Here is an 87,748-nt window from a genome sequence, read left to right as displayed (position 1 = left end):
TAGTTCTGAAGCAACGAACAGTTGCTGGTTTGAGCAGAACCACTTAATTGAAAAGTGTGCTTGTTCGCTCGAAACCGATAGTGTTTCGGTGGTCATAGCGTTAGGGAAACGCCCGGTTACATTCCGAACCCGGAAGCTAAGCCTTTCAGCGCCGATGGTACTGCATGGGGGACCGTGTGGGAGAGTAGGACGCCGCCGAACAATATTTCAAGGACCCTTGGTCCCAGCGTTCACGCTGGGACCAAGGGTCCTTTTTTGTATTTCTGCCGAAGCGCGCCGGCCGTCCGGTTGCGCGAGAATGACTGCGGTACCCGAAGACAGAGGAGTCACGTCGATGCCCACCAACTACCCCGACGATCGTTCGGGTGGCGACCGCGGCGGTTCCCGCCGCGACGACCGACCGGCGTACCGGCGTGACGACCGCGGCGACGACCGGCGCGGCGGCCCCCGCCGTGACGACCGTGGCGGGCGTCCGGCCGGTGGCGGCTTCGGCCGTCGCGACGACCGCCCCTCTTTCCGCCGTGACGACGACCGCGGTGGTTTCCGCGGTGGCCGTGACGACCGCGGCCCGCGCCGTGACGACGACCGTGGCGGACGCCCGGCCGGCGGTGGCTTCGGCCGCCGTGACGACCGCCCGTCCTTCCGCCGCGATGACGACCGTGGCCCGCGCCGTGACGACCGCGGTCCCCGTCGCGACGACGACCGCGGCGGCTTCCGCGGCGGCCGCGACGACCGTCGTGACGACCGCCCCGCTTTCCGTCGTGACGACCGCGGCCCGCGCCGTGACGACGACCGTGGCGGACGCCCGGCCGGCGGTGGCTTCGGCCGTCGCGACGACCGCCCGTCCTTCCGCCGTGACGACGACCGTGGCCCGCGCCGCGACGACCGCGGTGGCTACGACCGTCCCCGCGGCGGTTTCCGTGGCGGCCGTGACGAGCGTCCGTCCTTCCCCCGTGACGACCGCGCCCCGCGCCGTGACGACGAGCGCGGTGGCTTCCGCCGTGAGGACCGTGACGACCGTCGCGACAGCCGTCCGTCCTTCCGTCGTGACGAGCGTCGTGACGACCGCGGCCCCCGTCGCGACGACGACCGCGGTGGCTTCCGTCGCGACGAGCGTCCGTCCTTCCGTCGCGATGAGCGTCGTGACGACCGCGGCCCGCGCCGCGATGACGACCGTGGCGGCTTCCGCGGCGGCCGTGACGAGCGCCGTGACGAGCGTCCGTCCTTCCGTCGTGACGAGCGTCGTGACGACCGCGGCCCCCGTCGCGACGACGACCGTGGCGGCTTCCGCCGTGACGACCGCCCGTCCTTCCGCCGTGACGACGACCGCGGCCCGCGCCGCGACGAGCGTCCCTCCTTCCGCCGCGACGACGAGCGCGGTCCCCGTCGTGACGACGACCGCGGTGGCTTCCGCCGTGACGACCGTCGCGATGACCGTGGCCCGCGCCGCGATGACGACCGTGGCGGCTTCCGCGGCGGCCGCGACGAGCGCCGTGACGACCGCGGCCCGCGCCGCTCGTTCCGTGACGACCGGCAGGGTGGCGGCGGCTACCGGGGTGGCCGGGACGACCGTTCCGGTGGTTACCGCGGCGGCCGTGACGAGCGCGACCGGGACCGTGGCGACCGCGAGCCGGTGAAGCGCCTGCCGATCCCGGACGACATCACCGGTGACGAGATCGACGCGGACGTGCGGCAGGAGCTCATGAGCCTGCCGAAGGGCCTCGCCGAGGAGGTCGCCCGCAACCTCGTCATGGTCGCCAACCTGCTGGACGAGGACCCGGAGCAGGCCTACGCCTACTCGCGGATCGCGCTGCGTCTCGCCTCGCGCGTCGCCGCGGTGCGCGAGGCCGCCGGCTTCGCCTCGTACGCGACGGCCAAGTACTCCGAGGCGCTCGCCGAGTTCCGCGCCGCCCGCCGGATGACCGGTTCCGTCGAGCTGTGGCCCGTGATGGCCGACTGCGAGCGCGGCATGGGCCGCCCCGAGCGCGCGCTGGCCATGGCCGGCGAGCCCGAGGTCAACAAGCTCGACAAGGCCGGCCAGGTCGAGATGCGCCTGGTCGCCGCCGGTGCCCGCAAGGACATGGGTCAGGCCGAGGCCGCCGTCGTGACGCTGCAGAGCCCGGAGCTCGCCTCCAGCTCGGTCCAGCCGTGGACCGCGCGCCTGCGCTACGCGTACGCCGACGCGCTGCTGGAGGTCGGCCGCGAGAGCGAGGCCCGCGAGTGGTTCGCCAAGGCCCTCGAAGCGGACCAGGGCGGCCAGACGGACGCCTCCGACCGCCTCGCCGAGCTGGACGGCGTCGAGTTCACGGACGCCCTGGAGGACTCCGACGCTGACGAGGCCTCTGAGGCCTCTGAGGCCTCTGAGGTCTCCGAGGCCCCCGAGTCGGCTGAGAAGGCCGTCGAGGAGTCCGCTGAGGAGTCTGCTGAGGAGGCCGAGGAGTCCGGCGACGTCGCCGAGGCGCCGAAGGCCGACGGCGACAAGAGCTGATCGCTGACGTAGAGGGCGGCGTCCCGGTACCTCGTACCGGGACGCCGCCCTTTTCGTTTCTTCCGCCGGCTCTTGCGTCAGTTCAGGGCCAGGCTCCGCAGCACCAGGCCCGTCGCCGGCTTGGGGCCGAACGACGTGGACTTGCGGGGCATGGTCACGCCCTGTTCGGCCAGCTCCCGGACGACGTCCTCCTTGACCGGGTGCATCAGCACCGCCGTGCCGCCGTGCCGCTCGGCCTGCTTGACGGCCGCGGCCGTCTCGTGGATGTAGCTGATGTTCTCGGGGTTGTCCGGCACCTTCCAGATGTGCTCCAGCAGCACCGAGTGCAGGACCGTCGCGTCCAGCGTGCGCCAGGCCTCCGGGCGGTCGGCGGGAACCACACGGGCCAGCAGGTCCGGGTCCGGGCGGTCGAGGAGGTGGAAGCGGCCGTCGCCCGCCAGGACGAAGGCGTTCCCCGCCGCTCCGGGCGCCCCGGATGACGCGGACGCTTCGGACGCCTCCGTCAGCGCGTCGAGCGCCTCCGGCAGCGGTCCGTCGATCGTGCGCACCCGGAAGGAGCCCTCCAGGGCCTCCAGGGCCTCGGCGACCGGAAGCCGGTGCAGCAGGCGGTGGATGGCCCGTACGCGCAGCGGGTAGCGGGCGGTGTCGACGAGGAGGACGAGACCGAAGTCCCAGGGGCCGGGGGCCGGCTGCTCGGCGCGCAGGCGCAGGTAGGTGGCCCAGCGGTGGTGGCCGTCGGCGATGAGCGCGTGCTGCTGGGAGAGGTCCTTGCCGATCGCTTCGAGGTCGTGCGGGTCGGTGATGGACCACAGGCGGTGGGCGTAGCCGTCGTCGGTGGTCGTGGACAGCAGCGGTTCGGTGCCGGTGACGCGGTCGATGACGGCCGCGGCGCCGGTCGTGCTGCCGTTGCCGCGGTAGGAGAAGAGCAGCGGTTCGAGGTTGGCGCCGGTGCCGCGCATGAGGGCCGCGCGGTCCTCGATGATGTGCGGCATGACGTCCTCGTGCGGGAGGACGACGCCCTCCTCGCGGGGGCTGAGGCGGAGGGCGCCGATGAGGCCGCGCTGCAGTATGCCGCCGCCGTGCTGCTCGTACACGTAGAGGGCGGGCTCGGGGTCGGCGGCGAGGACGTGCTCCTCCTGCCAGCGGCGCAGGGTGTCCGCGGCCAGCCGGTGCCGGTCCGCGGCGCTCGCCGCCTGGGGGAGGATCAGCCTGACGATGTTGTGCGGATCGGCGGTCTCCAGGTGACGCAACCCGTCGGGCCGTACGACGACGTCGTACGGTGGCGAGGTGACGGCGGCGAGGCTGCCGACCCGCTCCGGGACATAACGCAGCCCACGGAAGGGGGCGAGCTGGAGTCCTTGCCCTGCTTTCCCTGCTCGGCCTGGAGTGCTCATTGGGAAATGTTATGTCTCACGGCCCTGTGAGCAATGATCGTGGAAGAGACGTACAGCACAAGGAGCGAGTACAGCATGAATCAGACCGCCCGTACGCGGCCCGACGGCAGCGAGCGTGCCCTCAGCGAGGCCTACGACACGGCGCTGCTCGATCTCGACGGCGTGGTGTACGCGGGCGGGGAGGCCATCGCGTACGCCGTCGAGTCGCTCGGGACGGCCCGCGAGGGCGGGATGCACCTCGCCTACGTGACGAACAACGCCGCGCGGACGCCGGAGACGGTCGCCGGACACCTGACCGAGCTGGGTGTGCCCGCCGAGGCGTCCGACGTGATCACTTCCGCCCAGGCCGTGGCGCGGCTGATCTCCGAGCAGCTGCCCACCGGGTCCCGGGTGCTGGTGATCGGCGCCGAGGGACTCCGGGTGGCCCTGCGCGAGCGCGGGCTGGTGCCGGTGGAGTCGGCCGACGACGACCCCGCGGCCGTCGCCCAGGGCTACGGCGGGCCGGACATGCCCTGGTCGCGGCTGATGGAGGCGTCGTACGCGGTGGCGCGGGGCCTGCCGTGGTTCGCGTCCAACACGGACCTGACGATTCCGAGCGGGCGCGGCATCGCGCCGGGCAACGGCGCGGCCGTACAGGTCGTACGGATAGCCACGGGCGCGACGCCGCAGGTGGCCGGCAAGCCGCTGCCGCCGATGCACCGCGAGACGGTGCTGCGGACCGGCGCGGAGCGGCCTCTGGTGGTCGGCGACCGGCTCGACACGGACATCGAGGGCGCGCACGTGGGCGGGGTGGACTCGCTGCTGGTGCTGACCGGCGTGACGACGGCCGCGCAGCTGGTCGCGGCGCGGCCGGAGCACCGGCCCACGTATGTGGCCGAGGATCTGCGGGGGCTGCTGGTTCCTCAGCCGGAGGTTGTGGCGGTGGGGGACGGGTTCCGGTGCGGGGGGTGGACTGCCTCCGTCGACGGTGATGCGCTCGTCCTCGCGGGGGAGGGGGAGCCGGTGGATGGGCTCCGGGCGCTTTGTGCTGTCGCGTGGACCGCTGCGGGGGACGGGGTTTGCGAGCTGGACTCGGGCAAGGTGGTGGCCCGGCTGGGGCTGTGACCGTGGCTGGGGCGGGTGGGGGTTTTCCCCTGACCCGCCCCCAGAGGGGGCACCCCCACTTCCCGAAACCGGGGGCAAGCCCCCGGACCCCCGTATCGCGCTGAACGCGCTCGTCCTCAAACTCCCCCAGCTACCGCTGGGAGGTGCCCCCAGACGGGCTTGGTTGGTGCAGGGACGAGCCGAGTTGGTGCCGGGACGGGCTTGCCACTTGCCGTCAGGCCAGCTCCGCCAGCAGGTCCTCCTCCGTTGCTCCCCGGCGCCAGTAGCCCGTGAACGTCACCGTGCGGCGGTCGATGCCGCGGTCGTTGACCAGGTGGCGGCGGAGGCCGCGGACCGTGCCGGATTCTCCGGCGAGCCATGCGTAGGGCGTGCCGTCGGGGAGGTCGGCCGCGCGGACGGCGCTCAGGACGGGCTCCGCCGCGCCCCGTACCAGCCAGGTGATCTCCGCGGCGGCGTCGGTGGGCAGGTCCTGGACGTCCTCCGGGTGGGGGACCTCTATCCAGATCTTGGCCGGGGTGCCTGCCGGCAGCCAGGCGAGGATGCCGGCGACGGCGGGCAGCGCCGTCTCGTCGGCGGTGATCAGGACCCAGTCGGTGCCGGCGGGCGGCTGGAAGTCGACGCCGCCGTTGTCCTCGACGACGGGGGCGAGGACGGTGACGCCGTCGCCGGGGCGCGCGGCCTGGGCCCAGTTCGTGGCCGGGCCGCCGTGTCCGTCGGCGTCGCCGTGCACGGCGAAGTCGACGTCCATCTCGTCCGGCTCCTGCCGCAGGTCCCGCACGGTGTAGGTGCGCATGAAGGCCCGTACGGCCGGGTCCTGGGCGCGCCATTCGGTGAACCAGGTCTCGTCGAGGTTCTCGGGCAGGACCGGGCGGTCCTGGCCGGCCTGCGGCAGGAACAGCTTGAAGCGCTGGTCGCGGCCGCCGGTGACGATGTCGCGGAGCTCCTTGCCGCCGAAGGTGACCCGCATCATGGCGGGGCTGATCCGCTCGGTGCGGAGCACCTCCAGGTCGAAGAAGCGGTACGGGAGGGTGGTGCCGGCCATGGGGGTGTTTCCCTTTCGCTCGGGTGCGCCTGTCAGGCGCCGGGGTTGGGCCTGTCGGGCGGTCAGGCGACCTTCTTGGCCTTCTGAACGGCCTCGGCGAGGGCCTCGACGAGGGGCGCGCACCCGGCGTGGGAGTAGCGCGGTTCGCTGAGCCAGGGGCTGATCTGGCCGGCCTTGACGGCGGGCAGTCCGGCCCAGGTGGGCTTGTCGGCGAGGTCCTTGGGCTGGAGGGCGGCGGTGCGGTTGTCGAGGAGGATCAGGTCGGCGGGGTACTTGCCGGCGTTCTCCCAGCTGAGGCTCTCGAAGAAGCCGCCGGTGACCTTGTCGGGGACGACGAAGTCGACGCCGAGGGACTTGAAGTAGGCGAGGTCGGCGTAGACGCCGGGGTCGGAGACGTAGAGCAGGTCGGCGGAGCCGGAGGCGGCGAGGACCTTGAGGCCCTTGTTGTCCCGGGCGGCCTTGCGCAGGGTCTCGGAGGCCTTCTCGAAGCGGTCCTTGGCGTCGGTGACCGCCTTCGCCTTGAGGTCGGCGCCGAGGGAGTCGGCGAGTGCGGCGTAGCGTCCGATGACCTGGGTCAGGGAGACCTTGGTGACGTTGATGCCGATGCTGGGGGCGAAGCCGAGGATCTTCTTCTTGCTCTCCTCGGGGACGTACCAGAGCTCGGTGCCCTGGATCATGTTGGTGACGAGCAGCTCGGGGGAGAGGGCCGCGTACTTCTCGACGCTGAACTCGCCCCAGGCGTTGCCGAGGACGGTCAGCTTGGCGATGTCGAGGTCGCCGGCCTGGGGGTCGGGCTCGCCTCCCTTGCGGGTGGTCGGGCCGAAGACGCCGACGCACTCGACGCCGAAGTCGTGCAGGGCCGCGGCGGTGCCGGTGAAGGCGACGATCTTCTTCGGGGTGCGCTCGGCCTTCGCGGTCTCGCCGCGGTCGTCCTTGAAACTCCACGGGCCCGAAGCGGAATCTGAGTCCCCGTCCGAGGAGCCCTTCGAGCCGCCCCCGCAGGCCGTCAGGAGGGCACCCGCGCCGAGGGCGCCGCCCGCGGCCAGCAGACCGCGGCGGGACATGAAGGAGCTGGTGGAGGTGCGGGGGGTGCTCATGGTGGTGCGCTTCTCTCAAGAATGAGGCAAGAACGGGGGGAGTTAAGGGTAGGCTAACCTAAGGGTCGTGTTGGTTGACAGTCCCCCCGAGCCCCCGGCGGACACCGGTCCGCAGCCGCCGCAGATACCCCCGGCAAGCCGTAAGCGGAATGCCGCGCGGGCGGCCGGGCTGCTCGCGGCGACCGGTCTGCTGCTGCTCGTCGCCGTCGCGAGCGTCGCCGTCGGCGCCAAGCCGCTGCCGCTGGACCAGGTCTGGCACGGGCTGTTCGACGACGCGCACGGCGAGGCCGGCGTCATCGTGCGCGAGGTGCGGCTGCCCCGTACGCTGCTCGGCCTGCTCGCCGGCGCCGCCCTCGGGCTCGCCGGCGCCGTGATGCAGGCCCTCACCCGCAACCCGCTCGCCGAACCCGGCATCCTCGGCGTCAACGCGGGCGCCGCGGCGGCCGTCGTATCCGCCATCACCTTCCTCGGCGTCAGCTCGCCCGGCGGCTACGTGTGGTTCGCCCTCGCGGGTGCGGCCGTCGTCTCCGTCGTGGTCCACGTCCTCGGCGGCAGCCGGGGCGCCACGCCCGTACGGCTCGCCCTGGCCGGCACCGCCGCGACGTACGCGCTCTACGGCTACGTCAACTCCGTCCAGCTGATGGACTCCGCCGCGCTCGACCGGATGCGCTTCTGGACCGTCGGCTCCCTCGCCTCCGCCACCGCGGACGTCATCCGGCAGGTCCTGCCCTTCATCGCCGCCGGCGTGCTGCTGGCTCTGGCCCTCGCCCGGCCCCTGAACGCCATGGCGCTCGGCGACGACAGCGCCCGCGCGCTCGGCACCCGGCCCGCCCGCACCCGCGTCCTCGCGATGGCCGCCGTCACCCTGCTGTGCGGCGCCGCTACCGCCGCCTGCGGGCCCATCGTCTTCATCGGCCTGATCGTCCCGCACCTCGTGCGCGCCCTCACCGGCCCCGACCAGCGGTGGATCCTGCCGTACGCGGCCGTCCTGTCGCCCGTGCTGCTGCTCGGCGCGGACATCGCCGGGCGGGTCGTCGCCCGGCCCGGGGAGCTCCAGGCCGGCATCGTCACCGCCGTCGTCGGCGGGCCCGTCTTCATCCACCTCGTACGGCGCCGGAGGGTGGCCCAGCAGTGAGCTCGCCCGCACGAACGACACAGACGGCACCGACTGCACAGACGACGCCGACCACATCGGCGACACGGACGATGCGCACGGTGCGCACGACGCGGACCATCCGCACCGGCGGTGGGCTCTCCCTGCGCGTGGACGCCCGCGCCGCCCTCGTCGTCCTGCTGCTCCTGGTCCTCGCGGCGGCCGCCTCCGTGGCCCTCATCGCCACCGGCGACTTCCCCATGTCGCCCGCCGATGTCCTGCGGACACTCGCCGGCGGCGGCACCCCCGCACAGGACATCGTCGTCCACGACCTGCGCCTGCCCCGCGTCCTGGTGGGCCTGCTCGCGGGCGCCGCCCTCGGGCTGGCGGGCGCGGTCTTCCAGTCCGTCTCCCGCAACCCGCTGGGCAGCCCGGACGTGATCGGCTTCGGCCAGGGCTCCGCGGCCGGTGCGCTCGTCGTCATCGTCCTCTTCCACGGCGACCCCTTCGCCGTGGCGGCCGGCGCCGTCGCCGGCGGCATCGGCACCGGCCTCGCGGTCTACCTGCTGGCCTGGAAGAAGGGCATCAACGGCTACCGCCTCGTGCTCGTCGGCATCGGCGCCGCCGCCGTCCTCACCGGCCTGCGCGACTACCTGATGACCAAGGCGGACCTCGTGGACGCCACCCGCTCCATGATCTGGATGGTCGGCTCGCTCAACGGCCGCGACTGGGCACAGGTGTGGCCCCTGCTGTGCGCGGTCGCCGTGCTCCTGCCCCTCGTCCTCGGGCACGGGCGGGCCCTGCGCATGCTGGAGATGGGCGACGACGCCGCCCACGCCCTCGGGGTGCGCGCCGAGCGCACCCGGCTCGTGGTGATGGCCGCCGCCGTGCTGCTCACCGCCGCCGCGACGGCCGCCGCCGGGCCCGTGGGGTTCGTGGCCCTCGCCGCGCCGCAGCTCGCGCGCCGGCTGACCCGGGCCCCCGGCCCCAACCTCCTCGCCTCCGCGGTCATGGGCGCCGCCCTGCTCGTCGGCGCCGACTGGGCCTCGCAGCGGCTCTTCGGCGCCGACAAGCTGCCCGTCGGCGCGCTGACCGGGATGCTCGGCGGCTGCTATCTGCTGTGGCTGCTGTTCACGGAGCGCAAGGCAGGCCGGGTGTGAGCGGCGAACGCGCAGAACGCACAGCGGGCCGGGTGTGAGCAGCGCATCCCGTACGCCCTTCAGACCCTCGGACCTTCAGCACGACGGAGACGACCCCCTCACCAAGGAGACAGCACCATGAGCCGACTGACGGCCGAATCCGTCACGCTCGCCTACGACCAGCGGGTCATCGCCCAGAACCTCTCGGTCGCCATCCCCGACCGGTCGTTCACCGTCATCGTCGGCCCCAACGCCTGCGGCAAGTCGACCCTGCTGCGCGCCCTGGCCCGGATGCTCAAGCCCGCCGCGGGATCCGTCCTGCTCGACGGCGCCGCCATCGGCTCCTACCCGGCCAAGCAGGTCGCTCGCACGCTCGGGCTGCTCCCGCAGTCCTCCATCGCGCCCGACGGCATCACCGTCGGCGACCTCGTCGCCCGCGGCCGCTACCCTCACCAGGGCCTGCTGCGGCAGTGGTCGCGCGAGGACGAGCGGATCGTCACCGAGTCCATGGCCGCCACCGGCGTGGACGCCCTCGCCGAGCGGCACGTCGACGAGCTCTCCGGCGGCCAGCGCCAGCGGGTCTGGATCGCCATGGCCCTCGCCCAGCAGACCCCGCTGCTCCTGCTGGACGAGCCCACCACGTACCTCGACATCCAGCACCAGATCGAGGTGCTCGACCTGTGCGCCCAGCTCCACGAGGAGCAGGGCCGCACCCTCGTCGCCGTCCTCCACGACCTCAACCACGCCGCGCGCTACGCCACCCACCTGATCGCCATGCGCGACGGCAGCGTCGTCGCCCAGGGCGCGCCGGGGGACATCGTCACCGCCGAGCTCGTGGAGCAGGTGTTCGGGCTGCGCTGCCAGGTCATCGACGACCCGGAGACGGGGACGCCGCTGGTGGTTCCGGCGGCACGCCGGTCCAGGGCGGCGGCCGCCGCGCCGCAGAAGTGAGCGCGGCCGGAGCGGCGGCTACAGCAGGGACCGCAGCCGCAGGACGTCGCGCAGGCTCGCCTGGACCCTGACCCGGCCGGCTGCCCACGCCTTTGCGAAGTTCAGCCGGCCGTCCACCAGGGCCACCAGGTCGTCGCCCGCCGTCGTCAGCGCGATCTCCGCCCGCCGCTCGGGCGTGCCCTGCTGCGTCTCGACGTCCTGGATGTGCCCGCCCACGAGGTGGCCGGTGAAGGTCACGTCGAGGTCGGTGATGTGGCAGCTGAGCGAGCGGTCGGGCGTGGCCGCGTCGCGGAGCTCGCCCTTCGCCCCCGCGAGGTTCTCCGCCAGTCTGTCGAGTGCGGCGCGGCACTCCTCGATCGTCGCCATCACCAGGGACGGTACCGCAGCAGGTCGCGTACGCCGCAGAGGCGCCGTTCCGGGGTAGCGTCGGAGCCATGAGCGATGCGATGACTCCTGCGGACTGGGAGACTCCTGCGGACCGGGAGACTCCTGCGAGCCGGGAGATTCCCGGGGGCCCGGAGGCTCTTGCGGACCTGGAGGCTCTTGCGGGTCCGGAGGCTCTTGCGGGTCCGGAGACGGCCGGGGCCGGCGAGGCCGGCGGGCCCGGTCCGCTGCCGCTCGGCGTCGTGCGCACCCCGACCGGCGACCCCGCAGTCGACGCGCAGCTCGTCCGGCTGGCGGACGCCGACCACCTCGCCGCGAGCGGCCACCTGGAGGTGTACGAGGATGTACACCGGGGCCTGCGGGAGGCGCTGAGCGCGCTCGACCGGTGCCCCGGCCCGTCCGGGGCACCCGCGGCCCCGGGCGCCCCCGCTTCGTACGACACCAGGAGCTGAACCACCCGTGGCAGTGACCCGCCCGCGACGCAGCCGACTCGACGCCGAGCTCGTGCGCCGTAAACTCGCCCGCTCGCGCGAGCACGCGAGCCAGCTCATCGCGGCGGGCCGGGTGACCGTCGGCGGCGCCGTCGCGACCAAGGCGGCGACCCAGGTCGAGATCAGCGCCGCGGTCGTCGTCACCCAGGACGAGAACGACCCCGACTACGTCTCCCGCGGCGGCCACAAGCTCGCCGGCGCCCTCGCCGCCTTCGTCCCGCGCGGGCTGAAGGTCGAGGGCCGCCGCGCCCTCGACGCCGGCGCGTCCACCGGCGGCTTCACCGACGTCCTGCTGCGCGCCGGCGCCGCGCACGTCGTCGCCGTCGACGTCGGCTACGGGCAGCTCGCCTGGTCGCTGCAGAGCGACGAGCGGGTCACCGTGAAGGACCGCACGAACGTCCGCGAGCTGACGCCGGAGCAGATCGACGACATCCCCGTCGACCTCGTCGTCGGCGACCTGTCGTTCATCCCGCTCGGGCTCGTCCTGCCCGCGCTGGTGCGCTGCGCCGCGCCCGACGCCGACCTGGTGCTCATGGTCAAGCCGCAGTTCGAGGTCGGCAAGGAGCGGCTCGGCAGCGGCGGGGTCGTGCGCAGCACCCAGCTGCGGGCCGATGCGGTGCGCGCGGTCGCGGCCCGCGCCGCCGAGCTGGGGCTGGGCGTGCTCGGCGTGACCGCGAGCCCGCTGCCCGGTCCCTCGGGCAACGTCGAGTACTTTCTGTGGCTGCGCGCCGGAGCGCCCGAACTGGACCCGGCGGACGTTGACCGTGCAGTGGCGGAGGGGCCGCGTTGACGACTTCAGAAGCACCATCAGAGGCAGCACAGGCAGGGGCACAGGCAGCAGCGGCGGCACAGGGGGGCTGCGGGATGGACGACGGAGGGAAGCGCACCGTCTTCCTGCTCGCGCACACGGGCCGCCCGGCGGCCATCCGCAGCGCCGAACTCGTCGTCCAGGGGCTGCTGCGCTGCGGCATCGGCGTGCGGGTCCTCGCCGAGGAGGCGGCCGACCTGCCGCTGCCGTCCGCGGTCGAGCTGGTCGAGGCCGGCCCCGACTGCTCGGACGTCCTGGAGGGCTGCGAGCTCCTCGTCGTCCTCGGCGGCGACGGCACGCTGCTGCGCGGCGCGGAGTTCGCGCGGCGCTCCGGCGTGCCGATGCTGGGCGTGAACCTCGGCCGGGTCGGCTTCCTCGCCGAGGCCGAGCGGGACGACCTCGACAAGGTCGTGGACCGGGTGGTGACGCGGGAGTACGAGGTCGAGGAGCGGATGACGCTCGACGTCCTGGTGCGCACCGACGGGCACGTGGTGCACACCGACTGGGCGCTGAACGAGGCGTCCGTGGAGAAGGCCGCGCGCGAGCGGCTGCTGGAGGTCGTCACCGAGGTCGACGGGCGCCCGGTGTCGCGCTTCGGCGGCGACGGCGTCGTGTGCGCGACGCCCACCGGGTCGACGGCCTACGCGTTCTCGGCGGGCGGCCCCGTGGTGTGGCCCGAGGTGGAGGCGCTGCTGATGGTGCCGATCAGCGCCCACGCGCTGTTCGCCAAGCCGCTGGTCACCGCCCCGGACTCGGTCCTCGCGGTGGAGGTCCAGCCGCAGACCCCGAACGGGGTCCTGTGGTGCGACGGCCGGCGCACGGTGGAGCTGCCCGCGGGGGCGCGGGTGGAGGTGCGGCGGGGGGCGGTGCCGGTGCGCCTGGCGCGGCTGCACCACGCGTCCTTCACGGACCGCCTGGTGGCGAAGTTCGCCCTGCCGGTGGCGGGGTGGCGCGGGGCGCCGCACTGAGCCGGCCCCGGCGGGCCGGTCGCGGCGGCATTCTGCCGTACGACCGGCCTCGCCGGGCGGGCCTCAGCGGTGGGAGCGGGCCACGAACTTCCGCGCCTCGGCGAGGGCCGAGTCGCGGTGGGCGCGGAACTCCTCCTCCGTGAAGACGGGCGTGGCGACATCCGGGGAAATGCCCGTGATGTCGTAGGTCGTCCGGTGATCCCGTGCGCTCAGGAACTCCTCGTTCGGCAGCATGAACCGCCAGCCGTTGGGCAGCCGCCGCTCCAGGGTGTCGGAGAACGACCCCTGGGTGTTCTCGCCGATCCGCTGCGTGGGCTGCGTGCGGCCCATGAGGGCCTGCGTGAGCGTCTCGCCCGCGCTGATGGTCAGCCGCCCCGTGAGCACGGCCACGGGGCCGGTGTAGACGGGCCCGCGGTGCGGGGTGACCGTTATGGGCTGCTCGGGCGTGAACTTGCGCGGGTCCCGCGGATCGTTGCGGGCGTGCTTGAGGTACGCGAGGTAGGGGCGGTCCGTCAGCCGCTCCGCCACGCGCAGGGCGAGCCGGTCGGAGCCGCCGCCGTTGAACCGCAGGTCGAGCACCAGGCCGCGCAGGGCGCCGGGGCCGCGGGTGCGGTCGGCCGTGAAGACCTCGTCCAGGGCGCGGTCGATGGCCGCGCTGTCCCCGGCGTAGCCGCCGTCCTCGGTGTAGTCCTGGAATCCGGTGATGCGCAGGTAGCCCGTGCGGTCGGGCAGTTCGGCGTACGAGATGCGGCCGTCGCCCCAGGTGCGCCACCGGGCCTCGGGCACGCCCACGCTCTCCTTGACCGCCTTGTCCATCCGGAGCACGCCGTCACGGCCGGGGATCGTGGTGTCCTCGCGGTGGCCGCCGAAGCGCCCCTCCGGCTTCCCGGGGTCGGCGACGATGCCCGTGTGGCCGTCGTGCAGCGGCTCGATCATGCCCTTCAGGACCTCGAAGAGGGCCTTGTCGTCGGCAGCGGCGGCGGCACGCGGGCGGAACTTCTCGCGGACGTCCTTCCAATTGATCCCCTTCTGAGCGAAGAAGGGATAGTTCTCGGCGTAGGTCTGCCAGAAGACGTCGAAGACGCGGAGATTGTCAGCTTTTGCGGTGGTGTCCCGGCACTCGGCCGGCAGCGCGGGCAGGCGGCGCAGCGTACGGTGCCCGACGTTGTCGCCGAAGGTCAGCACCGCCCGGTCGCGGCCCTGTGCCGTCACCGTGATCGGCGCGTCCCCGTCCTGCTGGAAGGTGCCCGGGGCGGTCGTCCGGGCGGCGTCGCGGAAGCCCGGCAGGCAGCTGACGTCCGTGGTGTCGTACGTCCGCAGCCTGCGTCCCCCGTCCTCGACGGAGACGACCGTGCCGTAGCCGTCCATGCGCCACACCCCGTCCAGGGAGGACCGGGCGGGCGCGGCGAGCGCGCTGCCGGTGGAGGCTGCGGTGGTCAGAACGACGGCGGAAGCCAGGAACAGGGCGGCCGTGCGGGAACGTGCGGTCATGCCCCGATCGTGCCCGGAACCGGGCCTGAGCGGCCATGGAGCGATCACCCGGAACGGTGGTGGGGATTCCCCCAGGGTGGTCGGTGGGGGTGGCCGTCGCGAGGGGCCCCCGGAACCTCGTATGGTCGTATCCGTGTTGGAGGAGATGCGGATCCGGTCCCTGGGCGTCATTGATGACGCGGTCGTCGAGCTGTCACGCGGTTTCACCGCGGTGACCGGCGAGACCGGCGCGGGCAAGACCATGGTCGTCACGAGCCTCGGTCTGCTGCTCGGCGGGCGCGCCGACCCCGCCCTGGTGCGCATGGGGGCCCGGTCCGCCGTCGTCGAAGGGCGGCTCGCCGTCGACCCCGGCTCGCCCGTGGCCCTGCGGGCGGAGGAGGCGGGCGCCGAGCTCGACGACGGCACCCTGCTCATCAGCCGCACCCTCTCCGCCGAGGGACGCTCCCGGGCGCACCTGGGCGGGCGCAGCGTGCCCGTCGGGCTCCTGGGCGAGCTCGCGGACGACCTCGTGGCCGTCCACGGGCAGACCGACCAGCAAGGGCTCCTGCGGCCCGCGCGGCAGCGCCAGGCCCTCGACCGCTACGCGGGCGACGCGGTGGCCGCGCCGCTCGCCAAGTACGCCGACGCCTACCGCCGGCTGCGCGCCGTCGCCGCCGAGCTCGCCGAGCTGACGACGCGGGCCCGCGAGCGCGCCCAGGAGGCCGACCTCCTGCGGTTCGGGCTGGACGAGGTCGCCGCCGTCGCACCGCTGCCGGGGGAGGACGCCGAGCTCGCCGCCGAAGCCGAGCGGCTCGGGCACGCCGAGGCCCTCGCCTCCGCCGCCACCGCCGCGCACGCCGCGCTCGCGGGGAACCCCGAGGACCCCGAGGGCATCGACGCCGCCACGCTCGTCGCCGGCGCGCACCGGGCCGTGGAGGCCGTGCGGTCGCACGACCCCGCCCTCGCCGCCCTCGCCGACCGCATCGGAGAGATCGGCATCCTGCTCTCCGACGTGGCCGGGGAACTGGCCGGGTACGCCTCCGACCTGGACGCCGACCCGCGGCGGCTGGCCGCCGTCGAGGAGCGGCGCGCCGCCCTCACCCAGCTGACGCGCAAGTACGGCCAGGACATCGCCGAAGTCCTCGCCTGGGCCGAGCGCGGCGCGGAACGCCTCGGCGAGCTCGACGGCGACGACGAGCGCATCGGCGAGCTCGCCGCCGAACGGGACGCGCTGCGCGCGGAGCTGGGCGGGCTCGCCCAGGCGCTCAGCGACGCCCGGGCGGAGGCCGCACAGCGCTTCGCCGACGCGGTCACCGCCGAGCTCGCGGAACTGGCCATGCCGCACGCCCGCGTCAGCTTCTCGATCCGCCAGACCGAGGTCGCGGAGGCGGAGGCGGAGAGCGGCATCGAGGTCGGCGGCCGCGCCGTCGCCTACGGCCCGCACGGCGCCGACGAGGTCGAGCTGCTCCTCGCGCCCCACCCCGGCGCGCTGCCCCGGCCCATCGCCAAGGGCGCGTCCGGCGGTGAGCTCTCGCGCGTCATGCTCGCCGTGGAGGTCGTCTTCGCGGGCTCCGCCCCCGTGCCCACGTACCTCTTCGACGAGGTCGACGCGGGCGTCGGCGGCAAGGCGGCCGTCGAAGTGGGCCGCCGCCTCGCACGCCTCGCGCGGACGGCCCAGGTCGTGGTGGTCACCCACCTCCCGCAGGTGGCGGCCTTCGCCGACCGGCACCTGGTGGTGGAGAAGACCCACGAGGGGTCGGTGACGCGCAGCGGCGTCCAGGCCATGGAGGGCGAGGACCGCATCCGCGAACTCTCCCGCATGCTGGCCGGCCAGGAGGACTCGGAACTGGCCCGCGCCCACGCGGAAGAACTCCTCGCGGCAGCGCGGGGCGCCGCCGGCGGGGGCGCGTGACGCTCTGCGGTTCGCCGGGTTCGCCGGGTTCGCCGGGGCGGCGAACCCGGCGGGCCTGACCGCACGGGCTGAGCCGGGCCCGGCAAGGTCCTCCGTTGCCGGAGTGATCGCCGGCCACAACGAGGAGCCGGTCCGGCACCGCCGGGTAGCCCCGCTGTGGCCGGCCGCCGTTGCGGCGGGATCGGGGGGACCGCGGCGTTCGGCACAGGTCTTCGTTGCCGGAACGTCTGCTCGCTACGACGCGGGCCGGTCCGGCACCGCCGGGCTGCGGCGTTGTGGCTGATCGCCGCTGCGGCGGGAAGTGAAGGCCGGGGCAGGATTCTTCAGTGGCGGGGCACTTGTGGCGGCGGGCACCGGCCGTCAAGGAGCGGTCGTTCGGCAAGGTGCTCGCCGTGGTGGTGCTCGCCGGCTCCGCTCACCTCGTCAACCCGCTGGGCGGGCGGCCGGGAAGGGCCGCCGGGGCCGTCCTGGCACTCTCCGCGCCGGGCCTCGCCCGGCGCGGGGCCGCGGCCGTCCCGATGGGCGCGGCAGCCGCGCTGATCGCGGACGATCCCGCCGGGCGGACGCTGCCCGCGCCACCGGCGCCCACGCGCTCGGGGCGGACCTGGAGCTCGCCGTCGTGGCCGGCGGCGGCCGTGCCGGGCTCGCCCCGCACGCCGCCGCGCCGGTGGCCACGGCCCCGGCGATGGACGCGAGAAATCACCTATGTGAGTGAATCCGCGGATGCGCGGGCGAGGTAGGGCGCTCAACCCGCGAGACGGTGGTCCCGTGATGTCGGCGGACGCTGGCATCCTGGGCGGCAGCACTGCGCCGTACGCCTCTCCGACGCCGACGCCGAATCAGGAGTTCTCCCCGCGTGAGCAGTACACCCGCGCCCCACGGGCGGCCGCCCCTGCACGCGGTGCAAGTGCTGGGCAGCGGGGGAGCCGGCAGCGGCGCGCACGTACGCTCCCTGGCGGCCGGGCTGGTGGCCCGCGGGCTGCAGGTGACGGTCTGTGCGCCGCAGGAGACGGGCGAGGGGTACGGGTTCACGTCCGCGGGCGCGGCCTTCGCCCCGCTGTGGGCCCGGCCGGACGCCCTGGCCGTGGCCGGCATCCGCGCGGCCAGCTCCGGCGCCGACGTGGTCCACGCGCACGGCCTGCGCTCCGCCGTCCTCGCCGCCCTGGCGCTGCGCGGCCGCACCACCCCCCTCGTGGTCACCTGGCACACCACGTGCCACACGGAGGGGGCCCGCGGCCGGTTCCTGCGGCTGATGGAGCGGCGCGCGGCCCGCGCCGCGGCCGTCGTCCTCGGGGTGACCTCCGAGCTGGTCGACCGGGCCCGGCTGCGCGGCGCGCGCGACGCCCGCCTGGCCCCGGTGGCCGTGCCCGCCCCGCGCCAGGCGCCGGACGACGACGAGCCGCGCGACAAGACCCGTGCCGAACTGGGCGCGGTGGCCCGCCCGTTGCTGGTCACCGTCGGCCGTCTGGAGCCGGGCAGGGGCCACGGCGTCCTGCTGGACGCGGCCCGCGTCTGGCGCGAGCTGGACCCCGAACCGCTGCTGATCGTGGCGGGCGAGGGCCCCGAGCGGCCGCTGCTGCAGCGCCGCATCGAGGAGGAGAACCTCCCGGTCCGCCTGGTGGGCCGCCGCGACGACGTCCCCGACCTGCTCGCCACGGCCGACGTCGCGATCCTGCCCAGCCGCTGGGAAGCCCGCTCCCTGCTCGCCCAGGAGGCGCTGCACGCGGGCGTCCCCCTGGTGGCCACGGCCGTCGGCGGCGTCCCCGACCTGGTGGGCGACGCGGCCGAGCTCGTCCCCTACGGAGACGCCGCCGCCCTCGCCGGGGCGGTGGCCCGCCTGCTGGCCGATCCGGCCCGGCGCGCCGAGCTGACCGCGGCCGGCCGCGCCCAGGCGGCCACCTGGCCCACGGAGGACGACACGGTCGCGCACGTCCTCAGCGTCTACGACGAGCTGGCCGCGGGCGGATAGCCCGCCCCCGGCCCCGCACAGGCGGAACGTTCAGGCGCGGCGCCTCAGGCGGCCGGGCCCCAGTGCGCCGGCCGGCTCAGCGCCGCCGGCAGCTTCGTGCTCGCGTCGCCCCGCGCCGCGTTGAGCTGGGCCTGGGTGAGGAAGACGCTCCCGGTCAGGTCGGCGCCGGCGAGGTTCGCGTCGCGCAGATCGGCCCCGAGGAGGTCGGCGGTGCGCAGGTCCGCGCCGCCGAGGTCCGCGGCGATGAGGTACGCGCCGCGCAGGTTGGCGCCGCGCAGGTCGGCGCCGCGCAGCCGGGCCCCCATCAGGTCGGCCCCGCGCCGGTTCTTCTTCTTGCCGGGCACCTGCGCCCGTACGAGCTCGCTGGTGCGCTGCAGCAGCTCGCCGACCTCCATCCGGCGCGCCGCCACGTCCACCTCCAGGATCGCCTCGGGGGACTCGTGGGTCAGGCGCTCGACGGCGTCGTGCACGCGCCGGACCTCGGCGTGCAGCCGCCGGGCCGCGGGCAGGGTCAGGGCCTCGGCCAGGTACCAGAGCAGCTCGTGCAGCTGCCGCATGACCGGGTAGACGGCGAACATCTGCCGGGCCGTCCCGGGGTCCTGCCGCCAGTCCCGGCCGCCGAAGGTGACCTGGGAGACCTTCTGCCCCGCGCCCTGGCAGTCGTAGACGGTGCAGCCGGAGAAGCCCTTCTGCCGCAGCTTGGTGTGGATGCCGCAGCGGAAGTCCTGCTGGATGTTGCCGCAGGGCTTGCCCGCGTCCTTGGTCACGGCGAAGTCCGCCGAGGCGACGAACGGCAGCGCGACGCAGCACAGCGCGAAGCAGCTGCCGCAGTCCGCCCGCAGGTCCTCGCGGTCCGCCGCGGCGACGCCGACCGCCGCATTCTTCTTCATTCCGGTCACCGTTCGAGTAGAGCCCGGTCCATCTGCGCAGGTCAAATCCATTCCGTATGACGCCGCGCACGCAGCGCGAGGCTCAGCGACAGCACCGTCTCCGGGTCCTCCAGGTCCGCCCCCAGGAGCCGGCCGATGCGCGCCAGCCGGTCGTAGAGCGTCTGGCGGTTCAGGTGCAGCTCGCGCGCGGTCTCCGCCTTGCGGCCCGCGTGGGCGAGGTACGCGGTCAGGGTGGGCAGCAGCGCCGGCCGGGAGGCGGCGTCGTGCGCGATCAGCGGGCCGAGCACCCGGTCGACGAACGCCGCCAGATCTCCCTGGGAGCGCAGCCGCCACAGCAGGACGTCGACGTCGAGCCGGCGCACGTCGTGCCAGGGCCGGTCCGCCAGCCCCTGGGCGGCCGTCGCCGCCTCCGCCGCGTGCCGCAGGCCCGCCCCGGCCGTCTCCCACGTCGCCGGGGCCCCGGCCACCACCACGGGCGCCGGGAAACCGGCCCGTTCCGCGCCCGCCCGCAGCGCGGCGGCCACCCGTCCGGCCACCGCCGTCCGCTCCGCCGCATCGCGCAGGCCCACCAGCAGCGGCACCCGCCCCTCCGGCATCCGCACGCCCAGCAGCACCGGCACCCCCACCCCGGCCAGCTCCTCCTGCACCGCGCAGGCCAGCGCGGCCCGGCGGTCCGCCGGCGCCAGGTCGGTGGCCGGGCGCATCACGAGCGGCAGCAGCGGGCCCGGCCCCGGCTTGAAGCCCAGCACCTTGGCCTGCGCGGGCGCGTCCGCCGCGGCCACCCGCTCCTCGGCGAGGTCGGAGAGGAAGTCGCCGCGCCCGCGCGCCGCCAGCTCCTCCTCCTGGCGGGCCTGCAGCAGGACGACCGCGAGCAGCCCGGCCGTACGGTCCGCGGCGATCCGGTGCACGGGCGCCAGCGGGCCGTCCACCGGCAGGACGGTCAGCCGGGCCCGCACCGCGCCCGGCCCGGGGCCGGTCCCGGGAATGTCGGTGACGACCGCCCCGGCCATCCCCGCCGACCGCAGCCCCTCCCACACCTGCAGCGGATCCGACCCGCCGGAGGTGCCCTCCGGCCCCGCCGCGTACAGCAGCCGGCCGTCCGGCGTCCCCAGGAACACGGGGTTGCCCGCGAAGCCCGCGAACAGCCGCAGCACCTCCGGCACCCCGCCCCCGCCCAGCAGCACCTCCGTGCACCGCCGGTGCACCTCCTCGGCGCGCCGCAGCAGCGCGTAGTGCTCGTTGACCAGCTCGGTGTGGATCTCCTCCGTCACCGCGACGAACGGCACCTCCCGGTGCAGCTGCACCAGCGGCAGCCCGCACGAGCGGGCCGTGTCCACCACCGCGGCCGGCAGCGTCGTGAAGCGCGCGCCCAGCTCGACCACCAGCGCCGCGATGTCCCGCTCCGCCAGCCCGCGCACGAAGGCGCGCTGCTCGGCGGGGCGGCTGCCCAGCCCCAGGCCGGTGGTCAGCAGCAGCTCGCCGCCCTTGAGCAGCGCGGCGATGTTCGGGGCCTCGCCCGCGTGCACCCAGCGGACCGGCCGGTCGAGCCGGTCGCCCGCCGCGAGCACCTCGGGGAGTCCCTTGCGCAGGGTGGGCAGTGCGAGGGCCCGCGCCACGGTGATGGTGCCCTGCGGGGTGTGTTCCATGCCCGGAACCTAACGGCCGTCCGGCCCGGATGTCAGATACGGCCTCGCCGCGGGAACGGCGTCCGCCGGGCGGCGCACGGCGGACGCCGTAGGCACCGCACCGCGCCGCACCTACCCTGTCCCGCATGACCGCCGTGCCCGAGAGCCCCGAGTCCGCCCCCTCCGGCTTATCCCCGCAGCCGGGCCGGGACGCCGCCGCCCTGCCCGACCGCGCCGCCGTCCAGCGCCGTACGGTCAACGTCCTCATGGCCGCCCAGATCTTCATCGGGGTCGGCATGGGGGCCGTGATCTCGGCCGGCAGCCTGCTCGTGGAGCGGCTCACCGGTTCCCAGGCCGCCGCCGGCTTCGCCACCACCCTGGTCACCCTCGGCGCCGCGGCGCTGTCCGTCCCGCTGGCGGCGCTCTCCCGCTCCCGCGGCCGCCGCGCCGGGCTCGGCACCGGCGTGCTGATCGCCGCCGCGGGTTCGCTGGTCGTCCTGGTGGCCGCCCCGCTCGGCTGGGTGCCCCTCGCCTTCCTGGGCCTCCTCCTCGTCGGCGCGGGGACGGCGGCCAACCTCCAGTCCCGGTTCGCGGCGACCGACCTCGCCGAGGCCGGCGGGCGGGCCCGCGCCCTCTCCCTGGTCGTCTGGTCGGTGACGGTCGGCGCCGTCCTCGGCCCCAACCTGACCGGCCCGGGAGCCGGCGTCGCCCGTGCCCTGCAGCTGCCCGGGGAGGCGGGCGCCTTCGTCTTCTCGGGCGTGGCCTACCTCCTCGGCTGGGCCCTCATCCACACCCGGCTGCGCCCCGACCCGATGCTGCTCGCGGCCCGCCTGAACCCGGGCGAAACGACCGGGCGAGGCGCCCGCTTCCTTACCCGAATGAGCGGCGCCCTGCGGCACGTCGCCGCGTCACCCTCGGCGCTGACCGGGCTGATCGCCCTGGTCCTGGGCCACGCCGTGATGGTGTCGGTGATGACGATGACGCCGGTGCACCTCGCTCACCACGGGGCATCACTGAGCGTCGTCGGCTTCACCATCAGCCTGCACATCGCAGGCATGTACGCGTTCTCGCCTCTGGTGGGCCGGGCGGCGGATCGGTTCGGCAGGGTACCGGTCATCCTGGCCGGGCAGGTGGTCTACGTGGCCGCGACGCTCCTCGCGGGCACCGCCGGGGACCGGCGGTGGGCCGTCACGGCCGGGCTGTTCCTGCTGGGCGTCGGATGGTCGTGCGCGACGGTCGCGGCGTCCACGCTGCTGAGCGAATCGGTGGACGCCGCGCACCGGGCCGAGGTGCAGGGCGCGTCCGACATGCTGATGGGCCTCGTCGGGGCGGCGGGAGGAGCGCTCTCCGGGGCGTTCGTCGCCGTGAGCGGCTACGGCGGCCTGAACGCCGCCGCGGCCGTCCTGGTCCTCCCGGTCAGCGGCTGCGCCCTGTACTTCGGCTTGCGGAAGCGCTGACCACTGCGTTCGGCTCGGCCCCGGGCGCAGCGCCCGGCTTTGTGTCCGCCGCAGTGGCGATCAGCCACCGCGGCGGATATCGGCGGTGCCGGACCGCCTGTGCGAGGGGCGGACCCCGAAGGCCGCCCCTAACCCCCGAACGCGCTGGACGCCGTCAGGCGCAGCGCCGTGTCGATCAGCGGCACGTGGCTGAACGCCTGCGGGAAGTTGCCCACCTGGCGCTGCAGCCGCGGGTCCCACTCCTCCGCCAGCAGGCCCAGGTCGTTGCGGAGCCCCAGCAGCTTTTCGAACAGCTGCCGCGCCTCGTCGACCCGGCCGATCATGGCCAGGTCGTCCGCGAGCCAGAAGGAGCAGGCGAGGAAGGCGCCCTCGTCGCCCTCCAGGCCGTCCACCCCGGCCTCCTCGCCCGCGGTGGGGTAGCGCAGCACGAAGCCGTCCGGCGTCGACAGCTCGCGCTGGATCGCCTCGATCGTGCCGATCACGCGCTTGTCGTCGGGCGGCAGGAAGCCCATCTGCGGGATGAGCAGCAAGGAGGCGTCCAGCTCCTTCGACCCGTAGGACTGGGTGAAGGTGTTGCGCTCCTTGTCGTACCCCTTCTCGCACACGTCCCGGTGGATGTCGTCGCGCAGCTCGCGCCACCGCTCCAGGGGTCCGTCCACGTCGCCGGACTCGATGAGCTTGATGGTGCGGTCGACGGCCACCCAGGCCATCACCTTGGAGTGCACGAAGTGGCGGCGCGGGCCGCGCACCTCCCAGATGCCCTCGTCCGGCTCGTTCCAGTGGTCCTCGAGGTAGCCGATCAGGCGCAGCTGCAGCAGCGAGGCGTAGTCGTTGCGGGCGAGGCCCGTCATGTGGGCCAGATGGAGGGCCTCGGTGACCTCGCCGTAGACGTCCAGCTGGAGCTGGTCGGCGGCGCCGTTGCCGACCCGGACGGGCTTGGAGTTCTCGTAGCCGGGCAGCCACGGCAGCTCGGCCTCGCCCAGCTCGCGCTCGCCGGCGATGCCGTACATGATCTGCAGGTTCTCCGGGTCGCCCGCGACCGCGCGCAGCAGCCACTCGCGCCAGGCGCGGGCCTCCTCGCGGTAGCCGGTGCGCAGCAGGGAGGAGAGGGTGATCGCCGCGTCGCGCAGCCAGGTGTAGCGGTAGTCCCAGTTGCGGACGCCGCCGATCTCCTCCGGCAGGGAGGTGGTGGGCGCGGCCACGATCCCGCCGGTCGGCGCGTAGGTGAGGGCCTTCAGCGTGATCAGCGAGCGGACCACGGCGTCCCGGTAGGGCCCGTGGTATGTACAGTGCTCGACCCACTCGCGCCAGAACTCCTCGGTGGCCTCCAGTGAGCCCTCCGGGTCGGGCAGGGCGGGCGGCTCGCCGTGCGAGGGCTGCCAGCTGATGGTGAAGGCGACGCGCTCACCGGGGGAGACGGTGAAGTCCGCGTACGTGGTGAGGTCCTTGCCGAAGGTGTCGGCGGTGGTGTCGAGCCACACCGAGTCGGGGCCGGCGACGGCCACCGTGCGGTCGCCGACCTTGTGCACCCAGGGCACGACCCGGCCGTAGGAGAAGCGCATGCGCAGCGCGGAGCGCATCTGCACCCGCCCGCTGACGCCCTCCACGATCCGGATCAGCTGGGGCGCGCCGTCGCGCGGCGGCATGAAGTCGATGACGCGGACCGTGCCGCGCGGGGTGTCCCACTCGGATTCGAGCACGAGGGAGTCCCCCCGGTACCGGCGGCGGTCGGCGGGCGGCGGTGCCGCACCCGAGGGGTGCGCGGGGCCGACCCGCCAGAAGCCGTGTTCCTCCGTGCCGAGCAGACCGGCGAACGCGGCATGGGAATCGAATCGGGGCAGGCACAGCCAGTCGGCCGTGCCGTCCCGGCAGACAAGGGCGGCGGTCTGCATATCGCCGATGAGTGCGTAATCCTCGATACGCCCGGCCACGTCATCTCCAGTCGAACGGCGCCACATGACCCCGGCAGGGGTCCCTCTTGCGGTCAAGCGATCTTTAGACGAGCTCTGTTCCGGAATGGTGCGTCTCCCTTGGGAGCACCTCCAGCGGTAGCTGTGGGGAGGTGGCTGGGGGAGGGCGGGATGATGCCGTGCCGGCCGGCTCGCTGCATGTGTCCGAGCAGGATACGACGCCGAGTTGGTGCGACGCGCGACGGTTGGAGGACGAATCTGAGCCGAATGGGTGGCCTGTGACAGGGCCGCCACACAGGGCCACACAGGGTGCCCGGACGCGTCGGCGGGCGCGGCCGGGCCGGGGCGCTGATACCCTGGTACCCCGTGGACCGGTGGGCGCAAGACCCCCCAACCGCAGCGACGGCACCCCCGAAAACTCCGGGTGAGCGCCGGTACGCACCCTCCACTCGCGACCACGGGAGCCCCCCTTTGGCCATTGCCGCTAAGCCCACGACGACCAAGCACCTCTTCGTCACGGGGGGTGTCGCCTCCTCGCTCGGCAAGGGACTGACGGCCTCCAGCCTGGGCGCGCTGCTCAAGGCCCGGGGACTGCGGGTCACGATGCAGAAGCTCGACCCCTACCTCAACGTAGACCCGGGCACGATGAACCCCTTCCAGCACGGTGAGGTGTTTGTCACCAACGACGGCGCCGAGACCGACCTGGACATCGGTCACTACGAGCGCTTCCTGGACGTCGACCTCGACGGCAGCGCGAACGTCACCACCGGCCAGGTGTACTCCTCGGTGATCGCCAAGGAGCGGCGCGGCGAGTACCTGGGCGACACCGTGCAGGTCATCCCGCACATCACCAACGAGATCAAGCACCGCATCCGCCGGATGGCGACCGACGACGTCGACGTCGTGATCACCGAGGTCGGCGGCACCGTGGGCGACATCGAGTCGCTGCCGTTCCTGGAGACGGTCCGTCAGGTCCGCCACGAGGTCGGCCGGGACAACGTCTTCGTCGTCCACATCTCCCTCCTGCCCTACATCGGCCCCTCGGGCGAGCTGAAGACCAAGCCCACCCAGCACTCGGTGGCCGCGCTGCGCAACATCGGCATCCAGCCCGACGCGATCGTGCTGCGCGCCGACCGCGAGGTGCCCACCGCCATCAAGCGCAAGATCTCGCTGATGTGCGACGTCGACGAGGCCGCCGTGGTCGCCGCGATCGACGCCCCGTCGATCTACGACATCCCGAAGGTCCTGCACACCGAGGGCCTGGACGCCTACGTGGTGCGCAAGCTGGACCTGCCCTTCCGCGACGTGAACTGGACCCAGTGGGAGGACCTGCTGGACCGCGTCCACAACCCCTCCCACGAGGTGACGGTCGCGCTGGTCGGCAAGTACATCGACCTGCCCGACGCCTACCTGTCGGTGACCGAGGCCATCCGCGCGGGCGGCTTCGCCAACCGTGCCAAGGTCAAGGTCAAGTGGGTCGCCTCCGACGACTGCAAGACCCCGGCCGGCGCCGCCGCCCAGCTCGGCGACGTCGACGCCATCTGCGTCCCCGGCGGCTTCGGCGACCGCGGCGTGAACGGCAAGGTCGGCGCGATCACCTACGCCCGCGAGAACAAGGTGCCGCTGCTGGGCCTGTGCCTGGGCCTGCAGTGCGTGGTCATCGAGGCCGCCCGCAACCTGGCCGGCATCGAGGGCGCGAACTCCACCGAGTTCGACCCGGCCACCGCCAACCCGGTCATCTCCACGATGGCCGAGCAGCTGGACATCGTCGCCGGCGAGGGCGACATGGGCGGAACGATGCGCCTGGGCATGTACCCGGCCAAGCTCGCCGAGGGCTCCATCGTCCGCGAGGTCTACGGCGACCAGCCCTACGTGGAGGAGCGCCACCGCCACCGCTACGAGGTGAACAACTCCTACCGCGCCGAGCTGGAGAAGGCCGGCCTGCTCTTCTCGGGCACCTCCCCGGACAACAAGCTGGTGGAGTACGTCGAGTACCCCCGCGAGGTGCACCCCTACCTCGTGGCCACCCAGGCCCACCCGGAGCTGCGCTCCCGCCCGACCCGCCCGCACCCGCTCTTCGCGGGCCTGGTGAAGGCGGCCGTCGAGCGTCAGCAGGGCTGACCTATACGGTTGACCGGGGTGAAGGTTTCCGCACGGAGGCCCTCACCCCGGTTTCCGCATTTCTGGAGGACGTACATGGGCATCAAGGACACCGCCGCCGAGTGGCCGGTCACCGCCACGCAGACCCCGTTCACCGGCAACAAGACCAGCGTCCGCACGGACGAGGTGGAGATGCCCGACGGAACCGTCGTCAAGCGCGACTACCAGGTGCACCCCGGCTCCGTCGCCGTCCTCGCCCTGGACGAGGAGGGCCGCGTGCTGGTCCTCAGCCAGTACCGCCACCCCGTCCGGCAGAAGCTGTGGGAGATCCCCGCGGGCCTGCTCGACGTGCCCGGCGAGAACCCGCTGCACGCCGCCCAGCGCGAGCTGTACGAGGAGGCCCACGTCAAGGCCGAGGACTGGCGGGTGCTGACCGACGTCTACACCACCCCCGGCGGCTGCGACGAGGCCGTGCGGATCTTCCTGGCCCGGGAGATCTCCGACGTCGAGGGCGAGCGCTTCGAGGTCGAGCACGAGGAGCTCGACATGGAGCTGGCCCGGGTGCCGCTCCAGGAGCTGGTGCGCGGCGTCCTCGCGGGCGAGCTGCACAACAACTGCCTGGTCGTCGGCGCCCTCTCGCTCACGGCGGCCCTGGCCGGGGACGGCCTGGACGCCCTGCGCCCGGCGGACGCGCCGTGGCCCGCGCGGCCTTTCGAGGCGTAGCCGCCTCTGCCGTGCAGAGCACGGGTTCGCCCGATGAGCATCAGAACCGAATAGGTGATCTTCTGCGGTGGCGGCCGGGACTCACCGGGGCGCGTCGGGCCGTGAACTAGGCTCGTCGCGTGCTCGACCGCGGCCGCGGCGGGCTCGTGCGTGGCAGGTGGACGGGAGTGTGCCCCGTGGCGGAGCGGGCGGTGGAGACCGGCGGCGGGATGGCGGCGGTGCCGCCGGGGCGGCGGCTGTCCGTTCCGGCGGCGGGCGCCCCGGCCCGTGCGGCGGCCTTCGCGCTGCCCGGGTTCGTCGGGCGCCGCCGGGAGCTGGAGGAGCTGCGCGCCGACATCGTGCGCGCGGGCCTGGACACCCTCGCCGGCCGCAAGAGCGGGCGCGGCCGGGTGCTGCTCATCGCCGGACGGCCCGGCTCCGGCCGTACGGCCCTGGCCGAGGAGCTCGCCGGGCAGCTCGCCGGCCGCTATCCCGACGGCGTGCTGCGCGCCCGGCTCACCGAGACCGACGGCTCGCCCGTCCCCACCGAGCGGACCGCCCGCGCGCTGCTCGCCGCGCTCGGCGAGCCCGTCCCCCCGGGCGCGGAGGAGGACGAGCTCACGCAGGCGGTGCGCGCCGTGCTCCGCGGCCGCCGGGCGCTGCTGGTCCTCGACGACGCCGCGGGCGCCGAGCAGGTGGACCCGCTGCTGCCGGACAAGTCCGAGTGCCTGGTGGTGGCCGTCTCGCGGGGCCCGCTGACCGGCGTGCCCGACGTGCGGCCCTGCACCCTGGGCGGCCTCGACACGGCCTCGGGCGTCGAGCTCCTGGAGCGCTACGCGGGCCCCACGCGCATCACGTGCGACCCGGCCGCCGCGCAGGCGGTGGTGGAGGAGTGCGTCGGCCAGCCCGCGGCGCTCGTCCTGGTGGGCGGCTGGCTCGCCGCCCTGCCCAAGCTGTCCGTGGTCGACGCGGTCACCCGGCTGCGGGAGCTGCCGTCCGGCGACGGCCTCGACATCGCGGGCCGCTCGCTGTCGCGGGCCTTCCGGCTCGCCCACGAGGCGCTGCCCGCACCCTCCGCCCGCATCCTGCGCCTCCTCGCGCTGGCCCCGGCCGGCGCCGTCGACGCCCACACCGCCTCCGCGCTGGCCGGCTGCTCGGTGGCCGCCGCGCAGACCGCCCTGGAGGACTTCGAGGCCCGCGGCCTGCTGCGGGCCGAGCCCTCCGCCGGCTCGCTGTCCCCGCAGTACCGGGTGCCGGGCTGCCTCACGGCGCTGCTCCGGGAGCTGATGGCGGCCCAGGAGCGGCCGGCCGAGATCGAGCTGGCCCGGGCGCGGATGCTGGAGCGGACGGTCCGTCAGCTGCATTCGTGCCGGGCCGCCACCCGCACCGACGACCCGCTGACCCGCAAGCGCCTGGCGGAGCTGCCCAGGCCGCTGCGGTTCGCCTCGCCGCAGGACGCCGCCGAGTGGCTGCGCTGCCGGCTGCCGGCGCTGCTGGCGGCCGCCCGGCTGGCCGTGCAGGACGGGCACCTCGACACCCTCGCCCGGCGGCTGGTGTCCGCGCTGACCCGGGCCCTGACGGCCCATTTCGGCGCCGAGGAGGCGGGCCCGGAGCTCTACGGCCTCCACCAGCTCGTCCTGGACGTGGCGCAGCGCTGCGAGATGCCGCTGGAGAAGGCGGCGGCCCTGCTGAACCTGGGCGACCTCGACGCCCGGGCCGGGCGGGTCCCGGCCGCCCTGGGCCGCTACCGGGAGGCGCTGGACGCGGCGCGGCAGGCGGGCGACCCGTACGCGATCAGCCGCTCCCTGGAGTCCATCGCCGCCTCGTACCACGAGCTGGGGGACTGGCAGCGGGCCGTCGACTGGTACGGGCGGGCGCTGGAGCTGCGCCTGACGCGGGGTGAACTCGCCGACGAGGCCCGGCTGTACGGGCGGCTGGGCGCCGTGCGCGTCTACGCGGGGCAGTGGAACGAGGCGCTGCGCGACTGGCGGGCGGCGGCGGCCGCGTGCCGCCGGCTGCGGGACCTGCCGGGGCACGCCCGGGCCCTCACCGAGATCGCCCGGGTGCAGGAGTACGCGGGCCGCCCGCAGGAGGCGCTGCGGACCTGCAGGGAGGCCGTGGAGTGCGCCCGGCAGGCGGGCGACGACCGGATGCGGGCCGCGGTGCTGCTGCGGCTCGCGGACATGCTGGAGCGGCTCGGGGACCCCGGGGCGGCCGGTGAGCACCGTGCCGCGGCGGGAGAACTGCTGGTGGCCGGGCCCGACGGGTCCCCTGCCGGGCCGGGTGGCGCCATAGCGTCCGTGCCCCCGCCCGCCGAGGCTGAGGGTTACCTACGAAATCAGTAGTGGTCTTCCAAAAAATTGGCTCTTTGCAAGGCTAGACAGCGCAGGATCCTTCATTAGACTGGTTGGGCCGCGGTCGACGCGGTCTGCTCTGGTATGCCCCCGCATTTCCGGATTAGCCTGTAATTCTCTGATTCAAGGACCGTGATCGACGTGAAGGTCGGCATCCCCCGCGAGGTCAAGAACAACGAGTTCCGCGTGGCCATCACGCCTGCCGGCGTGCATGAGCTCGTGCGCAACGGCCACCAGGTCTTCGTCGAGAAGAACGCCGGTGTGGGCTCCTCCATCACCGACGCCGAGTACGTCGCGGCCGGCGCCGCGATCCTGGACACGGCCGACGAGGTCTGGTCGACCGCCGACCTGCTGCTGAAGGTCAAGGAGCCCATCGCGGAGGAGTACCACCGCCTCCGCAAGGGCCAGACCCTCTTCACCTACCTGCACCTCGCCGCCTCCCGCGAGTGCACCGACGCCCTGCTGCAGTCCGGCACCACGGCGATCGCGTACGAGACGGTCGAGCTCGCCAACCGCGCGCTGCCGCTGCTCGCCCCGATGTCCGAGGTCGCGGGCCGGCTGGCCCCGCAGGTCGGCGCCTACCACCTGATGCGCTCGGCCGGCGGCCGCGGCGTCCTGCCGGGCGGCGTCCCGGGCACGGCGGCCGGCAAGGCAGTCGTCATCGGCGGCGGCGTCTCCGGCTGGAACGCCGCGCAGATCGCCGTCGGCATGGGCTTCCACGTCACCCTGCTCGACCGTGACATCAACAAGCTCCGCGAGGCCGACAAGGTCTTCGGCACCAAGGTGCAGACGATCGTCTCCAACGCCTACGAGCTGGAGAAGGCCGTCGTCGAGGCCGACCTCGTCATCGGCGCCGTCCTCATCCCGGGTGCCAAGGCCCCGAAGCTGGTCACCAACGAGCTCGTCGCCAAGATGAAGCCCGGAAGTGTACTTGTCGACATTGCGATCGACCAGGGCGGCTGCTTCGAGGACTCGCGTCCGACCACCCACGCCGAGCCGACCTTCGAGGTCCACAACTCGGTCTTCTACTGCGTCGCCAACATGCCGGGCGCGGTGCCGAACACCTCCACCTACGCGCTGACCAACGCCACGCTGCCCTACATCGTGGAGCTGGCCAACCGCGGCTGGCAGGAGGCGCTGAGCCGCGACGCCGCGCTCGCCAAGGGTCTCAACACCCACGAGGGACAGGTCGTTTACGGCCCCGTCGCCGAGGCGCACGGCCTGCCGTTCGTCGAACTGAGCACCCTGCTCGGCTGAGTCGTCAACACGACACGCCAAGAGCGCACCCCCGGCCGGGCCTTGTTCAGCAAGGTCCGGCCGGGGCCGTTTCCGCCCGGTTTGTGAGCGGTTTCCGCGCCTGGTCACCCACCCGCGAAACTTCCGGGTTGTGGGCCGCAAACCCTTGACAGAAGCCTGTTCGATTGCCGACACATCGTGCCGTCTCCGGCGGATTGTGTTGCTGCGAACCGCCGACACGCCATAGAGTCGCCAACCGTCGGCATGGTGCAACGCTGACCTATCTAGATGTTTCCTGGTCACCAAGGAGGTAGGACGACTTGTGAATGAGTCGACATTTGCTCCCGGGGGTGGTCACCCAGGAATGTCTGCGCAGGGCCAGAGTCCCACGGGGCTCGAAGCTGTCGGCTCCGTCGCTGTCCACACCTTCGCGGCACACCAGAACATCCAGAGCACACCGACAGCCCACCAGAGCATGGACGGCCATCACGTGAACGCCATGGCCGGCGACCGGGGCGGGGTCGATCCCGCGCGGCTCGCCGACTACGAGGACGTGCCCGACGGGCACTTCTACGACCCTGACGCGGAGTACGAGCCCGACCCCGAGTACGCGGCCACCCTCGCGCCCGACGCTGCCCGGCAGCGCCGCGAGCGCATCGGCCCCACCGGGCGTCCCCTGCCGTACTTCCCCATCCCCGGACCGCTGACCGACCACGGCCCCGCGAAGATCATCGCGATGTGCAACCAGAAGGGCGGGGTCGGCAAGACCACCTCGACCATCAACCTGGGTGCCGCCCTGGCCGAGTACGGACGCCGGGTGCTGCTCGTCGACTTCGACCCGCAGGGCGCGCTCTCCGTCGGCCTCGGCGTCAACCCGATGGAGCTGGACCTGACGGTCTACAACCTCCTGATGGAGCGGGGCATGTCGGCCGACGAGGTGCTCCTCAAGACGGCCGTGCCCAACATGGACCTGCTGCCCAGCAATATCGATTTGTCTGCCGCCGAGGTCCAGCTCGTCAGCGAGGTGGCCCGCGAGTCGACGCTGCAGCGCGCGCTCAAGCCGCTCCTCGCCGACTACGACTACATCGTCATCGACTGCCAGCCCTCGCTCGGCCTGCTCACCGTCAACGCCCTGACGGCCGCTCACAAGGTGATCGTGCCGCTGGAGTGCGAGTTCTTCGCGCTGCGCGGTGTGGCCCTGCTCACCGAGACGATCGAGAAGGTCCAGGAGCGGCTCAACCCCGAGCTGGAGCTCGACGGCATCCTCGCCACCATGTACGACTCGCGGACGGTGCACAGCCGCGAGGTCCTCGCGCGCGTGGTCGAGGCCTTCGACGATCACGTCTACCACACCGTCATCGGCCGTACGGTCCGCTTCCCCGAGACCACGGTCGCGGGCGAGCCGATCACCACGTACGCGTCCAACTCCGTGGGTGCCGCCGCCTACCGCCAGCTCGCCAGGGAGGTGCTCGCCCGGTGTCACGCCGAGTGAGTCTGCCCGGCGCCGACGAACTGTTCCGTACCACCGGGGGGTCGGGGCTGCAGTCCTCCTCCCCCCGCCGGCAGGCGAACGGCGAGGGCGCCCCGCGGGTGCCCGGCCCGGCCGGTGAGTCCGAGACCACGGCCGAGGGCGGCGCCGCCGGCGCGGGCGGCGAGGCCGGCGGCCGCGGTGCCGCCGCGGCCGACCGTGACGGCACCCCCGAGCGCCGCCCCGCGTCCGGGCAGGAGCGCCCCGCGGGCGCCGTCCGGGCCGCGGGCCAGGGCGAGGCCGCGGCGCCCGCGCAGGGCCGCCGCCGGGGGCGCGGGGCGGGTCGCCGGCCCAGCGGCCGGGAGCGCCACGACGAGAAGATCACGGTCTACGTCTCCGCCGAGGAGCTCATGGACCTCGAACACGCGCGCCTGGTGCTGCGCGGTGAGCACGGGCTCGCGGTCGACCGCGGCAGGATCGTCCGGGAGGCCGTCGCGGTCGTCCTCGCCGACCTGGAGTCGCGGGGCGACGCGAGCATCCTCGTACGGCGCCTGCGCGGCCGCTGAGCGGCATTCGCCGGTAGCCTGCCCCTTGGCCGTACGGCCCGTCTCCGTCTGCACCTGGACCCCTGATGCCCTCAGCTTCCTCCCCGGCCCGCCGTCGCCTGGGCCTCGGCCCCGGTGCGGCGCCGCCCGAAGGCGGGGGAGAGGGCGGTGAGCAGGCGGTGGCGGCGTCCCTGCCGGACGCGCCCGCCGACGGGAAGGCCGCTGCCGCCGCCGAAGGCACGGCCGACGCGAAGTTCACCGTCCGGCTCGACAACTTCGAAGGGCCCTTCGACCTCCTGCTGCAGCTGATCGCCAAGCACAAGCTGGACGTCACCGAGGTCGCCCTCCACAAGGTCACCGACGAGTTCATGGCGCACATCCGCGCCATGGGCCCCGACTTCGACCTGGACCAGACCACCGAGTTCCTCGTCGTCGCCGCGACCCTCCTCGACCTCAAGGCCGCCCGCCTGCTGCCCGCCGCCGACGTCGAGGACGAGGCCGACCTCGCCCTCCTGGAGGCGCGCGACCTGCTGTTCGCCCGCCTCCTGCAGTACCGGGCGTACAAGCGGGTCGCGGAGATCTTCAGCGGCCGGCTGGACGAGGAGGCGCGGCGCTTCCCCCGTACGGTCGGCCTGGAGCCGCACCACGCGGAGCTGCTGCCCGAGGTCGTCCTCGGCATCGGGCCCGAGCGCCTGGCCGAGCTGGCCGCCAGGGCCATGCGGCCCAGGCCGGCGCCGCAGGTGTACGTCGACCACATCCACGCGCCGCTGGTCAGTGTGCGCGAGCAGGCCGAGGTCGTCGTGGCCCGGCTGCGGCGGGCGGGCCGGGTCAGCTTCGGGGAGCTGGCCGGCGACGCCCCCGACACCCTCACCGTCGTCGCCCGCTTCCTGGCGCTGCTGGAGCTCTACCGCGAGCGCGTGGTCGCCCTGGACCAGGACGAGGCCCTCGGCGAGCTGGCGGTGAGCTGGACGGGCGGGGAAGGGGCGGAACCGCTGGTGACGGACGAGTTCGACCGCGAGCCGGAGACCGAGCCGGAGGAGAGCGCACCGTGAGCACAGAGACGGCGGAGACGACGGAGATGGCGGAGAGCCACGAGACGTACGAGGGCGAGGGAGCCTCCGCAGGGGCCTCCGGGGCCTCCGGGGCCTCCGGTGTCTGCGGGCTCGCCCTCGGGCCCGCCCTGGAGGCGGTCCTCATGGTCGTCGACGAGCCCGCCACCGAGGAGCACCTCGCCAAGGTGCTGGAGCGCCCCCGCCGCGAGATCGCCGCGGCCCTCGGCGAGCTGGCCCGGGAGTACGACGCCCAGGGGCGCGGTTTCGAGCTGCGGCAGGTCGCCGGGGGCTGGCGCTTCTTCACCCGGCCGGCCTACGCGGACGCCGTCGAGGCGTTCGTCCTCGACGGCCAGCAGGCACGCCTCACCCAGGCCGCCCTGGAGACCCTCGCCGTCGTCGCGTACCGTCAGCCGGTCAGCCGGTCGAAGGTCTCGGCGGTGCGCGGCGTGAACTGCGACGGGGTCATGCGCACCCTCCTCCAGCGGGGTCTGGTGGAGGAGGCGGGGACGGAACCCGAAACAGGTGCGATCCTGTACAGGACGACGAACTACTTTCTGGAGCGCATGGGCCTGCGAGGCCTGGACGAGCTCCCGGAGCTCGCGCCCTTCCTCCCCGAGGCGGAGGCGATCGAGGGCGACACTCAGGAAGGTGTGCCGTCGTTCGATCCGGACGCACCGGACACCGAAGCGGACGACAAGACGGAACTTTGATGCGAAGCAGCGGCAGGAACAGCGGAAGCGGCAACCGGGACGACCGGGGCGGTCGAGGACGTCCGGCGTCCGGGGGCGGGCGCGCGGGCGGCGGCCGTTCCGGCGGCGGGCGCCCCGAGGGCGGCGGTCGCTCCGGCGGCGGTCGTTCCGAGGGCGGTCGCTCCGGTGGCGGCGGCTACGGCGGCGGTCGCTCCGAAGGCGGGCGCTACGACGGCGGCCGCTCCGGGGACCGGCGCGACGACAGGCCGCAGGAGCGTCCGCGCCGTCCGCGCCCCGAGGAGCGTCGCTACGACGTGGGCCCCGACGCCGAGCGCACCCGCAGCGGCCCCACCAGCGGCCGCACCAGTGGACCCACGAGCGGCCGCGGCGCGTCCGCCCGCGGCGGCGCCAAGGGCGGCCCCCGCAAGAGCTCCACGGCCGGCTCCGGCGGCCGCAGCAGCGGGCCCGCCCGCGGCCACGGCTACGCCCCCGCCCGCTCGCGCGAGCTGGACGCCAAGATCGAGGAGCGCAACCGGGAGCGGCACAACAAGCCGCAGGTGAAGACCCCCAAGACCTTCCCCGGCGCCGAGCAGGAGGGCGAGCGCCTGCAGAAGGTGCTGGCCCGGGCCGGCATGGGCTCGCGCCGTGCCTGCGAAGAGCTGATCGAGATGGCCCGCGTCGAGGTCAACGGGCGGATCGTCACCGAGCAGGGCCTGCGGGTCGACCCGGAGAACGACGAGATCAAGGTCGACGGCCTGACCGTCGCCACCCAGTCCTACCTGTTCTTCGCGCTCAACAAGCCGGCCGGCGTCGTCTCCACCATGGAGGACCCCGACGGCCGCCAGTGCCTCGGCGACTACGTCACCAACCGCGAGACCCGGCTCTTCCACGTCGGCCGGCTCGACACGGAGACCGAGGGCATCATCCTGCTCACCAACCACGGCGAGCTGGCCCACCGTCTGACGCACCCGCGCTACGGCGTGCAGAAGACCTACCTCGCCGCCATCACCGGGCCGCTGCCGCGCGACATCGGCAAGCAGCTCAAGAACGGCATCGAACTGGAGGACGGCTACGCCCGCGCGGACAACTTCCGCGTCATCCAGCAGACCGGCAAGAACTACCTGGTCGAGGTCACCCTCCACGAGGGCCGCAAGCACATCGTGCGCCGCATGCTGGCCGAGGCGGGCTTCCCCGTCGAGAAGCTGGTCCGCACCGCGTTCGGCCCGATCGCCCTGGGCGACCAGAAGTCCGGCTGGCTCCGCCGCCTGACGAACACCGAGGTCGGCATGCTGATGCGCGAGGTCGACCTCTAGCCGGTCCGGGTACGGATCCGGGCCCGGGGCCTTCCGCCCCGGGCCCGGCACCGCCGGTCGCCCACGCGGCGGCCGGCCGCCCCGTCCGCCTAGCCCGCCCCCGCCGTGGCGCGGCGCACGCGTATCAGGAAGTCTTCGACGCGTGCGTGGTCGGGTTCCCCGGGCAGGGGGCTCGTGCGGGCCGCCTCCTCGGCCTCCCCGGTCAGGCGGTCCAGCCAGGCCTCCGCCTTCGGCCAGGGCACCTCGCCCCGGCGCACAGCCAGCAGCGGTTCGCGCATGGGGCCGACGTCGAGCACGAGCGACCCCGTGCGCAGCAGGTCGCGGCCGCACATCAGCAGCCGCAGCGCGTGCATGACGGGCTTCCAGCGCCGCGGCGTGCCGTGTGCCCGCACGTCCGCCGCGAACTTCCTGCGCTGGTCCGCCGCGTAGCCCGCGTACGTCCGGTGGACCTTGCGGGAGAGGAACGCCTCCCGCAGGGCCAGCAGCTCGCGCCCCGTGTCGTCGGCCTGCTCGACGAGCGGGGAGTGCAGGCACTCCAGGATGTTCGGGTTGCCTCGCAGCGCCAGCTCGCAGAAGCGCTCCAGCTCCCAGGAGAACTGCTCCTCGGCCGGTCCCTCCACATGCGGCGGCGGCTTCTCGAAGCCCCAGAACAGGGGCGTCGGCGCCACGTAGACGCCGCGCCGGTCCGTATCGCTCGCCTCCGTGGCCAGCCCGAAGGCGCGCGAGCCCATCACGCACGCGTAGACCGTGTGCTCGGTGACCAGCTTGACCGGAGTGATCGGGGCGGGCGGGGGCACGGGCGTCACGACCACACCGCCAGCCCCGTCGCGCGGCCCGCCTCGTCGCGCTGGATCTCCATCATCCCCTCCACGGCGTCCCGGTTGATCCGCCCGAAGACGTGCGGGAACTGCGTGCCCGGGTCCACGCCGGGCGGCGGGGCCGGGTCGGCGTCCTCCCAGCGGACCAGGACGTCCAGCTTGTGCTCGTCGATCAGGAGGACCATCAGCGGGCCGGGCACGTCCCTGTAGAAGGCCGTGGCCACGGCGAGGGTCGTCTCCTCGTCGGGCGAGCAGTGGACGAAGCCGTCCTCGGAGAGGGAGGCGGGGGAGTACGGGCGGTCGGGTACGGCCAGCCAGTCGTCCAGGGGCACCACGTGGTAGATCATGTGCACGGTTGTACCGGACGCGGGCCCGGCAGTCCCGCAGGGCGCCCGCCCCGGCGCCGCAGGACCGCCCGCCCCGCACGGCCGGCGGAGCGGCTGGATAGGCTGGCCCGGCCCGCTCTCCGTCACGCTCCACGCACCTCGCAAGGACTCTCAGTGAGAACCGCCCTCGTCATCGGCACCGGACTGATCGGCACCTCCGCCGCGCTCGCCCTCGCGGGCCGCGGGGTCCACGTCCACCTCAGGGACCACGACCCGGACGCGGCGCGGACGGCCGCGGCCCGAGGCGCCGGCACCGACCAGGCGCCCGAGGGCCCGGTCGACCTGGTGATCGTCGCGGTGCCGCCGGCGCACGTCGCGGCCACGCTCGCCGGGGCGATCCGGGACGGCCTCGGCCGCGGCTACGTCGACGTCGCGAGCGTCAAGGGCGGCCCGCGGCGCGAGCTGGAGGCCCTCGGCGCCGACCTCTCCTGCTACCTCGGCACGCACCCGATGGCCGGCCGCGAGCGCTCCGGCCCCATGGCCGCCACCGCCGACCTCTTCGAGGGCCGCCCCTGGGTGCTCACGCCCACCCGCGCCACCGACACCGAGGTCCTCAACCTCGCCCTCGAGGTCGTCGCCCTGTGCCGCGCGGTCCCCGTCGTCATGGACGCCGACGAGCACGACCGGGCCGTCGCCCTCGTTTCGCACACCCCGCACCTGCTCTCCAGCATGGTCGCCGCCCGCCTGGAGGAGGCGGACGAGACAGCCGTGCGCCTGTGCGGCCAGGGCATCCGCGACGTGACCCGGATCGCCGCCTCCGACCCCCGGCTGTGGGTCGAGATCCTCTCCGCCAACCCCGGCCCCGTCGCCGACATCCTCGCGGCCGTCGCCTCCGACCTCGACGAGACGGTGCGGGCCCTGCGCGCCCTGGAGGCCGCGGACGACGGCAAGCGCCACGAGGGCGCCGCCGGCCTGGAGGACGTGCTGCGCCGCGGCAATGCGGGCCGCAGCCGGGTCCCGGGCAAGCACGGGGCGGCCCCCGCCGCGTACGAGACCGTCTCCGTCCTCATCGGCGACCAGCCGGGCGAGCTCGCCCGGATCTTCGCCGACGCCGGCCGGGCCGGGGTGAACATCGAGGACGTCCGTATCGAGCACGCGACGGGCCAGCAGGCGGGTCTGATCCAGCTCATGGTCGAGCCGGGCGCGGTGGCCTCCCTGAGCGCCGCGCTGCGCGACCAGGGCTGGTCGCTGCGCCAGTAGGCCGCCCGGGGACCGTGCCCACGGATCCGCCGCGACGGCGGGCCCGAGGGCACGGGGCGCCCTTGCCCGGCCCGGCCTCGCCCGGCCGCGGCCCGGGCCGCCTCCGCGAGCCAGTAACCTTGTCGCAGGCTGGTAAAAGCCGCCCGTACTCCCACCCCGTGCACAAGGAAGGTGTCTGACACCGTGGAAACCGCCGCCCGGACCGCTCCGGCAGCAGTCATCGTCGGCATCGACGGCCCCTCCGGCACGGGCAAGTCCAGCACGTCCAAGGCCGTCGCGGCCAAGCTCGGCCTGCGCTACCTGGACACCGGCGCGCAGTACCGCGCGATCACCTGGTGGATGCTGAGCAACGGCATCGACGTGAACGACGCCGCGGCCGTCGCCGACGCCGCGGGCAAGCCCGAGATCGTCTCCGGCACCGACCCGTCCGCGCCGACCATCACGGTCGACGGCGCCGACGCGGCCGGCCCCATCCGCACCCAGGAGGTCACCTCCGCGGTCAGCGCCGTGAGCGCCGTCCCGGAGGTGCGCACGCGCCTGACCGAGCTGCAGCGGTCCATCGCCGCCGAGGCGCCGGCCGGCATCGTCGTCGAGGGCCGCGACATCGGCACCACCGTGCTGCCCGACGCCGACCTCAAGATCTTCCTGACGGCGTCCGCCGAGGCGCGGGCCGCCCGCCGCAGCGGCGAGCTGAAGGGCAAGGAGGCCGCCGACCTGGCCGCCACCCAGGCCGCCCTCGTCAAGCGGGACGCCGCCGACTCCGGCCGGAAGACCTCGCCGCTGGCCAAGGCCGGCGACGCGGTCGAGGTGGACACGACGGAGCTGACCCTGGAGCAGGTCATCGAGTGCGTGGTGACCCTGGTCGAGGAGAAGCGGGCGGCGTGACCGCGTCCCCCGGGGGTGCCGCCGTCGGCCGGCGGATCGGCATAGGCCTGATGTACGGGCTGTGGAAGCCGCGCGTGCTGGGCGCCTGGCGGGTGCCCGCCGCGGGGCCCGTCATCCTCGCGGTGAACCACTCCCACAACCTCGACGGCCCGATGCTGATGGGCACCGCGCCCCGGCCGGTGCACTTCCTGATCAAGAAGGAGGCGTTCGTCGGCCCCCTCGGCCCGTTCCTGGAAGGGATCGGCCAGCTGAAGGTGGACCGGACGAGCACCGACCGCACCGCGATCACCGAGGCGCTCGGCGTCCTGGAGGGCGGCGGGGTCCTGGGGATCTTCCCCGAGGGCACCCGGGGCGAGGGCGACTTCGCCTCGCTGCGCGCCGGCCTCGCCTACTTCGCCGTCCGGTCGGGAGCACCGATCGTGCCGGTGGCGGTGCTCGGCAGCGCGGAGCGCAAGGGCCGCGTCGTGCGCGGCCTGCCGCCGCTGCGCAGCCGGGTCGACGTCGTCTTCGGGGACGCCTTCGAGGCCGGTGACGGCAGCGGCCGGCGCACGCGCAAGGCGCTGGACGAGGCGACCGTGCGCATCCAGGAACGGCTGAGCGCGCACCTGGCGGACGCCAAGCGGCTGACCGGCCGCTGAACGAGACTTAGTAGCGGGCCCGCGGGTCCGCCGACCATACGAACGAGGAACGGACTTCATGAACGACCAGATCCACGGCGACGAGCACGGTGAGCTTGGCGACGCCGAGTACGCGGAGTTCATGGAGCTCGCGGCGCAGGAGGGCTTCGACGCCGACGAGGTCGAGGGCGCCCTCGACGAGGCCGGCCACGGCCCGCTGCCGGTGCTCGCCGTCGTCGGCCGCCCCAACGTCGGCAAGTCGACGCTCGTGAACCGCATCATCGGCCGCCGCGAGGCCGTCGTCGAGGACCGCCCCGGCGTCACCCGCGACCGCGTCACCTACGAGGCCGAGTGGGCCGGCCGCCGCTTCAAGGTCGTCGACACCGGCGGCTGGGAGCAGGACGTCCTCGGCATCGACGCCTCCGTCGCCGCGCAGGCCGAGTACGCGATCGAGGCCGCCGACGCGGTCGTCTTCGTCGTGGACGCCACCGTCGGCGCCACCGACACCGACGAGGCCGTCGTCAAGCTGCTGCGCCGGGCCGGCAAGCCCGTCGTGCTGTGCGCCAACAAGGTCGACGGCCCCTCCGCCGAGGCCGACGCCGCCATGCTGTGGTCGCTGGGCCTCGGCGAGCCGATGCCGGTCTCCGCGCTGCACGGCCGCGGCACCGGCGACATGCTGGACGAGGTCCTCAAGGCCCTGCCCGAGGCCCCGGCCCAGCGCTTCGGCGTCGCCGTCGGCGGCCCGCGCCGCATCGCCCTGATCGGCCGCCCGAACGTCGGCAAGTCCTCGCTGCTCAACAAGGTGGCCGGCGAGGAGCGCGTCGTCGTCAACGAGCTGGCCGGCACCACCCGCGACCCGGTCGACGAGCTGATCGAGCTCGGCGGCGTGACCTGGAAGTTCGTGGACACCGCGGGCATCCGCAAGCGCGTCCACCTCCAGGAGGGCGCCGACTACTACGCCTCCCTGCGCACCGCCGCCGCGGTCGAGAAGGCCGAGGTCGCGGTCATCCTGATCGACGCGAGCGAGACCATCTCCGTCCAGGACCAGCGCATCGTCACCATGGCCGTCGAGGCCGGCCGCGCGATCGTCATCGCGTACAACAAGTGGGACACCCTCGACGAGGAGCGCCGCTACTACCTCGAGCGCGAGATCGAGACCGAGTTCCAGCAGATCGCGTGGGCGCCGCGGGTCAACGTCTCGGCGCAGACCGGCCGCCACATGGAGAAGCTGGTCCCGGCGATCGAGACGGCCCTCGCGGGCTGGGAGACGCGCGTGCCGACCGGCCGCCTGAACGCCTTCCTCGGCGAGCTCGTCGCGGCCCACCCGCACCCGATCCGCGGCGGCAAGCAGCCCCGCATCCTCTTCGGCACCCAGGCGGGCACCAAGCCCCCGCGGTTCGTGCTCTTCGCCTCCGGCTTCATCGAGGCGGGCTACCGGCGCTTCGTGGAGCGTCGCCTCCGCGAGGAGTTCGGCTTCGAGGGCACGCCGATCCACATCTCGGTGCGGGTGCGGGAGAAGCGCGGGCGCAAGAAGTAGGCCGCGCCCCGGACTCGGCTGGGGGTCCGGGGGTTATCCCCCGGGAGACGCAGCCGGTGCGGGTGCGGGAGAAGCGCGGGCGCAAGAAGTAAGGGCCCGTGGGGGGCCGCCGGCCCCCCACGAACCCTGTGTCGCTAATAGCCGCGCATGCGGCCGTCACGCGGAGCGGGCGGCAGCGCGGCGGGTACGTGCCCGCCGCGCTGCCGCCCGTAATGCGTGTCCCAGGCGGTGTTGTAGCCCGAGTGGACGTGGTAGCCCAGCTGGCCGGCGTAGCCCTGCTGCCCGCCGTACTGCCCGTAGCCGAGCTGCGGACCGAAGCCCACGAACCTCAGCTCCTCCTCGCCCGAGCGGTCGAAGGGGAGCGCCCGGAACGAGCGGCGGTACTCGGAGTAGAGCGCATCGTAGATCGGGGTGACCGAGACGGAGTGGCTCTGCGGGGTGGCTTCGCGGGATGGGCGCATGCCGGGGATGTGGTTCGGGTACGGAATCCGCGGGGCAGGCTCGTATGAGTGCACATACGAGCCAACGAGTCCGTGGCCCGGGGGATGCGGGCCCGGCAGGTAATGGGCCGCCGGAGCGTGGCGGACGGGGTGCACGGCGCCCGTCACGTACCCGCGAGGGGCATGGTCGCGGCGACGAGCCGTCCGGCCGCCGCCGCCCGGTCCAGCGCCTCGCGCAGCAGGTCCTCGCGCGGCTGCGAGCCGATCGTGCCGACCGGCGCGGCGAAGACCAGCACCCGCTTCGTCTTGTTCACGGCCGACCGCCACTCGGGCGCCACCTGCATCGCCTGGTGCGCCTGCCACCACGCGGTGGGCTGGGCGCCCCCGACGCCGGGCATCAGGATGGCGTGCAGCTGACCCATGGCCAGCAGCACCGACCAGCCCGGCGTGGACGGCGGCACCTGCTCCACGGTGGCGACGGGGGCGAAGCCCTGCTCGATCAGGAGCGGCAGGAAGACGTCGACCGGGCCGTTCGTCCCGGGGCGCGCGATCGGCCCGAGCGGCTCCACGACGAGCGCCGGGTGCAGGTCGCCGCCGACGAGCACCAGGCCGCTGGTCACGCCCAGCTCGGCCTGCACGGGGCCGTCGGGCGCGGCGGGGATCGCCGGCATGGGGGCGGGCGCCGGCAGCCGGGGGGCGCCCGCCTGGTCGCCCTCGCCCTGGATGGAGCGCACGGCGCCCTGGAGCTGCTCCTCGGGGACCGCGACGACCTGGGAGGGGATGCAGGCCGCGTGGGCGAAGGCGAGCACGGCCGTCTCCTCGCCGACGAAGAGCACGGTGCTGGTGCGCTCGCGGTCGGTGTCGCCGGGGGACTGGCAGGAGGTGCAGTCGTAGCTGCCCGGGGCGCTGTCACCGCCCAGCAGTCGTTCGGCCTCTTCGTCGCCGATCTCGGCGCGGACGTCGTCACTGACGTCGAGCATGCGCGGCACGGGTGGCTCCTAGATATCGGTGCGTATCACACGGGGGTTCCCGGTTCGTAAGAGCACAACGGGCGATCCGTGGCAGGGGTCACGCGTAACGAGTTGGTGATCAGGGCCAACCTCACGCGCCCCACCACGGTCTAATCTCTGGGTAGGCGGGCTGGATGGAATGTCCGCGGCAAACGGCTGGGGACGAATGCACATCTCATTCCTGATTCACAACGCTTACGGCATCGGCGGGACGATCCGGACCACGTTCAACCTGGCGAGCACCCTCGCCGAGCAGCACGACGTGGAGGTCGTCTCGGTCTTCCGGCACCGGGAGGAGCCGGTGTTCGCGCCGAGCGGCAAGGTGCGCCTGCGCCACCTGGTCGACCTGCGCAAGGGGACCCCGGGCTACGAGGGGGACACCCCCGAGTACGAGCGCCCGGCGGCCGTCTTCCCCTCCGCCGAGGGCCGGTACAAGCAGTACAGCGCCCTGACCGACCGGCGGATCGCGGAGCACCTGCGCGGCCTGGACTGCGACGTGGTCGTCGGCACCCGCCCCGGCCTGAACGTGCACATCGCCCAGCAGGCCCGCCGCGGCCCGGTCCGGGTCGGCCAGGAGCACCTGACGCTGAGCACCCACTCCCAGCCGCTCAAGCTGACGCTGCGCACGCACTACCCGCGGCTGGACGCCGTCACCACCGTCACGGAGGCCGACGCGGCGACCTACCGCAAGCTGATGCGGCTGCCCGGCGTGCGGGTGGAGGCCGTGCCCAACAGCATCCCCGCCCCGGCCGTGGCCCCCGCCGACGGCAGCGGCAAGTGGGTGGTCGCCGCCGGCCGCCTCGCCCCGGCCAAGCGCTACGACGTGCTGATCCGCGCCTTCGAGAAGGTCGTGGCCGAGCGGCCCGACTGGAAGCTGCGGATCTACGGCGCCGGTGCCGAGCGCGCCAAGCTGCGCGCCCTCATCGACAAGCGCGGCCTCTACAACCACGTCTACCTCATGGGCCCCGCCAACCCGCTGGACCCCGAGTGGGTCAAGGGCTCCATCGGCGCCGTCACCTCCAGCCTGGAGTCCTTCGGCATGACCATCGTCGAGGCGATGCGCTGCGGCCTGCCGGTGGTCTCCACCGACTGCCCGCACGGTCCCGGCGAGATCATCTCCGACGGCGTCGACGGCCTGCTCGTGCCGGTCGGCAAGGTCGACAGGATCGCCGCCGGCCTGCTGAAGCTGATCAATGACGACGAGCTGCGGCAGCGGATGGGCCGGGCGGCGCTCGAGAGCTCCGCCCGCTTCGACCCGGCGCAGGTCGCCGGGCGCTACGAGCAGCTCTTCGGCGACCTGGCCGCCCGCGGCTCCCTGCGCGGCTCGCTGCACCGCACCCGCGGCGCCCTGCTCAGCAACGCGTTCAAGACCTCGGACGCGAGCCGCTCCGCCCTGCGCCGGGTGCGTGCCGCATGACCCCCGAGACCGGTAAACCCTCCGTGCCCGCGAACGCCGCCGGATCCGGCGGCTCCACCACCCCCGAGGAGAGCACCATCGTGTCTGCCCCGGCCCCGCCGCGCGCCGACTGCATCGCGGACTCCGCGGGCGGGCTCACCTTCGACCTCGACGCCCCCGGCCCCGGACTCGACCTCAGCGAACCGGACCACTGGACCGCCGCGCTGGTCCTGCGCCGCCGCGGCAGCGACGACGAGGCCGAGGAGATCCGCCTGCCGCTCGCGCCCGACGGCGCGGGACGGCTGCGCGCCGTGCTGCCCAGCACGGTCGCGCTCCCCGAAGGCCGCTGGGACGTCTACGTCGCCTTCGCCGACGCCGAGCCCCGCCGCCTGGTGCCCGGTCTGGCCGACCTCAGATCGCTGGTCGACCGCAGACCCGGCACGAGCACCTCGCCGCTGGCGGTGCGCATCCCGTACGCGACCAAGCACGGCAACCTCTCCCTGCGCAGCTGGCTGCGCGGCCCGCACGCCGAGGCGGGCGACCTGCACCCGGACGCCTCGGGCCTGACCGCCCACGGCCGCATCCACCGCGTCGCGGACCCGGCCGCCTGGCTCGCGGGGGCCGTCGTGGAGGCCCGCTGCCGCCGCGAGCCCGGCCTCGTCGTCACCGCGCCGGTCACCACGGAGAAGCGGGCGGAGGACGCCCCCGCCGAGGAGGCCGACGGCCAGGACTTCTCCTTCAGCCTGGAGTACGCCCGGCTCGCCGAGGAGTGGCACGGCGGCCTGGACGTCTGGGACCTGTGGCTGCGCCCGGCCGACGGCTCGGAGCCCGCGCGCATCGCCCGCCTCCTCGACGACGTCGTGGACAAGCAGCAGATCTTCACCTACCCCGTGCTGCCCGTCGACGCCGCGTACGCGCCCGCGCAGGCCGGCCCGTACTACACCGCCGACAACGACCTGGCGGTCAGGATCGAGGAGCGCCCGCCCGCGGCGGGCTGACCTCCCGGGCGCCGGCCCGGTCGCGGACAGAACCCGTCCGCAAGGGTCGGCATACTTTCTGCCATGTTGGAGACCTCGGCACGCCTGCTCCGTCTGCTCTCCCTGCTGCAGGCCCACCGCGAGTGGTCCGGCCCGGACCTCGCCGACCGGCTCGGTGTGACCGCGCGCACCGTGCGCCGGGACGTCGACCGGCTGCGGGAGCTCGGCTATCCCGTGCACTCCGCGCCCGGCACGGCCGGCGGCTACCGGCTCGGCCCGGGGGCGCAGCTGCCCCCGCTGCTGCTGGACGACGAGGAGGCCGTGGCCGTCGCCGTGGGGCTGCGGACCGCGGCCGCGGGCGGCGTCGAGGGCATAGAGGAGACGTCCGTACGGGCGCTCGCCAAGCTCGAGCAGGTCCTGCCGGACCGGCTGCGGCGGCGGGTGGGCGCCCTCAACGCCTTCACCGTGCCGATGGTCTCCCCGCAGCGGGGGCCCGCCGTCGACGCGGCGGTCCTGACCGAGCTGGCCGCCGCGTGCCGGGACGGCGAGCGGCTGCGCTTCGCCTACCGCGACCACGGCGGCGACTCCACGCGCCGCACCGTCGAGCCGCACCGGCTGGTCTGCGCCCAGCGCCGCTGGTACCTGGTGGCCTGGGACACCGACCGCGAGGACTGGCGGACGTTCCGCGCGGACCGCATCACCCCCACGCCGCCGCACGGGCCGCGCTTCGCCCCCCGCCGCTCGCCGGCGGAGGACTTGGCGGCCTACGTCTCCCGCGGCGTGTCCACCACCGCCTACGCCGAGCGGGCCACCGTGCTGCTGCACGTGCCGCTGGACGTGGCCGCGCAGAAGGTCTCGCCGGCCGTCGGGACGCTGGAGGCGGTCGACGCCGGCAGCTGCCTGCTGCGCACGGGCGCGCACACTCTCGACGTGATGGTCGTGCACATCGTGCTGCTGGGCTTCGACTTCGAGGTGCGGGAGCCGCCCGGGCTCGCCGACCGGATACGCGAGGTCAGGGACCGGCTGTCCCGGGCGCTTCCGCCGTCTGCGGAGCAGTGACCTTGGCCACCTCCGGGTGGTGCAGGTCGAAGGCGGGCGACTCGGAGCGGATCCGGGGCAGGGCCGTGAAGTTGTGCCGGGGCGGCGGGCAGCTCGTGGCCCACTCCAGGGAGCGGCCGAACCCCCAGGGGTCGTCGACCCCGACGGGCTTGCCGTACTTGGCGGTCTTCCAGATGTTGTAGAAGAACGGCAGGTTGGACAGGCCGAGCAGGAACGCGCCGATGGTCGACACCGTGTTGAGGGCCGTGAAGCCGTCGGCCGCGAGGTAGTCGGAGTACCGCCGGGGCATGCCCTGGGCGCCCAGCCAGTGCTGGACGAGGAAGGTGAGGTGGAAGCCCAGGAACAGCGTCCAGAAGTGCACCTTCGCCAGCCGCTCCTCCAGCATCCTGCCCGTGAGCTTGGGCCACCAGAAGTAGAAGCCCGCGAACGTCGCGAACACCACCGTCCCGAACACCACGTAGTGGAAGTGCGCGACGACGAAGTAGGTGTCCGTGACGTGGAAGTCCAGCGGCGGCGAGGCGAGGATCACCCCGGTCAGCCCGCCGAAGAGGAAGCTCACGAGGAAGCCCACGGCCCACAGCATCGGCGCCTCGAACGACAGCGACCCGTGCAGCATGGTGCCGATCCAGTTGAAGAACTTCACGCCGGTGGGCACCGCGATCAGGAACGACATGAAGGCGAAGAAGGGCAGCAGCACCGCCCCCGTGGCGAACATGTGGTGCGCCCAGACCACCACCGACAGGGCCGTGATCGCCATGGTGGCGCCGATCAGCGTCAGATAGCCGAAGATCGGCTTCCGGGAGAACACCGGGATGATCTCGCTGATGATGCCGAAGAACGGCAGGGCGATGATGTAGACCTCGGGGTGGCCGAAGAACCAGAACAGGTGCTGCCACAGCAGCGCCCCGCCGTTCGCGGAGTCGAAGACCACGGACGCGAACCGCCGGTCGGCCTCCAGCACCAGCAGCGCCGCCGCCAGCACGGGGAAGGCCAGCAGGATGAGGATCGAGGTGAAGAGCACGTTCCAGGTGAAGACGGGCATCCGGAACATCGTCATCCCGGGGGCGCGCATCCCGATGATGGTGGTCAGGAAGTTCACCGCGCCGAGGATCGTGCCGAAGCCGGAGAGCGCCAGCCCCATGATCCACATGTCGGTGCCGATGCCGGGGGAGCGGACCATGCTGTTCAGCGGGGCGTAGCCGGTCCAGCCGAAGGTGGCGCCGCCCTGCGGCATCAGCAGGCTGGAGACGACGATCAGGCCGCCGAAGAGGTACAGCCAGTACGCGAACATGTTGAGCCGGGGGAAGGCCACGTCCGGGGCGCCGATCTGCAGCGGCATGATCGCGTTGGCGAAGCCCGCGAAGGCGGGGGTCGCGAAGAGCAGCAGCATGATCGTGCCGTGTGCGGTGAAGGCCTCGTTGAACGACTCGTTGGTCATCAGCTGCAGGCCGGGGCGGGCCAGCTCGGCCCGCATCAGCATCGCCAGCAGCCCGCCCGCCAGGAAGAAGGCGAACGAGGTGATCAGATAGAGGTGGCCGATCGTCTTGTGGTCGGTCGTGGTGAGCCAGTCGATCACGATCCGGCCCGGTCGGCGCTCCCGCACCGGCCCGGTGGTCGCCTGCGCGGTGTCCGTCCCCATCTGCGCTCCCTCGATGTCACCTTCGACGGGCTTTCGGGCTCACGCCATGATGCTCGCCCGGGGGGTCCTCGCGCGAGGGTGCCTCCTGGGGTTCCGGGGGCGGGCGCGGTCGGTCCGGAGAATCGGAATTATTTATTCCGGATGTTTCCGGACCACGCTATTCCAGTGACCGTGAACACGGATCCGCAATATCCCGTGCGCCCGTTGTGCGGTCATTTCCGGTGTGCGCCGGGGAAATTTCGGCGGACCTCCCGAAAAGATGCCGCACATTTCCCGCCGAGGATTGGTGAAGACGTTCCGCGCGACCCCGTAATCCCCGTAGGGGTGAAGTGTTCCGCGGCAAACCACAACGGGTTCTCTGTGACAGAAGTGTGACCGCCGGAGGACGGCGGCGGCACGGCCCCGTGCTCCGGCCGCCCCGGACTCCGCTTCCGTACGGCGACGGGGCGGCCTACGGTGACGGGCATGGCACCTCTACCGAACCTCCCCGCCGACCCCGACGACGACCCCGGCGCCTACGTCGGACTCGCCACGGCCGCCGCGGCCGAGCGGGCCCGCGCCCGCGGCTGGGCCACCGTGCGGGCCCTCGCGCCCGGCACGCTCGTCACCATGGAGTACCGGGCGGGCCGGCTGAACTTCGAAGCCGAGGACGGCGTCGTGAAGCGCTGCTGGAAGGGCTGACGACCCGCTCACGACCCGCGCACGCGACCTGCGCCTACGACCCTGCGCACATGACGACGGCGGCCCCGGAACCTCTCCGAAGAGGTGGTTCCGGGGCCGCCGTCGTACGCGGGGAAGCGGGCCGTCAGCCGCCGACCGTCCGGCCGCGGCCCGCGGCCGGGCCGAGCGGGCTGGTGCGCGGCGCGCGGTCGGGGCTCGGCGGGCGGCGGCTGCCGGTCGGCGTGACCGGCGTCCGCTCGGAGCGGGCCGTGTGCGGCCTCGCGGGCAGGTGGGGGCGCCCCTCGGGGCTCCGCACGCTCGCGGACCGGCCCCCGACGCTCACCGGCTCGCGGGCCGGCTGCTGGTCGTCGGCGGGGGAGCGCGGGGCGGCCACGGCCACCGGGGCGACCGGGGCGGGCACGAGCACGGCGCGCTCGCGGACCCGGCGCCACAGGGCCAGCAGCCACGCCTCGGCGCGGGCCATCGGCGCCTCGAACCACGGCAGGGCGAGCAGCACCAGCAGGCCGGCCGTCCAGCCGAGGGTCACGTCGCTCATCCAGTGCGTACCGAGGTAGACCGTGGTCATGCCGACGCCCAGTGCGAGGAGCGCGGCGATCACCGAGGCCACCCGGCGGGTGCGCGGAGTGGTGGCCAGATAGGCCAGGACGCCCCAGGTCACCACGGCGTTGGCGGTGTGCCCGGAGGGGAATATGTCGCCGCCCGCGAACATCTCGTTCGAGCCGATCGAGGTGGCGTAGTGCGGGCCGAGCCGGCCCATCCCGATCTTCGCCGCGCCCACGGTGGCGTTGAGCAGCAGCAGCGACGTGCCGAGGACCAGCAGCGGCCGCAGCGTCCCCAGCTTGTAGGTGCGCCAGCCCAGCCAGGCCGCGACCGCGACGGCGGTCGGGCCGCGCTGGCCCAGGACCACGAAGTAGTCGAGGAAGGTGTGGATCTCCGGCCACTGCTTGTACGGCCGGAAGAGCATGACCTGCCAGTCGAACCGCACCGGCCAGGACGTGGTGAGCACGCCGACCACGATCGCCAGGTAGACCACGGAGGTCGCCACGAAGATCCCGAGGCGGGTCCGGGTCATCCGCGGCCGCACGGGCTCGGTCGGGCGCTCCTCCGCTTGGACGAGCTCGTCGTTGGTACGCACTCAATCGACGTTACATTGAGTGACAGGAAGCTTCGGCCGATCGGGCCTGTTTGTGATGACGATGTGATGTGGAATGCGTCTCAAGCATGACGTGCGCCACATCGGATTCCCCGGGGCAACTCCCGTCCGGGAAATTCCGGGGCCCTCCCAGCCGGTCGTCGGGGCCCTATTCCTTCGCATTGCGGCCCGTTGTTTATCGGGGATTGGCCGGGCCGTTCCACTACGTTTTCCGGTGGCTCCGGGAGGGGGCCGGGCGGGCGCCCGGGAAAACGATCACGGGGGGCCGGAGCCGTGCAGCCAGAACGCCCCGTAGACCGCGGACACCAGCACCACCACGCCCACCGTCGTCACCGCCCGTACCGTCCGGGTCCGCGCGAGGGCCACCGCGAGCGGCAGCAGCAGCGGGAAGGCCGGCATCATCAGGCGCGGCTTCGAGCCGAAGTACCCCTTCGCCGTCAGCGCCAGGAACAGCACCGCGCCCGCGTAGCCCAGCAGCGGCAGCGGCTGGCGCTGCCGCACGCACGCCGCGTACAGCCACAGCACCAGGCCCACGCCCACCAGCAGGCCGAGCCCCGCGGCGAACGCGGAGCCGAAGAGCCGCCCGGCGATGAAGGAGCCGAAGGCCAGCCCGCCGTCGAAGCCGTTGCCCCAGCCGCCCTGCACGTCCAGATAGCCCGTGAAGCTGCCGGTCCGCACGCCGACCCAGGCGAAATACGCGAGCCAGCCCAGCGGCGCGAGCACCGCGCCCAGCAGCATCCGGGGCAGCTCGCGCCGCTCCCGCGGCTCCTGCCGTTCCCGCCGCTCGTGCCCTTCTGCGCGCCGGCGCCGCAGCGCGGCCAGCACCCCGAGCCACACGGCCAGGACGACGGCCGCCCCCACCGGGCGCGTCAGCCCGGCCAGCGCCGCGAAGGAGCCCGCCCACACCCAGCGCCGGGTGAGCACCGCGTACAGGCTCCACGCGGCCAGCGCCGTGAACAGCGACTCCGAGTAGGCCATCGACTGCACGATGCCGACCGGCAGCGCCGCCCACAGCGCGACGAGCGTCACCCCCGCCCGCCGGCCGTACAGCCGCTCCCCGATCAGGAAGACGGCCCACGCCGCGAGCAGCGAGGACAGCGCGCTGACGAGCAGGCCCGCATCCGCCGCCGACAGCGGGAAGACCGCCGACAGGCCCTTTTCCAGCCAGGGCAGCAGCGGAAAGAACGCCAAATCCGAGTGGATCTTCCCACCCGGCAGGTGAAGCGTGTAGCCGTAGCCGTCCTCGGCGATGCGGGAGTACCAGAGGGAGTCCCAGCGCGCCGAGAGCAGCTGGTGCGGGCTCTTGCCCGCGAAGTGCCCCCACACCGCGAGCACCGCGATCCCCAGTGCCCGCACCGCCGCGTAGACGCTCAGGGCGGGCAGCGCACGGCGCAGCGCGCCACGCACCCGGCGGGCGGCGGGCGGCCGGTCCGCCCCGGCGCCCGTACCGGCGGGAGAAAAAAGATCAGTCACCGATCAATTGTCCAGCATGCGCGGAGCGCCTCCACGATCGGCCCGGACGGTGACGGAGCACACGGATCCGTGCCCGGGACTCGCGTACTCTGTCGAGTCACTCGCCCACGACATTCCCCCGGCCACCCCCCGGGCGGCAACCCCGGCCCACGTCCCCAGGGCCGGCGGGCGGACGGCGAGCGCACGACACGGAGGTGTGAATGTCCGGGACGACCACGGCCGGCCCGCCGCGGGCCGACGGCGTCCCCCGGCAGCGGTACCGGCGCGGACAGCGGCAGCGGCCGCCGTACGGGCCGGGCGCCGGCGCCGGGGCGAACCGCTGGACCGTCCTCGTCGTCCTGTGCGTCAGTCTGCTCCTCGTCGCCGTCGACGCGACCGTCCTGCACGTCGCCGTGCCGGCCGTCACCGAGGACCTGCGGCCCGGGGCGATGCAGCTGCTGTGGATCGTCGACGTCTACCCGCTGGTCTGCGCCTCGCTGCTCATCCTCTTCGGCACCCTCGGCGACCGCGTCGGCCGCCGCCGGGTGCTGCTGCTGGGCTACGGGCTCTTCGGCGCGGCCTCCGCGCTCGCGGCGTTCGCCCCCACCCCCGAGGTGCTCGTCGGAGCCCGGGCGCTGCTCGGCGCCGGCGGCGCGATGATCATGCCGGCGACGCTGTCGATCCTCCGCCAGGTCTTCCCCGACCGGCGCGAGCGGGCCGTCGCCGTCGGCGTGTGGAGCGCGGTCGCCGCCGTGGGCGCCGCGGTCGGGCCGCTGCTCGGCGGCTTCCTCCTCGAACACTTCTGGTGGGGATCGGTCTTCCTCATCAACATCCCGCTGATGGTCGCCGCGCTCCCCATCGGGCGCTGGCTGCTGCCCGAGTCGACCGGGCCCCGCGACGGGCCCTGGGACGTGACCGGCGCGCTCATGGCCGCGTTCGGGCTGTTCGGGCTCGTCCTCGGCGTGAAGCGGGCCGGGGCCGGCGAGGCGCTCAGCCTCGGCACGATCGTGCCGGGAGCCGTCGGCGCGGCCCTGCTGATCCTCTTCGTCCGCCGGCAGCGCAGGCGCCCCCACCCGCTCGTCGACCTCCGGATGTTCGCCCGGCCCGCCTTCGGCACCTCCGTCGGGTGCATCGTGCTGGCCATGCTCGCGCTCGTCGGGCTGGAGCTCATAGCCGCCCAGTACCTGCAGCTCGTCCTCGGGCTCACCCCGCTGGAGACCGGCCTGCGGCTGCTGCCGCTCACGCTCGCCGCGATGGCCGCCGGGCTCGTCGGCTCCCGGCTGCTGCAGCGGCTCGGCCCGCGCACGATGGTCGCCCTCGGCTTCGTCCTGACCGCCGCGGCGGTCGCCTCGCTCACCGTGATGGGGCTGCACGACCGGCCCGGGGTCCTCGTGGCCTGCTTCGTCCTGCTGGGCTTCGGCCTGGAGACCACCCTCTTCGGCGCGTACGAGTCGATGCTCAGCGAGGCGCCCGCCGAGTCCGCGGGCGGCGCCGCGGCGATCGGCGAGACCTCGTACCAGCTCGGCGCCGGCATCGGCATCGCCCTGCTGGGCAGCGTCATGAACGCCGCGTACGCGCCCGGCGTCGACTCCGTGCCCGGCGTGCCCAGCGCGGCGGGCGCCTCCGCGAGCCACTCCCTCGGCGAGGCGTACGACGTCGCCTCCCGGCTGGGGGGACCGGCCGGGGAGGCGCTGCGGGTCGCGGCGCGGGACGCCTTCGTGCACGGCCTGCACGTGACGCTGGCGCTGAGCGCGGCGTTGCTGCTGGCGGGGGCGGTCGCGGCGTTGCGCCTGCCGCGGGCGATGGAGTGCGGGGTGACGCCTTCGGCTGCGGAGCCGGCGGCGGCTGCGGGGCCGGTGCCGGCCGAGGAGGGCCCGGCACCGCCGGTCGCGTAGCGATCGGCTGCTCGAACCTGCGCCCGGATCCTCTGGACTCGGCCGGTTACCCGGCCGTAGCGTGCTGGCGAAGCGAAAGACGATCACATTCGCCCGCACCCCGCCGGAGGCAGCCGTGTTCGACCCGCATGATCCCCTCGGGATCGAGGACCTGCTCAGCCCCGAGGACATCGCCGTCAGGGACACCGTCCGCCGCTGGGCCGCCGACCGCGTCCTGCCGGACATCGCCCAGTGGTACGAGGACGGTGAACTCCCCGGCGTCCGGGAGCTCGCGCGCGAGCTCGGCGCGATCGGCGCGCTGGGCATGCAGCTCAGCGGCTACGGCTGCGCGGGCGCGAGCGCCGTCCAGTACGGCCTGGCCTGCCTGGAGCTGGAGGCCGCCGACTCCGGCATCCGCTCCCTGGTCTCCGTCCAGGGCTCCCTCGCGATGTACGCCATCCACCGCTTCGGCTCCGAGGAGCAGAAGCAGCAGTGGCTGCCGGCGATGGCGGCGGGGGAGACCATCGGCTGCTTCGGCCTGACGGAGCCCGACCACGGCTCGGACCCGGCCGGCATGCGCACCCACGCCAAGCGCGACGGCGGCGACTGGGTGCTGACGGGCCGCAAGATGTGGATCACCAACGGCTCGGTCGCCGGGGTCGCCGTGGTCTGGGCCCGGACCGACGACGGCATCAGGGGCTTCGTCGTGCCCACCGACAGCCCCGGCCTGTCCGCGCCGGAGATCCGGCACAAGTGGTCGCTGCGCGCCTCCGTCACCAGCGAGCTGGTCCTCGACGAGGTGCGGCTGCCCGCGGACGCGGTGCTGCCGGAGGTCACCGGGCTGCGCGGCCCGCTCAGCTGCCTGAGCCACGCGCGGTACGGCATCGTCTGGGGCTCGATGGGCGCGGCGCGCACGAGCTTCGAGACCGCGCTCGACTACGCGCGCACGCGCGAGCAGTTCGGCAAGCCCATCGGCGGCTTCCAGCTCACCCAGGCCAAGCTCGCCGACATGGCGGTGGAGCTGCACAAGGGGATCCTGCTGGCGCACCACCTCGGGCGGCGGATGGACGCGGGGAGCCTGCGGCCGGAACAGGTGAGCTTCGGCAAGCTCAACAACGTGCGGGAGGCGATCGAGATCTGCCGGACGGCGCGGACGATCCTCGGTGCGAACGGGATCTCCCTGGAGTACCCGGTGATGCGGCACGCCACGAACCTGGAGTCCGTGCTGACGTACGAGGGCACGGTGGAGATGCACCAGCTGGTGCTGGGCAAGGCGCTCACCGGCCTCGACGCGTTCCGGTAAGCCCTCGCCCCTTCGCGGCCTCGCCGCGGAACCCGGCTCAGCTCTGGTTGAAGAAGCCGCCGTTCGCCCGTCCTCTCGGCTCCCCGCTGACCACCATGTAGTCGGCGGGGGTCAGCAGGAACACGCGGTTGGCCACGCGCTCGATGGAGCCGCGCAGCCCGAACGTCAGCCCGGCGGCGAAGTCCACGACGCGCTTGGCGTCGTTGGGCTCCATGCCGGTGAGGTTGACGATCACCGGGACGCCGTCGCGGAAGAGCTCGCCGATGCCCCGGGCGTCGCGGAAGCCGTCCGGGGTGACGGTGGCGATGCGCGTGCCCTGTTCCTGCGCGGCCTCGTCCGCCACCCGCACCTTGGGGTTGGTGACCCAGGCGTCTCCGGGCTCGGGTCCCTCAGCGTACTCGTCGTCGTAGTAGCGCTCGTCATCGCTGTCGTCGACGAGGCCGAGCCAGGCACTCGCCTTGCGCACCGATCCCATGGACGCCTCCTCTCACACGCGGTGTGTTCCGTCCGCTTCTCTATCGTCGTCCATGATGCGGATGGTGTGCCAAGTGGATAGCCGCCGGACGAGCATTTCGTGACGCATCTGGTGCAAACCGGTTGGCGGTGCGTCAGAAACCCCGCAGGCCCCTTCTTGCACCCTGGACCTGGGCATATGCGGTTACGGCGGGTGATTCGGGGGCGCGGGGCGGGCCCCGGTCGGGTCGGGTGGTCAGGTGTTTAGGATGCCCGGGTCCATTCACACCACACACGGGGGCTGGGTTTTGTTCGGGATCATAAGGCCATGCCGGCACCGGTTGTCAGAAGCCATGCGCACGGAATGGATGGCGCATCTGTGCGGACTGTGCCTCGCACTGCGGGGCGACCACGGACAGTTCGCGCGCGCCGCCACCAACTATGACGGTCTGGTCATATCGGTTCTGGTGGAAGCGCAGTCGCCCGCGGACGAGGGCGCCAACTCCTGGCGCCGCACGGCCGGACCGTGCCCGCTGCGCGGCATGCGCACCGCTTCCGTGGCCAAGGGTGAGGGGGCGCGCCTGGCCGCCTCGGTCTCGCTGGTACTGGCGTCGGCGAAGATGCGCGACCATGTCGCCGACGGCGACGGCGTGTTGGCGCGCCGCCCGGTCGCCGCGGCCGCGCGCCGCGTGGCCGCGAAGTGGGACCGGGCCGGTGCCCGTACGGGAGCGGACCTCGGTTTCGACACCGCCGTCCTGGTCGACGCGGTCGAACGGCAGGCCGGCATCGAGGCCCTGGCCGGTGCGGGGACATCCCTGCTGACGGTGACGGAGCCCACCGAGACGGCCACCGCCGCGGCCTTCGGCTACACCGCCGTGCTCGCCGGGCGGCCGGCCAACAAGGAGCCCCTGGAAGAGGCGGGCAGGCTCTTCGGACGGCTCGCGCACCTGCTGGACGCCGTGGAGGACATGGCGCAGGACGCGGAGAGCGGGGCGTGGAACCCCGTCGCCGCGACCGGCACCGACCTCGCCGAGGTGCGCAGGCTGTGCGACGACGCGGTGCACGGCGTCCGTCTGGCGCTGCGCGAGGTCGACTTCGCGAGCAGGAGCCGGAGCCGGCTCGCGCACGTCCTGCTCGCGCACGAGCTGGAGCGCGCCGTCGACCGGGCGTTCGGCACGGCGGGCTGCGGGCACGCCGGGCACGCCGGTGCGGCGGGGCACGCCGGGGCGGCCGCTCTCCAGGACGGCGCGCCGCAGGGCGCGTTCGGGCCGCCGCCGGTCATGCCGCCCGATCAGATGCCGCCGGGGCAGAGGCCGCCCGGCGCGCCGCCCGAGCCGCCGCGGCGGGGGAGGCAGCGCGGGCTGATCGCCGGCTGTGCGGTGTGGGCCACGCTTTTCTGCACGTGTCAGGTCTGCTGCCGGGACCCGTACTTCGATCCGTGGGACGGCCAGCAGCGTGAGGGCTGGTGCCACAAGTGCGACTGTGGCGACTGTGATTGCAGCAACTGCGGCGAGTGCTGCAACTGCTGTGACTGCTGCGGTGACTGCGACTGTGGTTGCGACTGCGGCTGTTGAGAACGAAAACAAGAACAAGAACGAGAGTGAGGGGAGGGTGCGGCGCAACGCCGCGGATGTGAAGGTGTGAAGGCGTGCAGACGCCGGGCTTCGCGGGAAGCGCGGTCAGCCCGGGCAGGAACCCGGAAGAGGTGCACGGAAGCCGGGACACGACGCGGACCACACCCGACCGAAGTCGATGTGGTCCCGGGTGACCAGCCGTTGCCCTGGGTGCATGGGCCAAGTGGAACAGCCTTCCGTTTCCGCGTCAACTGTGCTGAGACGGCCTGCCCACAGTGTGGACAGGAGTGCGGACAGGCTTGACAGTTGGCCAGGGCACGCGAATAGCCTCGGAGTTCGGCCGTGCTGAGGGGCGCGGCCGGATGCGCACGACGCAACCGATGTGAAGGCACCTCCCGTGCCCGATCCCGTATCCACGGAGCCTTCGCATGCCCTCCCTCGTCGTCATCGGTGCCGGCCCGCGCGGCACCGGCTTCCTCGAACGCATCGCCGCCAACGCCCCCGGACTCCTCGCGGGGGCCCGCCTGGACCTCCACCTCGTGGACCCCTTCCCGCCCGGCGGCGGCCGCGTCTGGCGCCACGACCAGTCCCCGCTGCTGTGGATGAACTCCATGGCCGAGGACGTCACCGCGTTCACCGACGCCTCTGTACGGACCGAGGGGCCCGTACGCCCCGGCCCGACGCTCGCCCAATGGGCGGCGCGCGTCCGCGACGGCACGGTGCCCGCCCCGCCCGACCCGGCGACCGCCGGCGAGGTCCGCGCCCTGACCGGGCGCGGCTTCGCCGGGCGGCGGGTGCAGAGCGCGTACCTGCGCTGGACGTACGAACAGGCCGTGGCCGCCCTGCCGCCCGGCATCACCGTCCACGAGCACCGGCGGCGCGCCTTACGCCTGTCCGGCGCGCGCGACGCACGGCAGCGCGTCTGGCTCGAGGGGCTCGCGGCACCGCTCCCCGCCGACCTCGTCGTCCTCGCCCTCGGCCACCTGCCGTCCGCCCCCGACGCCGGGCAGAGCGCCCTCGCCCGCTTCGCCGCGCGCCACCGGCTCGCCTACCTGCCGCCCGAGTTCACCGCCGACAGCGACCTGAGCGCCCTGCGCCCCGGCGAGCCGGTGATCGTCCGCGGCCTCGGGCTCGCCTTCGTCGACCTGATGGTGCTGCTCACCGAGGGGCGCGGCGGCACGTACACCACCGGCCGCGACGGCGAGCCGGTCTACCGCCCCTCCGGACGCGAACCCGTCCTGTACGCGGGCTCCCGGCGCGGCGTCCCGTACCGCTCGAAGATCGGCTACCCCTGGGAGGGCGAACGGCCGCCGCTGCCCCGCTTCTTCGGCCCGGCGGAGGCCGCGGCGCTGCGCGAACGGCCCGGCCCCCTCGACTTCCGCCGCGACCTGTGGCCCCTGGCCGAGAAGGAGCTCGGGTTCGCCCACTACCACCGGCTGTTCACCGCGCACCCCGAGCGCACCCGCATGCCCTGGCCGGTCTTCGAGGAGCGGTACGCCTCCTGCGCGCCCGGCGGCGCCGAGCTCCTCGCCCTGACCGCCGCAGCCGTGCCCGGCCCGGCCGACCGGTTCGACCCGGCCGCGCTCGACCACCCCCTCGCCGGCCGCCGCTTCGCCGGAGCCGACGCCCTGCAGCGCGGCCTGCGGGCCCACATCGGGGCCGACCTCGCCCGCCGCCACGACCCCCGCCACAGCCCCGACCTCGCCGTCTTCCTCGGCCTGCTCTCCGTCTACGGGCAGCTCGCCGGCCTCGGCGACACGGGCCCCTGGTGGCACGGGTTCTTCAGCTACCTCGCCTCCGGCCCGCCCGGGCCCCGGCTGCGTCAGCTCCTCGCGCTCTCCCGCGCCGGAGTCGTGCGCTTCCTCGGCGCCGACCTGACCGTCACGGCCGACGCGGAACACGGGGTGTTCCGGGCGCACAGCGCGAGCGCGCCCGGCGTCGTGACCACGGCGCGCGCCCTGGTCGAGGCGCGGCTGCCGCCCCCGTCCGTCGCCCGCTCCCTCGACCCCCTGCTGCGCTCCCTCCACCCCGGGGCCGCCACCACGCCCGCCGGCCTGCTGGCCGTCAGCCCCGAGGACGGCCGGATCCTGGACCGCGACGGCCGCCCCCACCCGCGGCGCTTCGCCCTCGGCCCGCACACCGACGCCCGCGCGACCGGCGCCTTCGCCCGGCCGGGCACCGACGCCCCGTCGTTCCGCCAGAACGACGCCACGGCGCGCGCCGCGCTGAGCTTCCTGCGCACGGTCGCGGGCCGCACTCCTCCGGTGCGGGCCGGGGCACCGCCGCCCGGGGACACCTCCCGGCCGTAGCCGGAGAGCGCAACCACCGACCCGAGCCACCGGCCCCACCGTGGCCCCGCACCCCCAGGGAAGCCCATGTCCGCACCCATCCGGCCCCTGCACCTGGCCGTGAGCATCGACCGCCCCGGCGTCCGGGACGCCGAGCCCTACGTCCGCGCCGCTCGCCTCGCCGAGCGCGGCAGGCTGGACTTCGTCACCCTCGGCGACACGCTCGGCCCGCCCCGGCGCGGCGAGAGCCGCCTCGACGCCCTCGCCGTCCTCGCCCGCGTCGCGCCCGCCACCGAACGCATCGGCCTGGTGCCCACCGTCACCACCACCCACACCGAGCCGTTCCACGTCTCCAACGCCGTCTCCACCCTCGACTGGGTCAGCGGCGGCCGCGCCGGCTGGACCGTGGAGGTCTCCGGCACCGAAGCCGCGGCGCGCCACTTCGGCCGCCGCGCCGCGGCCCCCGCCGACGAGCTGTGGCACGAGGCCGCGGCCGTCGCCGACGTCGCCGCCCGGCTCTGGGACAGCTGGGAGGACGACGCCGAGATCCGCGACGCGGCCACCGGGCGCTTCGTCGACCGCGACAAGCTGCACCACGTCGACTTCGAAGGCCCCGGCTTCTCCGTCCGCGGGCCCTCCATCGTGCCCCGGCCCCCGCAGGGCCGGCCGGTGACCGCCGTCGACGCCACCCGCCTGCTGCCCCGCGCGGCCGCCGCCCGCCACGCCGACGTCGCCTACATCCGCACCGGGCCCGCGCCCGCTCCCGGCGCGGTCCGCGCCGCCCGCGACGACCTGCACGCCCGGCTGCGCTCCCTCGGCCGCGACCCCGGCCGGATCGTCGTCCTCGCCTCCCTGCCCGTCGCGCTGTACGCGGCCGCCGACGCCGTCGCCCTCGCCGACCTGGCCGGCTCCTGGTGGGCCGACGGCGTGGCCGACGGCTTCCACTTCCGGCCCGAGGACCCCGAGCGGGACCTCGCCCTGCTGGTCGATGGGACCGTCCCCGTACTCCAGCACCGCGGCCTGCTGCGCTCCTTCTATCCCGGCGGCACGCTCCGCGAGCACCTGTGCCTGCCGCGCCCCGCCAACCGCTACGCCACCGCGAGGAGGCCCGCATGACCGCCCCCGGGGCACGCCGCCGCAAGCAGATGCACCTGGCCGCCCACTTCCCCGGCGTCAACAGCACGACCGTGTGGGCCGACCCGCGGTCCGGCAGCCAGATCGACTTCTCCTCCTTCCGGCACCTCGCCGCCACCGCCGAACGCGGCCTCTTCGACTTCTTCTTCCTCGCCGAGGGCCTGCGGCTGCGCGAGCACAAGGGCCGGATCCACGACCTGGACGTCGTCGGCCGCCCCGAGTCGCTCACCGTGCTCGGTGCCCTGGCCGCCGTCACCGAGCGGATCGGCCTGGCGGCCACCGCCAACACCACGTTCAACGAGCCCTACGAACTCGCCCGGCGCCTGGCCTCCCTGGACCATCTCAGCGGCGGGCGCGCCGCCTGGAACGCCGTCACCTCCTCCGACGCCTTCACCGGCGAGAACTTCCGCCGCGGCGGCTACCTCGACCGGGCCAATCGGTACACGCGCGCCGCCGAGTTCGTCGCCACCGCGCGCGAGCTGTGGGACTCGTGGACGCCCGACGGCGTGCCGCGCCCCTTCGCCCACCACGGGCGGCACTTCTCCGTCTCCGGCACCTTCGACGTGGCCCGCAGCCCCCAGGGCCACCCGGTCGTCATCCAGGCCGGGGACTCCGGCGAGGGCCGGGAGTTCGCGGCCTCCGCCGCCGACGTCGTCTTCACCCGCCACGGCACGCTGGAGGCCGGGCAGGCCTTCTACGCCGACGTCAAACGGCGGCTCTCCGCGTACGGCCGGCGGCCCGGCGACCTCAAGATCATGCCGGGGGTGACGTTCGCCCTCGGGGACACCGACGCCGAGGCCCAGGAGAAGGCCGCCGAGATCCGCAGGCAGCAGATCTCCCCGCAGAACGCGCTGCTCGCCCTGGAGCAGGTGTGGGGCCGGGACCTGTCCGGCTACGACCCCGACGGGCCGCTGCCCGGCATCGACCCGGACCCGGGCGGCGAGGTGGCCCAGGGGCGGGTGCGGACAGCCGACCCGCTCGCCGTGGCCGCCCGGTGGCGCGCCGTCTCCGAGGCCAAGGGGCTGTCCATCCGGCAGACCGTGATCGAGACGACCGGCCGGCAGTCCTTCATCGGCACCCCCGCCTCGGTGGCCGCGCAACTGGACGCGTTCGTCACCGCCGGGGCCGCCGACGGCTTCATCCTCGTCCCCCACCTCACGCCCGGAGGGCTGGACGACTTCGTCGACCGCGTGGTGCCCCTGCTGCAGGAGCGTGGCGCGTTCCGTACGGAGTACACGGGCGCGACGCTCCGCGAACACCTCGGGCTGCCGCTGCCCGTATGGAAAGGTTGACCGTCATGAGCACGGACACGGGCAACGACGCACGGCAGCAGTGGAAGACGTGGCGCGAGGAGCGTACGGAGACGGTCTGCGCGCCGTACGGGCCGCTCTCGCTCACGGGGACCTACTGGCTCGCCGACGCCACCGAGGGGCGATTTCCCGCCATCCCGGGGCACTGGACCGAGGACGGCGACGCCGTACTGCTGACCGCCACGGCCGCCGACGGGCTCACCGTGGACGGCCGGCCGCTGAACGGCGAGGTCCGGCTCGGCGTCGACAAGGGCCCGGCCGCGGCGGCCCGCGTCGACTACGGCGGGCGCAAGATCCTGGTGCTGCGCCGGGAAGGCCTGTGGGCGGTGCGCGTCTTCGACCCCGGCTCGGCCGGGCGGCGGGCGTTCACCGCGATCGACGCCTTCGAGTACGACGAGGACTGGGTGCTGCCGGGGGTCTTCCGCCCGTACGACGGCAGCCGCAGGGTGCAGGTGGAGAACGCGGACGGGCGGGAGCGGGGACTCGGCCTGGACGGGGAACTGACCTTCACCGCCGCCGGTTCCGCGTTCGCGCTGCAGGTCGCCGTCGAAGTGGACGGCACGCTGTGGGCGGTGTTCGCCGACGGCACGAGCGGGGACACGAGCTACCGCTTCCGGTTCCTGCGGACGCCCGCGCCCGGCGTCGACGGGCGGGTGGCGGTCGACTTCAACCACGCCCTCCTGCCGCCCTGCGCCTTCGCCGACCACTTCATCTGCCCCTTCCCGCCGCCGGGGAACACCCTGCCGATCGCGGTCCCGGCGGGGGAGCGCCGCGTGCTGGTGGGCTAGCGCGGGCGCCGGACACGGGTGCGCGCCGTCCGAAAGATGCTCTTGCGGCGGTCGGCGCGTGGCCCGAATACTCCCGAACAGTGCTTGTCAGGGGCACGACGAAAGTGGAATCCCGCGTGCCCGTTCCGGCTGCACCTCACCGACCCCACTCGGGAGGAAGAACGTGAGCATCAAGCGCACCACCCCCCGCACCGCGACCCGCATCGCCCTCGCCTCCGCCCTCGCCGCCGCGGCCGCCCTCGCCGGTACCGCCGCCCACGCCGAGAGCAACGGTCCATCGGCTCCCGTCAGACACTCCGCCGCCCAGCTGTCCGCCGCGAGCACCGCCGTGCAGGCCGCGGACGTCGCCGGCACCGCCTGGGCCGTCGACCAGGAATCCGGCACGCTCGTCGTCACCGCCGACTCGACCGTCTCCGCCGCCGCCCTCGCCAGGATCAAGCAGAAGGCCGGCAACGCGGTGGAGGCCATACGCATCGAGCGCACCCCCGGCACCCTCCGCCCCTTCCTCGCCGGCGGCGACGCGATCTACGCCCCGAGCTGGCGCTGCTCGCTCGGCTTCAACGTGCGCAAGGGCAACACCGCCTACTTCCTCACCGCGGGGCACTGCACCGAGGGCAAGCCGCCCTACTACAGCAACTCCGGGCACACCACGAGCATCGGCCCCACCACGGGCACCAGCTTCCCCGGCAACGACTACGGCATCGTGCAGTACACCAACGGCTCCCTCCCGCACCCCAGCGAGGTCAGCCTCTACAACGGCCGCACCCAGCGGATCACCGCCGCCGGCAACGCGACCGTCGGCCAGTCCGTGCAGCGCAGCGGCTCCACCACCGGCCTGCACGGCGGCAAGGTCACCGGCCTCAACGCCACCGTCAACTACGGCAACGGCCAGGTCGTCCGCGGCCTCATCAAGACGAACGTCTGCGCCGAGCCCGGCGACAGCGGCGGCGCCCTCTTCGCCGGCTCCACCGCCCTCGGCCTCACCTCCGGCGGCAGCGGCAACTGCAGCTCCGGCGGGACGACCTACTTCCAGCCCGTCGGCCCGGCGCTCAAGGCGTACGGGGTGACGATCGGCTGAGCGCCCGGTCCCCGGTCCCGCGTCCACCGGCCCGAGGGCCCCGGCGGCAGCACACTCGAAGGTCCCCAGCACAAGAGCCCCCGGTCCGCACCTCGGCCGGGGGCTCGACCCTGTGCCCGATACGGGCATACCGTGGACATAACGCCTGAGATGTACGGCAGGGGGCCTCCCATGGTCGAGGATCTGGTGGTGGCAGCGGTGGCCGCGGCGTCCGCCGCGGCGGTGTACGTCGCGACGGCGGCCCGCGTGGTCAAGCAGTACGAACGCGGCGTGGTGCTGCGGCTCGGGCGGCTCCTGCCCGAGATCCGTCCCCCGGGGTTCACCATGATCGTCCCGGTCGTCGACCGGCTGCGCAAAGTGAACATGCAGATCGTCACGATGCCGGTGCCCGCCCAGGAGGGCATCACCCGCGACAACGTCACCGTCCGCGTGGACGCCGTCGTCTACTTCAAGGTCGTGGACCCGGCCGAGGCGGTCATCGCCGTGGAGGACTACCGCTTCGCGGTGTCCCAGATGTCCCAGACGTCACTGCGCTCGATCATCGGCAAGAGCGACCTCGACGACCTCCTCTCCAACCGGGAGAAGCTCAACCAGGGCCTGGAGCTCATGCTCGACAGCCCCGCCATCGGGTGGGGCGTGCAGATCGACCGCGTCGAGATCAAGGACGTCTCGCTGCCGGAGACGATGAAGCGGTCCATGTCCCGGCAGGCGGAGGCCGAGCGCGAGCGGCGGGCCCGGGTGATCAACGCGGACGCGGAGCTGCTGGCGTCGAAGAAGCTCGCCGAGGCGGCGGCCACGATGGCCGACCAGCCGTCGGCGCTGCAGCTGCGGCTGCTGCAGACGGTGGTGGCGGTGGCGGCGGAGAAGAACTCCACGCTGGTCCTGCCGTTCCCGGTGGAACTCCTCCGCTTCCTGGAACGCTCGGCCCAGCAGGGCCTCGTCCCCCCGGACAAGCCCCTGGCGGCGAAGCCGCCGCCGGCTCCGGAGACGGCGGTGGAGCCCCCGCCGTCGCCTCCTCCTCCGGAGGAACTGCCTCCGGGGACGCCGGGCCCCTGACGCTCCGGCACCAGGCCGGGACCTGCCGGTAGCCCGGCTTTTCCTCCGCCGCGGTGACCAGCTCCGACGGCGCAGCCAGGCGGTGCCGGCCGGCTCGGCACCGCCGGAACGGCTTGTGGGGCGTCTCGCCGTTGCGGCGGTGGTGAAGGGGCCGGCGTGGAGCGGGTGGATGCCGGGGGCTCGGCGTGTTGTGCCCGCCGGTGCGGTGATCAGCCTCGATGGTGTAGTCGGGCGGTGCTGGTCGGCTCGGCACCGCCGGAATGGATCGTGGGGGTGTCTCGCCGTTGCGGCGGTGGTGAAGGGGCCGGCGTGGAGCGGGTGGATGCCGGGGGCTCGGCACGTTGTGCCCGCTGGCGCGGTGATCAGCCTCGGTGGCGTAGTCCGGCGGTGCCGGTCGGCTGGGCGCTGCCGGAAGGGCTTGTGGGGTGTCTCGCCGTTGCGGCGGTGGTGAACGGCCGGCGCGGAGCCGGTGAGTCCCGGGGCTCGGCATGGTGTGCCCGCCGCCGCGGTGATCAGTCGGCACCGCCGGGCTGCGCCGTTCGGCGTTCCGTCGTTGTGGCGGGGTGAAGGGGGGCGCGGGCCGTGATTCCGGGGGCATGGCCTCCGGGGGGTCGCCGTGGGCGACCCGGACGGCGTAGTGCCGTGGGGCCGATGGGGTCATAGGGTCCCCCGGTGGGCTAAGGCGGCGGCGCCGGATTCCGGAGGGGCGCGCCGCGCAACTCCCCCCGCTCCCGCGCGGATCCCGTGCCGGGGCGCGCAAAGCGACACGCGCGCAGGAGGAGTCCGCCTTGTGCGCGCCCTCCCCGGTTCCGGGATACTCGATTGGTCGACTTGGCATGGACGCGCCCTCTGTAAAGCCGGAGGCGACCCATGTCGTACCCCCTCCGGGCCCGCGGTGATCCCGTGGCGGCGCCCAACCCCCCACTGGAGGTGCCGAGTTGAAGCGTAGATGGATCTCCGTGCGCGCTGCCCTGGCGGCCGCGGCCACGGCCGCCCTCGCGGCCGTGACCCTCAGCCCCCAGCAGGCCGGCGCCTCGCCCGCCCCGCCCCCCGCGCTCTCCGCCTCCGACGCCGCGGCCGTCGCCCGGACCCTCCCGGCAGGGCCGGAGGGCGCCACTGCAGGTTCGTACTATGACTCCACCCTCGGCAGGCTCATCGTCAACATCACCGACGGGAAGGTCGCCGGCCTGGTCCGCGCGGCGGGCGGGGAGCCCCGCGCCGTCCGCAACACCCGGGCCGAGCTCGACTCCGCGAAGGCCGCGCTGGACGCGGGCGAGGCGATTCCCGGCACCACCTGGGGGACGGACCCGACCCTCAACCGGGTCGTCGTGACCGCCGACCCCACGGTCACGGGCGCGAAGCTGGCGCGGCTCAGGAAGTCGGTCGGCTCCCTCGGGGACGCCGTGCTGGTGAAGAGGACGTCCGCGAAGCTCACCCGTTACATCGCGGGCGGCGACGCGATCTTCGGCTCCACCCACCGCTGCTCCCTGGGCTTCAACGTCAAGCGGGCCGGCGGCACGGACGGCTTCGTGACGGCCGGGCACTGCGGCAAGGCCGAGAGCACCTGGCGCGCCACCAACGGCGGCCCGCAGATCGCGACGACCGAGAACGCGGTCTTCCCCGGCCACGACTACGCCCTCGCGGCGTACCCCGCCACCGGCGCCGTCGCCCACCCGAGCGCCGTGAACCTCTACAACGGCTCGTCGCAGACCGTCACCGCCGTCCGCGACGCGGTCGTCAACGAGAAAGTCCGGCGCAGCGGCTCCACGACCGGGGTGAAGGAGGGCACCGTCAAGCGCCTCGGCGTGACCGTCAACTACCCGGAGGGCCAGGTCACCGGTCTGACCGAGACCACCGCCTGCGCCGAGCCCGGCGACAGCGGCGGCTCCTACTTCTCCGGCAGCGACGCCCTGGGGATCCTCTCCGGCGGCAGCGGCGACTGCACGAGCGGCGGAATGACGTACTTCCAGCCCCTGGCCCCGGTCCTCACGGCGTATCACGCGACCCTCGGCGGCTCCTGAACGGCGACGGAGGACGACGAAGGACGACGGAGGACGACGGAGAGCGGCCCCCGGACACACCTCCACGGTGTCCGGGGGCCGCCTCGCGTTCAGCCGCTCTGCGGGGGGTTTCAGAACTCGAAGAGCGCGCCCTTGCCCGCCTTCGCCTCGCACGGGTTCGCGAAGGTGCGCTCGAAGCGGATCCGCTTGCCCTCCCACACGCCGTCGGCGGTGACGACGCTGGGGTTCCACTCCCTGGTGCAGGCCGTACCGGACTTGATGGTGGTGATCTTCTCGAGGTCACCGCCGGCCGCGCGCAGCGCTGCGCACGCGCCCTTCGCGTCCGGGTGCGAGCCCGTCGCCTTGGGGAAGCAGGTCAGTGTGACCGCGCGGTCGACCGAGGCCTCGGTGGAGTTCGCACCGTGACCGACGGTCAGGACCAGGGCGGAGGAGGCGTACAGACTCTGCGTCTGTGCTGCGGGGACAGGTGCGGGTGCGGCGCTCGCGGTCGTCGTTCCGGCGGCCAGGAGGCCGCCGCCCAGTGCGAGCGCGGCGCCCATCGCGATGCCCCCAGTGATGTACCGCATTCCGAACACTCCCTTGCTCGTGGCTGCAGATAACGGACGGAAGTCTTGCCCAAGTTGGGCATGAACGCACATTGGTCGAACACTTTCAGTCTCTGGTTGAAAGCACTCGGTAGTGGCCGGAACTCGCGTGAGGCACGTCTCATACGAGACGCGAGGGAAGTGGTCCGGCTTTCACGCATGACCGATTCACGACAATTGAGGGCATTTAATGTTACAGGGATATTGACCAGCAAAGATTCCTTGTAATCATTGTTGAATTATCAAAACTACCTTCAAAAAGATGGTTTGCGGCCCCCTGATTCTTTGGATCTAATGATCCGCAACCCGGGGCGGGAGACCCCCGCAGACCGGCTGAAAAGAGGCCCGCCGGGTGACCAACCGGCGGCCGGAGCGATTCAGGAGCGCGGCAGCAAATGGCCGAAGTGCACTCAGGAGAACCCTCGGGGGGACCCCTCGAAGCGCCCTCCCGCGGGCCCCTCGCGACCGCCTGTCGCGCCTTCCGGCGCGACCGCACGGGCATGGCCGCCCTCGCCGTCGTGCTGTTCTGCGCCCTGCTCGCGGCGGCCGCGCCCCTGGTCACAGCCCTGTACGGGAAGAATCCCACCGAGCACTACGGCCAGCACGGCGCCGGTCTGCTCAGCGCCGAGGGTCTTCCGGTCCTGCCCAACGGAGGCATCTCCGCCGACCACTGGTTCGGCATCGAACCCGGCCTCGGCCGCGACGTGCTCGCCCAGCTGCTGTACGGCATGCGCACCTCGCTGCTGGTCGCCTTCGCCTCCGTAGCGGTGATCGCCGTGGCGGGCGTCGTCCTCGGAGTGACCGTCGGCTATCTCAGCGGTCTCGCCGACCGGGCCTTCACTTTCGTATGCAATGTGCTGCTCGGTTTTCCGACACTTCTGCTTCTCCTCGCGCTCAGCCCGGTCATCCGGACCCGCTTCGTCGGCCCCGGGGAGAACGAGCCCGTCTGGATGCAGTTCACCTCCCTCATCCTGGTGTTCTCGGCCTTCGGCTGGGTGCCGCTCGCGATGGTCCTGCGCACTTCCGTACGGGCCCTGCGCGAGCGGGAGTTCGTCGAGGCGGCGCGGGCCGTCGGGGCGAGCCGCCGGCACATCGTGCTGCGCGAGCTGCTGCCCAACGTCTGGGCGCCCGTGCTCGTGCACGTCACGCTCGCCGTCCCCGGCATCGTCACCGCCGAGGCCGCGCTGTCCTTCCTCGGCGTCGGCATCGACGAGCCGGTCCCCGACTGGGGCCGCATGATCTCCCGCGGCTCCGAGGTCTTCTACGACGACCCGACCTACATGCTCTTCCCGGGCGTGGCGATCCTCGTCTTCGTCCTCGCGTTCAACCTCCTCGGCGACGCCGTACGGGACGCGCTCGATCCTCGGATCGCGCGCTGAGGCTTCCGCCGGGAGCTTTGCCGGCTGCGGGTCGTCCGTGGCCGGTCGCGCCCGCGCGGCGGAGCCGCAGATCGACACCGCCCCGCGCCCCTGACGGGGCGTTGCCCCTGACGGGGCGCACCGCACTCCTTTTCCTTCCTCAATCCGGAGTTCACCATGGTCCGAATCAGTCCGCGCATCGCAGTCGTCCCGGCGCTCGTCACTGCCGCCGCCATGCTGATGTGCTCCTGCTCGGCCGGGGCGGGCAAGGACGCAGAGGGGGGCAAGGCCGGCGGCGCCACGGCCGCCAAGAGCGGTCAGCGGCTCACTGCCACCCTCGGCACCGCCAAGGACAGCCAGGGCCCGGCGCCGGCCGTCGAGGGGGCCCGGACCGGCGGCACCGTCCGCATCGCCAACGCCAACGACTACGGCCACCTCGACCCGCAGAAGATCTACGCGGGCGAGTCGTACAGCACGTCCCTGCTGTGGGGCCGGCAGCTGACCCAGTACCAGGTCGTGAACGGCAAGCCCAAGCTCGTCGGCGACCTCGCCACCGACACCGGGCGGTCCTCCGACGGCGGCCGCACCTGGACGTACACGCTCAAGGACGGCATCGCCTGGGAGGACGGCGAGCCCATCACCTCCGAGCACGTGAAGTACGGCATCGAGCGCACCTTCGCCCCCGGCTTCGAACTCGGCCCCACCTACTGGCCCGAGTGGCTCACCGGCTCCGAGGACCGCACCGCCGCCGTCGAGAAGTACGCCGGCCCCGAGCACGGCGACCTCGACGCCATCGAGACCCCCGACGCCAAGACGATCGTCTTCCGCTTCCCGCAGCCGCAGTCCGACGTGCCCTACATGGCCGCCCAGTCCTCCTCGTCCCCCGTCCGCAAGGACAAGGACACCGGCACCGGCTACGACACCCGGCCCTTCGCCACCGGCCCCTACCGGATCGCCGAGCACAAGCAGAACCAGAGCCTGACCCTGGAGCGCAACCCGCACTGGAAGCCGGAGACCGACCCCATCCGCCACCAGTACGCCGACCGCTTCGAGTTCACCTTCGGCAAGAAGATCCTCAACACCGCGCAGGAGGTCCTCAACGGGCGCGGCGCGGGAGCGGACACGCTCTCCACCAAGAGCGAGGTGCCGCCGGAGCTCTACGCCGAGGCCCGGCGCGACGCGCAGAAGAAGGACCTCCTCGTCGCCGGCAGCCAGGGCGCCTACACCAGCGACCTCTACATCAAGAACAGCCGCGTCACCGACCCCGAGGTCCGCAAGGCCATCCACTACCTCTTCCCGCGCGAGCAGGCCCGCCAGGTCCTCGGCGGCCCCCGCCTCGGCGACTTCGCCACCACGCTCTCCTCGCCCGCCGTCGTCGGCTGGAAGAAGTACGACCTCTACCCCGTCGCGCCCGCCGGGGACATCGAGAAGGCCAAGGAGCACCTGGCCCGGGCGAAGACCAAGGTGGACACGCTCACCTACGCGTACGAGAGCGACGCCCCCGAGAAGGACCGGCTCGCCCAGGTCCTCGTCGAGGCCTTCGCCAAGGCGGGCATCAAGCTCGTCACCAAGCCGCTGGAGAAGGCCGCCTTCACCAACGAGGTCTTCCGCGGACCGGCCCCCTACGACCTGTGGCTGTCCACCAACTCGGTCGACTGGCCCACCCCGTCCACGCTGCTGCCCGACAGCTACCACAGCAAGCTCGACGCCCTCGCCAACTCCATCCGCTACAGCAACCCCGAGGTCGACAAGGAGCTGGAGCGCATCGCGACCATCGGCGAGGCGCAGCAGAAGGCCGACGCCCTCATCGCCCTCGAACAGACCGTCATGAAGGACGTCCCGGTCGTGCCGTTCCTCTACACCAGCGTCACCCAGTTCCGCGGGAAGAACGTCGGCGGCGCCGCCATCCACCCGATCTACGGCTCCATCGCGGCGGCCGACCTGTACCTGAAGAAGTCCTGACCCGGAAGCCCTCACCCGGAAGCCCCTGACCGGAAGCCACGACCGGAAGCCCTGACCCCGACATGACCGGCTACCTCCTGCGCCGGGCCCTGCAGGCCGCGGCGGTGCTCCTCGCGATCACCGCCGCCGCCTTCGGGCTCTTCTACGCCGCCCCCTCCGACCCCGCGCTCATCGCCTGCGGCCCCAAGTGCGACACCGCACAGGTCGAGGCCGTCCGCCACAGCATGGGCCTGGACCAGCCCCTGGCCGCCCAGTACCTCGACTACCTGCGCGGCCTCGTCGCCGGCCGCACCATCAGCGACGTCGACGGCAGCGCCATCGACTGCGCCGCGCCCTGCCTCGGCTACTCCTACACCCTCCACCAGCCGGTCCTCGACGCCATCGGCGACCGCTTCCCCGTGACGCTGTCGCTCGCGGGCGGCGCGCTCGTGGTGATCGTCGTCCTCGGCATCGGCGCCGGCTTCACCGCCGCGCTGCGCCGGGGCACCGCCACCGACCGGCTGCTGTCCGCCTTCACCCTGGTCGGCGCGAGCGTGCAGATCTACTTCCTCGGCTACGCCCTGCAATACCTGCTGGTCTACTCGACCGATCTGATGCCGCTGCCCGGCTACGTCCCCCTCGCCGAGGGCCCCGCCGCGTGGGCGGCCGGGCTGCTCCTGCCCTGGCTCGTCCTCGGCTTCGTCAACGCCGCCGTCTTCGCCCGCCTCGCGCGCTCCCAGACGCTGGAGACGATGCACGAGGGGTACGTGCGGACGGCCCGCGGCAAGGGGCTCACCACGCTGCGGGCGCACGGCAAGTACACGGCGCGCGGCGCCGCCGGGCCCCTCGTCCAGCTGCTCGGGCTGGAGGCCGGGGCGCTCTTCGGCGGCGCGTTCATCACCGAGACGGTCTTCGGGCTCGGCGGCGTCGGCAAGCTCGCCGTCGACTCCGTCGTCCAGAACGACCTGCCGACGGTGGTCGGCACGGTGCTGCTCGCCGCCTTCTTCGTCGTGGTGTTCGTGGCCCTCGCCGACCTGGTGGTGGCCTGGCTCGACCCGAGGGTGAGGCTCGCATGACCCCGGCCCTGTCCGTACGTGACCTGACGGTCTCCTTCAAGGGGCGCGGCGGTACGGAGACCACGGCCGTCGACGGCCTCTCCTTCGACCTGGAACGCGGTGAAGTCCTGGGGCTGGTGGGGGAGTCCGGCTCGGGCAAGTCCACGGTGGGGCTCGCGGCGATGGGGCTCCACGACCCGGCCCGTACGCGGGTGAGCGGCAGCGTGCTGGTCGGCGGCACGGAGGTCGTCGGCGCGCCCGAGTCCGCGGTGCGGGCGCTGCGCGGCGCGCGGATCGCCATGGTCTTCCAGGACGCGCTCGCCGCGCTCTCGCCCTTCCACACGGTCGGCGCGCAGCTGGCGGAGGCGTACCGCGTGCACGCCCCGGCGGGCGCCGGGCGGCGGGCCGACGCGAAGGAGAAGGCCCTCGCCGGGCTGGAGCGCGTCGGCATCCCGGCCGCCCGCGCCCGCGACTACCCGCACCAGTTCTCGGGCGGCATGCGGCAGCGCGTGATGATCGCCATGGCGCTGGTCAACAGCCCCGACGTGCTCATCGCCGACGAGCCCACGACGGCGCTGGACGCGCGCGTCCAGCGGCAGGTCCTCGGCCTCCTGGCGGAACTGCAGGAGGAGAGCGGCACGGCGGTGCTGCTCGTCACCCACGACGTGGGGGTGGTGGCGCAGACGTGCGACCGCATGCTCGTGATGCGGGGCGGGCGGGGCCTGGAGGAGGGCCCCACCCGCAAACTCCTGAACGACGCGGCACACCCGTACACGAGAGCGCTGACCGGCGCGGCCCCGACGCTGAACACGGTGCCGGGAACGCGCCTGCCGACGGTCGACGACCCGGCTCCGGCCGGCGCGGCGGTGCCCACCACGGCGACGGGTCGCCCGACACCGGCATCCGGCGGCACCGAACCGGTCTCGGCTGTTGCCGGGAAGGGAGCGGCGCGTTCTGTTGGCGCAGACGCCGGGCAAGGACCCTCCGCCGCGACGGCGAGTCGCTCCGCGGTGGAATCCGGCGGTGCCGGGCCGGCCTCGGCGACTGCGGGGACGGGGCCGGCCGGGCACCGCCGGGCAGCCGGGCGGGGGGCGAGCGCCGTTGCGGCGGAAGGAAGCGCCCTTGGCGAGGCGGGAACCGCCGGGCCCCTCGCCGAAGTCGTCGATCTCCGGGTGGAGTTCGGCGGGCGCCGGGGCCTCCGGAAGGGACGTGGCGCCGTCCACGCCGTGCGCGGCGTCAGCCTGCGCATCGGCGCGGGCGAGACACTCGGCCTCGTGGGCGAGTCCGGGTCCGGGAAGTCGACCACGGCGAGGGTCCTCGCGGGGCTGCAGCGCCCCACGTCGGGGGACGTGCGGTTCGACGGCCGGGACATCTCCCGGGCCGCGGCCGACACCCGCCTGCGCCGCGAACTCAGCCGCGACGTACAGCTGGTCTTCCAGGACCCGTACGCGTCGCTCAACCCGCGCCGTACCGTCGAGGAGATCGTCACCACGCCGCTGCGCGTGCACACCGCCCTCGGCAGGGAGGAACGCCGCGCCCGGGCCGCCGGGCTGCTGGAGCAGGTGGGGCTGCGGGCCGCCCACCTCGGCCGCTACCCGCACGAGTTCTCCGGCGGCCAGCGCCAGCGCATCGGCATCGCCCGCGCCCTGGCCCTCCGCCCCCGCCTGGTCATCGCGGACGAGCCGGTGTCGGCGCTGGACGTCTCGGTGCAGGCGCAGGTGCTCAACCTCCTGATGGACCTCCGCGACGAGCTGGGCCTGTCCCTCCTCTTCGTCTCGCACGACCTCGCCGTCGTCCGGCACTTCTGCGACCGGGTGGCGGTGATGCGGGCCGGGACCGTGGTGGAGAGCGGGCCGCGGGACGAAGTGTTCGGCGATCCGAAGGCCCCCTACACGCGCGAGCTACTCGCGGCCACGATGTAGGGCGGTGCCCGCGCCGCCGCTCGTGGAGGGGACGGGCGGCGGCGCGGGACGCCGTGGACGCAGCAGGTCCACGGGGACGCCGGTGACGTCGTCGGCGAGGAGGAGGGACCGGTGCCCGCCGGGTTCGGGGGCGGCCACCCCGGCCGGGCCGCCGTGCAGGGCCCACGCCAGCCGGCCGTCCGCCCAGAGCGTGAGGGCGTGGGCGTAGGCGGACACCGCCGGGAGCGCGACAGGAGGGAGCCCGGCCCGGGCCGCCTCGGCCGCGAAGCGGTGGAGCGCATCCCGCAGGGCGTCCCGGAGCGCACCGGTTTCCACTCCCGGTCCCGCTGCGTCGCACGCCAGGACCGCGGTGGCGGCACCGGACACGGCCCGGAACGACGCCAGCTCGCGTGCGGGCGGCGGGAGTTCGTACCCGCAGACGTATTCGACGAGGTCGAGCGCGGACCCCGCGGCGAGGGCGTCCCAGGGCCGCCGGTCGGCGAGTTCGCGGAAGCGGGCCGCGAAGCGCTCGCGCCATGCGGGCGACATCGCCGGGCCCGTCATCCGCCACACGTCGGCGAGGGCCCTCTGCAGGGCCGTCCGGGCCGGCGGGGTGGGCCCGCCGTCCGTGGGCAGGAAGTCGGGCAGCGCGCCGAACCCGAACGCGTACTCCTCCCCGCGGGGATGGCGGCACCGGTCGTCCAGGACGTGGAACCAGACGATCCAGGCCGCGGTCCGCTGCAGCCGCGGGCACGTGGCCTGCGGGGCCACCCGCGCCGCGAGGTCGGCGCAGCGCGCCCGGCGGAAGCGCCGCTGCGCGGAGAAGGACTGGATGAGCCCGGTGCGCCGCACCCACCGGTCGGTGAACGCGGCGGCTTCGCCGATGTGCGGGCTGACCCGCGCGGGTCCGGGGCCGGGTTCGGACTCGGGGAGATCGGTGACCGGCGGCCGGTAACTGGGCACGAGGGACACGACGTTCCTCAAGGACGAGGGATGGGGAGTCACAGCGTCCACCCCCGCACCGCACCGGATCCATGGCCCGGCCCCGGTTCGCCAGCGGCTCATCAGTGCGCGGCCGGGCGCGCGGCGAACCGTGCGCGCCGGGCGGCGACCGGCGGGGCGGGAGGGTCAGGCGGTTCCGGCGCGCTCGCGGCCGGTTTCCCTGCCCGTGCCGTCCAGCTCCCAGCCGAGGAAGGAGTAGACCACGATCAGGACGGCCCCGCAGAAGATCGCCCAGTCGGCGAGGTTCATCACGCTGAAGCCGCTGACGGAGATGAAGTCGACGACCTCGCCCTCGAAGCCGCCGGGCGAACGGAAGAGACGGTCCGTCAGATTGCCGAGCGCACCGCCCAGCAGCAGCCCCAGGGCGATGGCCCACGGGGCGCTGTAGAGCTTGCGCGACAGGCGGACGATCACCACGGCGACGGTCGTGGCGACGACCGTGAGCGCGATGGTCATCGCCGAGGCGATGCCGAACGCCCCGCCGGGGTTGCGCATCACCTGCAGCTCCAGCCAGCTGCCGATCAGCCGGACGGGAGCCCGGTTCTCCAGCCCGGCGACCACGGCCAGCTTGCTGCCCAGGTCGAGCGCGTAGGCGGCACCCGTCACCGCCAGGAGCAGGGGTATCCGCCGGCGGGCCGCAACGCCCTCGCCCCGGCCTTCACTGGGCACGCCCGTGGCCCGACCCGGATCCGTCAAGTTCACTCACCTCGAAGCAGTCTGTCGTCCGGTCGTATCCCGGCTCACCGTTCCGAACCGAACCCGCGTACGGGACCGGTGTCGTTCACCTCAGCCTACGGACCGCCCCGGCCCCGTCCGAGCCCCGGCCCGGCATCCTTTACCGATCGGTCGACCAACCGGCGCCGCGGCCCGCCTAGCCTCTTCGACGTGACGACGATCAACGTGAACGACACCGCCGCGGCCCTGCAGCGGGAGTGGAACTCCCTCGTGCTGGGGCACGTCGGCCCGGCCTGCATCAAGGTGCTGCGCATGAACGAACTGCCCGTGGAGGAGGAGACCCACGACGCCCCGGAGGCCCTGCTCGTCCTCGAAGGGAGGCTCGAACTCGACGTCGCGGGCGAGCCGGTGCCCGTCGAGGCGGGCGGACTCTACGTGATCCCCGCGGGAACACCGCACGCCGTCCGCCCGGGCAGCCACGGCACACTCGTCATCGTCGAGCTCGACGACCTCGCCGGGCCGGGGTCCCGTCAGTAGCCCCGGCGCCCCCGGCCTGGTCGGGGCGTGCCCCCGGCTTCCTCAGGGCGTGCCCGTGGGTTCGTCAGGGCGTGCCCGTGGGTTCGTCCCTCTCCCGCCTCCGTGCCCCCGCGCACACCATCGTCACCACCACCCCCGCCACCGCCCACGCCGACAGGACCAGCAGCGGGCCCGTCAGGCCGTTGCCGTTGAAGTAGGCGAGGGAGCGGGCGGACCAGGTGCCGGCGCCCGGGGGGAGGGCCGGGCCGATGGTGTTCCAGAACGGGGGGAGCAGGGGGTAGGGGTAGGCGCCGCCGGCGCTCGGGTTGCCCAGGACCACCACGATCGCGATGGCCAGGCCGATGCCGACGATTCCCGCGAGACCTTGCAGGGCGAGCGTCGTCGCGCCGACGGCGAAGACCACCAGCGTGCCCAGGCCCCACAGTCCGAGGATGCCGCCGGGCAGCGCGTCGAGGACCGGGCCCGCGATGACGGTCCCGAGCAGGCCGGCGGCCGCCGCGTAGAGGGCGAGGGCGCCGAGCCGGATGACGGCCCGGTGCGGGTTGGCGGGCCGGGCGCCCGCGCTGATGGCGAGGATCGCGGCGCACAGGTAGCCGCCCACGCACCAGCCGATCACCAGGTAGAACGAGGTCAGGCCGCGGGCGTCGCCGGCCGCGGCGGGTGCGACGTCCCTGACCCGTACGGTGCGGCCTTCCGCGGCCTCGGCCCGGGTGATCACCGCCTCGGTGGCCTGGGCGAGGGAGGCGCCCGCGCCGCCGGCGACGAGGAGCGTGTCGATGGTGCCGCGCGGGTCGACGACGAGCGCGGCGTCGAGGTCGCGCTCGCGGATCTCCGCGACGGCCGCCGCCTCGCCGCCGTCCACCGTGTGCACGTCCAGGGGCCGCCCGGGCAGCCTGTCGAGCCGTTCCTCCAGCTGCCCGCCGATCGCCCGGGGGGCGACGAGACCCAGGGAGACCTCTCTGGGCCGCGGGTCGTGGAAGGCGCCGACGTAGGAGGCGATGAAGGCGAGCTGGAGCACCAGGGCGCCGATCACCAGGACCGCGGCCCGGGCGGTCACCGCGCTGCGCAGTTCCTGGGCGAATGAGGGCATGCCCCGAGCCTGCGGGGTGCGGCGGGCCTGCGCAGGCGGTGCGGGCTGTCCGGGTGACCGCCCGCGCTTGCCCGGGGGGCCGACCCGCACACGCGTTCGTACGAATGTTCGAGAGAGTGGTTTATGGTGGATGGAGAGGGCGGTTTTCAGCCAGGGGGTGACAGGGACAGCAGGAGGTGCGATGACCGGGCTCGACACGTTCACGCACCTGCACACCGCATCCGGCTTCTCGATGCGGTACGGCGCCGTACACCCCGAGCGGCTGGCCGAGCGCGCCGCCGAGCGCGGCATGGACGCCGTCGCCCTCACCGACCGCGACACCCTCGCCGGAGCGGTCAGGTTCGCCAAGGCGAGCGCCAAGGCCGGGGTGCGCCCGGTGTTCGGCGTGGACCTGGCCGTGCGGGACGAGCCCCCGCAGTCCCTGTCGTCCGCCCCCGGCCGCGCCCGCCTCCGCACCCCCGTGCGCGGCGGCGCCTTCGTCGACGAGTCCGCGCCGCGTGCGGTCTTCCTCGCCCGGGACGGCGCGCACGGCTGGGCCGCCCTGTGCGGACTGGTCTCCGCGGCCCATGCGGGCACCGCCCATGCGGACACCGCCCACGCGCACGCCGCCTCCCGCCGCCCCGAGCTGACCCGCGCCGACCTGGCGGCCGCCGCCCCCGGCATCCGCACCCCTCTCCACGTCCTCCTGGGCCCCGGCTCCGAGCCCGGCCGCGCGCTCGCCGCGGGCCGCCCCGACCGGGCCGCCCGGCTGCTCGCGCCCTGGCGGGAAATGTTCGGTGACGCCCTGAGACTGGAGGTCGTGTGCCACGGCCGCACCGGCACCGGCCCGGGCTCCCTGCGCCTCGCCGCCCGTACCGTCGGCTTCGCCGCGGAGCAGGGCGTCCCCGCCGTCCTCAGCAACGCCGTCCGCTACGCCGACCCCGGTCAGGGACCCGTCGCCGACGTCCTGGACGCGGCCCGCCTGCTGGTGCCGGTCGACCCCCGCAGGCCGGAGTCGCTCGACAGCGGGGAGCGCTGGCTCAAGGGGCCCGGTGACATGGCCGCCCTCGCCGAGCGGATCGCCGAGGCCGCCGGGCTGCGCCGGGACGCGGCCCGCCGGCTGCTCGCCACCACCGAGGAGACCGCCGCCGCGTGCCGGGTCGACCCCAAGGACGACCTGGGCCTCGGCAAGGTCCACTTCCCCGAGGCGCACCTGGTCGGCGTGGGGAGCCGCACCGCCGACCGCGTGCTGCGCTCCCGCTGCACGGCGGGCATGGTGCTGCGCGGATACGACCGGCGGCCCCGCTACCGGCAGCGGCTGGAGGAGGAGCTGGCGATCATCGCCGAGCGGAAACTCGCCTCGTACTTCCTCACCGTCGCCCGGGTCGTCGACGACACCCGTGCCCTGGGCATCCGCGTCGCCGCCCGCGGCTCCGGCGCGGGCTCCCTGGTCAACCACCTGCTCGGCATCGCGCACGCCGACCCCGTCGAGCACGGCCTGCTGATGGAGCGCTTCCTGTCCCTGCGCCGTAAGGCGCTGCCCGACATCGACATCGACGTGGAGTCCGCGCGCCGCCTGGACGTCTACCGCGCGATCTTCGACCGCTTCGGCGCGGACCGGGTCGCGACCGTCGCCATGCCCGAGACCTACCGCGTCCGGCACGCGATCCGGGACGTCGGCACGGCCCTCGGCAAGGACCCGGCCGAGGTGGACCGGCTCGCCAAGGCGTTCCCGCACATCCGCGCCCGCGACGCCCGCGCGGCCCTGGCCGAGCTGCCCGAGCTGCGCGGGGTGGCGGCGGAGGACCACGGCCGGCTGTGGGAGCTGGTCGAGGCGCTGGACGGGCTGCCGCGCGGCGTCGCCATGCATCCGTGCGGAGTGCTGCTGTCGGACGCGACCCTGCGCGCCCGTACGCCCGTCGTGCCGACCAGCGGCGAGGGCTTCCCCATGGCGCAGTTCGACAAGGACGACGTGGAGGACCTCGGGTTGCTCAAACTCGACGTGCTGGGCGTGCGGATGCAGTCCGCGATGGCGCACGCGGTGGCCGAGATCGCACGGGCCACCGGGCGCCGCCTCGACCTCGACGATCCCGCGCAGGTGCCGCCGGGCGACCGCCGCACGTACGAACTGATCCGGTCCACCGAGACGCTCGGCTGCTTCCAGATCGAGTCGCCGGGCCAGCGCGACCTCGTCGGCCGGCTCCAGCCGTCCACGTTCCACGACCTCGTGGTCGACATCTCCCTCTTCCGGCCGGGCCCGGTCGCGGCCGACATGGTGCGGCCCTTCGTCGCGGCCCGGCACGGCCGCGCGCCCGTGCGCTACCCCGACCCGGCGCTGGAGGACGCGCTGCGCGAGACCTACGGCGTGGTCGTCTTCCACGAGCAGATCATCGAGATCCTGCACGTCATGACCGGCTGCGACCGGCACGTCGCGGACGAGACGCGCCGCGCGCTGTCCGACCCGCAGTTGGTGGACGGGGTGCGCGTCTGGTTCGCGGAGGAGGCGGCGAAACTCGGCCACGGGCCCGACGCCGTGCGCCGCACCTGGGAGATCGTGGAGGCGTTCGGCAGCTACGGCTTCTGCAAGGCGCACGCCGTCGCGTTCGCCGTGCCGACCTACCAGTCGGCGTGGCTGAAGGCCCATCACCCGGCCGCCTTCTACGCCGGGCTGCTCACCCACGACCCGGGGATGTACCCCAAGCGGCTGCTGCTCGCGGACGCGCGGCGGCGCGGCGTGCCGATCCTGCCGCTGGACGTGAACCGGTCGGGCGCGACCTATTCGATCGAACTGGTGTCCGATGAAGTGTCCGGTGGGAGGGGAGCGAACGGGAGGGGGCCGAACGGGAAGGGCGCGAACGGGAAGGGGCCGAACGCGAAGGGGCCCGGCGCCGGCGTGTGGGGCCTCCGACTGGCCCTCTCCGACGTGCAGGGCATCACCCGGGCCGAGACCGGACGCATCACGGCCGGCCGCCCGTACACCTCCCTCCCCGACCTGTGGCACCGCGCCCGCCCCGGCCGGCCCGTCGCCGAACGCCTCGCCCGGGTCGGCGCGCTGGACGCCTTCGGCACCAACCGCCGCGACCTGCTGCTGCACATCGCCGAACTGCACCACGGGACGCGGGGACGGCACCACGCCGACGCCGCCCAGCCCACGCTGATCGACGGCGTCCTGGCCGAGCCCGTCGGCCTGCCCGACCTCGACGCGGCCGAGCGCCTGGACGCCGAGCTGAGCGTGCTCGGCATGGACGCCTCGCGCCACCTGATGGCCGACCACCGGAAGTTCCTCGACGAGCTGGGGGCGATGCCCGCACGGCGGCTGCGCGACGTCCGGCACGGCGAGACCGTCCTGGTCGCGGGCGCCAAGGCCGCCACCCAGACGCCGCCGATCCGCTCCGGCCGCCGCGTCATCTTCACCACCCTCGACGACGGTACGGGCCTGGTCGACTGCGCGTTCTTCGACGACAGCCACCCCGCCTGCGCGCACACGCTCTTCCACTCCTGGCTGCTGCTCGTCCGCGGCGTCGTCCAGCGCCGCGGGCCGCGCAGCCTGAGCGTGGTGGGCGCGGCGGCGTGGGACCTCGCGCAGCTGACGAGGCTTCGCGCGGAGGGCGGGCTGGAGGCGGTGGCCGAGCTCCTCGCCGAGGGCGCGGCCCCGGCCCCGGCCGCCGCGGCGCCGTCCGGGCGGCGCATCCGCCTGTCCACCGGCTACGCCATGCACCCCTGGGCGGACCTCCGGCCCGCGGGCGAGGGCGCGGCCACGGGCCGCAAGCTGTGGCACGCGAGCCCGGGGAGCGCGGGATGAGCGCCCGCGCGCGGCTCGCCGCGGTGCCGGGCCCGCCGCCGACCGGGCCCGCCGGCCCGGTCGCCCCGACTGGTTCGCCCACCGTGCTCTACGTCCACTTCCACGCCGAGGCGGGCGCGCCCCTCGGCGAGGAGACCTACGACGGCCTGCTCGCGCTGCTCGCCGAGGTGACGCCCGTCGTCCAGGCGGTGCCGCCGGACGCGGCGCTGATGGAAGTGCGCGGCGCCACGCGGTACTTCGGGCACGGACCCGCCGGTCTCGCCGCGCTCGTACGGGTGCGCGTCCTCGCGCGGTACGGGGCCGACTGCACGATCGGCATCGCGGGCAACCCGATGCTGGCCCGGATGGCCGCGCAGGACGGGCCGCCCGGCGCGGTGCGCACGCTGCCCGGGGACCCGGCCGCCGTGTCCGCGTTCCTGGCGGGCAAACCGGCCGCCGCCCTGTACGGCGTCGGCCCGGCCACCGCCCGCACCCTGTGCTCGTACGGGCTCGACAGCGTCGGCCGGATCGCCGCCGCGCCGCTGCCCGCGCTGCAGCGGATCCTGGGGCCCGCGGCCGGGCGGCGCCTGCACGAGCGGGCGCGCGGCATCGACCCGACCCCCGTCACCCCGGGAGCTCGGGCCCGCTCGATGGCCGCGGAGCACCGCTTCGGCAGGGACGAGCTGGACGCGGACCGGCGCCGCCGCGCGCTGCTGGCGCTCGCCGACGGGCTGGGCGGCCGGCTGCGGGAGAGCGGCCGGGTCGCCCGGGGGCTGGCCCTCACCGTGCGCTACGCGGACGGTTCGACGACCACCCGCTCCCGGGCCTTCACCGAGCCGACCGCGCACACCCCCGCACTGACCTCGGCCGCGTACGCCCTGCACGACGCGCTCGGACTGCAGCGCGCCCGGGTCCGCAGCGTGGCGCTGCGCGCGGAGGGCCTCGGCGAGGCCGGATCGGCCGCGCACCAGCTGTCGTTCGACCCCGCCGACGAGAAGGCGCGCCGGATCGAGGCGGCCGTCGACCGGGCGCGGGCCCGCTTCGGGCCGGCCGCGGTGGGGCCGGCGGCCGCGGTGCGGGGGCCGGCGGCCGTGCGGGCGCGGGGGAAGCGGCGCAACGTGGCCTGAGCAGGGCGGGCGGGGGTTGGTCACTTGTTACAGGCAGGCGTCCCGCACATGAAAAACCTGTGTCATCTTCCTTGACCGATCAAGGAAGATCCACGCATTCTTACCCGCAGGTAAGTTAACGGCCTTTCAGCCCAATCCTATTCCTGGTCACCCGTGTGCCCAAAGCCGGGACCATCCCCCACCAGCGAGGTGTTATATGAAGCTGTCCTGGAGACCCCTGCGCACCCTGCTCCCCGCCCTGGCTCTCGCCCTCTCGGCCGCCGCCCTCACCGCCCCCGAGGCCGTGGCCGCCCCGTCCCCCGAGCCCCGCGCCGCTGCCGCCGGCACGGCCGTCAGCAGCGGCTGGAACGACTACTCCTGCAAGCCGTCGGCCGCCCACCCGCGCCCCGTCGTCCTCGTGCACGGCACCCTCGGCAACTCCTGGGACAACTGGCTGGTCCTCGCGCCCTACTTGAAGAACCGCGGCTACTGCGTCTTCTCCCTCGACTACGGCAAGCTGCCCGGCGTGCCGGCCTTCTACGGCCTCGGCCCGATCGCGAAGTCGGCCGAGGAGCTCTCCGCGTACGTCGACAAGGTCCGCGGCGCCACCGGCGCGGACAAGGTGGACATCGTCGGCCACTCCCAGGGCGGCGCGATGCCGCGCTACTACCTCAACTTCCTCGGCGGCAAGGACAAGGTGAACTCCCTCACCGGCATCGCCCCCAACAACCACGGCACGACGATGTCGGGCCTGGTCACCCTGATGGACAAGATCCCCGGAGCCCGCAAGGCGCTCGGCGGCATGACCCCCGGCCTCACCGACCAGGCGATCGGCTCCGACTACCTCAAGCGGATGAACTCCGTCCCCGACACCGTGCCGGGCGTCCGCTACACGGTCATCGCGACCAAGTACGACGAGGTCGTCACGCCGTACACCTCGGGCTACCTGACCGGCCCCGACGTGCGCAACATCCTGCTCCAGGACCTCTGCGCCGTGGACCTCTCCGAGCACATCGCGATCGGCACCGTCGACCGCATCGTCGCCCACGAGGTCGCCAACGCCCTCGACCCGGAGCACGCCACTCCGACCACCTGCGCGTCCGTCATCGGCTAAAACCGCTGGCCCCGGCACCGCTCATGAGGAAGTCTCCCTCTTCATGAGCACCTCGCACCCTGTTCTGCAGGCCGGCGGTGACGTGACGGTCACCCTGGTCAAGGAGTCCCGGTCCGGTATCGGCTACCCCGCGGTCGTCGTCCGCGACGACGGCACCCACGCCGTCGTGCGCGCACCGTGGGCGGCCCCCGCGGACCGGGACTTCGGCTTCGTCCGCTTCGAACGCGGCGACGTCTTCACCGAGCACTACTGGCGCGACCGCTGGTACGCCGTCAAGGAGGTCCGCACCGCCGACGGCACCCTGAAGGGCTGGTACTGCGACATCACCCGCCCCGCACAGATCACCCCCGACGGCGTCGTCTCCACCGACCTGCACCTCGACCTGTGGGTCTCGGCGGACGGCGCCACGGTGCTCCGCCTGGACGAGGACGAGTTCGAGGAGAGCGGCCTGGAATCCCATGACCCACCGGCAGCGGCCCGGGCCCGCGCGGCTCTGGACGAACTGGAACGGGTGGCGCTTGCGGGCGGGTTGACGGGGTTGCTGGGTCAGGGGCCCTGAGCCGCCCCACCCGGGGCGGGAATCCATGCGAGAACGTGACTGAAGGGCTCGTCCCCCTTGATCAGGGGCAACCCCCTCCGTAGCTTGCTGCCGACGGCAAGGGAGGGACTCGCATGAAGCTGACCAAGGTCGCCGGGGAAGACCCGGACTGTGACTCCGGCGACTGCGCCAACGTCTTCACCACGGACCAGCCCGGCAAGATCGCGGTACAGGGCTATCTGATCGACCACCCGGCTCCCGAGGGAGAGGCAGTCGTGACGATCCCCGAGCGTGTGCTGAGGGAGGCCGCTCGTGCTCTTGGATGGTGATGCGTGGGCCGCGTACTTCCGTGAATTCGAACGGTCCGCGTGGCGGCTCGAAGTGCAGCCGACCTACACCATGCCGGCCGAGGCCGAAAGCCTGGCCCGCTTCCTCCGGGGAGAGCCCAAGCCCGATGACCACAACGCCAAGTGGCAGGCGACCGTCCGGGACGCCGTGAAGGCCGGCAGGACGTTCGGCCGGGTGCGGGTGGTGCGCCGGCCGCTCACGGGCTACCAGAAGTACCAGTTCGCCTGGGGCATCCCGGGCAACATCCGGGCCGGGGAGGACATCCGCGTCCTCGACCTGACGGACAGGGATCCGGGGCTACCGGATCAGGACTTCTGGCTGTTCGACGAGACGATCGTGGTGCACCTCAACTACCGGCCGGACGGGACCCAGATCAACCGGGAACTGATCCGGTCTCCCGACCTCGGCAAGTACCTCGCATGGCGTGACCTCGCCCTGGCGAACTCAGTTCCTTTCCGTGACTATCGAGCCTGAACATCAAGCACGAGAGCGAAAAGACCTCGCGGAGGCGCTACGGGGCCTCCGCGAGGCGGCCGGGCTGAGCGGTGAGCGCCTTGCCGTGCGCTGCAATATGAGTCAGACGAAGATCAGCCGAATAGAGACCGGCCGGGCGCTGCCCACCGTCATCGACGTCCAGCGGATCCTGACCGCTCTCCATGTGCCTGCGGAAGTCGCGGACGAACTGCTGAAGCTGGCTCGCAGGGCGAATGTCGACTATGCCTCCTGGCGGACATACGCGCGTGTCGGCCTGTACCGGAAACAGGCCGAACTGAAGGCGCTGGAGTCGACATCCCGAGTGATGCGGCACTTTCTTCCGGCCATTCCCACGGGCCTGCTGCACGTCCGGCAGTACGCGGAGCAGACGCTGGCGAAGGCGGTGAAGAGCGACCCCGCCAGGGATGTCGCCAGAGCCGTACAGGCCCGCATGGACCGTCAGGCCATCCTGGACGATCAGTCGCGTCACTTCACGTTCCTGCTCACGGAGCAGGCGGTGCGGTGGCGCAGGGCCGACCGCGAGGTCATGGCGGCACAGTGCGCGCACATGGCCGAGGTGTCCCGGAGGCCGAACGTCGAGCTTGCGGTCATTCCCCGGGCCGCCCGGGTCCCGGGTACGCCCATGAACATCTTCGTGATCTACGACGACCGGCTCGTCACCGTCGAACTCTTCTCGGGTGAAGTCGTATTGCGCGACCCCCGGGACATCTCCCATCACGTGGAGCTGTTCGAACTGTTCCTCGGATGCGCCCTCACGGGAGAGGATGCCACAGCATTTCTCGCAGGGGCAGCCGAGGACTTCATGCGTCTACGTGACTAAGGGTTCTCGCGAGGCGAAGGCCGTAGAAGCATGGTCGATGACAGCGGACATCGAAAGGCCCGGTGTGGTGTCCGCCCCGACCCCAGGAAGGTTTTCCATGACTGACCTGTACGGCCTGCCGCTCGAAGGCGCCCGATTCTCCAAGGCATGCGGGGGAAACACCCACCCGGACGGTGAATCGTGCGTAACCCTCGCCCGTATCGGTGAGGACGCCTACGCCCTCGGCGACAGCAAGCGGCCCGGCGCGGCCCCGCTCAGGTTCACCGGTGCCGAACTCGACGCCGCGGGCATCGATCCGGGCCGTTTCGGCCTCTCGGCCTGACCGGACGCTCATCGGCCGGCGGCCTTCGCTCTCCGGGGAGGGCGGGGGCCGCCTCCGCCTCCGGCTGCGCCGACGTCGCTGACACTGATGCCGAACGGGTAGAGCCCCTTGCACTTCCACGGATATCTCTGGACCGGCGACAAAGCGGTCCACGACAAGGAGAGCGCCCGGCGCCCTCCGCCACCCACGGCTCCCGCCTCCACCAGTCCCCCTGAGGTCATCCAGCGGTACCGGGAAGCCGTCACGGAATGGCGGGTGACGGGAGTCCCGCCGATGCAGACGGCGCACTGGCTCCTGAAGCCGGCCGCGTTCGTGCGCGGGACCTGGGACGACCCCGGGCGGGCGGCGGCGTGGCTCGGCGACCGCCTGGTGGAACACGCGCCCCGCTTCGCGGCGAAGGCCGACCGGGGGAGTGCGTGGCAGGCCGCCCTCGTTGCCGCTGCGGCCGAGCGGCTGGGGTGGGGCGGGGACGTCTCCCACGGCTTCTATCTGGAACGACCGGTGTTCCTGTCCGTGGCCTTGGTGACGTGCTCTCCGAACCGTGCGATGGCGGACCAGCCGTGCCCGGCGGGGTAGCCGCTGAGCCGGCTGTTGCCGCGGTGTGCCCAGGCCCGATGGGGGCGCCCCGTCTCAGCTCGCGCTCGTGGTGGTTGCGCGTCCGGCCGCGGGCCGGGGACGGAAATCCTCCGGCCCGGGGCGTGGGGCGGCGGATAAGTGGCCCCGGGTGGCGGCTGCAGGTATCAGCATCAGCAGCCCCAGCACGGGCCCGTGCCGCGGGTGCCCCCGATCGGGGACAGCCGGACGCCCCGGACGGAGGCGAGCCGAGCGGGGCGTCCGCGTTCAGCGCGGCAAGCCCGCCCCCTTCACATGGGACACGAAAACGGCCCACGCTCCGGTCGCGAAGACCAGGGCGGGGCCGTGGGGGTTCTTGCTGTCGCGGACGGGGATCGCGGCAGCAGTGGTGGCGGCGTCCGCTATCTCAAGGCAGTTGCCGCCCTGCCCGCTATAGCTGCTCTTGCGCCATATCGCTTCCCGAAGTCTCGGCGGGTACATCTCTGCATGACCTCTCTGCTGCGTCCATCGCTACAGCTCGCCCCGGATCCGGGCGATCAGGCCGAGGCTGTCCCGCGGACTGAGAGCGATCGACCGGAGCGAGTCGAAGATCAGTGTGTACTCTGCCGTCTCCTCCGGCGTCTCCAGGTACAGCGTCCCCGTCCGGTGTTCGATGCAGACGACATCGGAGAACGCGGAGCTGGGGAAGCTGAACAGCACGAACGCTCCGAACAGCCCTGCGTGTGCCTCAGCGTGATGGGGGATGACCTGCAGCTCCACGTTAGGGCGCAGGGCCATCTCTTCCAAGTGTTCGAGCTGCTTGCGCATCACTTCCGCGCCACCGATACGGAGGCGGAGCGCTGCCTCGCTCTCGATCACGCACAGACGTGGCGGCCGCTCCCGCTTCAGCACTTCCTGACGCTCCTCACGGGCAGTGACCAGAGCGTCGACGGCTGCGGGCTGCAGAGTCGATGGGGCGGCTTGCAAGACGGCCCGTGCGTAGTCGGATGTCTGCAAGAGGCCTGAAATCAAAGCCGTTTCATAAGTTCGAATGTAATCAGTCGTCCCCTCGTAGCCGATGTAGTCCGCGTAGGAAGGTCGCGCGATGCTGGCGCGCCGGACCCAGCCGGGCTCTCTGTCCCGGCGGGCCAGTGAGACCATTTCGTCAACCTGTGCGGCATCGGTCACTCCATAGAAGCTGAGCAGGTCGCGCAGTTCTCCCAAAGAGATGCCGAGGCGCGCGTTTTCGATCCGATTGATCTTCGTCCGATGGCATCCGATCCTCTCTGCCGCTTCCTCGGGCGTCCTGCCTGCGTGTTCGCGGAAGCGGGCCAAGAGCGCCGCGAGACGGCGACGTCGAACTGTTGGGCGGGCTCCGGTCACCTGAACTCCCCTTATTCGAGGCCTTGAAGGCGTAAGGGTACCGGCGCGAAAAAATCATGGGACAAGTTCCAAAGGGTCAGTTGCAGTCGGGGCGATTCCCGGAGCATGCTGACTCCGCGGTCACTCGTGAACGGAATCCGCCGTTGTGATCCGTTCAACTCCGTATGCCCGGGTGGCAGCTGCCTCCGGCTTTCGCATCCGGGATCAGAAGTCCAGCTCTCGCGCAAGACAAGCCCCGGCGGTCGCAGCCACGACCCCGGGGACGGCCAACGCTGAAGAGGAGCGTCGACGTGTACCACTCTATCCTCCGCTCGTTCGAACGGGTCCGGAAGATTCTCGCCCCCGGCGCGGACGCTGCGCATCCGTCCGGCGCCGATGTGCCGCCGTCCGCGGGTTCGCCATCTGTGACACCGGCGGAGCCGGTAGGACCGCCCAGCGTTGCAGGCCGCCCCCAAGGCGCCGCCTGCGGCGTCTACATCTGGGCCACCGCCCACGGCATCGACCTGCGGCCCCGGGGGCCGCTTCCCTCGTGCACCTGCGGGGCCGGGCACGCGCCCGGCCCCGCCCCGCACGCCGTCGGCGCCTTCGTCATGGACACCCGTACGGAGCGGCTCGGCCAAGTCATGGGCCACGAAGGCCCCCGCCTGCAGCTGCGGCCGCCCGCCGGGGGCCGGGAGTGGGAGGTGGAGCCGGCCGGGGTGCGGGCCGCCACGGAGGTGGAGTTGATGATCGCGAAGGTGCGGCAGGCCAACGCGGCGAGTCGCTGGGGGAAGTGACTGACGGCTGCGGCCCCGCTCGCGGGTGGGGCCGTCCGCCGCCGCCCCGTCACCAGCCGTTCACCAGCCGAGGAGTACCAGTTCGCTGGTGAGTCCCGGGCCGAGGGCGAGGAGGAGGCCCGGGGAATCCGGGGGCGGTGGGGTGGCCATGGTTCTGGCGAGAACGTCGAGCACGGAGGCGGAGGAGATGTTGCCGTGGTCGGCCAGGGAGGCCCGGCTGTGGGCGAGGGCGGCGGGCGGCAGGCCGAGGGAACGGGTGAGGGCCTCGATGACTTTCGGGCCGCCGGGGTGGCAGACCCAGGTGGTGATGTCGTTCGCGGTCAGTTCGCGGCCGGCCAGGAAGTCGTGGACCTCGCCGGGGAGGTGCTTCTCGATGAAGTCGGGGACGTCCGGGGAGAGGAACACGGCGAAGCCGTCGGTGCCCAGGCGCATGCCCATGAGGTGCTCGGTCCCGGGGTGCAGGCGGCTGCGGGTCGCCAGCAGGGCGGGGCCGGCGGTCTCCCGGGCCCGGTGGGCGCCCAGAACCACGGCGGCGGCCGCGGCATCACCGAACAGGCTGGTCGCGACGAGGTTGGCGACCGAGGTGTCCGCGTACTGGAAGTTCAGCGAGC

At 73.5% G+C, this 87,748-nt stretch carries 77 protein-coding genes, 1 rRNA gene and 1 pseudogene (1 of these 79 cut by a window edge); 56 read left to right on the top strand and 23 right to left on the bottom strand.

Annotated features, from left to right (window positions below):
* Window positions 1-84: 84 nt before the first annotated feature.
* The 3 genes and pseudogenes from rrf (at window position 85) to NQU55_RS23030 (ending at window position 2,488) form a co-directional block, all read left to right on the top strand.
* Window positions 85-201: ribosomal RNA gene (gene rrf / locus NQU55_RS23040) — 5S ribosomal RNA — on the top strand.
* A gap of 34 nt (window positions 202-235) precedes the next feature.
* Window positions 236-1,624 (top strand): annotated as a pseudogene (locus tag NQU55_RS37155) (hypothetical protein); the annotation flags it as partial.
* A 63-nt stretch (window positions 1,625-1,687) separates the two neighbouring features.
* Window positions 1,688-2,488, top strand: a complete 801-nt coding sequence (locus tag NQU55_RS23030) for a tetratricopeptide repeat protein (RefSeq protein WP_256791051.1) — start codon at window positions 1,688-1,690, stop codon at window positions 2,486-2,488.
* Window positions 2,489-2,565: 77 nt separating this feature from the next.
* On the opposite strand, the gene NQU55_RS23025 is transcribed toward NQU55_RS23030, so the two are convergent.
* Window positions 2,566-3,882: a DUF1015 domain-containing protein gene (locus tag NQU55_RS23025; RefSeq protein WP_168094727.1), complete on the bottom strand. Its 1,317-nt coding sequence runs from the start codon at window positions 3,880-3,882 to the stop codon at window positions 2,566-2,568.
* 75 nt (window positions 3,883-3,957) lie between these two features.
* On the opposite strand from NQU55_RS23025, the gene NQU55_RS23020 reads away from it, so the two are divergent.
* Window positions 3,958-4,986, top strand: coding sequence for an HAD hydrolase-like protein (locus tag NQU55_RS23020; protein ID WP_168094726.1), 1,029 nt, complete (start codon window positions 3,958-3,960; stop codon window positions 4,984-4,986).
* 214 nt (window positions 4,987-5,200) lie between these two features.
* On the opposite strand, the gene NQU55_RS23015 is transcribed toward NQU55_RS23020, so the two are convergent.
* Entirely contained in the window at window positions 5,201-6,028 is an 828-nt protein-coding gene (locus NQU55_RS23015) for a siderophore-interacting protein (RefSeq protein WP_168094725.1), read from the bottom strand.
* A 62-nt stretch (window positions 6,029-6,090) separates the two neighbouring features.
* Window positions 6,091-7,125 carry an ABC transporter substrate-binding protein gene (locus NQU55_RS23010; protein WP_168094724.1) on the bottom strand — a complete coding sequence of 345 codons (1,035 nt, stop codon included), beginning with the start codon at window positions 7,123-7,125 and terminating at the stop codon, window positions 6,091-6,093.
* Between the two features lie 124 nt (window positions 7,126-7,249).
* On the opposite strand from NQU55_RS23010, the gene NQU55_RS23005 reads away from it, so the two are divergent.
* The 3 genes from NQU55_RS23005 to NQU55_RS22995 all read left to right on the top strand — a co-directional run bounded on the left by NQU55_RS23005 (window position 7,250) and on the right by NQU55_RS22995 (window position 10,308).
* Window positions 7,250-8,260, top strand: coding sequence for a FecCD family ABC transporter permease (locus NQU55_RS23005; protein ID WP_256791050.1), 1,011 nt, complete (start codon window positions 7,250-7,252; stop codon window positions 8,258-8,260).
* Window positions 8,261-8,331: 71 nt separating this feature from the next.
* Window positions 8,332-9,378 carry a FecCD family ABC transporter permease gene (locus NQU55_RS23000; protein ID WP_168094722.1) on the top strand — a complete coding sequence of 349 codons (1,047 nt, stop codon included), beginning with the start codon at window positions 8,332-8,334 and terminating at the stop codon, window positions 9,376-9,378.
* A gap of 117 nt (window positions 9,379-9,495) precedes the next feature.
* On the top strand, window positions 9,496-10,308 hold the full coding sequence (locus NQU55_RS22995) for an ABC transporter ATP-binding protein (protein ID WP_256791045.1): 813 nt from the start codon (window positions 9,496-9,498) through the stop codon (window positions 10,306-10,308).
* 18 nt (window positions 10,309-10,326) lie between these two features.
* Here NQU55_RS22995 and NQU55_RS22990 read toward each other — a convergent pair whose 3' ends face one another.
* Window positions 10,327-10,674 (bottom strand): sterol-binding protein, encoded by a 348-nt coding sequence (locus NQU55_RS22990; protein ID WP_168095712.1) that lies wholly within the window; start codon window positions 10,672-10,674, stop codon window positions 10,327-10,329.
* A gap of 68 nt (window positions 10,675-10,742) precedes the next feature.
* On the opposite strand from NQU55_RS22990, the gene NQU55_RS22985 reads away from it, so the two are divergent.
* From NQU55_RS22985 to NQU55_RS22975, 3 genes are all read left to right on the top strand, one after another.
* Entirely contained in the window at window positions 10,743-11,144 is a 402-nt protein-coding gene (locus tag NQU55_RS22985) for a hypothetical protein (RefSeq protein WP_240976893.1), read from the top strand.
* Between the two features lie 13 nt (window positions 11,145-11,157).
* Entirely contained in the window at window positions 11,158-11,973 is an 816-nt protein-coding gene (locus tag NQU55_RS22980; protein ID WP_168095716.1) for a TlyA family RNA methyltransferase, read from the top strand.
* A gap of 74 nt (window positions 11,974-12,047) precedes the next feature.
* Window positions 12,048-12,959: an NAD kinase gene (locus tag NQU55_RS22975; protein ID WP_168095713.1), complete on the top strand. Its 912-nt coding sequence runs from the start codon at window positions 12,048-12,050 to the stop codon at window positions 12,957-12,959.
* A gap of 63 nt (window positions 12,960-13,022) precedes the next feature.
* On the opposite strand, the gene NQU55_RS22970 is transcribed toward NQU55_RS22975, so the two are convergent.
* Window positions 13,023-14,450 (bottom strand): S41 family peptidase, encoded by a 1,428-nt coding sequence (locus NQU55_RS22970; RefSeq protein WP_168095714.1) that lies wholly within the window; start codon window positions 14,448-14,450, stop codon window positions 13,023-13,025.
* Between the two features lie 121 nt (window positions 14,451-14,571).
* Between NQU55_RS22970 and recN the strand changes: the two genes are divergently transcribed.
* From recN to NQU55_RS22955, 3 genes are all read left to right on the top strand, one after another.
* On the top strand, window positions 14,572-16,341 hold the full coding sequence (gene recN / locus NQU55_RS22965; protein WP_256791042.1) for a DNA repair protein RecN: 1,770 nt from the start codon (window positions 14,572-14,574) through the stop codon (window positions 16,339-16,341).
* Window positions 16,342-16,667: 326 nt separating this feature from the next.
* Window positions 16,668-17,081, top strand: coding sequence for a hypothetical protein (locus NQU55_RS22960; protein WP_168093608.1), 414 nt, complete (start codon window positions 16,668-16,670; stop codon window positions 17,079-17,081).
* Between the two features lie 116 nt (window positions 17,082-17,197).
* Window positions 17,198-18,310, top strand: coding sequence for a glycosyltransferase family 4 protein (locus NQU55_RS22955; RefSeq protein WP_168093609.1), 1,113 nt, complete (start codon window positions 17,198-17,200; stop codon window positions 18,308-18,310).
* 44 nt (window positions 18,311-18,354) lie between these two features.
* Here NQU55_RS22955 and NQU55_RS22950 read toward each other — a convergent pair whose 3' ends face one another.
* Together NQU55_RS22950 and NQU55_RS22945 are read right to left on the bottom strand one after the other, a co-directional pair.
* Window positions 18,355-19,200 (bottom strand): pentapeptide repeat-containing protein, encoded by an 846-nt coding sequence (locus NQU55_RS22950; RefSeq protein ID WP_168093610.1) that lies wholly within the window; start codon window positions 19,198-19,200, stop codon window positions 18,355-18,357.
* A 41-nt stretch (window positions 19,201-19,241) separates the two neighbouring features.
* Window positions 19,242-20,846, bottom strand: coding sequence for a PucR family transcriptional regulator (locus tag NQU55_RS22945; RefSeq protein ID WP_168093611.1), 1,605 nt, complete (start codon window positions 20,844-20,846; stop codon window positions 19,242-19,244).
* 125 nt (window positions 20,847-20,971) lie between these two features.
* Here NQU55_RS22945 and NQU55_RS22940 point away from each other — a divergent pair, with 125 nt between their 5' ends.
* Window positions 20,972-22,282: an MFS transporter gene (locus tag NQU55_RS22940; RefSeq protein WP_168093612.1), complete on the top strand. Its 1,311-nt coding sequence runs from the start codon at window positions 20,972-20,974 to the stop codon at window positions 22,280-22,282.
* 128 nt (window positions 22,283-22,410) lie between these two features.
* Here NQU55_RS22940 and NQU55_RS22935 read toward each other — a convergent pair whose 3' ends face one another.
* Complete coding sequence (locus NQU55_RS22935) at window positions 22,411-24,213, bottom strand: glycoside hydrolase family 15 protein (protein WP_168093613.1); 1,803 nt, start codon at window positions 24,211-24,213, stop codon at window positions 22,411-22,413.
* Between the two features lie 450 nt (window positions 24,214-24,663).
* Here NQU55_RS22935 and pyrG point away from each other — a divergent pair, with 450 nt between their 5' ends.
* The 9 genes from pyrG (at window position 24,664) to NQU55_RS22890 (ending at window position 35,651) form a co-directional block, all read left to right on the top strand.
* Entirely contained in the window at window positions 24,664-26,313 is a 1,650-nt protein-coding gene (pyrG, locus tag NQU55_RS22930) for a CTP synthase (RefSeq protein ID WP_206329478.1), read from the top strand.
* A gap of 75 nt (window positions 26,314-26,388) precedes the next feature.
* Window positions 26,389-27,015, top strand: coding sequence for an NUDIX domain-containing protein (locus NQU55_RS22925; protein WP_058045051.1), 627 nt, complete (start codon window positions 26,389-26,391; stop codon window positions 27,013-27,015).
* Window positions 27,016-27,224: 209 nt separating this feature from the next.
* Entirely contained in the window at window positions 27,225-29,339 is a 2,115-nt protein-coding gene (locus NQU55_RS22920) for a tetratricopeptide repeat protein (RefSeq protein WP_168093615.1), read from the top strand.
* Between the two features lie 150 nt (window positions 29,340-29,489).
* Window positions 29,490-30,605, top strand: coding sequence for an alanine dehydrogenase (ald, locus tag NQU55_RS22915; protein ID WP_179084560.1), 1,116 nt, complete (start codon window positions 29,490-29,492; stop codon window positions 30,603-30,605).
* 343 nt (window positions 30,606-30,948) lie between these two features.
* Window positions 30,949-32,076, top strand: coding sequence for a ParA family protein (locus NQU55_RS22910; protein ID WP_168093328.1), 1,128 nt, complete (start codon window positions 30,949-30,951; stop codon window positions 32,074-32,076).
* Window positions 32,061-32,618 (top strand): hypothetical protein, encoded by a 558-nt coding sequence (locus tag NQU55_RS22905; RefSeq protein WP_168093327.1) that lies wholly within the window; start codon window positions 32,061-32,063, stop codon window positions 32,616-32,618. The genes NQU55_RS22910 and NQU55_RS22905 overlap by 16 nt, the downstream gene beginning before the upstream one ends.
* Window positions 32,619-32,683: 65 nt before the next feature.
* Window positions 32,684-33,649 carry a segregation and condensation protein A gene (locus NQU55_RS22900; RefSeq protein ID WP_168093326.1) on the top strand — a complete coding sequence of 322 codons (966 nt, stop codon included), beginning with the start codon at window positions 32,684-32,686 and terminating at the stop codon, window positions 33,647-33,649.
* A gap of 26 nt (window positions 33,650-33,675) precedes the next feature.
* Window positions 33,676-34,359 (top strand): SMC-Scp complex subunit ScpB, encoded by a 684-nt coding sequence (gene scpB, locus NQU55_RS22895; RefSeq protein WP_168093334.1) that lies wholly within the window; start codon window positions 33,676-33,678, stop codon window positions 34,357-34,359.
* On the top strand, window positions 34,359-35,651 hold the full coding sequence (locus NQU55_RS22890; protein ID WP_168093325.1) for a pseudouridine synthase: 1,293 nt from the start codon (window positions 34,359-34,361) through the stop codon (window positions 35,649-35,651). Before scpB ends, NQU55_RS22890 begins: the two co-directional genes overlap by 1 nt.
* Before the next feature lie 89 nt (window positions 35,652-35,740).
* Here NQU55_RS22890 and NQU55_RS22885 read toward each other — a convergent pair whose 3' ends face one another.
* Window positions 35,741-36,448 (bottom strand): nucleotidyltransferase domain-containing protein, encoded by a 708-nt coding sequence (locus NQU55_RS22885; RefSeq protein WP_372504783.1) that lies wholly within the window; start codon window positions 36,446-36,448, stop codon window positions 35,741-35,743.
* A gap of 5 nt (window positions 36,449-36,453) precedes the next feature.
* Entirely contained in the window at window positions 36,454-36,816 is a 363-nt protein-coding gene (locus NQU55_RS22880) for a DUF952 domain-containing protein (protein WP_168093324.1), read from the bottom strand.
* A gap of 153 nt (window positions 36,817-36,969) precedes the next feature.
* Here NQU55_RS22880 and NQU55_RS22875 point away from each other — a divergent pair, with 153 nt between their 5' ends.
* The 4 genes from NQU55_RS22875 to der all read left to right on the top strand — a co-directional run bounded on the left by NQU55_RS22875 (window position 36,970) and on the right by der (window position 41,094).
* Window positions 36,970-38,055, top strand: a complete 1,086-nt coding sequence (locus NQU55_RS22875) for a prephenate dehydrogenase (RefSeq protein ID WP_168093323.1) — start codon at window positions 36,970-36,972, stop codon at window positions 38,053-38,055.
* A 171-nt stretch (window positions 38,056-38,226) separates the two neighbouring features.
* Window positions 38,227-38,940, top strand: a complete 714-nt coding sequence (cmk, locus tag NQU55_RS22870) for a (d)CMP kinase (RefSeq protein ID WP_168093322.1) — start codon at window positions 38,227-38,229, stop codon at window positions 38,938-38,940.
* On the top strand, window positions 38,901-39,578 hold the full coding sequence (locus tag NQU55_RS22865; protein WP_372504777.1) for a lysophospholipid acyltransferase family protein: 678 nt from the start codon (window positions 38,901-38,903) through the stop codon (window positions 39,576-39,578). The genes cmk and NQU55_RS22865 overlap by 40 nt, the downstream gene beginning before the upstream one ends.
* A 58-nt stretch (window positions 39,579-39,636) precedes the next feature.
* Entirely contained in the window at window positions 39,637-41,094 is a 1,458-nt protein-coding gene (gene der, locus NQU55_RS22860; protein WP_168093320.1) for a ribosome biogenesis GTPase Der, read from the top strand.
* A gap of 134 nt (window positions 41,095-41,228) precedes the next feature.
* Here the strand turns inward: der and NQU55_RS22855 are convergent, their stop codons facing one another.
* Window positions 41,229-41,555: a hypothetical protein gene (locus NQU55_RS22855; RefSeq protein ID WP_240976412.1), complete on the bottom strand. Its 327-nt coding sequence runs from the start codon at window positions 41,553-41,555 to the stop codon at window positions 41,229-41,231.
* Between the two features lie 143 nt (window positions 41,556-41,698).
* The gene (locus NQU55_RS22850) at window positions 41,699-42,523 is read right to left on the bottom strand and encodes a DUF8842 C-terminal domain-containing protein (protein WP_505017600.1); all 825 of its coding nucleotides are present in this window, start codon (window positions 42,521-42,523) and stop codon (window positions 41,699-41,701) included.
* Window positions 42,524-42,710: 187 nt separating this feature from the next.
* Here NQU55_RS22850 and NQU55_RS22845 point away from each other — a divergent pair, with 187 nt between their 5' ends.
* From NQU55_RS22845 to NQU55_RS22835, 3 genes are all read left to right on the top strand, one after another.
* Window positions 42,711-43,961, top strand: a complete 1,251-nt coding sequence (locus NQU55_RS22845) for a glycosyltransferase family 4 protein (protein WP_168093319.1) — start codon at window positions 42,711-42,713, stop codon at window positions 43,959-43,961.
* Window positions 43,958-44,938, top strand: a complete 981-nt coding sequence (locus NQU55_RS22840) for a hypothetical protein (protein ID WP_206329402.1) — start codon at window positions 43,958-43,960, stop codon at window positions 44,936-44,938. The genes NQU55_RS22845 and NQU55_RS22840 overlap by 4 nt, the downstream gene beginning before the upstream one ends.
* Before the next feature lie 63 nt (window positions 44,939-45,001).
* The gene (locus tag NQU55_RS22835) at window positions 45,002-45,976 is read left to right on the top strand and encodes a helix-turn-helix transcriptional regulator (RefSeq protein ID WP_256791038.1); all 975 of its coding nucleotides are present in this window, start codon (window positions 45,002-45,004) and stop codon (window positions 45,974-45,976) included.
* Here the strand turns inward: NQU55_RS22835 and ctaD are convergent.
* Window positions 45,930-47,615: an aa3-type cytochrome oxidase subunit I gene (gene ctaD / locus NQU55_RS22830; protein WP_168095761.1), complete on the bottom strand. Its 1,686-nt coding sequence runs from the start codon at window positions 47,613-47,615 to the stop codon at window positions 45,930-45,932. The two genes, NQU55_RS22835 and ctaD, sit on opposite strands and share 47 nt — an antisense overlap.
* Window positions 47,616-48,080: 465 nt before the next feature.
* On the opposite strand from ctaD, the gene NQU55_RS22825 reads away from it, so the two are divergent.
* On the top strand, window positions 48,081-48,296 hold the full coding sequence (locus tag NQU55_RS22825) for an I78 family peptidase inhibitor (RefSeq protein WP_168095762.1): 216 nt from the start codon (window positions 48,081-48,083) through the stop codon (window positions 48,294-48,296).
* 124 nt (window positions 48,297-48,420) lie between these two features.
* Here the strand turns inward: NQU55_RS22825 and NQU55_RS22820 are convergent, their stop codons facing one another.
* Both NQU55_RS22820 and NQU55_RS22815 read right to left on the bottom strand, forming a co-directional pair.
* Window positions 48,421-49,431 carry a phosphatase PAP2 family protein gene (locus tag NQU55_RS22820; protein ID WP_256791036.1) on the bottom strand — a complete coding sequence of 337 codons (1,011 nt, stop codon included), beginning with the start codon at window positions 49,429-49,431 and terminating at the stop codon, window positions 48,421-48,423.
* A gap of 273 nt (window positions 49,432-49,704) precedes the next feature.
* On the bottom strand, window positions 49,705-50,922 hold the full coding sequence (locus tag NQU55_RS22815; protein WP_372504775.1) for a glycosyltransferase family 39 protein: 1,218 nt from the start codon (window positions 50,920-50,922) through the stop codon (window positions 49,705-49,707).
* Window positions 50,923-51,122: 200 nt separating this feature from the next.
* Here NQU55_RS22815 and NQU55_RS22810 point away from each other — a divergent pair, with 200 nt between their 5' ends.
* On the top strand, window positions 51,123-52,796 hold the full coding sequence (locus NQU55_RS22810) for an MFS transporter (protein ID WP_168095333.1): 1,674 nt from the start codon (window positions 51,123-51,125) through the stop codon (window positions 52,794-52,796).
* Between the two features lie 82 nt (window positions 52,797-52,878).
* Complete coding sequence (locus tag NQU55_RS22805; RefSeq protein ID WP_256791048.1) at window positions 52,879-54,078, top strand: acyl-CoA dehydrogenase family protein; 1,200 nt, start codon at window positions 52,879-52,881, stop codon at window positions 54,076-54,078.
* Between the two features lie 37 nt (window positions 54,079-54,115).
* Here the strand turns inward: NQU55_RS22805 and NQU55_RS22800 are convergent, their stop codons facing one another.
* Entirely contained in the window at window positions 54,116-54,553 is a 438-nt protein-coding gene (locus NQU55_RS22800; protein WP_058045069.1) for a cell division protein SepF, read from the bottom strand.
* 286 nt (window positions 54,554-54,839) lie between these two features.
* On the opposite strand from NQU55_RS22800, the gene NQU55_RS22795 reads away from it, so the two are divergent.
* From NQU55_RS22795 to NQU55_RS22760, 8 genes are all read left to right on the top strand, one after another.
* Window positions 54,840-56,105: a DUF5685 family protein gene (locus tag NQU55_RS22795; RefSeq protein WP_206329879.1), complete on the top strand. Its 1,266-nt coding sequence runs from the start codon at window positions 54,840-54,842 to the stop codon at window positions 56,103-56,105.
* A 428-nt stretch (window positions 56,106-56,533) separates the two neighbouring features.
* Window positions 56,534-58,414 (top strand): FAD/NAD(P)-binding protein, encoded by a 1,881-nt coding sequence (locus NQU55_RS22790; RefSeq protein WP_256791033.1) that lies wholly within the window; start codon window positions 56,534-56,536, stop codon window positions 58,412-58,414.
* A gap of 66 nt (window positions 58,415-58,480) precedes the next feature.
* Complete coding sequence (locus NQU55_RS22785; protein ID WP_168096616.1) at window positions 58,481-59,509, top strand: LLM class flavin-dependent oxidoreductase; 1,029 nt, start codon at window positions 58,481-58,483, stop codon at window positions 59,507-59,509.
* Window positions 59,506-60,819: an NtaA/DmoA family FMN-dependent monooxygenase gene (locus NQU55_RS22780; protein WP_256791031.1), complete on the top strand. Its 1,314-nt coding sequence runs from the start codon at window positions 59,506-59,508 to the stop codon at window positions 60,817-60,819. The genes NQU55_RS22785 and NQU55_RS22780 overlap by 4 nt, the downstream gene beginning before the upstream one ends.
* A gap of 5 nt (window positions 60,820-60,824) precedes the next feature.
* Window positions 60,825-61,625, top strand: a complete 801-nt coding sequence (locus NQU55_RS22775; RefSeq protein ID WP_168091236.1) for a DUF1684 domain-containing protein — start codon at window positions 60,825-60,827, stop codon at window positions 61,623-61,625.
* Between the two features lie 163 nt (window positions 61,626-61,788).
* Window positions 61,789-62,703 (top strand): S1 family peptidase, encoded by a 915-nt coding sequence (locus NQU55_RS22770; RefSeq protein WP_168091235.1) that lies wholly within the window; start codon window positions 61,789-61,791, stop codon window positions 62,701-62,703.
* 171 nt (window positions 62,704-62,874) lie between these two features.
* A complete protein-coding gene (locus tag NQU55_RS22765; RefSeq protein ID WP_168091234.1) occupies window positions 62,875-63,759 on the top strand; it encodes a slipin family protein in 885 nt (294 codons plus the stop codon).
* A gap of 959 nt (window positions 63,760-64,718) precedes the next feature.
* Window positions 64,719-65,780 (top strand): S1 family peptidase, encoded by a 1,062-nt coding sequence (locus NQU55_RS22760; protein ID WP_256791030.1) that lies wholly within the window; start codon window positions 64,719-64,721, stop codon window positions 65,778-65,780.
* Between the two features lie 110 nt (window positions 65,781-65,890).
* Here the strand turns inward: NQU55_RS22760 and NQU55_RS22755 are convergent, their stop codons facing one another.
* Window positions 65,891-66,346 carry a subtilase-type protease inhibitor gene (locus NQU55_RS22755; protein ID WP_168091232.1) on the bottom strand — a complete coding sequence of 152 codons (456 nt, stop codon included), beginning with the start codon at window positions 66,344-66,346 and terminating at the stop codon, window positions 65,891-65,893.
* Between the two features lie 413 nt (window positions 66,347-66,759).
* On the opposite strand from NQU55_RS22755, the gene NQU55_RS22750 reads away from it, so the two are divergent.
* The 4 genes from NQU55_RS22750 to NQU55_RS22735 all read left to right on the top strand — a co-directional run bounded on the left by NQU55_RS22750 (window position 66,760) and on the right by NQU55_RS22735 (window position 72,640).
* Complete coding sequence (locus tag NQU55_RS22750) at window positions 66,760-67,743, top strand: ABC transporter permease (protein WP_168091231.1); 984 nt, start codon at window positions 66,760-66,762, stop codon at window positions 67,741-67,743.
* A gap of 156 nt (window positions 67,744-67,899) precedes the next feature.
* Window positions 67,900-69,684 carry an ABC transporter substrate-binding protein gene (locus tag NQU55_RS22745; protein WP_168091230.1) on the top strand — a complete coding sequence of 595 codons (1,785 nt, stop codon included), beginning with the start codon at window positions 67,900-67,902 and terminating at the stop codon, window positions 69,682-69,684.
* A 62-nt stretch (window positions 69,685-69,746) separates the two neighbouring features.
* A complete protein-coding gene (locus NQU55_RS22740; RefSeq protein WP_168091229.1) occupies window positions 69,747-70,739 on the top strand; it encodes an ABC transporter permease in 993 nt (330 codons plus the stop codon).
* Window positions 70,736-72,640 carry a dipeptide ABC transporter ATP-binding protein gene (locus NQU55_RS22735; protein ID WP_240976125.1) on the top strand — a complete coding sequence of 635 codons (1,905 nt, stop codon included), beginning with the start codon at window positions 70,736-70,738 and terminating at the stop codon, window positions 72,638-72,640. Before NQU55_RS22740 ends, NQU55_RS22735 begins: the two co-directional genes overlap by 4 nt.
* Here the strand turns inward: NQU55_RS22735 and NQU55_RS22730 are convergent.
* Both NQU55_RS22730 and NQU55_RS22725 read right to left on the bottom strand, forming a co-directional pair.
* On the bottom strand, window positions 72,620-73,591 hold the full coding sequence (locus NQU55_RS22730; protein ID WP_168091228.1) for a terpene synthase family protein: 972 nt from the start codon (window positions 73,589-73,591) through the stop codon (window positions 72,620-72,622). The genes NQU55_RS22735 and NQU55_RS22730 overlap by 21 nt on opposite strands.
* Window positions 73,592-73,747: 156 nt before the next feature.
* Window positions 73,748-74,317, bottom strand: a complete 570-nt coding sequence (locus NQU55_RS22725) for a signal peptidase II (RefSeq protein WP_206328920.1) — start codon at window positions 74,315-74,317, stop codon at window positions 73,748-73,750.
* Window positions 74,318-74,506: 189 nt separating this feature from the next.
* On the opposite strand from NQU55_RS22725, the gene NQU55_RS22720 reads away from it, so the two are divergent.
* Window positions 74,507-74,833: a cupin domain-containing protein gene (locus tag NQU55_RS22720; protein WP_168091226.1), complete on the top strand. Its 327-nt coding sequence runs from the start codon at window positions 74,507-74,509 to the stop codon at window positions 74,831-74,833.
* Window positions 74,834-74,897: 64 nt separating this feature from the next.
* Here NQU55_RS22720 and NQU55_RS22715 read toward each other — a convergent pair whose 3' ends face one another.
* Window positions 74,898-75,923, bottom strand: a complete 1,026-nt coding sequence (locus tag NQU55_RS22715) for a YhgE/Pip domain-containing protein (RefSeq protein WP_168091225.1) — start codon at window positions 75,921-75,923, stop codon at window positions 74,898-74,900.
* 181 nt (window positions 75,924-76,104) lie between these two features.
* On the opposite strand from NQU55_RS22715, the gene NQU55_RS22710 reads away from it, so the two are divergent.
* From NQU55_RS22710 to NQU55_RS36885, 9 genes are all read left to right on the top strand, one after another.
* Window positions 76,105-79,704, top strand: coding sequence for a DNA polymerase III subunit alpha (locus NQU55_RS22710; RefSeq protein WP_168091224.1), 3,600 nt, complete (start codon window positions 76,105-76,107; stop codon window positions 79,702-79,704).
* Window positions 79,701-80,810, top strand: a complete 1,110-nt coding sequence (locus tag NQU55_RS22705; protein WP_168091223.1) for a DNA polymerase Y family protein — start codon at window positions 79,701-79,703, stop codon at window positions 80,808-80,810. Before NQU55_RS22710 ends, NQU55_RS22705 begins: the two co-directional genes overlap by 4 nt.
* A 196-nt stretch (window positions 80,811-81,006) precedes the next feature.
* On the top strand, window positions 81,007-81,903 hold the full coding sequence (locus tag NQU55_RS22700) for an esterase/lipase family protein (protein WP_168091222.1): 897 nt from the start codon (window positions 81,007-81,009) through the stop codon (window positions 81,901-81,903).
* Window positions 81,904-81,946: 43 nt separating this feature from the next.
* Window positions 81,947-82,462 (top strand): ribonuclease FAU-1 family protein, encoded by a 516-nt coding sequence (locus NQU55_RS22695; protein ID WP_168091221.1) that lies wholly within the window; start codon window positions 81,947-81,949, stop codon window positions 82,460-82,462.
* Window positions 82,463-82,575: 113 nt separating this feature from the next.
* Window positions 82,576-82,770, top strand: a complete 195-nt coding sequence (locus tag NQU55_RS22690) for a hypothetical protein (protein ID WP_168091220.1) — start codon at window positions 82,576-82,578, stop codon at window positions 82,768-82,770.
* Window positions 82,754-83,263 (top strand): DUF6879 family protein, encoded by a 510-nt coding sequence (locus NQU55_RS22685; protein WP_168091219.1) that lies wholly within the window; start codon window positions 82,754-82,756, stop codon window positions 83,261-83,263. Before NQU55_RS22690 ends, NQU55_RS22685 begins: the two co-directional genes overlap by 17 nt.
* Window positions 83,247-84,104: a helix-turn-helix domain-containing protein gene (locus NQU55_RS22680; protein WP_256791029.1), complete on the top strand. Its 858-nt coding sequence runs from the start codon at window positions 83,247-83,249 to the stop codon at window positions 84,102-84,104. Before NQU55_RS22685 ends, NQU55_RS22680 begins: the two co-directional genes overlap by 17 nt.
* A 97-nt stretch (window positions 84,105-84,201) precedes the next feature.
* Complete coding sequence (locus NQU55_RS22675; RefSeq protein WP_168091218.1) at window positions 84,202-84,426, top strand: DUF397 domain-containing protein; 225 nt, start codon at window positions 84,202-84,204, stop codon at window positions 84,424-84,426.
* A 273-nt stretch (window positions 84,427-84,699) separates the two neighbouring features.
* Window positions 84,700-85,002, top strand: coding sequence for a hypothetical protein (locus NQU55_RS36885; protein WP_308402264.1), 303 nt, complete (start codon window positions 84,700-84,702; stop codon window positions 85,000-85,002).
* A 264-nt stretch (window positions 85,003-85,266) separates the two neighbouring features.
* Here NQU55_RS36885 and NQU55_RS22665 read toward each other — a convergent pair whose 3' ends face one another.
* Both NQU55_RS22665 and NQU55_RS22660 read right to left on the bottom strand, forming a co-directional pair.
* Window positions 85,267-85,479 carry a DUF397 domain-containing protein gene (locus NQU55_RS22665; RefSeq protein WP_168091216.1) on the bottom strand — a complete coding sequence of 71 codons (213 nt, stop codon included), beginning with the start codon at window positions 85,477-85,479 and terminating at the stop codon, window positions 85,267-85,269.
* Between the two features lie 30 nt (window positions 85,480-85,509).
* Window positions 85,510-86,361, bottom strand: coding sequence for a helix-turn-helix domain-containing protein (locus NQU55_RS22660; RefSeq protein WP_168091215.1), 852 nt, complete (start codon window positions 86,359-86,361; stop codon window positions 85,510-85,512).
* Between the two features lie 290 nt (window positions 86,362-86,651).
* Here NQU55_RS22660 and NQU55_RS37150 point away from each other — a divergent pair, with 290 nt between their 5' ends.
* The gene (locus NQU55_RS37150; RefSeq protein ID WP_372504773.1) at window positions 86,652-87,137 is read left to right on the top strand and encodes a hypothetical protein; all 486 of its coding nucleotides are present in this window, start codon (window positions 86,652-86,654) and stop codon (window positions 87,135-87,137) included.
* 60 nt (window positions 87,138-87,197) lie between these two features.
* Here NQU55_RS37150 and NQU55_RS22650 read toward each other — a convergent pair whose 3' ends face one another.
* Window positions 87,198-87,748, bottom strand: the 3' portion of a protein-coding gene (locus tag NQU55_RS22650) for a type III polyketide synthase (protein WP_168091214.1). The gene runs 529 nt beyond the window's last position; only the last 551 of its 1,080 coding nucleotides appear in the window; its start codon lies off the right edge, out of view; it ends in the stop codon at window positions 87,198-87,200.

The organism is Streptomyces telluris (genome assembly GCF_024519335.1).
GTDB classification, from domain to species: domain Bacteria; phylum Actinomycetota; class Actinomycetes; order Streptomycetales; family Streptomycetaceae; genus Streptomyces; species Streptomyces telluris.
This window is presented reverse-complemented; position numbering and strand designations above follow the sequence as displayed.

What these genes read in the sequence shown, in the direction of transcription:
- NQU55_RS23025 (WP_168094727.1), bottom strand. Translation starts at nt 3,882, where the DNA reads ATGAGCACTCCAGGCCGAGCAGGGAAAGCAGGGCAAGGACTCCAGCTC.
- NQU55_RS23020 (WP_168094726.1), top strand. Translation starts at nt 3,958, where the DNA reads ATGAATCAGACCGCCCGTACGCGGCCCGACGGCAGCGAGCGTGCCCTC.
- NQU55_RS23015 (WP_168094725.1), bottom strand. Translation starts at nt 6,028, where the DNA reads ATGGCCGGCACCACCCTCCCGTACCGCTTCTTCGACCTGGAGGTGCTC.
- NQU55_RS23010 (WP_168094724.1), bottom strand. Translation starts at nt 7,125, where the DNA reads ATGAGCACCCCCCGCACCTCCACCAGCTCCTTCATGTCCCGCCGCGGT.
- NQU55_RS23000 (WP_168094722.1), top strand. Translation starts at nt 8,332, where the DNA reads ATGCGCACGGTGCGCACGACGCGGACCATCCGCACCGGCGGTGGGCTC.
- NQU55_RS22995 (WP_256791045.1), top strand. Translation starts at nt 9,496, where the DNA reads ATGAGCCGACTGACGGCCGAATCCGTCACGCTCGCCTACGACCAGCGG.
- NQU55_RS22990 (WP_168095712.1), bottom strand. Translation starts at nt 10,674, where the DNA reads ATGGCGACGATCGAGGAGTGCCGCGCCGCACTCGACAGACTGGCGGAG.
- NQU55_RS22985 (WP_240976893.1), top strand. Translation starts at nt 10,743, where the DNA reads ATGAGCGATGCGATGACTCCTGCGGACTGGGAGACTCCTGCGGACCGG.
- NQU55_RS22975 (WP_168095713.1), top strand. Translation starts at nt 12,048, where the DNA reads ATGGACGACGGAGGGAAGCGCACCGTCTTCCTGCTCGCGCACACGGGC.
- NQU55_RS22970 (WP_168095714.1), bottom strand. Translation starts at nt 14,450, where the DNA reads ATGACCGCACGTTCCCGCACGGCCGCCCTGTTCCTGGCTTCCGCCGTC.
- recN (WP_256791042.1), top strand. Translation starts at nt 14,572, where the DNA reads ATGGTCGTATCCGTGTTGGAGGAGATGCGGATCCGGTCCCTGGGCGTC.
- NQU55_RS22950 (WP_168093610.1), bottom strand. Translation starts at nt 19,200, where the DNA reads ATGAAGAAGAATGCGGCGGTCGGCGTCGCCGCGGCGGACCGCGAGGAC.
- NQU55_RS22945 (WP_168093611.1), bottom strand. Translation starts at nt 20,846, where the DNA reads ATGGAACACACCCCGCAGGGCACCATCACCGTGGCGCGGGCCCTCGCA.
- NQU55_RS22940 (WP_168093612.1), top strand. Translation starts at nt 20,972, where the DNA reads ATGACCGCCGTGCCCGAGAGCCCCGAGTCCGCCCCCTCCGGCTTATCC.
- NQU55_RS22925 (WP_058045051.1), top strand. Translation starts at nt 26,389, where the DNA reads ATGGGCATCAAGGACACCGCCGCCGAGTGGCCGGTCACCGCCACGCAG.
- NQU55_RS22920 (WP_168093615.1), top strand. Translation starts at nt 27,225, where the DNA reads ATGGCGGCGGTGCCGCCGGGGCGGCGGCTGTCCGTTCCGGCGGCGGGC.
- NQU55_RS22910 (WP_168093328.1), top strand. Translation starts at nt 30,949, where the DNA reads ATGTCTGCGCAGGGCCAGAGTCCCACGGGGCTCGAAGCTGTCGGCTCC.
- NQU55_RS22900 (WP_168093326.1), top strand. Translation starts at nt 32,684, where the DNA reads ATGCCCTCAGCTTCCTCCCCGGCCCGCCGTCGCCTGGGCCTCGGCCCC.
- scpB (WP_168093334.1), top strand. Translation starts at nt 33,676, where the DNA reads ATGGCGGAGAGCCACGAGACGTACGAGGGCGAGGGAGCCTCCGCAGGG.
- NQU55_RS22890 (WP_168093325.1), top strand. Translation starts at nt 34,359, where the DNA reads ATGCGAAGCAGCGGCAGGAACAGCGGAAGCGGCAACCGGGACGACCGG.
- NQU55_RS22880 (WP_168093324.1), bottom strand. Translation starts at nt 36,816, where the DNA reads ATGATCTACCACGTGGTGCCCCTGGACGACTGGCTGGCCGTACCCGAC.
- der (WP_168093320.1), top strand. Translation starts at nt 39,637, where the DNA reads ATGAACGACCAGATCCACGGCGACGAGCACGGTGAGCTTGGCGACGCC.
- NQU55_RS22855 (WP_240976412.1), bottom strand. Translation starts at nt 41,555, where the DNA reads ATGCGCCCATCCCGCGAAGCCACCCCGCAGAGCCACTCCGTCTCGGTC.
- NQU55_RS22845 (WP_168093319.1), top strand. Translation starts at nt 42,711, where the DNA reads ATGCACATCTCATTCCTGATTCACAACGCTTACGGCATCGGCGGGACG.
- NQU55_RS22840 (WP_206329402.1), top strand. Translation starts at nt 43,958, where the DNA reads ATGACCCCCGAGACCGGTAAACCCTCCGTGCCCGCGAACGCCGCCGGA.
- NQU55_RS22835 (WP_256791038.1), top strand. Translation starts at nt 45,002, where the DNA reads ATGTTGGAGACCTCGGCACGCCTGCTCCGTCTGCTCTCCCTGCTGCAG.
- ctaD (WP_168095761.1), bottom strand. Translation starts at nt 47,615, where the DNA reads ATGGGGACGGACACCGCGCAGGCGACCACCGGGCCGGTGCGGGAGCGC.
- NQU55_RS22825 (WP_168095762.1), top strand. Translation starts at nt 48,081, where the DNA reads ATGGCACCTCTACCGAACCTCCCCGCCGACCCCGACGACGACCCCGGC.
- NQU55_RS22810 (WP_168095333.1), top strand. Translation starts at nt 51,123, where the DNA reads ATGTCCGGGACGACCACGGCCGGCCCGCCGCGGGCCGACGGCGTCCCC.
- NQU55_RS22800 (WP_058045069.1), bottom strand. Translation starts at nt 54,553, where the DNA reads ATGGGATCGGTGCGCAAGGCGAGTGCCTGGCTCGGCCTCGTCGACGAC.
- NQU55_RS22790 (WP_256791033.1), top strand. Translation starts at nt 56,534, where the DNA reads ATGCCCTCCCTCGTCGTCATCGGTGCCGGCCCGCGCGGCACCGGCTTC.
- NQU55_RS22785 (WP_168096616.1), top strand. Translation starts at nt 58,481, where the DNA reads ATGTCCGCACCCATCCGGCCCCTGCACCTGGCCGTGAGCATCGACCGC.
- NQU55_RS22780 (WP_256791031.1), top strand. Translation starts at nt 59,506, where the DNA reads ATGACCGCCCCCGGGGCACGCCGCCGCAAGCAGATGCACCTGGCCGCC.
- NQU55_RS22775 (WP_168091236.1), top strand. Translation starts at nt 60,825, where the DNA reads ATGAGCACGGACACGGGCAACGACGCACGGCAGCAGTGGAAGACGTGG.
- NQU55_RS22765 (WP_168091234.1), top strand. Translation starts at nt 62,875, where the DNA reads ATGGTCGAGGATCTGGTGGTGGCAGCGGTGGCCGCGGCGTCCGCCGCG.
- NQU55_RS22755 (WP_168091232.1), bottom strand. Translation starts at nt 66,346, where the DNA reads ATGCGGTACATCACTGGGGGCATCGCGATGGGCGCCGCGCTCGCACTG.
- NQU55_RS22750 (WP_168091231.1), top strand. Translation starts at nt 66,760, where the DNA reads ATGGCCGAAGTGCACTCAGGAGAACCCTCGGGGGGACCCCTCGAAGCG.
- NQU55_RS22745 (WP_168091230.1), top strand. Translation starts at nt 67,900, where the DNA reads ATGGTCCGAATCAGTCCGCGCATCGCAGTCGTCCCGGCGCTCGTCACT.
- NQU55_RS22740 (WP_168091229.1), top strand. Translation starts at nt 69,747, where the DNA reads ATGACCGGCTACCTCCTGCGCCGGGCCCTGCAGGCCGCGGCGGTGCTC.
- NQU55_RS22735 (WP_240976125.1), top strand. Translation starts at nt 70,736, where the DNA reads ATGACCCCGGCCCTGTCCGTACGTGACCTGACGGTCTCCTTCAAGGGG.
- NQU55_RS22715 (WP_168091225.1), bottom strand. Translation starts at nt 75,923, where the DNA reads ATGCCCTCATTCGCCCAGGAACTGCGCAGCGCGGTGACCGCCCGGGCC.
- NQU55_RS22710 (WP_168091224.1), top strand. Translation starts at nt 76,105, where the DNA reads ATGACCGGGCTCGACACGTTCACGCACCTGCACACCGCATCCGGCTTC.
- NQU55_RS22705 (WP_168091223.1), top strand. Translation starts at nt 79,701, where the DNA reads ATGAGCGCCCGCGCGCGGCTCGCCGCGGTGCCGGGCCCGCCGCCGACC.
- NQU55_RS22700 (WP_168091222.1), top strand. Translation starts at nt 81,007, where the DNA reads ATGAAGCTGTCCTGGAGACCCCTGCGCACCCTGCTCCCCGCCCTGGCT.
- NQU55_RS22695 (WP_168091221.1), top strand. Translation starts at nt 81,947, where the DNA reads ATGAGCACCTCGCACCCTGTTCTGCAGGCCGGCGGTGACGTGACGGTC.
- NQU55_RS22690 (WP_168091220.1), top strand. Translation starts at nt 82,576, where the DNA reads ATGAAGCTGACCAAGGTCGCCGGGGAAGACCCGGACTGTGACTCCGGC.
- NQU55_RS22675 (WP_168091218.1), top strand. Translation starts at nt 84,202, where the DNA reads ATGACTGACCTGTACGGCCTGCCGCTCGAAGGCGCCCGATTCTCCAAG.
- NQU55_RS36885 (WP_308402264.1), top strand. Translation starts at nt 84,700, where the DNA reads ATGCAGACGGCGCACTGGCTCCTGAAGCCGGCCGCGTTCGTGCGCGGG.
- NQU55_RS22665 (WP_168091216.1), bottom strand. Translation starts at nt 85,479, where the DNA reads ATGTACCCGCCGAGACTTCGGGAAGCGATATGGCGCAAGAGCAGCTAT.